Genomic DNA, 115,343 nt, shown 5'->3' with positions numbered 1-115,343 from the left:
TTGAAACGAAAAAAATAATGCGGGTGAAGGGAACTAGCTATGTTTCAGTCGACGTAAGGATCATCATGAGTAGTACTTATTCCCTTGATAAACTGTTAAATGAAGGAGTCATCGATCAAGAATTAGCTTATTTACTCTCACGCTCAGCGGTGCATATGCCCAGTTTATCCGAAAGAAAAGAGGATATAGAAGATTTAATCGAAAATATAAAAAAAAGATTGCATCGAGAGGATTTAACTTTTACCCCTAGGGTGATGGAACGATTAAAAAATTATCGATGGAAAGAGAATGTAAAAGAATTATATAATACGATATCCTATTTGTCTTTTTTGGATAAACCAATAATTGATATTCATATGCTTCCCTTATATATACAAGGGGATAAAGAATCTTTTAATCAAGTGCTTTCGTCTCAAGAAATTCAAGTGGATAAAATCATTGAAGTAATTGAGGAGCATGGATTTATAGAAGAAAGTACGGCCATTTTAAAGGCGTTCCACGAAGGGAAACGAAAACGGGAATCATACGGTCGTTTGAAGTTAATGGATATATTATTAAAAAAAGAAATAAGGTTAACAGAGCAACAATTGCGTATGAGATTAGAAGTACTTCAGGATTTGGGGCTATTAAATGTTCGAAAAGGAAGAGCAGGAACAACCATTTCAAAACTTGGAGAACAATTCTTGGAGTGCATTGGAAAGGGAGATGAAAGTGAAACTATATATTTCGGCAGATATTGAAGGAGTTGCTGGGGTTGTACATAGTGAACACACCACCCGTGATGGGAGGGAGCATGACCGTGCAAGAATGCTAATGACTGAAGAAGTTAATGCATGTATTCGTGGTGCCGTTGCAGCGGGTGCAAATGAAATCGTTGTCAATGATTCCCATGGTACAATGAGAAACATTATTCCTGAACTTCTTCATACAGAAGCTTCATTAATTTCAGGTTCACCGAAGAAACTGGCGATGGTGGAGGGGCTTGATGAAACCTTTGATGCGGCAGTATTTATAGGCTATCATACAAAAAAAGGTGATTTCGGCCTACTTAATCATACCTTTAGTGGAAAAGTGGTTCGCTCTATTAAAGTGAATGGAATTGAATATGGGGAATTTGGTTTGAATGCTTTAGTTGCAGGCTATTTTAATATACCTGTTATTTGTGTTTCCGGTTGTGACCGATTGGAAAAGGAAGTACGGGAACTTATCCCGGAAGTATACTTCGCTAATGTTAAGCAAACGATTAATCAATTTACGGCTGGAAGTATCCATCCGAAGAAAGCGCGGGAGATAATTGAGAGGCAAACAAAGGAAGGGTGGATGAATAGAGAAAATATCCCTCTATTTTCTATAGATGGTCCCGTCACTGTTGAAATGTCATTTAATACAACAGGATTCGCAGAAAATGCTGCTATATTACCGATTGTGGAACAAATAGATCCATCCACCGTTACCTTTAATGCTTCTAATATAATAGAAGGTTACCGTTATATTCGTAGTTTAATTATGATAGCAAATTAATCAAGTTTTTTTGAATACACTCTATAAGAAGAAATTTTAAAAAATGATAACCCGAATTAGGCATAAAAAACGACAAAGAAGAACCACCCGCAGGGTGGTTCTTCACGTTAGTAATTTAACTTGAACATACCCATCTGTAAAAAGTAGTTACAAATTTTCAAACCGAGGAGTTCCACTAGAACCGAGGTGGACAAATGGCGTCTTAAGATGCGTAAAGAAAAGGAATCTTGGTCGTCAAAGAGGAAGAATGAAGCCGAAGATGCGTAAAGAAAGTGAATCTTGGTCATCAAAGAAAAGGAATGAAGCCGAAGATGTGTAAATAAAAGGAATCTTAGTGGTCAAAGAGAAGGAATGAATCCCAAGATGTGTAAAGAAAAGGAATCTTGGTCGTCAAAGAGAAGGAATGAATCCCAAGATGCGTAAAGAAAGTGAAACTTGGTCGTCAAAGAGAAGGAATGAATCCCAAGATGCGAAAAGAAAAGGAATTTTGGTCGTCAAAGAGGGGGAATGAAGCCGAAGATGGGCAAAGAAAAGGAAACTTGGTCGGTGATTTTCTACTGCTTCAAAAATTGGGTGTCCTTTTGAAAAATATTATTAGGGTGTTTAAACATTATCCGCTCATAATAATCCGTCATTACTCGACCTAATAAAAGAATTGTGCTGAAAGTAAAACGGTTATTAGTATTCGGTAGCCTCAATGAATTCAAAATTCCCCATATTTTACCTTTTGTTAATTTTGAATTCTCTTTACCTTTCACCAATTTTACCAACTTCCTTCCCACCCCTCCCATAAAATGATAGATTAATAATTATACTATTATTAATACTTTGATAAAAAGGTGGTTGCGATGGACTGGAGATTATTCGAAGAGAAACTAAGTAAACGAATGGAAGCTGATCATATCCCGGGAGCGGCTATTGCTGTCAGCAAAAATGGAGAAGTAATTTATCAGAAAGGATTTGGAGTAAAAGATCTGGAGTCCATGGAATTAGTAACGCCAAAGACGATTTTTGGCATTGCTTCTGTTACAAAATCTTTTACTGCACTCGCGATTATGAAACTAGAAGAAGCAGGAAAACTGTCTATTGATGATCCAGTCATTAAGTACTTGCCTGAATTTCGGATTTCAAACATTGACTCGATGGAATCGATTAAAATCCATCATTTATTAACTCATACAACAGGTCTAGCACCGATTAGACGAAGAGAAGAACTGAATAAATTCCATGAACACTTAACCTATTTAGCTGAAAATGAACATTCTTTATTAGGTAAGCCGGGAGAATATTTGAGCTATTGCAATGATACATTTTTATTACTAGGTGTCATTATTGAGCGACTGACAGGTCGTATATATAGAAGATATATAACAGAAGAACTGTTAAACCCGCTGCATATGAATCGTTCCACATTTAGTATTGAAGAAATTAATAAAATGGACGATGTATCGAGCCCTTATGTTTATTATCAAGAAACAGAACAATTTGAGAAGCAAAATTGGCCCGCCTTAGGAAATTATGAAGTAGGTGGTGGCATCCGCTCGAATGTTCTGGACTTACTGAAATATGGTGAACTTTATGTCAACCAAGGCCTAATTGATAAAGACACATTCATATCTAAGAAACAATTAGAAAAAATGCAAAATCCATATTTTCAAATAAACCGAAATTCGTATTATGGCTATGCATTGCAAGTCACACTAGATTATCACGGGTTTACATTGGTCGATCATGGCGGTGGTCAACCGGGTGTATCCTCTAATTTTGGCTTTATTCCTGAACAAAAACTTGTGGTTGCCGTTTTAACAAATGCATCAGACGTACCCGCAAAAGATATATGGTTAGAGGTTGTGAATACGGCATTAGGGCTCCCTATAGAAGGAAAATACAGCCATCTCGAACCAACCGTCGAATTACCTGATGCACGAAAAAAACAATTTGTCGGCACCTATCAGTCAGAGGAAGGAACATCTATCCAGATTTTACTTAAAGGCAGCGTTTTACAAGCAAAAATTGATAACCAAGTATTTACGTTAAGAGCATGTGACAAAACAACACTTGTCATAATGAAAACGGAAAAGCAGATTCGCTTTTATTTTAATCAAAATGAAGAACCTTGGGCGGCTTTTTTTGGGTTAAGAATGCTGTTAAAAACGTCCGGAAATTGAAGATTTGGAGAAAGGGACTTAGAAATTTTGAAAAAGGGGAATAGTTGGATTCGCTTGATTTCTAGTGAGAGCGGTGTATTTTCTGATAAAAAACGACAAAGAAGAACCGCCTCATCGGCGAAAACGAAAGGGAGGCCTTCTCGTAATTAATTTTTAACTGAATATGCGGTCTTATGATAGGTAGTTACAAGTTTTCAAACCAGGGAGTTCTGAGCTCCTTGGTTTATTTTGTTTATAAGGAATTTGCCTTGCTCTTTATCGTTATTCCTACTCTTTATTTTTCTGTTTGGATTAATTCATTTGTTGGACTGAAATATTCGCAATTCAACCTCTTAAAATCTTTTTTATCCCATGTTAAAACAGGTAGGTTCCTTGAAGATTTAACACTTAATAAAGCATTCGTAAAATCTATGTTTTTTCGGCTTATAACTAGTAAGTAGCTGCCACTATCCCGATGTTGCTTAAAATGGATTGCCATTCTTCTTGATTCGCTAAATAGGTATGAACCGGTTTGTTGATGTCTTCTGTATATTCCGTAATCCATATTCCTTTTTTAGAGGGTAGAAAGAATAGAATATTTTCTAAGTACATTTCGTTTTTCACGGAGAGGATAGCAAAATTGGATATATTAAATAATGTCCAATGAAATGTGTGTAAATCATTTAAAAATAGGTTATAGCTATCTTCTTCTTGCTGTGTAAACCTAGAGTCTTTACGGATGATATCAACTTTGTCTGGGTTGCTTAATAAATCAAATGCCTTATCAGTTAAGTAAAAATGTTGTTTGCCACCAAACTGTTCATAGGAAATTGCGTAATACTGTTCAATTATCTCCCCTATTTCGGAAGCATCAATTAGTGCGAATTCATGGATAATATCTCGATCAATTAAATGGAATAACCATTCATTATTTTCATAGTGATGGATCATTAAGACTGACTTTTGAGGGGCATTCGAGCATCTAATCATTCGTTTCGATCCTACATATTTATCAATAAATCGTTTCAGTTTCTCATTCAAAGGGAATTCTCCACGCATATCTCGATCAGGGTCCCATATTTGTTTCATAATGAGTTGATTTGTTGTGGCTTCGAATATTGCATTCAATTCTTTTTCTGTTTTATTGGAGGTGAATACCGTAGCAATTCCTTTTGCAATCTCCTGGTGACCCGCAACATTGACCATTAGTGCTAGTTCTTCTGTTGTGCAGGTTAATAAATGATCCATTTTTTCATCATCCTTTTCAGTTTGACTTTTCCAACCATTCTTAAAGAAATATTGCTTTCAAGCCGCCATATACAATGTAATAGACAATGATAGAAATAATACCTTGAAGAATTAAGGCAAACAATAAAAGTAACTTTCTAGTAAACCAATTATATTTCATTAGTTTTTTATTAATATAATATCCACTGCTAATGGTCACAATCATAAATGCGTTTGTGACTTTTTGAAAAATAGTATTAGGGTGTTCAAACGTTCCCCACTCATAATAATCCGTCATTACTCGGCCTAATAAAAGAATTGTACAACCGTAAGTAAATTGTGCTGAAAGTAAAACGGTTATTAGTATTCGGATCGCTTCAATGATTTCCATATTCACGGATTTCCCCTTCTTTTAACCTAGTATCCTCTTTACCTATTATAATTTTTTAGTAATCAGTTAAACCAGCTTACAATAGATTTTTTGACATCTTTTCCAAAATCAACGACATGATCTTTTTACCTTTTAGGAAACTTTTCCTATCTCCTTCCCTTTACTTTAATCCAACGAAATACCTACCATCCTTTTTCCCTATTTTATCTTCACTTTTCATATTGTAAAATTTTAGAAGGTAATAATATGAAGGATATGGAATGGGGAAATTACCCAATTGGCCAATTTTAGAAATCTAGTTTAATACGACAGGGGGGGTTCCGTGGATGTAAAATATATCCCAACAGACTGGGAAAAAATGAAGGATGGAATCGGTGATTTAATTGGATTAGGTCGTTATGGCAAAGGGATGATCGATGAACTCAAAGCTATTACAGACAATTTAGAAGATGCCGAATCAGATATTGCAAGCCTTGACAGCGATGGGGTCATTTCCTTTCATCACACAAGTCAAAAGGATAAATTTCAACAATTATACGAAGACTTTGAAGTGCTTCATCGCTTTACTGGAAAAGTTGGGGATATCGTCGACCGGACGATCGATCAACCATTCTATGAAGATATCGATGCATTCGTCGAAGCGATGAGAGATTTATCAATCTCAAATTATACGACGAAGAACCGGGTTGGTGCAACAGAAGTGAAGGTTGTCTACGCGGGGTATGGCCAGCAGAATACTTTAGAGGTTCCAAAGACAGAAGTAAGTATCGATGATCTATTTAATGGCGATAATTTTTATGCTGAACAAATCAAGCTCGAATACGATGCCTGGAAAGAGCTAAATCCCGATCAAGATTTCTCTCAAAAAGAATACCAACTAGCCGCTGTAAATACCAATGCCTTCGAGTACGAATCGATTCGAAACCATCAGGAAAGCAAGGAATTCTGGGGACAAATTGCCGCACTCGTCGTCATCGTCGGTGTATCATTAGTCTGCCCGCCTGCAGGGATCGCCTTAGGAGCCGCTTATGGAACATTCGAATTAAGCTCGGCCGTTTCCGGAAAGGATTGGATATCAGGTCGAGAACTAGGTACCGGAGAACGAGTCTTCCGTGGACTATTGAGCCCGCTGGACATTATCCCCGGAGTGAGCAGTGTCGCAAAATTCAGTGGTACAGTAAAGTTTGCTCACCTTGGAGATATAGGGATATCATCCGTTAAAACGGGAATAAAAAACAGTGTCAATAATGGAATGACTCAGGTTAGAAATCTAGTTGAAACAGCCGGAAAGGCGTCTACCACTCGCTTAAAAAGTGCCGCCTCCATGATAAAAGATGTACCAAATAAGCTGAAAAATAAGTTAATAGACGATACAATAGAAGTAGGAAGATTCATAGATTCAACTGTCACACATACGAAAAATATCTTCTCGACCCGAAAACCATTGGACCTCGCTATAGAGGGATTCGGCAATACTGGAAGTGTTCGAATACCTGTGGAGAATACGCATGCGGCTGAGAATTATTTTGCTGCAAAGCTTGGTAGGGGGAATGGGGTTAGTGGTGGTAGTAAGGGTACGGATAATTATAGGCAAATAGACTTTACAAGAGGTTTTGACGTAGACCCTAAATACAGTACTTATGAACAAAGGGTAAAAACTACCCCTGTTAACAAAGGTGAATGGAGTAACGAACGAGCAGAATCGTTATTTATCTCCGATAAGACCGGTGAAATAAAAAAATACCTTGATGAAGCTGGTGTTGATGGAGTTGAGTATAAAAACGGAATGCCAGACTTTTCTCCATTTTCCAAAGGTGAAATTAAATTAGAAAATATGACTAATGATAGAAAATCAAACTTTTCGACTGCTGATGAAGAATTGGCTAAAAAGTGGAGTACACCAGAACAAAAATGGACAGCAGAAGATATAGCTGATTGGCGAGAAGATAATAAATATACTTGGCATGAACTTAACGACTTGGAAACAATACAATTGGTGCCAAGTAAAATCAATAGTGTTTTTAAACATTTGGGTGGAGTTGGAGAATATAATATAAAAGTTAAGTTAGGAGAGTAATTAGGATGGCTATAATCAATGATGAATTATTTGGAAAGCTTGAATATAAAAACAATTTTTGGAGAGGAAAAACAACCATTAGAATGTTTGATTTGGAAAGAGAAATACTTTTAAGTGTTGATGCACATGAAAACGCTGATTTTTCAAATGTGCAAAGAGAAGCATTTATTAACTTTAATCAAGAAATGAATAACATAATACATGAGGCTGAAAAGCAAGTCTACGATTACTATATTGAGAACTATGAAGAGTATAGAGAGATGTTAGGTAATGAATCAGAAGCAGATAAATTTGCACCAAAGATTGATTCTATCTCAGATTTAAAAGGAATAGTAAAGCCAGTTGAATTAATTGTAAGAAGAGTAAGAAAGAATGGAAAAAGAAGATTAGGTTTACTTTGTGATGTTTCCTGGGATATTGACAATGGGATGGGAATAAAAATCGAAGATGAAATGGTAGAAGAAGTAGGTTATCAAGATATTGTATTATAACTTTCGAAATATTCTGGACGATAAAGTTGACCTTGAATGGAAGTGAGTTCCTTCAAGGTTTTTTCCATAATTAATAGATGAGAGGTAATTTAAAAAGACTGTATGAAATTCATAACTCATGAAGGTTGTACCATCATGGAGTATCGGTTTAATACTTGGATAGTAAAAAAAGTATGATAATTAGGCGAGATGACATTTTACATGGCAGGGGTAGTTATGACAGGGAATGGCTAAAAAACTAACGAGAATGACAAAGCTCGTGGCGATAAAAGGTAGGTTACGTAAGAAGGTAACTAGTTTAGCGTCAAGGCAGACAAAAATTGGGTTGTGTTTTTACAAGAGACGGTTGTATAATACTCGCTATTCGTTTAAAAAGCGTTACACAAATTACAATTTATGTAACGGGAGGGTGAAAAGTTGAACGTTGTTGGGTATATACGAGTCTCCACTCAAGGGCAGGCAAGAGATGGATATAGCTTGAAATATCAAGAAGAGGAAATTAAAGCATATTGTAAGGAACAAGGCTTAAACTTGATTCATATTTTTAGAGACGAAGGAATTAGTGGCGCAAAACTAAATGAAGAAGCATTAGAAATTGACAGGGTGGGCTTACAGGAGATGTTGGCTCACCTTTCGTCTGTCCAAATTGATTATGTGGTGGTGCTCAACACAAGCCGATTATGGCGGTCAGATATTGTGAAGGTGCTGATTCAACGAGAGCTGAAAAAATATGGTTGTGACATTAAAAGTATTGAACAACCCTTTTACAGTATCCATAAGAAAGACCCTAACGACTTTTTGGTGAATGGCTTAATGGAATTGTTAGACCAATACCAACGGCTTGAGATAGCACTAAAACTAACGAAAGGCAGAAATAAAAAGGCGAAGGAAGGTGGATATGCAGGGGGAAGGGCAACATTTGGCTATACAAAGCTAAAGGGTGAAAAGGAATTAAAGATACATAACGAGCATGCAGAAGTAGTAAAACGGTTATTTGAGTTAAAAGAGCTACATAAGAAATGGTCACTGTCTAGGTTGGCAGAAGCATTGAATGAAGAAGGGTATCAAACAACGCAAGGGAAAGCATTTACGAAAGTACAAGTGAAGCGAATATTAGACCGAGAAAGTTTTTATCAAGGGATCTATACCTACGGACAAATACAAGCAAATGGCAAACATGAAGCAATAATTTAAAAGGTTACTTAAAAAAGGGACTCATTTTCTTATAAATTCTTCTGTAAGGTTGAAAATGGATAGGCTTTCGTACCAATGCGCACCGATAGGTGAACGCTCGAACTAAGGTTGCCGGCATTTTCATTCAATAATTGACAACTGAATAGGAGGATGAACGATGCATGAAAAGCAGAAACATATTTATGTGGGTGTAGACTTGCATAAACAGCACCATGTGGCAGTGATTATTAATTGTTGGCAGGAAAAACTAGATGAAATAAAGGTTGAAAATAAACCGTCCGCTTTCTCAACATTTTTACTAGATATTGATAAACTGACAGAAGAAGGGTTGACACCTGTATTTGGTTTAGAAGATGTGGGCGGTTACGGTCGAGCACTGGCACAATATCTAACGGACCATGGACAAGTTGTAAAAGAGGTTAACCCAGCACTTTCGTACGCTGAACGAAAAAGCCATGTGACCGTACAAAAAAGTGATAGCTGGGATGCGGAATGTGTGGCTAGAATATTGGTAAGACAACTTAGCCAATTGCCTGACGCTAAACCACATGATTTATTTTGGTCGATACAACAATTGGTCACTAGAAGAAATGCATTGGTGAAAGCTCAAGGTGCTTTAAAAAACCAACTGCATATTCAATTGAGCCATCATTATCCAAGCTATAAGAAGTTTTTCTCCGAGGTGGATGGGAAAACAGCTTTAGCATTTTGGGAACGATACCCATCACCGTCTTGTTTAGAAGGTGTGAGTATAAAACAATTGACCACCTTCTTATTAGAAGTGAGCCATAATACTTGTTCGGTGAAAAAAGCGAATGAAATATTGAAGCTAGTAATAGAAGATGGGAACACAACAAAAGAACATCAAGAAACGCGAGACTTTCTAGTAAGAAGCATCGTTCGAGACATCACGTTTAAAAAGAAGGAAATGAACTATGTGGAAGGCGAATTAAAAGAGTTAATGAGCTTACTAGACTTTCAACTAGACTCCATGCCAGGCATTGACCTCGTAACAGCTTCCGCTTTAATTGCGGAGATTGGTGACGTTAGACGTTTTCCAAATGCCAACAAATTGGCACGATTTGCGGGGATTGCGCCTGTTTACTTTGGGTCTGGTGGGAAAGGCAAGGAACAAAAAAGTAAACAGGGAAATCGGGCGCTACACGCTTTATTTTACAACCTCGCAGTACAACAAGTGCAAGTAGCAAAGGGAAGTAAATTGCCACGAAATCCAGTGTTCCACGCTTATTACCAACGTAAGCTGAAAGAAGGCAAAACAAAGGGACAAGCATTGGTGTGCATTATGAGAAGGCTTGTGAACATTGTTTATGGCATGATGAAACATAAAACAGCCTACGAATTGCCGATAGAGCAAGAAAAGAAGTAGTTTAATAGTATGGTAAATGGCTGACTTTTTTATTTTTAGCTTTTAAGATTACAACATAGGGTACGGGTAAAGGTAAGGGAGTTAGTGAAACTAATTTAAGAAATATTGATGATTTTATAAATGGCAATAAGAAATTTGATGAAGTCATTGAAGACTATGCAAAAGTATATAAAGAACATGTCGATTTAAACAAACCTTGGTCTTGGGATGATACTATTCCTGGTGGCGATAGCTTGTCTTCCGCTCAAAAAAGAAAGATAAAAGAAATGGCTATAGAAAAAGGACATATTCCTGAAATAAAGGTTACAAAAGCAGATGGTATGAGGTATGGATTTGCCGACTTTGCAAGTGCGGGTGTTGTAGAAGAAACTGTTCAGCTACCAGAGGAATTTTGGAGATTATCAGATAAAGAACAGTTTAAGTGGTTAGATGAACAAATAGGTGGTGCAAGAAAAGGAATGACATGGCAACATACAGAGGTTCCGGGTAAAATGGAGCTAGTCCCCTTTGGTATTCATAATATCACACCACATAATGGTGGAAGGACAAAAGGTATGTGGGCCGATGCTCCAAGATAATAATATTGAGGTGGTATAGAAATGGAATTTAAGGATGGATCAATAATTTATCCCTTACCAGATGATACTTTGCTTTCTGAAAAGGAAGGTAAGTGGAGAATAAATTTACCAGAGACGTATAAAGAATTTATAAAAAAATATAATGGTGGTACTCCTATAAAGGATAGTTTTAAGTATAATAACCATATCTATGCGATTGATAGGTTTTTATGTATTTTAAAAGTAACCGGGGAAAGAGACGATGAGTATTATGATATAGGAGTAGTTAGAACACAATTAGACGAAAGAATTGTTTTTGATGAAAATTTAGTTGGTACTGAACTGCTACCAATAGCTGTTTTATTTGCGGGTGACTTTGTTTGCTTAGACTATCGTAACGATGTTGAAGAGCCTACTGTATGCGTGTGGAATCATGAAGAGTCTTCAGATTTAAATCCTGTAACATATACTATAAGTAATAGCTTTGAAGAATTTCTTAATATGTTAACAGAATAGATACTTGTTGGTAGTAACAAAACCTTGATCCAATGTTTGTAAATCGGTCAAACCTATTTAATAAACAAAAAGCACTTGATTGTCTAATAGGCAACAGGTGTTTTTAGTTTTTTTGTGAGAAATCTGTGCTTTGGACGAAATAAAAAATGCTAATGAAAATTCATAATTCATGATGGTTATACCATCAAGGCATTTTGCGACAGTTATAGTAAAGTCATAGCAGAGTTTGCTGCTAAATAAAAAATATTAAATTAGAAGTCATACACAACAATGGTAATAGAATTATTCCTTAGACTTAATTTTTTGGGAGGAGAAAACTAATGAAGGATTGGGAGTATAATGAATTATTTGATGCAATTCAGGAGACATATGAAGAGTTGTTAGATGAAGATGGGGGATATAGGTTGCTATAGCAAAACTGGCGGATGAATTTGATAACTTAGGTAAGATAGAAGATGTTATTGTTGATACTGCTATTGGAGAAATTGCAATTGGCCATGATAAAGTTTTTGTTGGACGTATCGGTGTTTGTCAATATAGTTGTCGTATTTAATTACTTTAGTATTTTGAAAGATTGGATGAATCGCAGTTTAGTCAAGGCTACCGCGCTTCGCTTGCTGGCCTGGTGATTTGAATCGAAACGAAAAGCGTGGTTTCGATTCAAATCACCAGGAAAATGGGGAATTATGGTTTCCTCAATGCTTCGGTTTGCCCCTTATCTCGCATTGGATTGAGCGCTACTTGTTTATTTGGTGCCCAATTTCTTGTACTTTTTGCCCAACGCTCTGGATGCTTCGCCTTCGCTACTTCGTATACTTCTTTGCGCTTTTCCAATATGGCTACATGTTCCCCTGTATGACACTGTACAGGTGTCACAAAATTCAACCCACTATGCAGGTGTATCTCGTTGTACCAATGGACAAATTGCTGTGCCCATTCCCTTGCTTCTGCGAGTGATGTAAAACCTTTGTGTGGGAAATCTGGTCGATATTTGAGTGTCCGAAACATCGCTTCTGAGTAAGGATTGTCATTACTCACACGCGGTCTTGAAAAGGAGCTTTGAATGCCCAATTTCTCTAGTAAACTTATGAATGTCTCGGCTTTCATTGGGCTACCATTATCTGAATGCAACACGAGTGGCGATCCTTGGATTTTTTCATTGATGACTGCTTTTTTGACGAGCGTTTCAGCGTGTTTTGCCTCCTCTGTTTCCCAAACTTCCCAACCAACTACCTTTCTACTAAATAAATCGAGAATTAAGTAGAGTCGATAATACAAACCTTTCACTGGCCCACCAAGCCAAGTAATATCCCATGTCCAAACCTGATTCGGCGATGTTGCCAGATGACTCTCGGGGATTCTTTTACCAGGCTTTTGGCTACGACCACGATGATGTTGCATTTTTTCTTCACGTAACACACGATAGAATGTAGATTCTGACGCAATATAAGTTCCTTTATCCGCAAGCTTTGGTACGATTTGTGTCGGTGGTAAATCAACGTATTCTTCCTGTTTGACAACCGTTAGTATTTCTTCTTTTTCTTTCTCAGATAACTTATTTTTTGGTACGGGTCTTTTCGTCAGTGGACGCTGATCAACCTTCACTCCACCCTCCGCCACCCAACGTTCATAGGTACGAACACTGATATGAAGCTCCTCGCAAGCCTTCGCTAATCGCGCACCATTTTGATTGGCGTCTTGGATAAGTTCAACTACTAATGCGCGATTTGATGGGCTAATCATTCTTCCTCGTCGTCCCCCCAAATCGCTTGGGCCTTTTTTCGCAATAGTAATAATGCCGCAGCTTCAGCCAGCGCCTTTTCTTTCTTTTGTAGTTCTTTTTCTAATTGTTTGGCACGTTTTTGTTCTTCCTTCAATGCTCCATTCAATTGCTTCGCTTGATCGAATGCCTGACCATTTGCCTGAAGGCAAACACTTTTCCATGCATCAATCTGTTCACGATACAGTCCCTTCTTACGGCAATACTCTGCTATCTCCGACTCGTTCATGGCGAAAGTCTCCATCACAACCAAGAACTTATCTTGACTGTTCCATTTATCGCTTGTTTGTCCATTTCCTGGTGTTGCTACACCAGCTGTGCGCGCTTCCTTACGCCACTTGTACAACGTCACTTCTGTAATACCTTCTTCTTTCGCAATTTTCGCCACTGATTCATTATTCGGTGGCATCATGCGTTTAACAATCGCTTCTTTTTGTTCCTGCGAATAACGTATTCCATTTCTACTTGTCATATCGATCGACCTCCGTGTTATTTATTTAACTATAACACTAAAGTATCATACGACATCTATCCTAACAGAGGGGGGTATTGAAGGAATAAAAAAGAGATTAAGCATGTTTAATCCGCAAGAAGCGGGAGATGAATTAACATTAGAGGAAATAAAGGAGGATGGAATTCTTATTTAATTTACTATTTAAGCTCCCATAGTTAGATACGATTATCTCTATTTAAACTTTATCAAATTTTTACTAAATGTAGTTAGTTCAAAAGCCACGTATGCGTCACAAAATCGAAAGTATGATGCACAAAGAAGAAACTATGCGCCACAAACTGGTTTCTATGATCCACAAAAGGAAAAAAGGTAGAATCAGAAGCCGCGAATGCATCACAAAATCGAAAGTATGCTGCACAAATAAAAATCTATGCGTCACAAACCAGATTCTATGATCCACAAAAGGAAAATAGATAGAAAAGTATAATTTTTTGCATGATAGTTTTAAATTCGTTATAATGTTGTTTCATTTAATTTTAAGAAGGAGTATATTTATGAAAAAGGTACTTTTATTACTAGTTTGTGCATTTTTACTGACGGCTTGTTCTGCAAATAATGGAGAAAAAGAGAAAACGTCGAATGGTAAAGATGGACTAAGAACAGACACCAATGCCAATGGGACGAATGAGGTTGCGAAAGACCCAAGTAAAGATGTGGCAAATGATCACAGCAATGAGAAGTCTCAGTCGGAAGAATCGAAAACACAGACTGAATCTCAAGGGGCTGCAAAAAATAATACCAATTCTGATGCTGGGTCAAAATATCCGGAATATGCAGTAATAATGGATAAACTAGAAGTTGATCATATTAACTATACAGTTGGAACAGACAACCCTAATAAGCGAATCTTGATTTTTAATATCGATGGGGAAAAGCGTTATAAGAGCATCTATATTAAAAAGTCGAATATACTGAAGGTTATTGATATCAAAAATAACCATCAAATTTTTTTCGATAAGCATTTTGAAAGTAAATAAAAATACGTTTAACCTGGGGTTTTTCCAAAAGGCAATTTTTTATAAAGGCAACCAAGCGAATGCGCGGTAGAAAATCTATGTCTACTTTCTTGCACTAGGATCAAGTTGTTTGTGGATCTATTATAGATACCATATGATGTTTAGTCACTAAGTTACAGAATGTGAAAGCCCCTTTGGTTGTCAAAGGGGTTTAGAGATTTAATGTATGTCGGTTGCCTATTATCCCTGACAAACTGTACCAATGGCTTTATGTTAGTCCACTTTGCGACAATCCAATATAATATTGTTGCAGTTTGTATATACAGGCAACCAACTTGAAGATAACGGCACTTTTCCATAAGGGGTATCCCATCACGAAATTATCTCGGATTATGCTTAGAAACACAGGGATTACCAGATTCTATTCATCACCCACATTTTCCTTCAAGTATTTTAAAAAAGGGTGAGGTGTTTCATTCTAGTACGAAGTATAAATTTGGTATCTCAGGGTGATTAACATGTTGTCTCCTATAACAGTTGTGAAAGAGAAGTGTTATCAGCACTTCTCTTTTTATTTTTTCGATATTATAAGATCCACAAAGGAAAAAGGTAGATTCCGAAGCTTTGCATGCTCCTCAAAATTAAAAGTATGATGCACAAGTAAGAATCTATGGGTCACAAACAGAATTTCATGATCCACAAAACAAAAAAAGATGGATTCACAAGCAGCATATACATCACAAAACTAAAAGTATGATGCACAAACCAGAATCTATGCGTCACAACCAGAATTCTATGATCCACAAAACAAAAAAAGGTAGATTCACAAGCTACGTATGCATCACAAACCCAAAAGTATGATGCACAAACCAGAATCTATGCGTTACAAACAGAATTCTATGATCCACAAAAAAATTCGAAGCTTTTTTGTGCAACCCACAGAAATTAGATAACTGAATTACTAGGTTATTAAAAAAGTAAAACCAGATTCCTATTTCCATAGAAATCTGGTTCAACAATTTATTCAGCTTTAACTAGGATTTTTACTTGGTCTTTTTCTCTTAGTAAGCCTTCAAAACCTTCTTCAATCACATCATCAAGTTTAATACGTTTCGTTACTAATTTGTCAGCGGGGAAATAGCCTTGAGCCATTAAGCTGATTACAGCTGGGAAGACGTCCCGGTATCCGATAATACCAGTTAATGAACGTTCTTTCATAACGATATCATGAGGATGGATTGGCGCTTCTTTTTCAAAAATACTTACAACCATTGTTTCCCCATCTATTTTTGTTGCATTGATTGCTTGTTTTAATACAGGTGGTACACCAGTTACTTCATAAGCTACATCAACCCCGCCATTTGTACGTTTGTAAATTTCTTCAACGGCATCATATTTTTTCGGGTCAATAACGATTGCACCAAGTTCTGCTGCCTTTTGTTGACGAATCTCGGATAATTCAACAGCGTAGATTTCTGATGCACCAGAAGCTTTCAATGCTTCAATAACAAGTAAACCGATTGGTCCGGTACCGAAAACAGCAGCTTTGTCGCCGACTTTCAATTTACTTTGACGAACTGCATGAAGAGCAACTGCGGATGGCTCAACAAGTGCGCCTTGTTCAAATGATACAGTTTCTGGTAATTTATGAATCATTTCAACTGGTACAGCTGCATATTCGGAAAATCCGCCGCCGCCTCCAGCAAGACCATAGAATCCCATTTTATCGCAAAGATTATATTTTCCTTGTTTACAAGCCTCGCATTCACCACATGCGTAAATAGGTTCAACAGTTACGCGGTCGCCAACTTGAACAGTTGTCACACCTTCACCTACTTCAACAACTTGTCCGGAAAATTCGTGTCCCATAACAATTGGAGCTTTATCGCCACTTAATGGATGTGTTTCAGTTGGAATGAAAATAGGACCTGCAGTATATTCATGTAAATCACTGCCACAAATTCCACACCATTCTACTTTTAATTTAACTTTGCCATTAAGGGCTTTCGGTTCTTCTATATTTTCTAATCGTAAGTCTTTTTGGTTATGCCATCTTAATGCTTTCATTTCATGCATCTCCTAAGAAAATAATAGTTTTTACACTTTTAATATACTCTTCTATTTGGCTTTTTCAACTAAAATGCATCGTAAATACAAAGGATAAAAGCTCAGCTACGATCTATTTTCTGCTTGATTTCAAATTTATCTTTTTAAAACAAATATTTCGCCTTTTATTAACTTTGTGTCAAATTAAGAAATTTATTAGAAACAGGAAAATTCAATTAAGCGGATGTTAACTGGACCAGAATCCGCCCTATTGGTTGGTTATCACAAGAGACCCACATGAATAAAATTCCAATTATCAGGGGACAGTAAGAAAAGTGCTTTTTAAACGGGGAGGATTTATACATATGATTCAATCCATCCAGGAATCCTTGAAAAGAAAGGTTGCACATTCGGAAGAGGTTGTTTCTAAGGAGTTACATACCGAAGAAAAATCGATTGAAGTCTTATATATCAACACAATTAGTGATGAGAAGATTTTTCAAGAATACGTGGTTGTTCCTTTTTTTGAAATTACATCTCCTGAGCGGTTCTTAGATTACCTGCAATCGCAGCCGAAAATAAAACCGTTTGAGAATGAACAGAAAACGCTTGATGAGCTAGTAAGAGGAGTTTCGATTCTTTTTTATCAGGATTTTATTTTTTATTAGATAGTAAAATTGATCAAAATAATGCGGTTTTAGATACTACCATTGAAACCACTACCCAAGGCCCGCAATCTGGATTTAGTGAAAGCCTGCCTACAAATCTAGGACTCATTCGTCAGCGATACCCGTCCACTACTTTAACTGTAGAATCTATGACGATTGGAACGACATCGCAAACAAAAGTAATGATTCTCCATGATACTCAATATGTTGATCCCGTTGTTTTAGAAAGAATAAAAAATTTTCTTTCTTCCGTTGAAGTTCAAATGTTTCAATCGGGGGAACAGCTGCTGGATATTATAAAAAAAAGTAATCGGTCGCTGTTCCCTGTCATGCTGGTGAGTGAGAGACCGGACAGGGTAGCCGTAAACTTAGCTGGTGGAAAAGTAATCCTGCTTACTTCTGGTTCACCATTTGCTGTCATTTTGCCTACAGTAATGAAGGATTTTATGGCTTCAATGGAGGATATCTATCAAACCTATTGGGTCGGAAGATTTCTGCAGGTGCTGCGCTATATCGGATTTTTCTTGAGTATTACGTTACCTGGGTTATATGTTGCTCTAACAAGTTATAACCCAGAGGTTTTTAGAGCTCAATTAGCGATATCGATCGCTGGAAGCCGTACAGGTGTGCCCTATCCCTCTTTTATTGAAGTATTATTGATGCTATTTATGATGGAATTATTGACAGAAGCTAGTATCCGTTTGCCCAAGGCGATTGGTCCGACTGCTACAACCGTTGGCGGTTTGATTTTAGGACAGGCTGCTACAGAAGCGGATCTAGTTAGTAATATCATGATTATTCTTGTATCCGCCGTTGCGATTTCAAATTTTGTGGTACCTATCAATTCGTTTAGCTTTGCGATTAGGGTGTTGAAATACTTTGTGTTAGTGTTAGCTACCTTATTTGGGTTACTAGGTGTTGTCATTGGATTCTTTATGATTATTGCCTATTTTGTGAAACTGGATAGTTTTGGTGAACCGTTTTTTACCCTCGTTCAAAATAAATCAAAGAAAAATCTAGGAAACGGGTAAAGGAGCAGGACGTTGAATCGTTATTTTTTATATCTTGTATTAATAAACATGCTGATCAATGTCATTATGTTTGTTCCTAAAATTTTAATAGAGTATCGTTTTGATGGGACTGTCATGGGGATATTGATCGCTATACCAATAAGCCTTAGCCTTACATTTTTGTTCACCAAAGCTATGTCTAAATTTCCTGAACGAGGATTTCCCGAGATTTTTGACTCAAGTCAGTATCGATTGTTGAAAGTCATCTGTTTTTCTATCATGCAATTTTTATGGTTTTCAGCGGGTCTGATTACTTTACTTGAATTTATTGATATTTTAAATCGCTTTATCAACCCTGAATTTCCTAAACTGATGATTTTAGCCATTTATTTAGCTGCCATTTGTTTTGTAATCCAGTTGCCGACCGAGAGAGTGATGTATTTATTAGAAATTGTGCTTTTTATAAATACTCCATTAATTGGATTTATTATATTCAAGGCATATACGAATGAAAATATTAGCTGGGATGCCATCTTAGAAGTAGGAACTCATCTTTTTGAAGTGCCAAATTTAAAAGTAATCGGAACAGCAACCTATGTGTTTTCTGGATTTACTAATTTGATTATTTTTAACCGTTTGATTAAGAAACGATTATCTAATTGGAACTTCCTGACTATTTTTTTATTAGGCTGGGTTAGTTTATTCACCACTTTTTTTATCCCAATTGGCTTTAACGGGGCGGATCAAACTCAAGAATTTCTTTATCCGTGGATCACAACTTCGGATTCGATTCGAATGGTCTATAGTCCAATTGAGAGAGTAATCTTCCTATTCCTCATTTTTTATATGAGTATCGTACTTATTAGTGTTTCTGTTCACTGGCATGTTGCTTTTGAGCTAATGAAAGGAACCTTTAAAAAGAAGTCTAGTAAAAAGCAAAACGGAGCAATTATTGCTCTTTATATTTGTGTTTCCATTGCTGGTGTCATTTTTACAAATACTGTTTTGTTAAATACATTCACTTCTTATTGGATGGTTATCCGATTTATTGTTGAAATACTTTTTGTCGCGAGTTTTTGTTTGTGGGCAAGGAGGGGAACACTATCAAAAAAATAGGTAAAAAGAGTTACTTCGTATGTATTTTTCTTTTGCTGCTAATTTTAAGCGGCTGTGGTTTTAAAGATATTGATAAACGAATATTTGTTGTGAGTATCGGAATAGATACTGCATCTCATAGTCAAAAAAAATATAATATCAGTCTTAAGTTCGTGATTCCTGGTTCGAAAGATGAGCCGGATGATTTTCTTATTGTTTCGGAAAAAGCTAATTCCATTTCCGAGGCAGTGCGGATGATAAAAACAAAAGTGGACAAGGAAATTGATTTCGGCCATGCAAAGGTCATTTTATTCGGGCAAGATTTACTATTGAAAAAACTCCCTATTGAAATTAATTATTGGTTTGCTCGAAGAAGAGATATCCAGCAGATTGCTTGGGTTGGCGTGGGGAAGCCAAGTGCACTCGATGTGTTGCAAGTAAGACCAAAATCGGAGCAGCTTCCTTCAGATGCGTTGTTCCTTGCGCTAGGAAAAGACGGCTCAGAAACACCATATATCATTCCACCCTTTTATTATGATTATAAAAAAAGGCTCACGGAAAAAGGACTTGATCCAATGCTTCCAATTATCGAAGCAAAGGATTCACTGTTTACCATTAATACGATGGCTCTTATGAATAAGAAAAAAATGAAAACGATCTTAACTCCTGAAGAAACCAAATTTCTTAATTTCATGTTAAATAAAGAGGAGAAAAGTGTACTAAAAGTAAACAAAGGAAAAGATATGATCATTATTGAAACACAAAAAGTAAAAACGAAATACAAAATAATCACTCCTCCTGGCAAGCAGCCTTATATTCGTGTGAAGCTTAAAGTGAGAGGGAGAATCGAGGAAGCAATTAAAGCGGTACATAATGATAAATTAACAAATTATGAGAATGAGTCAGAAAAGATGTTAAACAAAGGAATGGAGAAGTTATTAATAAAAATGCAAAAAGAAGGCGTAGATCCCATTGGATTTGGCATGCGCTACCGAAGCAGACATTTTAACACGAATGATTGGGAAGAATGGCAACACCTCTATCCAAATATTAAATTTAAAGTGCATTCAAACGTACAAATTGAGGATACGGGGTTGATTGAATAGAACTATTCAAAAAAGCTATCAGTTTCTATTGATAGCTTTTTCTAAATACATTAATCATAAATCAGTTCATAAATATATTGGATTTCAATAGGTGGAAGTTTGATATTATAAGACAATTCAATGTTGCGGAAAGATAATTTAATAACATCAAACACGTTTTCGTTTTCCTGCAATGGGTAATCCCTAATTGGTTTAATTGAATCAACGTTTACTGCTAACCTTTCCACTAGACAGCAACAATGAATCATAAAGCGCAACATTACTAATTTCCCTGGATGAATGTCTAATTGACGACATATTTGTCGATAGACTTGCATCATTTCAATCAATAGTTTTTGTGGGTTAAGAACATTCACATAATTGACCACAGCTTCTAGTGATAAATTTTGAATATATCTTGAGGAAATGGCCTCTCTGATTTTTTCATTTTTTTGATTTGCCATGTCATATCCAAATACAATCATTAACCGTTCTATTCCTTTTTCAGAAAAGAGTACATCAAGTGGAATAAAAGGTACATCAGGTATCTCAGTCTGGAAAGTTCCAATGATTGCAAGTGGGCGTTCATTTTTATCTAAATTTGGCGTTAAACGTTCGAGTGATTTGGTTTCTTCATAATCTAATGTCATTAATCTTAGGTCATTCGGAAAATATTCACCAAAAGTATCATTAAGAAGCTTTTCAATTTTCAAAGCAGTGCCAATTCCTGTTATACAAGTGATGATTAATACACGCTTATCGCGGTATCCACCTTTACGGCAGAGAACTGTTTGATGGTTTTTATCATTCATAACCGATAACAAATAATTAAAATCTGTTGATTCATAAATAATTTCCCGCATAAGTTCAAGTACAGATAAGAGATTAATATTTTTTATCATTAGTACTTCAATCTTGAACTCCTCGGAAATAATATTGCCAAAATAAAGCAATGACCCGATGTCTACCATTAAAATAAGCTTTTGATACTTATTTTTCCTAACAAGTTTCTTTAGAAATTCCAATGTATCATTCACTGACTGTTCAATCGGAATATTAATCGCTTGGATAATTTGCTGTGAGAATAGGTGGTTTGCATACTCTCCCATACTGGATGCTGTTGATTGACCATGGGCAATAATTACTACACCGCAATCTTTTCTTAACTGACTTTTATTCTCTCCTCGCAACAAATCTCGTAACAGCATGCTAATAAAGGAAAGCTCTGTTGGTGGGCATTTAATCTGAAATTCCTCTTCAATTTTTTCGCAAATTTTTTTAGCTTCTTCATAATAATCTAGCTTATTTATAATCAATTGACCACTATATAGGAAAAAGTCATCCTTTTTATTCTCTTCTACAACAGATAGTAAAGAATAAAAATGGTTTCGTAAATTATTTTTTGTTGCTTCATTTAACTTGTATGGAATAAATTCCTCGATATATGAAAGGACAACTTCCATTTTGTCATATAATTTAAAGTTATGCGTTTGTACCTGATTTCCATCATCTTTCTGATAGATCCCATAGTCAAAAATGGTTTCAATTTTTTTCCTCAAAATGGACAATGTTTCTTGATAAGAAACGTTACTATTCCGTAATTTAATAAACTCATTTAGTAAGAAGGAATAAAATATATCCTTTTTCTGCTCAGGAACAGGTTTTCGAAGCAATTTTTCTGCGGTTATTGAATATTGATCAGGTATCAATAGAATATTCTCAGCTTCAGTAAAAGCATTAAACCCTTCAACCGGAGTTTTTTCCATATTGTCATCGACTTTCATGAAACGATTATCAATACGAATGGTGTCGGTTTTATCTGTCAGGCTATCGAGATATGCTTGCGCACAAATAAACTGAATATTACTCTTCAACTGACCAATATTTCCTGTATAATTACGTTCCAACATATATTTCAAAAAGGCATTTGAAACGTCAATCGGTTTAGAGACTTTATTACTTTCCTGCTGCAAAAAGAGTAAAGCTAATTCAAGGCGTTCTTCGATAGGCCTTTCAAAAAGGGAAGGTAGATGTACCACGACTTGGATCCTTCTTAAAAATGTTTTTAGCATGGTAGATTGAATATCCTCTGTAGTTGCACAAATAAATCTCACATTTACAGAATGTGACTGCGATTCTCCCACCCGCGAAAAAATGCCTCGATCTATCACGGTAAACAATTTTTCCTGGCCTTCAGATGTCAGTCGGTGTACCTCATCAAGAAATAAAAAACCACCATTCGCCTTTTCAATCAATCCTATTCGATCTGTTTGTGCTCCAGTATAAGCGCCTTTCATATGACCAAAAAGATGGGCGGTTAATAATTCTGGGTTATTATAATATTCCGAACAATTAAAGTATACAAAAGGGATATCATTCCCTCGGGAATTCGTAAGATACTTATGGGCCGCCTCAGCGATCATTGTTTTTCCGACACCAGGTTCTCCAGTTAACATCACGTTCAATCCAAAAGGTGGATAAAGAACCGCAGCTTTTAGTTTTGCGATCGCTTCTTTCAAACTACCATTGTAGCCAATGATTTTCTCAAATACATTGTTGGTCTTTTCCTCAGGTTTTGATTTAACTGCGAGCGATTCTTTTTTAACTTTAGGTGTACTAAAGTAATCTCTGAGGGATGTATATTGATTTGCAGGCTTTTGAATGTTCTTTTCCGTATATTTTTCTAAAACATAAAGGTCAAAGAAATAAACAGGTCTGCTTTTTATTTTTATCGCAAGACCTTGATTGACAAGTTCATTTAAATCTTGACTAACTGAATTTCGGGCTATTTGCAATTCGCTACTAATTTCATTTGCTGTAAATCCGACAATTCTACCTTTTTCCAGATCACTTTTGGAAGTATTTTCTGACCTTTTTCTCAATTCATGGGCTATCCTTTCAATTCTTCGCATATGTCCACCTCATTATAGTCAAAAAATAGTCCTATTGTTTTCTATACTATCTTTTTTCTCCTACAACATCAATTGTCATGACAAATAATCATCTGTCATCTAAAGACAACAAAACAACGAAGTGTCACGATTCTGTCGTCTTTCAAGGTAGAACTGTCATATGATTTCGAACATTCACTAACTGTAAATAATTTTTTTAATAAATATAGGCATGATAAAACAATTGCTATTACTGATAAAATTGATCTGGTATTTTGCTTTTTTACAAAAAAATTGTGGGATGACACTTTGTTGGTACAGTAATTGCATTATTAAATTAGCAAGGAGGTGAAGAAGTTTTGTCTAACGAAACGATGAGACATGAAATTTTATTATTAACCCATGGAGGATGGGGAAGTACTCTAGTAGAAAAACTCTCAATGATTATAGGTACAGTAAAAGGAGTAAGTGAAATTGCACTAACTCCATTAGACTCTTCAGAAGATTTCTTGCAAAAGGTGGAAGGCAAATTAAAAGAAATGCCGATAGATTCCTTAATTATTACTGACATTGCTGGAGGAACTACTTCAAATGTTGCATTAAGTTTAAGCCAAAAATATAACATTCAAATTCTATCAGGTTTAAATTCTATGATGCTTATTGAGGCAGTTATGCGACAAAACCAACCTTTTACAGAAGAGAGTGTTAAAGAAATTAAAGAAGCTGCGTTGTTGAGCTGCCAGCATTTAAAATTACCAAATCAAGTAAATAAGTAATTATTTCATACTTTAAGCTAGATAGAAATTAGTGTTAAATAAAAAAGTTTATTAGGGGGAATTGTAATGGCACAAATACAAATGGTACGTGTTGATTTTCGACTTATTCATGGACAAGTAATTACGAAATGGATCCGACAAACATCTGCGAATCGTATCGTTATTATTGATGATGCACTAGCTGTAGATGAATTTATGAAAAGTATTTATGTGATGGCGGCTCCAGCCAATATAGAGGTAGAAGTTTATTCGGTAACGGATGCCATTAATAGTTGGAATATCAATCAGTTGGGAGAAGGGAAGCTGTTTGTTTTATTTAAAGATATTGATACAACCTATCGAGCGATAAAAGGTGGGATCCCGATAAAAGATATTCAAATCGGAGGCTTAGGAGCTGGACCGGGCAGGATTACTGTTTTTGGGCCAATTACTCTAAATGCGGAAGATGTCAAAATGCTGGAAGAATTGGAAGGCGGCGGTTGTCATGCATACTTACATCAAGTTCCGGATGAGCCGAAAATGGAATTTAAAAAGGCTGCGGAAAAATTCCATTCATTAAACAAATAATAGGGGAAGGGAGCGATTTAGTTGAATATATTAATAGCAATTTTGTGCGGTATTTTATACTTTTTAGGCACTAGCCGTGTTTTTTATGGATTGACACAGGCATTAGGCTCCCCAATTTTATATGGATTAATTCTAGGCTTGATTTATGGAAATGTTGAACAAGGCTTAATCATTGGTGGAACGATACAACTTATGTACTTAGGAATGATTGCAACGGGTGGAAATATACCCGCCGATGAAGCTTTGGCCGGAATTATAGCGATACCTATTGCTTTGCAATCGAATTTGTCAACTGAACTTGCAGTTGGAATTGCCGTTCCGTTTGGAGTGTTAGGTGTTTTATTGGATCAAATCAGAAGAACAACAAACGCCTATTGGATTTCAAAAGCAGATAAATATGTGGAAGAAAAAAATTACAAAGGAATTTTCCATTGTGCAATTACTTATCCTACCATCCTTGTTTTCTTTTTAAGATTTGTACCTGTATTTATTATTACTCTACTTGGGGCGAATGCGGTCGAATATCTAATAGACGCTCTTCCTAAATGGGTGATCAATGGCTTTAATGTTGCAGGTGGTATGCTTCCAGCTATGGGATTCGCTATCATTCTCTTAATTATTGGGAAAAAAGAGATCATGCCATATTTCTTTATTGGTTTTTTCGCGGTAGCTTATTTAGGAATAAATACAATGGGGGCCGCTGTTTTCGGTACATGTATCGCTGTCCTTATCATGTTTAATTCTATGAATAAAGATAAAAAGGGGGTCGTTTAATATGTCTTCAATGCCTGCACCAGAACAAAAGCCACAAGAAAGAAAGCTAACTAAGAAAGATTTAAGGAAAACTTTTGCTTTATGGTATTCATCCGTAGAGGTAAGTAATTCTTATGAACGTTTGCAAGCGTTAGCATTTTGTAATGCACTTTCCAAAAATTTAAGGAAACTGTACAAAGATGATGATGAAGCCTATCAAGAAGCATTAAAACGCCATTTACAATTTTATAATTCGGAAGGAACAATGGGGAGTATTATACACGGTGTAACGTTGTCTTTGGAAGAAGAAAAGTCAAATGGGGCTCCAATTCCAGATGAAGTAATCACAGGGTTTAAAACAGGGTTAATGGGACCGATAGCTGGAATTGGAGACACATTAATGTGGGGGACGTTGAAACCGATCATATTAGCACTAGCTTGTTCCATGGCACTCGGTGGCAATTTTTTAGGTGCTGTTATTCCATTTTTATATCCACTAGCCATTATATTAATTGGCTATAATATGTTGAAATCTGGTTATTTTTTAGGAAGAGAATCAGTTATGCGGTTAATGAAATCGGGGCTAATTAATAAAATTATAAATAGCGCCAGTATTTTAGGGCTATTTATGATGGGGGCACTTTCTTCAACTTATATAAAAATAAAAACCCCCTTAGAATTTAAAATAGCACATTCTAAACCAATTGTTGTACAAGAAATTCTTGATCAAATTTTATTGGGTATATTACCTCTTTGTGCAGTTTTTGCTATCTATTTTTTCTTTAAAACGAAAGGGCAAAATTATAACAAAATTATTATTGGCATCATTCTCATATCGTTGATTGGTAGTTTTTTCGGTATTCTCGGAGTTTCGAAGTAATTTTATTTCACTTCGAAAAAGTATGAAAGTATTAAAATGTAAAGGAGCTATCATAAATGAATTTAGAAACGATAAAAAAACAATGTGATGATTATTTAGATTCAAGATTAGACGAACTTTGGGAGATTGCTCAATATGTACATGCTAACCCGGAACTAGCCTATCAGGAAGAAAAAGCATGTCGTGTACAATGTGAGTTTCTTAAAGAAAACGGTTTCGATGTTGAAACAAATTTAGGCGGGCTGCCTACAGCGTATAAAGCAACTTATCAATATGAAAAAGGTGATTTAACGTTAGCTGTAGTATCAGAATATGACGCTTTGCCAATAGGACATGCATGTGGTCATAATTTGATTTGTACCACTGCATTAGGGACGGCACTAGAGACAAAAAAATTTATGGAAGATCATAAAATCCCAGGAACTTTAGTCGTAATGGGGACACCTGCTGAGGAATCTGGTGGAGGAAAAATAAAGTTGCTTGAAAAAAATGCGTTTGACGGTATTGATGCCGTTCTATTTATGCATCCTACAAGCGATACAACTAGACTTGCAGGAGAATGTATGTCGTCAACTGGAATACGAATCAAGTTTCATGGAAAATCTGCGCATGCTTCATCACATCCTGAAAAGGGAATCAATGCATTAAATGCGGCAAACTTATATTTTGTTGCAACAGGACTATTAAGACAACATTGCAAAGCTGACTTTCGTCTATCAGGTATTATTGAAGATGGTGGAAAAACAACTGGTTTAATTCCGGACTATGTTAAGATTAGGGGGTCACTTAGTTGTTTTAAAGCTAAAGATCTAGAAGATTATATCGAACGGGTCCGAAATTGTGCAGAAGGCGCAGCCCTTGCGACCGGTTGTGAAGTAGATATTGAATTCGTCCCAGGCTACCTTGGTCGTGTCCCGAATCAAATACTATCTGATGTTTGTCGAAAAGAACTGATTGCCATTGATGAACCTGTCATGGATGGAATGCCATTCGACTACGGTGGAGAAGACTTAGGAAATGTCTCAAGGGTTATCCCTATCTGTAATCCATATGTAACCATTTTTCCAGATTATAAAATCTCTAATCATACGGAACAATTCAGAGAATTAGCCAATTCTGAAGCCGGAAAAAGATGCATACAAGTAAGCAGCAAGGCACTAGCTCGGACAGCGATGGAATTGTTTATGAATCCTAAAGTAGTTGAAGAGGCAAAAGAAGAGTTACTTGTTCGTATGGAAAATGAGTAAATGCTTCACTTTATAGGGATGTAGGTGTGGTTCTCGTATCAAACAAATATCAATAATTCATAAGCCTGGATGATTCTTTTGTTTCGAAAACGGAAGAACCATCCTTTTTTTATTTATGCGTTCTCATGTTAACACTTCTCTTTTTGAATTCTAATAATCAACCACCAAATTGGACATAATAAATATGACTAAAATATATTCGTGGTTAGGGGAATGAAAGTCGTGAATCAATTGTTTAAATTAAGCTCCTCCTGGTTTCCAATTTGGTTAATCTCTTTATTAATGTTAGTCATGGTCTTCGTTTATCTGCCTATATTTAAAGGTGCAAAGCAAAACATGTCTGATGTTCCTCTAATTATTGTAAATGAAGATAAAGGAAAAGTTGGCGATGCTATATTATTAAATCTTATCGAAAAACAAAATGGGAACTCTTTTAAATGGAAAGTTGATGATAATAGGGAACGTGCATTCAATGATATAAGAAATAACAAAGCTTATGGAGCATTAATTATCCCTTCAGATTATTCGGAAAATCTTGACCTAGTTCATGATACCCTTCTTTCAGGTCTTACGAATGGTAAACCGGCTGATTTAGAAGTTTTATTAAACGAGGGGCTTGGACAAACGGCAGCTATGATTGCAAGTAACACCCTTCAAACTGTTGCTTTATCTACTTCTAAAAAAATTAGTAGCCAACTAAAAGCAGAACTGTTGCAAAAAGGAATGAGACTGGATCCGGAGAATGCTTCATTATTGGACAATCCGGTCAAGATTGTTTCAAAAAATGTGCTGGGACTGCCAGTTAATCTTAATAAAGGAATGACACCATTTGTTATGGCCCTTATATCCTCCATTACTGGGATGTTAGGTGCAAATATGATTCATGGTTATCTTTTGCGAAGTAATGGTACCTTGAAAAAAAGAGGATCGGCATTAAGTGAATCTGAAGTCCTTACTTCGGAAATAATTTTTGGGTTCATTTTAACTTTCTGTGTTTCAATTTTTATCCAACTAGGGGTATTTGGAATCTTTGGAAGTGCACATGCTTCAGGGATTTGGGCGATATTCCTGTTTACCTTTTTTAGTTGTATAACCATGTTTCTGTTATTTAAAACGATAGCGGTATTTTTAGGTGGATGGGGAATGTTAGTAATGTTCCCGGTAAATTTTATGGGGATATTCTCAAGTGGTGGAGCATTTCCATTATCAACGCTACCAATTGTCCATCGACTATTCAGTAATATTTTACCTACACGATATATTGTAGACGGTATAAGGGCATTACTTTATTATGACGGAAGATTAGAAGCAGGCCTTGGTCAAGCCTTAGGGGCGCTTTCCATCTATTTTGTTTTGACATTGGCGATTCTTATTGCATTTATTACTAATATTAGGAAATATAAAGAAGTTAAACCAGTTGAAAGTGGAAAGAAAATTGGTATAGAAGTAGATAATGAAATACCTCATAAATCACCTAATCATGAGAATAGGGAGAGTCACCATATTGGAGAGAAAGATGAACTGTTTCGTCAAGCATTAAGCCATTTAGCGAAAGGCAATCAAAAGGAGAAACAGGAAATGAACGATGATGAGTTCCGAAATGCATTGAAATCATTACATAAAAAGAAATGATAAAAAATCACGCTTCCTACAATGTTTGAAACTCTTTAAAGTAATGGAGAGATAGAAAATGAAAGTGTATATAGTATACGATAGTGAAGGCGGACATACGGAAGCTTTAGCGAGAGCGATTGGTCAAGGAGCAGAAAAGACTGGTAAAGCTACTGTGTACGTCAAGCATGTTGACGACGCAGATGTCCATACCCTACCGGAAATGGATGCCATTATTTGGGGATGCCCCGGTCATTTTGGGAGTATTAGTTCTGGATTAAAAAAGTGGATGGACAAACTTGGTTATCTATGGGCACGCGGTAAACTAGTGGATAAAGTGGGCGCTGTTTTTTGTACAATAGCGACAACACATGGGGGATTAGAAGCAACCTTGCTGAATCTTATCACTCCAATGCTTCATCAGGGAATGATTATAGTAGGGTTGCCGGGAAATATACCAGAAAATGTTCTTTACGGTTCTTATTATGGTGTTGGAATATCGTGCCCGATTGAAAGCTCCGTTCTATTAAATGAGCAAGATCAAGCGCTAGGAAGAGCATTAGGTGAACGGGTTGTTCAAGTAACTGCTCAGCTCCAAAATGATAACAGGAAATAGATGATATTTTCTCTACATAAAAATGTTCTTTGGGATAATGGTGATTACCTTATCTCGTTTTTTGTTTGAAGTCAAAAACTATATCGAGCCAACAGCTTGTTTATCGGTCAACATAAATTTCCCAATTCCCTTATTTCGTTCTTTAGTTTGAAAACATTTGAAGGAAGAAACGATAAATCCCCGCTTTCTTGCACGAACCCGATAGATTCTTAAGAATCTAACTGTCTAGGTTCCTCTGTTCGAATGGCATATGCATCTAATATAATCCGAGCCATTACTTGGATAGGCAAACGTGATCGCACCTCATATTCAGGGAAATAGGATATCTCTGACTTAAAGCCGACTAAAGAGATTTCACATAAATCATATAATGGACTGTTCTGATTCGCAGTAAGGAGAAGGGTGCTTACCCCTTGTTCTTGACAGTTTTGGGCAGCCTCGACAAGTTCCTTTGTTTTTCCGTTTAAAGATACAAAAATAACAATATTTTTTTTATCGATTTTTTTACTAATCGTCCTTATGATATTTGGATCATCATGCAGCTCACAGCTTTTTCCTAACAATTGAAATTTAACCATCATTTCTTTTGCGATTAGTTCGGAGAAGCCGCGGGCAAAGATGATGATTTTTTTGGAATGAATGATTTTCTGTAGTGCATCTTCAATTGTCCCGCTATCCAGAAGCTGAATGGTTTTGATGACTTCTTGCTCATTTTTCAAAATCGCTTCTTGGATTTTTTTATCAATCTTTTCCACAATCGAAAATTCAGTGCTTGAGTCAAAATCATCTTTTAAATGGATTTTAAAAGCGGTGAAACCACTATAACCTAATTTTTGCATCGTACGAACAATGGTCGCAGTCGAAACGTTTGCCTGTTCACTCAATTTTACAATGGAGATTTGCGGAATCGTGTCTAAATGCTGCTTTATATAGTCGATTAAATATCTCTCTGTTTCGCTTAATGTATTATACTGATTTTTCGCTCTATTTAAAAACGATTGTGACACATGTACCATCTCCAAAAAGAAAAGTTTTACATTGAAAACGTTTAACTTTGTAAACATTTACATAACTTATTGTGCCACAATTACAGTATAAAGTGAAACAAAAGGCAGGAAGAAAGAAGGGAAACAACATGATTTATACATGTACGATGAACCCAGCTATTGATTTATTTACTGAGTTTGAACAATTTTCTCCCTTTGTTGTCAATCGCAGCAATTTTGAGGACTATCAAGCGAATGGTAAAGCTATTAATATTTCGTTTATGTTAAAAAAGCTAAACATTGATAGTACTGCCACAGGATTTTTAGGTGGATTCACGGGAAAATATATTGAAGAAGAATTAGTCAGAAACTCAATTGATGTGAATTTTATCAAAGTGGATGGAATTACCAGAATTAATACATTTATCCGCTCCGGCGAATTAGAATACAAAGCGGTCAATAAAGGACCCGAAATTAATCAAAACGCACAGGAAGCATTGCTTAAATACATTAAAACTTTCACGAACGAGGATATGTTATTTGTTTCTGGAAGCTTGCCAAAAGGAGTAAAGGATGACATTTTTGTGACCATCGCGAAATTATCTCAGGAGCAAGGCTTTTCTTTAGTGCTAGATATTAGTTCTGAAAGATTAATAGACTGCTTACCTTATCATCCATATTTAATAAAACCAAATGATGAGGAGCTAGCCCATCTCTTAGGTGTTTCGAAACTAGAATCAGAACAAGAACTTGTTAAAGCAGCACAACAGCTATTAGATAAAGGTGCAGAAAGAATATTAGTTTCCCGCGGTGAAAAAGGAGCTTTGTACGTTGATGAAAAACATGTTTTATGGACAACCGCTCCTAAAGGAAAAGTGGTGAATACAGCTTGTGCCGGGGACACGATGCTCGCTGTATTTGTTGGGAAGCTGATACAAACAGGGGATTTAGAAGAAGCATTAATTTATGCAACGGCAGCTGGATCATCTACAGCTTTTACAGCGGGGTTAAGTAATTTGGAGGATATTCCCTTATTAAGAAAGCAAATTCAACTAAAAAGGGGGTCATATAAATGAAGACATACAGAATTATTGCTGCGACAGGTTGTCCTACAGGAATCGCCCACACTTATATGGCACAAGAGGCATTAGAGGAAGCAGCGAAAAAAAGAGGCATCTCAATTAAAGTTGAGACACATGGTCAAGAAGGAATAAAGAATGCTTTAACAGATGAAGAAATAGAAGCGGCAGATGGCGTTATTATAGCTGCGGATAAAGATGTAAATGTCGATCGATTTATCGGAAAACCGGTTATCAATGTTTCTGTTAGCAAAGGTATTAAAGAACCGGATCAATTAATCGATGAAATTTTATCTGGAAATGTTCCTAAATATAAAGACGGTCAAGCAAGAACCCAACATCAGTCGGGGCAAAGCAATCAAAAGACATCTTTTTGGCATAGTCTTTACGTTTCTCTGATGAATGGTGTCTCCCATATGCTACCGCTCGTTGTTGCTGGTGGTGTAATGGTCGCAATTTCCTTTATGTTTGGTATTCATTCAGCAGAACCAGATAGTCCCGAATATAATCAATTTGCCTATTATTTAAAAACCATAGGCGGCGTTTCTATGAATCTAATGGTACCAATTTTATGTGCCTATATTGCAGAATCAATTGCGAAAAGGCCAGGATTGATCATCGGGTTTATTGTCGGAATGATTGCCTACATGAATGGTACTGGATTTTTAGGAGGGATTATCGGAGGATTCCTAGCCGGGTATATCATGCTTGGGTTGGCACATCTGCTAAAAGGCTTGCCTAAACAGCTCGATGGGTTAAAGGCAATTTTCCTTTTCCCTGTCTTAGGAATTTTCATTGCAGGATTTGCTATGTGGTTCCTTTCTGCTCCAATGGAGTCAATCAATAAAGGAATGATGTCATTTTTAGGCGGTTTTCAAAATTCGAGTCCGATTCTATTAGGATTGATTGTCGGTTGTATGAGCGCATTTGATATGGGCGGACCTGTCAATAAAGCAGCCTATGTGACAGGAACAGCATTATTAGCTCAAGGGAATTACTTCTTTATGGCGGGTGTATCAGCTGCGTGTATTGTTCCACCAATAGCTACCGGTTTTGCTGTTCTATTTGGCGGAAAAGCATACTCAGGAAGTGAACGCAGTGCTGGATATGTGAATTTCCTGCTAGGATCTACACATATTACTGAAGGTGCCATTCCGTTTGCGGCGAAAAAACCGATTAAGGTCATCCCAATTCTCATGCTCGGATCATCGATTGCAGCGATCCTGACCTACTTATTTAAAGTACAAGTGCCTGCACCACATGGTGGATTTATCGTATTGCCAATTGTTACTCATGCCATCCTTTGGGTGTTAGCTATTTTAGTCGGTGCAATTGTAAGTGGATTCCTCATGAGCTGGGATCAAAAACGAACAGTAGCGAAAGGGCAATCATCTAAAGAAGAAATTCAAGAAATACAAACACCAAGTGAAACGAAAAATTTAGAATCTGTCCTGGATATCAACAATATTTATTGTCATGTCGATGCAGCATCTCAAGAGGAAGTATTTCAAAAGTTAGCGGAAATTTCAAAAGAGAAAAATATAAGCAGTGATGCATCGAAAGTTATTGAAGGATTTATGGCAAGAGAAAAGTTAAGCACGACCGGTATGGAGCAAGGGATCGCTATTCCTCATACCGAGCTGGATAGTATTAACAAGGCAAGCATTGTGATATTGAGATTAAATCAAGGTGTTGAATGGAAGGCTCTTGACGGTAAACCAACAAATATCGTGATTGCCATGTTTATTCCTAAAGGAAAAGGGAATGACCACTTACGTTACTTATCAGAAGTATCAAAGCTATTAATTCATCAAGAATTTATTGATCAATTACAGGAAGCAACTAGTTCCGAGGAAATCTATCAAATGTTTATGAAAAATATACACTAAGGGGAGAACCAACAATGAGAACAATTACCGAGAATAAAAGAAAAGCATTATTAAATTTAACAAATGACCAAGGCATTATCAGTGCTCTGGCTATCGACCAACGTGGGGCCTTGAAAAAAATGATGGGCGAAAATGGAACTCAAGAAGCGATTGAAGAATTTAAAATGCTTGTATCTGAAATTTTAACACCTTATGCATCTTCTATTCTATTAGATCCGGAATATGGACTTCCAGCAACGAAAAAAAGAGATTCAAGTGCAGGTCTATTACTTGCCTATGAAAAAACAGGGTATGATGCGACAAAACCTGGCAGATTCCCGGATCTTTTACCGATATGGTCTGCCCGTCGGATAAAAGAAGCAGGAGCAGACGCTGTAAAGTTTTTACTTTATTATGATATCGATGAGCCTGCAGAGATTAATGATCAAAAACATGCATTTGTCGAAAGACTTGGTTCAGAATGTGCAGCAGAAGATATCCCATTCTTCTTAGAGCTTGTATCCTATGATAGTAAGATTGAGGATGTAAAAAGCAAAGAGTATGCAAAAGTGAAACCGCATAAAGTAAATGATATGATGATTGAATTCTCTAAACCTCAATATCATGTCGATGTATTAAAAGTTGAAGTTCCTGTTAATATGGACTATGTGGAAGGGTATGGAACAGAGGTCGTTTATACGAAGGAAGAAGCGATGGGACATTTTAAAACACAAAGCGAATCAACTGATATTCCATTTATTTTCTTAAGTGCAGGAGTAAGTGCAGAAATGTTCCAAGAAACATTACGCTTTGCTCATTCAGCAGGCTCTGATTTCAATGGTGTCCTTTGTGGCCGCGCAACTTGGAAGGACGGAGTAAAGGTATACAGTGATGCAGGAGCAGAAAAAGCAAGAGAATGGTTGCAAATACAAGGGAAGTCAAACATTGAAGCACTAAATAAAGTCATTCAAGAAACAGCGTCGTCATGCTTTGAAAAAATAAAATAAAGTTCATGAAAAAGGCAACGGAATCTGTTGCCTTTTTTCTTACACTTCTATTATATAGTTCCGTAACGCGTAGGCTACTCCATCCTCGTTAAAATTCTTTGTCGTATATGTACTATTTCTTTTGGCTTCTTCTACCGCATTTCCCATTGCCACACTGATTCCCGCAACTTTAAACATGGAAAGATCATTTAAATTATCTCCAATTGCAACAGTGTCTTTTAATGGGATATTTAAAAAATTTGCCATATAGGTTAAAGCATTTCCCTTACTAACCTCCGCATGGGCGATTTCTAGCTTCGTCTTCCCTGAGGATGTTAACGAAATATCTTGACGGGAACTTAAACGATTTTCAAGATTTAGCAGCTTTTCTCTATCAAAAGACAACACAAAAATTTTATAAACATCTAATTCTGCCACATTGATATCTTTATAATCATTTATAAATTGTAATCCATGCTGATTGAATTGAATATCCCTTTCCTTCTCCGCCCATTCAGATTGGAAACTTGCATCCTTTTCGGTTAATAAGCGTATTTCTACGTCTAGCTGCTCCTTCCCCTTTTTAAGAAGGTGAATCCCCTGATTCGTATATAATTCAAAATAAAAGCCTTCGGATTCTAACAGAGGAATAAGCTCGTGTATAACATCTTCAGGTATAATTAGTTTTTGCACAATTTCTTTTCCATGATAGGCAATTGCTCCATTACCGGTAATAACAGGGCAATCAATTCCAGCATTCTGAAGGATGGCTTGTGTATCGTGAAGCGATCTTCCAGAACAAATCATAACGATATCCCCTTGCCTTTGCACATCATGAATAGCATCTGTATTTCCTGAACTTATATCCCCATTTTCTGATAAAAGTGTTCCATCTAAATCAATCGCTATTAATTTCATTAATAAATCCTCCTTACTTGGAGCATTAAGTCCATTCCAATCAACGTACTTATTTCATCATGGCTTTTTGTGTATCAGCAACCATCTTTTTCTTTATCATAACATAAAGGAGAAATTCTAGGTGTTTGAGGAAACCGTTTTGTAATAAGGTCCTAATACTTCAAATTACCTACCATCCTTTTTCCTATTTTATCGTTCCTTTTTATATTGTAAAATTTTAGAAGGTGAATATATGTAGGATTGGAAAAGTTGGGATTCCCTATTGGTTTATTCTAGATATCCAAATCAATAAGAAAAGGAGGTTTTTCATGGACGTAAAATATATCCCATCAGATTGGGAAAAGATGAAAGAAGGTATTGGCGATTTAATTGGATTAGGGCGTTTGGGTAAAGGGATGATTGATGATCTAAAAGATATCACTGATAACTTAGAAGATGCAGAATCAGATATTGCAAGCCTTGACAGCGATGGGGTCATCTCCTTTCACCACACGAGTCAGAAAGATAAATTTCAACAATTATACGAAGACTTTGAGGTGCTACATCGATTTACTGGAAAAATCGGGGATATCGTCGATCGTACTATTGACCAACCATTCTATGAAGATATTGATGCATTTGTCGAGGCGATGAGAGATTTAACCCCGTCCAATTACACGACGAAAAATCGGATTGGTGCGACAGAAGTAAAGGTTGTCTACGCGGGTTACGGACAGCAACAGACCTTCGAAGTTCCAAAAACAGAGGTAAGTATCGATGACATATTTAACGGAGATAATCACTATGCCAAACAGATGAAGCTTGAATATGAGACTTGGAAAGAGCTAAATCCGGATCAGGATTTTTCGCAAAAAGAGTATCAACTCGCAGCTGTAAATACACGGGCCTTTGAATATGAATCGATTCGAAACCATCAGGAAAGCAAGGAATTCTGGGGGCAAATTGCCGCACTCGTCGTCATCATCGGTGTTTCTTTAGTCTGCCCACCTGCAGGTATCGCGTTAGGAGCCGCTTATGGTACATTCGAATTAAGCTCGGCCGTTTCCGGAAAGGATTGGATATCTGGTCGAGAGCTAGGCACTGGAGAGCGAGTCTTCCGAGGACTATTAAGCCCGCTGGATATTATTCCTGGGGTGAGTAGTATTACGAAATTCAGCGGAACAGTAAGGCTTGCTCACCTTGGAGATATGGGGATATCGTCCATTAAAACGGGAATTAAAAGAAGTTTTAATAATGGAGTGACCCACATTAAGAATATGGTAGAAACTGCCAGTAATGCTTCTGCCACTCGATTAAAAAGTGCAACCTCGGCAATAAAAGATGTACCAAATAAGCTGAAAAATAAGTTAATAGACGATACAATAGAAGTAGGGAGATTCATAGATTCAGCCACCACATATACAAAAAATATCTTCTCGACCCGAAAACCATTAGACTTCGCCATGGAGGGATTCGGAAATACTGGAAGTGTCCGAATGCCTGTGGAGAATACGCATGCGGCTGAGAATTATTTTGCGGCTAAGCTTGGTAGGGGGAATGGGGTTGGTGGTGGTACGGGTAATACTGTAAGTAATTATATTGATGATATAATTGTGAACGGAAAAGTAGATGCCGCTAAGATGAATAAGCTTAAAAATGCTATTCAAAATAATACTTTTAGTGTAGATGAGCTGTCTGAGATTAGAAAAAAGATGTCTGATTTAGGCATTACTAAAGAGTATGATGAAGCATTAATAAAAATTGATTTTGGCAAGTATCTTAGGGGATTAATAGGTGACCCGCCTACCGCTATGATAAATCCTCATGCACATCATATTCTATTTAAAAAAGGTCTTGGTCAGAAGCAGCAAGAACTGGTTCGAGAAGGTCAGGAAATATTAAGAAGGTATGGGATAGATCCCATAATTGGAGAAGAAAACCTTGTTTGGGCACCAAATGCCGTAGTAGGACAACATAGTCTCGATGCTTTAGAGGAAGTAGTGAATCGGTTAAGGGCTATTGAAGAATTTGGCGGTGACTTTGATGATATTGTTGAAGCTCTTAAAGATTTAGGTGACATAGCTAGTACAAGATAGTAGAAATACTGGAGGGCTAATATTATGGATGAAAAAGTTCTAAATAAAACTATAAGAAATGCTATAAAGATTGGAGATATTAATGAAGTAAAGCATTTAATAGACGAAAATCCAGAATCTTTACATTTAATGACACCATTTGGTACCTGGTTACATGTTGCAGCAAAGAAAGGACATTTTGGAATAGTAGAATATCTAGTTCAAAAAGGAATCGATGTTAATACAAAAGGTGATATATTTGATGCTTCACCTTTAAGATTGGCAGCGGGAGAGGGGCATTTGGAGATAGTAAAGTATTTAATAGAGAATGGTGCAGAATTAGATGTGAGCTTAGCAAAAAGAAATCCATTATTTGGAGCAATTTATGGCGGGCATAAAGAAGTAGCTGAGTTTCTAGTTGAAAAAGGAATAGATATTTCAATTAGATATACTGGAGAGAATATTAAGAATATGGATGCATATGAATATGCTAGACAATTTGGGCAAACAGAAATCGCTGAATATTTAAAGAAGAAGATGGAGGAAAAAGAATAAAAAAAGTGTTACTGGCTCGTAGCCTGAAAATTTTGAGATTAATATGCTCATTAGTTTAGAGGTGAGATTAAAAATAGAATCATTAATAAAGCACTTGATTCCCTATTAGGTAACAAGTGTTTTTTTTATGAAACAATTATGCTTTGGATAACATGAATGATGCTTTACTGAAATTCAAGAGATGGATAAAACTAGAGTAAACAGTATTATAATTTTCAGCACGGTACAGTAAAGCTTGATCATTTACGGGGGTTCGGGAAATTCGTCGTTAAAAATGAAAAAAGTACCCAATCTCAAAAATATTGTCAAAACAAGTCGGAAATCTGACTACCCCTGCTTAAAAAGCTCGGTCTCAGTGACAAAAGATGTCGAAAATAAGCTGAAGTAAGTCAATAGACGATACAATAGAAGTAGGAAGATTCATCGATTCAGCCATCACACAAGGAAAAAACATCATCTCGACCCGAAAACCATTAGACTTCGCCATGGAGGGATTCGGAAATACTGGAAATGTCCGAATGCCTGTGGAGAATACGCATGCTTTTGAGAATAAAGTCAGTGCTATGTTGAGTAAGGTTAAGGGAGTTAATGTTGGTGGTGGTACGGATAAGGTTAATCCGAAATACACAACTAAAATAAAATGGGGAATCAATGATATTGAACAAGGCCATATTGTAAGGGATACTGGGGAAAAAGAATACCTCAAAAAAATCCAAGAGTTGATGAATTTGAGTTGAAAATAAATCCAAATGATGAAAGTCTCTATTTGCCACATCCTAAGGGTGGATTTGTTCAATTTGAAAATTTAGCTGAGGATATAGTTTAGGATGGTAAATTAAATAGATTACAACCCTTTTTCCGAGTAAATTATTTGAGAAATCGAACAATAGCTAACTATAAGCGCTTTATTGTCAAATAGGCAACAAGTGCTTTTTTTGTTGTTTAGTGTACGTTGAAAATAAAGCAGAGGATATTTACATTTACTGTTCCTATGAGCCGGAAATGCATGGTTTAGACGTATTTTTAAAATAAATTGCCAACTTGTATTTAAGCATAATTTAAATGATGCAGTAAATAGTACAAGCGCAATAGGATGAATCGGAACTCGCAAGCTTGGACGTGACGGAGGCATCTCCTTTCCTCACACGAGATAGAAAGATAAATTTCAACAACTAATTGAGGATTTTGTAGCATTTTTAATCTTATTTTCAATGTAGTAAAAATTCACCGAATGTAATCGAATTTTAAAGCTATTTAATCAGAATTTTATATAAATGAAAAATTATTATGGGATAATGAGTACTTCTGAAATAAATGTGATTCGTTTAGGTGGTGCAAGTATGGAAGGGAAGAAGAGGAAACGGGTAAGAGTGAGATGGGGCCGAATATTTGGCGCACTTCTGCTTCTATGTGTCTTTATTATTGGAGGATGCAGTGTTATTCAGTATGTGCAAGGGACACAGGAAGCTGGCAGTAAATCAAGTAAAACTCAAAAAGAATTTCATTCATTTAAAGGGACAAAAAGTAAAATCGGTGACACTAACATTCTTTTATTAGGAAATGACACTAGAGGGGAAAAACATTCGAGAACCGATACGATCATGATCGCTCATTATGATCAAAAAGCCCATAATGTCAAGCTTATTTCTCTTATGCGTGATATGTTTGTCTCGATCCCTGGCCACGGAAAAGAAAAATTAAATGCGGCTTATGCTTACGGGGGTCCGGAATTACTAAGGCAAACTATTACTGAAAATTTTGGTGTAGATATTCAATACTACACGATCGTAGATTTCCAAGGATTCGAAAAAGCCGTTGACACCCTTGTACCAGATGGCGTCGAAATAGATGTTCCACATGATATGTCATCCGGTATAGGAATGAAGCTGAAGAAAGGCAAGCAAGTACTTCATGGAAATGAGCTATTAGGATATGTTCGTTTTCGCCATGATCGTTTAAGTGATTTTGGCCGTGTGCAAAGACAACAAGAGGTCGTTACAAAATTAATGGACGAGTCTATCCAACTTCATAATGTGGTCAAGCTCCCTAAACTAATGGGTATTATGAATTCCTATATTGATACAAATATGGATACCTCTACTATTATTGCAATCGGAAAAGATGTTATTACAAAGCAGGGTGGTAAGCTAGAAACATTACGTCTCCCCGAAGATGGGACATTTGAAAATAGACGCATTGACGGTATAGGTGATGTACTTCAAGTAGATTTTGAACAAAACAAAGAAGCACTTAAGCAATTTTTACAAGGAACCGGAGAAACTAGAAAATAGGTAGTATGAAGAGCTTATTCCAACTGTTCAATTAGTATTCGCCTGAGAATACTCCATTCAATTTTCAAAATAGAATTGCATGAATAACCGTTATGATAAGAAAGACATGAATATATCTGCTTTACAAACTTCCATTAATAGCGATCATTACCCTGAAACAAAAGCACAACTAATACAAGACGCAAAGTTCAAGGAAATTCAGATAGGTCCTGATCAAACGAATGAGTTTTTTCGTCAACAACAAGGACAATTCCCACTAGATCAAAATGGACAAGTACCAACTCAACAACAGGGATCATATGAACAAGTACCATCGCAAAATCAAGAACAACAATCTCAAGAACCAAAACAAACGAAGCAGGAACAGCAAGTTAAGAATGATGGAAATATTAGTGAATATGCCAAGCAAGTTATTGACTTAACAAATAAAGAAAGGTCTAAACAAGGTATTCCTGCTTTAAAAGTCGATTCGAAGCTTAGTAGTGTGGCTCAAAAGAAATCATTGGATATGCAACAAAACCATTATTTTTCACATACAAGTCCAACTTATGGATCCCCGTTTGATATGATGAGGGATTTTGGGGTCAATTATAAGAGTGCGGGTGAAAATATTGCTCAAGGTCAACAAGACCCACAAGAAGTTGTTAAAGCTTGGATGAATAGTGAAGGTCATAGGAAAAACATCTTAAATAAAAACTTTACACATATCGGCGTAGGGTTTGAACAAACAGAAAATCACTGGTCACAAATGTTTATTGGGAAATAAAAAAGGGAGTTCAACGAGTAATATGGTACCTATAGATTAAACTCTTTTTCAAGTGTCCTATCTATAGGTACCATATTACTCAGAGCTTCCTTATTTTTATTTTAGTCCATTTTCCTCCATTCTATTTAGAGTCTGGTTCCCTTGTCATCTCAAACCACATAGAATAAGTCATATGTATATTACCTAATTAAAATCGAACATGTCGCATTAACCCGTTAAAGCAATGTATGATGATCAAATATTTAAAATTAATCGAAAATTATATTGAATTTCTTTTTTATTATTGCTATACTTTTTAAAAATCTAATTTATCTAGGCGTTTAAGTTAAATCATAGTAAACTTAAATTGTAAAAGCAAAAGATATAATATTATAACAATTTAAGGAGAATCACATGAAAGTAAATAAAAATTTGCCTACACCTTTATATCATCAAGTAAAAGATTACTTAGAAGAAAAAATCATTTTAGGTGAATGGGAGCCTGGGTTTCAATTGCCTACAGAAAAGGAGCTGTCAGCCCAATTTCAAGTAAGTACCATTACCGTAAAAAGAGCCATACATGATCTAGTCAACAAAGGAATTCTTTATCGTCAAAGAGGAAAAGGAACGTTTGTAAGTAGGAAGGAGGATAAAGATATTTACCAGCTCGTTTCACTAAGGAATGAAGCAGAGGAAGATAAACACCATCCTCATAAGTCATTATCCTTCAAGGAAGAAGAAGCCGGTGTGAAAATTGGTAAAATGCTTAATATAAACGCTGCAGAGAAAGTCTATAAAATTCATAGGTTGAAAATTGAAGAAGAGACTCCAGTCGGGATTGAGTATACATACATTCCGTGCTCTTTATTTCCTGGTCTCACGGAAAAGGTAATAGAAGACGATCTTTTCTACAATGTTTTCACAAATAAATATGGAATGAATTTAGGAAAAGCAAAAATCTTTTTCTCCACCATAACTGCAGAGGACTATGAGGCAGATTTGTTAAACATCCCCAAAGGTGAGCAGCTATTTGTTTTAGAAAGGTTTACGTATACTGAGGAGCAGCAAATCATTGAATATTCGAGATTTATTATTAGACAAGAAAAATCACGATATTTTATCGAAATTAGACTATAAAAAGGTCTAATTTATACTCATATAATATAAAAATATAAAGTTATAATATTATATTCTTATATTAAAACTAGAATTTGAAAGGGTGAAGCATGAATGGAAAAGGTTTTTCAGTATATTGACGACCACGCTGATACGTATATTGATTGGTTAATCGAAGCGTGTAATCAACCAAGCGTATCCGCTCAAAATCGTGGAATGCTTGAAATGAAAGAACTTGTAAAAAGATTTTTAAAAAATATCAATGTCGAAGTTGAAGAACTAACAACAGACGGATATCCGATTATTTATGGAGAATTAGGAAAAAGTCATGGTAAAACACTTACATTTTATAATCATTATGATGTTCAACCTGAAGATCCAATTGATCAGTGGCAGAGCGATCCATTTAAAGCAAGCATTAGAGAAGGAAAAATTTTTGCAAGGGGGGTTGCAGATAATAAAGGAAACCTAATTGCTAGAATATGTGCTGTTCATGCTTATCAACAGGTATATGGAACATTGCCCATCAATCTCAAATTTATCTTTGAAGGAGAGGAAGAAGTTGGAAGTCCGCACTTAGAGTTTTTTGCGAATGAACATCCGGATAAACTCCAAACAGATGGAATCATTTGGGAAGGTGGTTCAAGAGAAGTTGAAAGCAAACGTCCACATGTTGGACTAGGTGTGAAAGGGATCTGTTATGTTGAGCTAGTTTGTAAGGGTGCCAATATGGATTTACATTCTTCGGAAGCAGCGATTATTGAGAACCCGGCATGGAGGCTCATTTGGGCATTAAGTACCTTGAAAAATGAACAAGAGGAAATATTAATCGAAGGATTTTACGACGATATCGTTCCATTGAGTGAGCTAGACAAAAAGTTCATTGGGTCGATGATTTATGATGAGGGAGCTACGAAGAAATTATACGGAATAGACAGCTTTTTGAAAAATGTATCAGGAGATATATTAAAGGAAAGGTTGACTGCTGAGCCAACATGTACAATATGTGGGATCGAATCAGGATATATCGGTGAAGGGTCAAAAACGGTTTTGCCGTCAATTGCAAAAGTAAAATTAGATTTTCGTTTAGTTCCTAATCAATCACCCGAGAAAATTGCCAAATTGCTAAGAAATCACTTAGATAAACACGGATACTCTGATATTGAAATTAACCAAGGACATGGATTACATCCTTTTAATACTAATCCAAAGGATCCTTTTGTCCAAACCGTCCTTGAAAGCATTCAAGAAGTGTATGAAGAACCACCTGTTATTTTGCGCAATCTAGCAGGTTCTAGTCCAATGTATAAAATGTTGAAAAATACAGATATTCCTGCAGTTCAAATCGGTGTGGCTAATCTCCAATCTAATTATCATGCACCGAATGAAAATATCTTCGTTGAAGACTATATTCAAGGGATTAAAGCTACAGCTGCGGTGATTAAGAACTTCAAATAAGTATGTGAAAAGTATTCTGTAATTTTAAAATATTCAAATTTGGGGGATGGGTATGAAAAAATCTTTTAGATTGGTTTTTGTCGCTTGTATTATTCTCGTCTTTATGGTTTCTGGATGCAGTAGTAATTCTTCAACTGGTGCAAAGAAGAGTGGAGAAGGAGGAAAAGACAAAACAACATTAGTGTTGGCACAAAGTGCCGATATAACGACATTGGATCCGCAAAATTCATTAAGTACAACAGGTGATCGTGTATTTAGGAACATGTTTAGCCGATTATTCAATAGGGACGACAAAATGGAAATTCAGCCGGAACTTGTTGATTCTTACAAAAATACAGATGACCTCACATGGAAGTTTAAGTTAAAGGAAGGAGTAAAATTCCATAATGGAGATCCTTTAACTGCTGAGGATGTTAAATATAGTCTTGAACGAGTGATGAAAGATCAGACATTAAAGGAATTTCCGTATTTTACACAGCTTTCAAAGATAAATGTCGTTGATGACTTAAATTTTGAAATCATAACGGATGGACCTATGCCTACATTATTAAGACTTCTAGCAAAAAGTGGTGCAGATATCATGCCAAAAAAATATATCGACAAAGTAGGGATGGATGAATTTTTAAAGAAACCAGTCGGTTCAGGCCCCTATAAATTTGTTAAATGGGATCGAGATGACCGAGTTGTTTTAGAAAGTTTCAAAGATTATTTTGCTGGAGCGCCGAAATGGAAGGAAGTCATTGTCAGAGCCATTCCAGAGAGCTCTACCCGTGTTGGTGAATTATTAACGGGTGGTGTAGACATTGCAACAGATATTCCACCGAATGAATGGGATCGTGTGAATGGTGAAAAGGGTGTATCACTTATAAATGGAGATACGACTCGTGTCATGCTTTTAGTCGTCAGAACAACAAAAGGATTTGCTACATCAGATCCGAAAGTTAGGGAAGCTATTGATTTAGCCATAAATGAAAAGGCTATCGTTGATTCTGTATTAAAAGGTACCGGTGTTCCAGTTCGAACACGTGTACCAGAAGGGGTAGTTGGTTCCAATCCAGATTTATATAACACGTATGAATACGATCTTGAAAAAGCCAAAAAATTATTGGCGGAAGCTGGATATAAAGATGGACTTGAAATTACATTAACAGCGCCAAAAGGTAGATACCCTCTTGATGGAGAAGTGGCTCAACTCGTTGCAAGTATGTTAGGTGAGGCGGGCATTAAAGTTAATCTAAAATTACTAGAGTCTAGTGCATATTTAGATGAGTATAATTCGAACTCCAATAAAGAATTGTTAATGATTGGCTTAGCAGATGGATTGTTGGATGCTTCTTATTCATTGGTTCACTATACAAAAGATCGTGCAGCAGGACAAACCGATTATTACAATCCGGAAGTAGAAAAGCTTTATCATGATGCTGGAAGAAATTTAAATGAAGAGGAACGAACTAAACAGTATCAAAAAATTCAATCCATTGTTGCTGAGGAGAGACCACATATTTTCTTATTCCAACAAAATGCGAACTATGGGGTTTCAGATCGAGTTACATTCAATTCTAGGCTTGATGAGGTAATTAATTTTTCCGATATTTCTTTGAAGTAATTTATTTGTTGAGATGAAAATGAGCGGGGCTGGGAAAGTAAAACTAGTCCCGTTTATGAAAGGAGATCTTGAATTGAAGAAGTATCTGGTGAAGAGATTACTACAAATTATCCCGGTTTTATTTATTATTACTTTTGTTGTTTTCGTATTAGTTTATCTAGCTGGTGACCCTGTTGCTTTAATGTTACCGGAAGATGCTTCTGAAGCGGACCGAGAAGCATTAAGAGCAGCACTTGGACTTAATGAACCATTTTTATATCAATATTTTCATTTTATTGGTGATTTATTTCGGGGGAATTTCGGAACATCCTTCCGCTATCATCAAGAAGCTTTGCCATTAGTATTAGAAAGGCTTCCCGCTACTTTTGAGCTAGCAGCTGCTTCTATGTTGATTGCTATAATTATAGCCATTCCAATGGGGATTTTTTCAGCACAAAAGAGAAATAGCTTTGTTGATTTATTTATTACAGGTGGCTCCGTTTTGGGAAAAGCAATGCCAAGTTTTTGGCTTGGAATTATGCTTATTCTCATGCTAGCGGTGAACTATCAAATATTCCCGGTATCAGGTAGGGGAACATGGGCACATTTAATTTTGCCGGCTATCACCTTAGGAACTGGTGTAGCGGCCGAAATGACGAGGCTAGTTCGTTCAAGTATGTTAGACATTTTAAACCAGGATTATATTCGGACGGCAAAGAGTAAAGGTGTAAGTGATACACTTGTTGTTTATAAACATGCCTTTCGAAATTCACTGATTCCGGTTGTAACGATTACTTCTTTACAAGTAACTCATTTAGTAAGTGGTGCATTAATTACCGAGACCGTTTTTTCTTGGCCGGGATTAGGACAATTATTAGTTCAAGCCGTAAATGGACGGGATATGGCGGTTGTACAAGCGGCTGTTTTTGTTATTGCTATTCTAGTTATTTTGATCAACCTCATTACGGACCTCATTTATCGTTTGCTTGATCCGAGAATTAATTATTCATAGGGGGTGAGAAAGTGGAAGTAAATGTAAATCGGGATGCAGTCGTTGATGTAAATAAACCGATCACAAAAACAAAACATAACCGTCTTTTCCGTTTAATAAAATTATTACTCCGAAGTAAGACGGGCACAACGGGGTTCTTCATTGTCTTTGCTGTTGTCTTTATTGCTATTTTTGCGAATATTTTAGCTCCTCATAACCCTGCTGCAAATAATTTAGGAGACATGCTGAAGCCGCCTGCATGGTTGGACGGAGGCTCTACGACTTATCTACTTGGAACAGACAATTTAGGTAGAGACATTTTAAGTAGAATCATATACGGGACTCGAGTGTCATTGTTAGTGGGAATTTTTTCAGTTATTTTAGCCGGTATCATCGGCATCTTAGTCGGGATTTTTGCAGGATATTACGGTGGAGTAATCGATAATATCTTAATGAGAATCGTGGATTCCTTCCTTGCGATTCCAAGTATTCTATTTATTTTAGTAGTTCTAGCTGTATTTGAACCAAGCATTATGGTACTTATTGTCGTCATCGGATTTACCAACTGGGTTACATATGCAAGGGTTGTAAGGGGGGAGGTACTAAGTATTAAGGAGCGGGAGTTTGTAAGGGCCTCAAGGTCTATTGGGACAAAAAATGCGACGATTATGTTAAAGCATATCTTTCCTAATATTATCTCCTCTTTTATTGTTATATCAACTTTAAGTGTTGCTACAACAATCATTTTGGAAGCATCTTTAAGTTTTCTTGGGTTAGGGATACAGCCCCCAACTGTTTCATGGGGAGGAATGTTGACGGATGGCAGGAATTATTTAGCTACGAACTGGTGGTTAGCCACTTTCCCCGGGATTGCCATAACGATTACGGTTCTTGGAATTATCTTTTTAGGTGATTGGCTTCGTGATGTATTAGATCCACGAACACAAGGAAGAAAATAGGAAGGGGGTAACAACATGGCCAAAACTCAGACACTATTAGAAGTGAAGGATTTGCAAACACATTTCTTTACAGAAAGTGGGACGGTTGCTTCCGTAAATGGTGTGTCTTTTTCAGTTGAAAAAGGAGAAACGGTCGGTATTGTCGGTGAATCAGGTTGTGGAAAAAGTGTAACGTCACTATCACTTCTGCAATTAGTTAGTGAACCTGGAAAAATTGTTGGTGGGGAAATACTGTTTGATGGAGAAAATTTATTGAAGTACTCCAAGCGGAAAATGCAGCAAATAAGAGGAAATAAAATTTCAATGATTTTTCAAGAGCCATTAACCTCCTTAAATCCAGTGTTTACTGTCGGAAGTCAAATTTCGGAAGCGATTAGACTCCATCAAAATGTAGATAAGTCAGAAGCGAAAAAGAAAGCAATTGAAATGTTAAAAAAGGTAGGAATACCGCGAGCGGAAAAACACTTTTATTCATTTCCTCATCTGCTTAGCGGAGGAATGAGGCAAAGGGTCATGATTGCTATGGCATTATCCTGCAATCCACAATTGTTAATAGCGGACGAACCGACAACTGCCCTCGATGTTACCATCCAAGCGCAAATATTAAAGCTAATGAAAAAACTGAGTGAAGAATATGGAACATCCATTATTATGATTACTCACGATCTAGGTGTAGTTGCCGAAATGGTGGATCGAGTGATTGTCATGTATGCCGGTCAAATTGTTGAGCAAGATAATGTTTTTAATATTTTTAAAAATCCAAAGCATCCTTATACAAAGGGATTACTTAATAGTACACCAAAAATACACCAATTAAAGGATCAATTAGAATCAATTGAAGGAAATGTACCAATACCTTCCGAAATACCTACTGGATGTAAATTCCATCCACGATGTCCTTTCGCAATGGATATCTGTAGAAATCAAGAGCCTCCTTTAGTTCAAACAGGAGATGGAGCTGAAGTGAGATGTTGGCTTCATGGAGATGAAGAGGTGATTAATCTATGACCGTTACCACCAACGATAATTTAAAAAAGGATGATGAAACACTATTAGAAATTGAAGGGTTAAAAAAATATTTTCCTATTTCTTCAGGTTTTTTTGGGAAAACAAAGCAGTATATAAAAGCTGTGGATGGAATAAATTTAATTGTGAAGAAAGGAGAAACACTAGGAATAGTTGGCGAATCAGGATGTGGAAAATCTACAACTGGAAATACCATTTTGCGCTTGATTGAACCTACAGATGGAAAAATCATTTTCGAAGGGTCTGATATTACTAAACTATCAGAACGTGGAATGCAAAGAATTAGAAAGGATATCCAAATGGTTTTCCAAGATCCATTTTCCTCTCTTAATCCTAGAATGAGAGTATTCGACATTATCGCAGAACCACTTCGTACCCATAAAGTAGCAAAAGGGAAGGAATTAGAGCAAGCAGTTTACGAATTAATGGAAACCGTTGGGTTAGACCGATCATTCTCTAGTCGATATCCTCATGAATTTAGTGGCGGCCAAAGGCAAAGAATTGGAATTGCTCGAGCTTTAGCATTAAAACCAAAGTTAATTATTTGTGATGAACCAGTCTCGGCTTTAGATGTTTCTATTCAAGCACAAATATTAAATTTATTAATGGATTTACAAAAGAAATTTAATTTAACTTATATATTTATTGCACATGGAATTCCTGCAGTAAAATACATTAGTGATCGAATCGCTGTCATGTATATGGGGGAAGTCGTCGAGCTTTCATCAAAGGAAGGACTTTTTAAGCATACCCTCCATCCATATACGAGCGGTTTAATCGCTTCTGTACCAATACCTGATCCGACTTTAAGAGATCGTAAGGAACAATACATTTTAGAAGATGATCTACCTGATCAAACGAATTTACCAACCGGCTGCAGTTTCTATCCTAGATGTCCATTTGGTATGGAAAAATGTAAAGTTGAAAAACCAAAATTAAGACAAATTAGGGATGAACATTTTGTAGCTTGTCATCACCCACTACAAAATATTGTATCCTGATTGAACGGTGATGGAATAAAAAATGAGAAGGGCAGTGAAATAATGAAAATAATTGTTATAGGTTCTGGAATTGTTGGAGCTAGTACTGCTTACCATTTGGCTAGAAAAGGAGCAGAAGTAATTATTATTGATAAACAACATGAAGGCCAGGCTACTGCTGCAGGTGCTGGTATTGTGTGTCCATGGATATCTAGGGTCGATGATCAAGATTTTTATACATTGGCTAAAGGTGGAGCTTGCTATTATCCTTCTCTCGTTTCTCAACTAGAGGAAGATGGGGAATGTAATCTTGGTTATGGGTTAGTTGGTGCGTTGGCTGTTAGCAATGATGAGGAGGAATTGAACATAATCGAACAAAAGGTTAGAGCTCGCCAAAAGGAAAATCCCGAAGTAGGTGAAATTAGACGGCTGTCAGCCGAAGAAGCTCGCCAACTATTTCCTCCTTTAAGAGAAGATTTACAAGCTGTTCATGTCACAGGAGCCGCAAGAGTGGATGGTCGATTACTAAGAGATGCTCTTATACGAGGAGCAGAAAAACATGGTGCACATTCCTATACTGGTATCGCCAAGCTCGAGATTAAAAACGAGAAAGTAATTGGTGCCTATGTAAATGATGAATTTATTTCGGCTGACGCTGTGGTAATAACAGCAGGTGCATGGGCTCCAGAGCTACTGTCTCCACTTGGAATTGATATTCCAGTTGAACCACAACGTGGGCAAATTGTCCATTTACAACTTCCGGATCAGGATACCTCAAAATGGCCGGTTATCCTCCCGCAAAGCAGCCATTATCTTGTTTCGTTTGATGATTCAAGGGTTGTCGTTGGTGCAACACGAGAAACTGGTTCCGGATTTGATTATCGTGTAACCGCAGCGGGTTTAAAGGAGGTTCTTCACGAAGCACTCCATGTGGCACCGGGCCTTTCAGAGGGCACTTTGCAGGAAGTACGAATTGGATTTAGACCAGCTGGGCAGGATATATTACCGTACTTAGGACCAATTCCTACTTTAAAAGGAATAGTCATTGCCAACGGACTAGGTGCTTCGGGATTAACAATGGGCCCATATGTTGGATCACTAGCTGCAAATCTAGCAATGGGTGAAGATACGGAAATTGATATTACAGCTTACAATCCCCTTAGAAATCGTTTGAATGTTAACTAAAGAAATCAACTATCTAGAACAACAGAAATAGCATAACTCTTTACTTCAATAGAATATAATATTATAACTTTATAATTTACTAGATTGTTAAAAAATTAGTGACAGAGATTAGAGAAAGGGGTGTGATTCTCGACTGGATATTATCTGATTAAGCTTGTTTTTATCTATCACAAAATTGAACAAGGGGGAACAAAGTTGAAAAAACAATTCTTTGTATTATTCATTTGCCTTTTCCTTATCATCATGTCGGCTTGTGGAAATAAAACAGGAAATCAAGCGAATAAAGGTAACGGCAGTAGTGACAAAACGTTAGTCTTAGCTGCGTATGGTGGGAGTTATGAGAAAAAAATTAAGGAGGCAGTTATTCCAAAGTTTGAAAAGAAGTATGGTGTCAAAGTCAAGTATATAACGGGAAGTTCTGTCGACACATTATCGAAGCTTCAAGCACAAAAGGCGCACCCACAGATTGATGTTGCTTTTTTAGATGATGGTCCACAGGCACAAGCAAAAGCGTTTGGACTATTAGCACCGTTAGATGAAAAAGTGGTTACGAATTTGGAAAATTTATATGATATTGCAAAAGATGAAGATAACATCGGTGTTGGTTTTGGAATTATTTCAACAGGACTTGCTTATAACAAAGAAACATTTCAGAAAAATGGATGGGAGCCATTGAAATCTTGGAATGATTTAGCAGACCCAAAATTTAAAGGGAATCTAGTTCTACCATCGATTGCAAACACTTATGGTGTTCACTTGCTTATCATGGCCGCGAAAGCTAATGGGGGAAGTGAAGAAAATATTGTGCCGGGCTTTGAAGCTTTGAAAAAAATCGCAAAGAATGCAGTCACTTTTGACAAAACAGCAGACGTATCGAACTACTTTTTACAAGGACAAACGGTAGCGAGTGCGTGGGGAAGCAGCCGTGTCTATACATTACAAGATACTGGATTCCCAATAGAATATGTTATCCCTGAGGAAGGTGCGATCGCATTAATGTCTACGATTAGTGTTGTAAAAAATGCACCTAATAATGATTTAGCTCAAAAATTTGTGAATTTCGTATTAAGTGAAGAAGTACAAAAAGATTTTGCCGAAGCATTGTTTGACGGTCCGGTTAATAAAAATGTGAAATTAGAGGGAGATATCACGAAGAAGGTTCCATATGGACAGGCTGAAATTGATAAATTGATTAAAGTAAATTGGAAGCTTGTAAATGAAAAACGTGCAGAATGGACGGAGAGAGCAAATAAAGAAATTGAAATCTCGCATTAATGAAGAGGTGATAGAATGAGTTATTTAAGTTTGCAAAATATTGTCAAAAAATTCAATCAAGTCGAAGTTGTTAAGCGTTTAAGTTTAGATATTCAGCAAGGGGAGCTCATTTCATTTTTAGGTCCATCTGGATGCGGGAAAACAACAACCTTAAATATGATTGCTGGCTTTTTGGATGTTGATGAAGGAAGAGTTATGGTGGACGGGTCTCCCGTTCACTTGCTTCCGCCAAATAAAAGAGAAATGGGCATGGTTTTTCAAAATTATGCTCTGTTTCCCCACATGACAGTTTTCAATAATGTTGCTTACGGATTAGAGCTGCGCAAGGTTCCTAATAATGAAATCAAGACACGAGTGGCAGAGGCACTAGAAATGGTTCGGTTGTCTGGTTATGAGCACCGATACCCAAAGGAATTATCAGGAGGCCAGCAGCAACGTGTTTCATTGGCAAGGGCATTGGTCGTTAAACCAAAAGTGCTCCTCCTAGATGAGCCTTTAAGTAATCTTGATGCAAAGCTGCGCCAAGAAATGAGAGAAGAAATTGTTGCAATACAGAAACAGGTGAAAATTACGACCATTTTTGTTACTCACGACCAGGAAGAGGCACTAGCTATATCTGATCGTATTGCTATAATGAATGGTGGATGTATTGAACAAGTAGATGATCCCGCCACCATTTATAATCAGCCAAAAACAGACTTCGTATCGCAATTTATTGGTGAAGTAAATCAAGTACAAGGGAAAATTCTTGAAACCTTTGAAGACAATTTATGCAAAATCAATTTTTATGGTAATGAGCAGCTTGTGGCCGTTCAAACTTCTGGAAAAAAAGAAATGAACTTCTTTATTCGACCGGAAAAGGTCAAAATATCACAGGAGGAAGGGGGCAAAGGCTTCCAAACACGGGTAGAAAGAAAATTATTTCTCGGTTCCAAAACAAGATACATTTTAAATGTTAAAGAGAAAAAACTCATTGCAGATATATCAAATACGGAGTTAAATCCTAATCATATTGAAGAGGGAAAGAATGTTCATACGTATTGGGAACCAGAGGATTTATTACCTTCAAAAGAGGTGAGTTAACTTGATGCAAGGAGATATCGTAACGAATCAAGAACAATCATTGTTACTTAAGCAAAAAAGGAAGAGAAATGCTAGAAAAAAACTAGATGTTTGGTTGCTACTACTACCGACACTACTTATCTTTATCTTTTTCTTTTTACTTCCATTAGTTTTTCTTTTTGTTACTAGCTTCAAAACTTTTGATGCTAATAGTGGAATTGGAAGTGAATGGACAATTCAAAATTATGTAAAGTTCCTATCTGATTCCTTTTATTTGAGCGTTTTATGGCGGACGGTGAAAATTGCTCTGTTAACGACATTGATCACAATCATCATTTCCTATCCGGTGGCCTACCAAATCTCAAAAGCGAAGGGAAGATTGAAAAACTACTTAACTCTCATTGTATTATCGCCATTATTAATTAGTATGGTGATACGTTCGTATGGTTGGGTGATTATTCTTTCTAATAAAGGGGTTATTAATAATACGCTGATGGATTTAGGTATTATTAATCAACCACTTACCTTACTTTATACAGAATTCAGCGTTATTTTAGGCATGATTCATGTTTTGTTTCCTTACATGGTATTAACGATCATGGGCTCTCTTGAAAGAATCGACCCGTCTGTCATTCGGGCATCGCAAAATCTTGGAGCAAGTTCTTTAAGAACCTTCTTTTCCGTAATGTTACCGCTAACATTACCAGGAATCTTTGCCGGTTCGGTAATGGTATTTAGCTTAAGTGTAAGCTCGTTTGTTACACCAGCAATTCTTGGAGGACCACAAGTAAAAGTGATGTCCTACTTAACTTATGAGCAAACAGCTGTAATGTTGAACTGGCCATACGGTTCAGCGATTGGTTTCCTTCTTATCTTTTTAGCGATTATCACGATTGTCATCTATAGTCGAATACTAGCTTATTCTGAAAAAGGAGTCGCCATCCAATGAGAAAAAGACTTCCAAAACTTACATTAAACACATTCTGTATAATCGTATATATTTTTTTACTGGCGCCGATTGTGGTAGTTTTACTTTCATCTTTAACGAAAACGGAATACATTACATTTCCCCCAAAGGGATTGACATTACGATGGTACACTGAATTAATCAATCATCCTGAATTTATGCAATCGTTAATTCTTAGTATCGTTGTTGCTCTTGGAACAGCCATAATTTCGACAATTATCGGCACATTTGCATCACTTGCTGTTGTAAGAAACCAATTCAAAGGAAAAGAAGCAATTGTACAGTTGATTGGCTCACCACTGTTAATTCCTTCAGTCGTATTTGGAGTCGCGCTTCTTCAATTTTATTCATGGATTGGACTTGCAGCGAGTCCGCTTGCCTTGATTATTGGACATATCATTTTAACTGTTCCGTTTGTGCTACGTCTAGTCGTTGCTAGTTTAGTTGACTTTGATCGTTCCATTGAACGGGCGGCTATGAATCTAGGAGCGAGTTCATGGAAAGTATTTTTTCACATTACCTTACCGATTATTAAATCAGGAGTTATTGCGGGCTGTATCTTTGCTTTTATTACCTCGTTTGATGATCTGACTGTTGCCTTGTTTATTGTCAGTACTGATGTTGTAACGTTGCCCGTTAGAATCTATACGTATATGCAGTACCAATACGATCCTATCATTACGTCAATTTCAAGCATCATGATTTTATTTACTATTATTTTAATGATTGTAATCGAAAGAGTACTAGGTGTTGGAAAGGTATTTGCATCCAAAAACTAACAAGTAGGTGTTATCATGCATATCAACAACCATCCAATATTGGGAGAGCGTTTACACGATCCCGTTACGATTTATTTCAATGGAAAACCACTTCGCGCCTATCAACAACAAACAATAGCCGCAGCATTAATAGCGAATGATGTCAAAAAGTTCGGGGAAAGCAGAAAACTGATGCAAGCTAGAGGCTTATTCTGTTCTCGTGGTCGTTGCTGCAGCTGCTATATGACGGTGAATGGGGAGGACCATGTTAGAACATGTATGAAAATGGTTGAGGATGGGATGGAGGTATTTCCGAATATCGGAGATCCGGATGTGAGGGGGAATAATCATGGAAACTGATGTACTTATCATCGGTGCGGGTCCTGCTGGACTATTGGCAGCCTATGAGACCGTATCGAGAGGGCTGGATGTTGTGATCATTGACGAATCTAGTTATCTTGGCGGCCAGCTTCCACAGCAAACTCAAATGTTGTCAATGCTGCCATCTCAATACCCGCCAATGAGAGGCTTTGAATTAGCCGAATTATTAATCAATCAATTACATGAATTTCCCGTGAAAATTTTATTAAATCATTCATTTATCGGATTGTATCAAGACGGAAGTATTGGTGTGTCCGATGGGGAAAATGTTTTTCCAATATCAGCAAAAAAAGTGATTGTGACAACAGGCGCAGCTGAACGGGCCGTTCCATTTTTGAAATGGACGTTGCCAGGCGTTATGACGATTGGTGCTGCGCAAACTTTAGTCAATCGGGATTTTGTCGTTCCGGGGAAAAAAGCGGTTATTTTCGGCTCAAGTGATTTTGCGCTTGATGTAGCGATTCAACTTAAACAAGTTGGCGTAGAAATTGAAGGAATCATTGAAAAATCAACTAAATTAACAGCCCGGGATACGGATAAAATAAATCTAATCAAACAAGCAAGCATCCCCATTTATCTTAATTCTTTTATTAAGGAAGTAGGGGGAAATGGTCAGGTGGAAGAGGTTTATGTACAACAGGATCAGGAAGTAAAAACGTTCCATGTTGATCTTGTTTGTGTAGACGGAGGGAGAAAACCGATTACAGAGGTATTTTACCAATTGGATTGTTCGTTTAGTTATCAAGAAAAACTCGGGGGGTGGGTCCCTCAATATAATGAGCGTTTCCAGTCCAGTCAAGAAAAGGTTTACCTAGGTGGGAATGCTGCAGGGGTATCCTTTCATGGTTCCATCTTATTAACAGGAATGATCGCTGGTATCAGTGTGTGTGAGGATCTTGGCGTATTGAAGGTCGACGAAGCGAATAGCTTAAGAGATTCATTATTTAAAGAGATAAAAATAATAGAGTCCAAACAAGATGAACATTTGTGGTTAGAAAGAATGACACACATCGAAAATTTCCTCCATCCTAAACTGAAGAATCAATTTATTTCTTAGAGAAAACAAATCTGGAGTGGGTGAAAGGAGAATTATATGGATAAAGAAACGATTATTTGCCGCTGCGAGGAATTAAGCGTGGAGGAAATTGAAGAGGTGATTCGTTTAGGGGCGGAATCTTTTGATGATATTAAACGAATCACACGATGTGGGATGGGGCCATGTCAAGCAAAGATGTGTGCAGATATAGTGTCACAAATGATCCGCGAACAAACAGGAAAAAATTATGAGGAGATCCCGCTACCACGAACAAGAATGCCCGTATCTCCAATTTCAATAGAAACATTATCCACAAATAGTCAACATTTTTCTGCAGTGAAATCTGTTCTAGATGAGGTTGAACTCGAAGATGGGAAGGTGAGATAAAATGAATACGTCCTATGAAACGATTATCATTGGAGGAGGAGTCATTGGAAATAGTATTGCCTACCATCTTTCTGAACGATATAAAGAGGGTGTCCTCGTAATCGACAAAAAATATCCCCTTTCCGGTACTTCGGGGTCCACTCAAGCTTGGGTTTGGGTACATAATAAAACGCCATCGTCCTATGCTGAATTTAGTATGTATAGTGCTGAACTATATCCCTATTTATCAAAAAAAATAGGTGATGTGGAATATAAAAGAACGGGTGGACTCTCCCCGTTTTTTAATGAAAAAGATCGAGATAAGGCCAAACGATTGGCGGAATCGTATCGTGAAATTGGTATTAAAATAAAGGTTTTATCACGGGAAGAAGTGATTGAAAAGGAACCTTCCATTAATCCAAATGTTGCTGGGGCTACGTTTAGCAAAATCGATGGAAATGTGAATCCCTTCAGACTTGTCGATATGTATATGAGAGCGGCTAAGAAAAATGGTATCGAGTATTCTTATTATAATGAAGTAATCGATATTCAAAAGAAAAACGATCAATTTATCGTTTTTACCAAAAAGGGCGAGTACACTTGTAAAAACGTCATCTTAGCTGGGGGCACATGGTCACGGGAATTGGGAAAAATGCTAGGCGTCCATATTCCAGTAAACCAAGTAAGAGGGCAAATTCTTGTAACCGAACCTCTAAAGCCATTTATCAATTATACGATCAGTGGAATGAGACAAGCGAATAATGGGGAAGTGTTAATTGGTTATTCCATGGAAGAGGCCGGTTTTAATCGTTCCACTACATTAGACGTTATGCAGGAAACGGCAAATATGGCTATGTATTATATTCCTGATCTTGGCAAGGCAAAGGTTGTCCGAGCTTTTTCAGGTATTCGTGCTGTCCCGGAAGATGGGCTGCCGATTATTGGGAAAGTTCCCTCTGTCGAAAATCTTTATGTCGCTACCATGCATAGTGGGATCACGCTTTCTCCTTTAGTAGGGACATTAATGACAGAATTATTAGTCGACGGAGATACATCCTTATCGATTGCCCCATATTCGATAGAAAGGTTTAAATAAGGAGGAAAAGAGACGATGAAGGATTTTGTAAAAGTAGGTAATTTACAAGTGGCACAAGTACTCTATGAATTTATTAATGCAGAAGCGCTTCCTGGAAGTAAGGTGGATCAGGAGCAGTTTTGGTCCGGTTTAGAAACCCTTATAAAAGATTTGACTCCAAAAAACAGGGAATTATTGGCCCAACGCGATGATTTACAAAACAAAATCAATTCATGGCACCGTGAAAATAAAGAGTTTGATTTTAATAAATATCAATCATTCTTGCAAGAAATTGGTTACTTAGAGCCAGAGGTTGATGATTTTAATATAACGACGGAAAATGTCGATGATGAAGTAGCGATTCAAGCAGGACCACAGCTTGTCGTACCAGTTGATAATGCACGCTATGCACTGAATGCCGCAAATGCACGATGGGGAAGTCTCTACGATGCATTGTACGGGACGGATGCGATCAGTGAGGAAGCGGGAGCCCAGCAAGGAGGAAGCTATAACCCCATTCGAGGGGAGAAGGTCATTCAATTTGCGAGAGAGTTTCTTGATCAAGCAGTCCCATTAAAAGAAGCTTCCCATCGTAATGCGGTCAAATATTCTATTGTTGAAGGGAAATTATCTGTTTTACTTAGTGATGGACAAACGACTCGTCTCCAAGATGAATCTAAATGTATTGGCTACCAAGGAGCAGCAGGGGAGCCGTCCGCTATTTTATTGAAAAATAATAGTCTTCATCTAGAAATTCAAATCGACCGTACCCATCCAATTGGTCAGACAGATGAAGCGGGGATTAAAGACATCCTTTTGGAAGCAGCATTAACGACGATTATGGATTGTGAAGATTCGGTCGCTGCAGTAGATGCTGAGGACAAGGTGCTTGTATATCGAAATTGGCTTGGATTAATGAAAGGTGATTTACGTGCAACTTTTAAAAAAGGGAGCCAAACAATCACTAGAACGCTTAATCCTGATCGCGTGTATACGGCTGTTACAGGTGAGGAAATTCATTTAAAGGGCCGTTCACTCATGTTTGTTCGAAATGTAGGACATTTAATGACTAGTAACATGATCGTAGACCAGGACGGTAAGGAAGTTCCCGAAGGAATGTTAGATGCCGTGTTTACGAGTTTATTAGCCAAACATTCTCTACTTGGGAATGGAAACTATCAAAACTCTTCAAAGGATTCGGTCTATATCGTAAAGCCAAAAATGCATGGATCACAGGAAGTAGCATTTAGTAATGAAATTTTTGACCGAGTGGAGGACCTACTTGGGCTTAAGCGAAACACGTTAAAAATTGGTGTGATGGATGAGGAACGCCGTACATCAGTAAACTTGAAAGCTTGCATTCGTGAAGTGAAGGATCGAATTGTCTTCATTAATACAGGGTTCTTAGATCGAACTGGGGACGAAATTCATACATCAATGGAAATCGGCCCAATGATTCGTAAAAATAACATGAAATCATCGAAATGGCTGCAGGCGTATGAGAAATCTAATGTAATGGTTGGTTTAGAGAGTGGACTTAAAGGCCGCTCACAAATTGGTAAAGGAATGTGGGCGATGCCAGATTTAATGGCTGACATGTTAAAACAAAAAATCGGCCATGTAGAAGCAGGTGCAAATACGGCTTGGGTCCCATCACCAACGGCCGCTACCTTGCACGTACTTCACTATCATCAAGTGGATGTGACAAAAGTGCAGAAAGAGCTGGAAAAAGAGGACGGGGATTTGCTACGTGATATTCTCACCATACCGGTAGCCGATCAGATTGATTGGAGTCCAGAAGAGATTCAACAGGAATTGGACAACAATGCACAAGGTATTCTTGGATATGTTGTTCGCTGGGTAGAACAAGGAATTGGCTGTTCCAAAGTACCGGATATTAATAATGTTGGATTAATGGAAGATCGAGCAACTCTACGAATTTCGAGTCAACATATCGCGAACTGGCTCCATCACGGAATATGCACAAAGGATCAAGTTCTAGAAACGTTACAGCGAATGGCAAAAGTAGTGGATAAACAGAATGCAGGAGATGCTAAATACCATCCTATGGCGGAAGATTACGCCAACTCTATCGCCTTTCAAGCTGCCTGTGACCTTGTTTTTAAAGGCTATGATCAACCAAATGGATATACCGAACCAATTTTACATCGTCGCCGTTTAGAAGCGAAGGCGAAATTTGCTGTGAAACAATAATAGACAATCGAGGGCATTCTACATATAGGATGCTCTTATTTGAAGACTAGTCGATAGGAGGAGTATGTACATTGAAATTTACTAGATTTCAAGCTGATTCTACCGTTTATACGGGTGTGATGACAGAGGGAGCCGTTAAAGAAATAAAAGGGAATATATTTGGGGATTGGGAATTTACAGGTAAGGAATTCGTAGAAAATGAGGTGAAATTATTGGCCCCCTTAGAGCCCAATCAGATCATTGGAATAGGAGCAAACTATGTTTCAAAAGTGGATGATTTACCTAGTGAACTTCCGGACATTCCTGTATTCTTCTTTAAACCAACATCATCTGTTATCGGAACGGGGGAAAGCATTGTCATTCCAGAAGGAATTGACCAAGTAAAATTTGAATCGGAATTGGCGATTATCATCGGAAAGCAAGCAAAAAATATACATGAAACAGAAGTGCTAGAATACATATTTGGCTATACGGTTGCCAATGATGTAACAGCTCCCCAATATTTTCACCAAGATGGACATTGGACCATCGGCAAATCGTTTGATACATTTACACCTTTAGGGCCGGTTATTGAAACGGAACTCGACCCATTCCAAATTCGCGTTGAAGCAAGACTAAATGATATAGAAAAGCAAAATAGTGCAACCGAATTAATGATTATTCCGATCCGTAAGATGATTTCCTATCTTTCAACCGTCATGACCCTTAAACCAGGTGACGTAATCTTAACAGGAAGCCCTGTCGGTGCAGAATTCGTGGAAGAAGGAGACGTGATTGAATGTGAAATTAAAGAGATTGGTAGACTTCAAAATAGTTTTGTAACGGCAAATATACTTACCTGATTGGGATTTGGACCGAGCCCACTGTTAGTCCTTACTGGAATGTAAGGACTGTTTTTTTTTATTGGATAAATTATTATATAGTAGGGAACGCTAACAACTATCTGTTTTTTAGGAGGAATATGATGTATCATCTTTTTTCACATAACGATTTGGATGGAGTGGGCTGCGGAATTATTGCGAAGCTGGCTTTAGGTAATCAGGTGACGGTCAGTTATAATTCAATTGGAAGACTTAATCATTCGGTGGCATATTTTCTTGAAAATGCTACAGGCAACGAGCGATTGATCATTACTGACTTGTCCGTGAATGAGGATAATGAAAAGAAAATAAATGAGTATGTGGCAGGCGGTGGAGAGGCGTTATTAATTGATCATCATAAATCGGCTTTGCATTTGAATGAGCATTCTTGGGCGGCTGTAACAGTAGAGCAAGAAGACGGAAAACTGACATCCGCAACTTCACTTCTGTATGACTATTTAGTGGAACAAGGGCTGTTAACGAAAACAAAGAGTGCTGATGAATTCGTTGAATTGGTGAGACAGTACGATACGTGGGAATGGGATGCTAATCAGAATTTCATGGCGAAGCAGCTTAATGATTTGTTTTTCATGATTAGTATCGAGGAATTTGAAGAAAAAATCCTTTCCAAACTTGAGGACGATGAGCCTTTCCAATTCGATGAAATCGAAAGCAAGTTGCTTCATGTAGAAGAAAGCAGGGTAACACGATACATAAACAGAAAGAAACGGGAAGTTTATCAAATGACCATTGACGACCATTTAGTCGGGGTTGTCCACGCGGAAAACTATCATTCGGAGTTAGGAAATGAATTATCGAAGGAATTTACACATCTCGACTATATCGCGATGGTCATGGTCGGTGGTAAACGAATCAGCCTTCGAACAATTCATGATAATGTGGATGTATCCGAAATCGCGGCACTATATGACGGAGGTGGTCATCGCAAAGCATCAGGTTGTAATTTAACAGAAAAGGCATTCAAGCAATTCGTTGAACAGACATTTTACTCCGAACCGTTGAAGCGCGATGCATACAACAATCAATATAATCTAAAAGGCTCTCCGGATGGCTCGTTCTATAAAGGTAAAAATGATGAAGCGATATTTGTTTATCAGAAAGGCAAAGGGGACTGGCAGATTAAAGTGAATCAAAAGCCACTTGAAACAGACTTTCCTTCTTTTGAGGCAGCGGAAAAGTATTTAAAGAAAGAATACGCTGCTACCTTGGTTCGTGATGCGGAGTGGATTGATCATTTGATGGGATTTTCACCTTATAAAAAATAAACATAAACCGCAGAAAGTAGTAATTTTCTGCGGTTTAATCTAACAACGGTATTAATTGATGAATCGCGGTCTCAAATTAGAAAAAACAAACTGTGGACAGTGAAACACATCGCATATTACGATTATTTATTGTTACCATAACTAATTAGGTTTGTGAAGATTCGGTATCCTCCTGGAACTTGGTCTTGGATTTGGCGATAGAATACAAGATTGGTATATAGATAGGTTCCTTTTCCATATTTCGCCATGAGGATGCCTCCTGTAAATGGATCTTCGTTTGGATCGGCCATGCTTACAAAGGTTTCAAATTGATTATCCCATTCCATCGGGTAATAGAGACCTCGTTCTTGAATCCAGTTATCCCAGTCACTATCAGTAATTTTATTCGGATAATTGAATAATGGAGAATCTGGCTTTAGCACGGTCACTTTAGCGTTTTCATCTGTTACTCTCCAGCGAATGGATGGGTCGCCAATTTTCAACTTATAAGGTGTTGTTTGTAGCGGGTCCCAACGGTCACCTGGTTTATGATACTGAACGACTAAATGTCCACCATCTTCTACATATTTTAGAAGGCGAGCATTATTTTGCAATAGATCATCACGTGACAGATACGCACGGATACCTGTTACGATAGTATCATATTGATTTAAGTCCCCAGTTGCAAGATCGGCTTCTGATAGTTTCGTAATATCGAATCCTGCGTTTGTTAAATAATCTGCTACTTTATCAAAACCACTATCAATATATCCTACTTTTAAATGGTCCGGTTTTAGTAGTTCAAAAGCTACGCCTTTTAGTTCTGCAGGATATTGATAGTAAAAGGTACCAATGTGATCATATTTTATTTCCTGAATCGTAGAGTCAAAGGATTTTCCGTTTACAGCTGTTACTGCAGATAGATTGAAATCACCTTCTTGGATGTTTTTTGGTGGTGCGAGTTTGAATGTTACTTCTTTTTCTTCTAGCTTTTTATCAAAATTTACCTTTGATGTTTGAGGTGAAACCTTCCATCCAGCAGGGATTTTTAAGCGGACGGATGAGCTTGTTTTTCCTTCCCGGTAGTTTTTGAGCTTAACGATAACGGGAATTTCCTTTTGAACGTTCGCTGTATTTACAACAATATTTTCAGGTGATAATGTTGCGCTTACATCAGGAAGTACCGCTACAGTACCTTCTAATTCTTGAACATGCACCGTTTTTGTTCCTGATGATTCATATTGTATATTGGCTTGGATAGCAGGTTGTTTGTATGCATGATAGTACTCAGCATCTTTTGGAACCTTCACCTCAAATGAAAGATTTAATTTTTTTCCCGGTTTTAAATCCTTGCTTCCGGTCTTACTTTTTACTTTCCAACCTTTTGGTACGTTTAGTGAAACATTTACCTTTTTAAGTTTTTGTTTTCCATTGTTATTTAAGCTCACTTGGACTGTTGTTTTTTGCCCTTTTGTAAGTATGTTTGATTGTGCTTTTGCAGTTACTTCTAAATTTGAAGAGATGATGCTTGCAGTTTGAAGTTGTTCTTCTTTAAGTGAAAACTTATGAAGCAGATCGGCTTTCATTTCTTTATTTAACTTTGCTTTCTTCGTTTTCTTTACTAGATTTCTTACATCTTTCAATGCTTTTTGCGTTTTTATAAAAATACGGTCTCGATTTGGATAGGAATGAATGATTTGGTTAAGTTCTTGTTGGAATTTTGTGAATTGTCTTTTTAAACCTTTTTCTTTTGCAGGAAGGGTTTGTGCCCATTCAAAAAAATTATAAGGAATACCTGCAAAAAGTTCATTGCTGTTTTTGGATTGAACAGCGGAGTACAGTAACTCTAATTTAAATTGCCTTGGTTCTGCTGGAATATCAGAGCCCATTCCTTGGCTTTTATGCATATAACGTGACTGTTCACCAAGCTGTGGATAGGTCATTCCATAAATTGGATCATACATCCCAATTTCTAAAGTCGTTGTGACAGGATCTTTAGAACCTGATGGTAAGTACAGCTTTTTAATTTGCCAAGTAGACAAACCTTCTTTTAATTGATCTGGAAATACAGTGGGATCAGCAGCATCCTTAAATGCGCGTTCACTGAGAATTTCCATTGTTCTGTGGTGCCCATGTTGGGTGTCATCATTACGGAAGGAAGGCATAACGATATCCGGCTGGTAAGTACGTATGAATCTAATTAAACGTTCGTAAGTTAACTTTTCTCCCCATTTGCTTAACGTTTCTTCCGGAGTTTTTGAAAATCCAAAGTCATAAATAGAATCAGAGGTAGTCTCACTTAAATGATAGGCTTTTACACCGGTGATTTTAGCCGCTTCAATCATTTCGCGTGATCGAATAATGCCGAGTGCATTACCTAGCTCATCTCCAATTTCATTTTGTCCACCTTCTCCACGATTGGCGATAAGACTTGATGTTTTCACACCTAATCCTCGTGATAAGTAAGCTAGAAAGTCACTTCGCTCATCATCGGGATGGGCACCCGTATTTAAAAAGGTAACCGTTGTTTCAAGTGGCTTTACGGCATTCCATAAATCTACATCCACTTTTTTTGCTTCTTTTGCGTTCCCGTTTAGAGGAATAATAGTAACCGCCAATAAAATGGATAGCAATGCATATAATAGTTTCTTCACTTGTGTAACCCCTTTCATTTTTTTAGTTAAGGTTTTAAATGTAAGTCACCCCTTTTGTCCTAGGTATTTAGTAGGTTAGTTAATATTCCTAACTAACAGGACCAAAAAACCTTAACTAATAAATAACATATCGATTGAATAATGTAAATACTCTTTATTTTTTAAAAAAGTAATTAAAACCTAACTAACTAATCCGAATAGGTTTGTAAATAAAAATATTCAAAAAATATATTGTAAACGTTTTCCGAATAGGTTATATTATCTTTAGTTAATTAGTAAACTTTACTAACCAAAAAGATTAGGGCAGTGATGTTATGAGCTTAAAAGGAACACCGATGGAAATGAAATCTATCAATAAAAAAAGAGTGCTTCAATGTATTCAAGACTTCGCTCCCATATCGAGAGCAGAGATTTCAGCAAAAATTAAAATTAGTAAACCAACTGTATCGATATTGGTGGATGAACTTATAAACGATAACTGGGTAATTGAAAAAGGAATTGGTGAAGCTTCCTCCCAAGGTGGGAGAAGACCGATACAATTATTTTTTAATCATAAGGCTGCTTATGTTATCGGAATCGATATTGGTGGAACAAAAGTAAAAATAATCATCAGTGATTTAAGTGGCAATATTGTAGCTGAAAATAGTTTTAAAACAAATGAATATTTGGAAACGGGGTTGTTAAGTCACATTTCCAAGGAAGTGGATTGGCTAATCGATAAGGAAAAGATTGCCCAAGAAACGATCTTAGGAATGGGAGTGGGGATACCAGGAATCACCGATACAATTAGTGGTTTGGTAGTAGAGGCACCTAGCTTAAATTGGTTCAATTATTCCATTATAAACGAAGCGAAAAAATATTTCTCATTTCCAATTTATGCTGACAATGATGTGAATGTTGCTGCCCTTGGGGAACAATGGCTTGGCAAGGCCAAAAATAAGAATAATGTACTCTTTATTGCTATTGGGACAGGGATAGGATGCGGCATTATTATTAATAATCAACTGTATCGTGGTTCCTCCAGTGCCGCTGGAGAAATGGGTTATATGGTAACTGATAAAAAAGATGTGAAAAGCAATTTTAAACCTGTTTTTTATCGATATGGCTATTTAGAAAGTGTAGCCGGAGGAAAATCAATTGGGGAAAAACTAACTGAGAAGATTCGAAACCAGAGTGAACATCCATTATTTGAAGCAGTAAAAAACACTGATTTAAGTGCGGAAACTGCTTTTAAATTAGCACAAGCTGGTGACAAAATAGCCCAGCAAATTATAGATGACGCAACTGATCATTTAAGCTATGGAATTGTCAATGCTGCCAGTTTGCTAAATCCGGAGATCATTATTTTAGGAGGTGGTGTTTCGAAATCAGCTGAACAAATTTTACCTAATGTACGTGAAATTGTGAATCAATATCTTCCGAGTTCAGTAGAAATCTACACATCACAGTTAGGGGACAACGCAGGGGTTTTAGGAGCTGTTTCACTATTTTTACGAGAACATGAAAGTATCATTAAACATTCATAGGTATTGTAAAAAGTTCTATGAAAACTAAATAGTTGTTTAGGTTACTTTCCATTTATTAGGTGGGGAGCTCCCGCAATCGCTCTTGACAAACACGCCAATGGTTTGATCCAAGGTTAACAAGGGCGAAGGGGACAAAAAGAAGGCATACCAAATAAGCCCTTGGTATTTTCATTTTAAACCATTGGCAAGTTCGGTTTGTCAAGAGTTCGCTCCGCCGATTGCTAAATGGTCCAAGGGCTCTGCTAAACAAAAAGTTAGGCGGATCTTTGTTCGACTATCCATCGTTGAGCTAACTCGATGAGCTTTGTCCAACGCGCAGGCATGGTAGGAAGTCCTGATAACTTTGGATTCACAACGGGTACCTTGCCCTCTAGGGATGCATGTGGTCGTAGAAAGTTAAAATACGCCGCAAACAAGGTGACAAAAGAAACAGATCCATGATCCGATCCAAATCCTTGTGTAGAGCGATAATTTCCTTTAAATGTGCGATTCAGTCTTTCGATAATCTGTTTTAACGGTCTGTATTCGGTTGAGATGGGATCTTCATTTGTCAGCCCGATTACTTGCTTCACATCGAAAGAAATATCATTCTGAGCGAAGAAATGCTGGGCTAGAAGATAGATTGGATTTCCATCTACTACGAATGTAAGGTTTTCAGGGATCTCTTCCATCTTCAGTAGGACGTCGTTTATCGCTTGAATGGCGGATGCTGTATCACGATTAGGCGACACTCGGTACGAAAGGACGATCTTTTTCACCGCGTCAAAGAAGAAAAAGAGATAATGCCATTTTCCATTGACCCGGATATAGGTTTCGTCACCACAGAATTGATCTGAAAGCTCATAAGGATAGTGATCCACGTAAGGTTTAAGTAAAAGAGCCACACTATTTTCGTAGTTCAATATCGTCTGATGAGAAATAGCTACACCGTGAACATCCTGCATAAGGGCAGCGGTCCTTCTTGCGGAAAGACCGTAATTCACATGGTAGGTCAATATCAAACCTAACGTATGCGGAGAAGCATAGATTCTAGACAGATCAACAACTGGCAACTCCGGTGAATTCTTGGATAATGGTTGAAAATCAATGTGGAATTGGCGAAAAATATACCTTAACTTAAACGACTGGGGATCCTTTTTAAACTGTTTCTTTTCTTTGGAAGACATACCGTTTAATTTCTTTTGATAATACGGACAGTCGTCGTTTTTACACTTAAACACATCGAAATCTTTTCGCTCCTTGATCTTATCGAGTGTTTTAGAACAATGAGGACATTTCAAAATGGCCTCTTTCGAAAAACGATTCTTATCGCTGAAAAGGCAAGAACATACCTTGCATTGATACTGTCCCTTATCACCATTATTGGCATAAAGATAATCAGATGGTGCACCACACTTAGGACATTTCATTCCTTTAGGTACCGACACTTTTGCGTTCTTGTGTCTTCGAACGGGTTTAAGAGATTTCCCATGCTTCTCTTGGTACTCCGTTAGGAGATTTCGATAATTCAGCTTTTCTGGGATTTCGATAATGGGAAGATCATCAACTTGTAGTTTTCGATAAGGTTTGTTAACAGGCTGCTGATCTTTCGGTTTATCAAACATACTCTTCCCAATAAGTAGGGTGAGTAATGTTCGAATTATTTGTTCTTGGAATTTTATAAAAGTTAGTAAATAGGTTATAATTTGAGGGTACAACTTGTCACTTCCTTTTCTAAGGTTGTTGGGTGTGTGGTAACCTCAATTATCCTTAGATTTAGGGGGGTGGCAATTTTTTTGCTCAAAAATCCCTCTATTAAGGTAGTTTATAGCCTATTTTATATAAAAGTTTTGACAAAACGCATTCATAAACGGGGGGAGAATTATGAAGAAGAAAAAATTTGTTTCTTTATTAGCAACATTATCATTATCTGCAACCTTGATTCTTTCAGCATGTAGCTCCGGAGAAAAAAGCTCCGGAACTAATAAGGGAAAAGCAAAAGATTTAGAAGACAAAATTGTTGTTTACTCACCACATGGAAAAGATATTTTAGGTCAATTTGAAAAGCTGTTTGAGGATAAATATGGAATTGATGTAGAATGGCTCGACATGGGCTCACAAGAGGTGTTGGACCGTGTCCGATCAGAGAAAAATAATCCTCAGGCAGATATATGGTGGGGAGCACCTTCGACAAGCTTTGATCAAGCTAAAGAAGAAGATCTATTAGAGCCTTATGAACCGTCTTATGCGAAGACGCTCGAAGAAGGTTTCCATGATCCTGAATGGTACTGGACTGGTACGAGTCAAACACCGGAAGTGATTATGTATAACTCTAAGCTTCTGAAAAAAGAAGATGCACCAAAAGATTGGGATGATCTTCTTGATCCAAAATGGAAGGATAAGGTTATTATTCGTTATCCACTAGCTTCTGGGACAATGAGAACCATTTTTTCAGCGATGATTTATCGTGATTTTAAAGATTCTCAAGATCCTGCTAAAGGCTATGAATGGTTGAAAAAACTGGATAACAATACAAAAGAATATTCGGCTAATCCAGAAATGATGTACAACAAAGTGGCCAAAGGGGAAGGGACTGTCACTGTTTGGGATATGCCTGATGTTGTTATGTTAAAAGAACAAAAGAAATACCCATTTGAGTTTATTATTCCTGAAAGTGGTACACCTGTTTTAACAGAAGGTATAGCGATGATAAAGAACGCTCCACATCCAAAGGCAGCAAAAGCATTCTATGAATTTGTCAATACACCTGAGGCAGCAAAAATTTTAGCGGAAGAACATTATCGTATTCCGACGAGAAATGATGTAACCGATTTACCAGACTGGATTAAAAATACAGAAATAAAAGAGATGGATATTGATTGGAAAGTATTCCAAAGTAAATCGGATGAATGGATGAAATACTGGGATGAAAATATTAAAAATGGCGATAAACAGATAAAAGAATAGGAAGTGAACTAGAAATGGCGTCTATTAATCTCGAAAACGTCCAAAAAGCCTTTGGAAAAGTCGTTGCTGTAGATCAGCTAAATTTAAAAATAAACGAAGGGGAGTTTTTTACCTTTTTAGGACCAAGTGGCTGTGGGAAAACGACAACTCTTCGAATGATTGCCGGTTTTTATTATCCATCTAAAGGTGTTGTTCGTTTTGGAGAAAAGGACATGACGCGTGTTCCTCCCGAAAAAAGAAATACAGGCATGGTTTTTCAAAACTATGCCTTGTTTCCTCATATGACGGTTTTCGAAAATGTAGCATTCGGATTAAAAGTTAGAAAAGTCGCATCAAGTGAAATAAAAAAGAGAGTTAAAGAAGTACTAGAGAAAGTTCGTTTAGAAAAATATAGTGATCGTCAAGTGAGTCAATTAAGTGGAGGGCAGCAGCAACGTGTCGCACTGGCAAGGGCATTAGTAATTGAACCCGAAATTCTCTTATTGGATGAACCGTTAAGTAATCTAGATGCAAAATTACGGGATGAAATGAGAACAGAAATTTTGCGACTACAACGTGATTATCATATAACAACGATTTACGTGACACATGACCAAGCAGAAGCTTTATCAATGAGTGACCGCATTGCCGTCTTTAATTTTGGGGTTTGTCATCAAGTAGGGACTCCTTCAGAAATATATAATGAACCAGCCAATGATTTTGTTGCTAGCTTCATAGGGGAAATTAACTTTATCCCAATGAAAATAGAAAAAACAGACGAGCAAACGATTGAAGTGAGTATCCTAGATGGATCTAAAAGGTTACATGTGAACCATACCCCATTTAATTACCGAGAACCTAAGGAAAACGAGGATGTTGTTCTTTCAATTAGACCCGAATCTATTAAACTATCACCCAATCGATTTGATAGCGTGAATGCGCTGGAAGGGAAGCTTGAGCTGATTCAATTTTTTGGTTCAATGATTGAAGTGTTAGTCAATGTAAATGGTTTGATGCTCAAAGTAAATATGTTAAATTCGAATGATTTGTCACATCTTCAAAAAGGCACGAATGTTTGGATCAATCTTCCGGAAGAAAGTATCCGTATTATTCCAAAGATAAGCGGTGAAATAAAATGATAAAAAATAGGAATAATCGTCTAACGATTTTATTATTAATTCCAATCTTATTGATTTTAATTGCCTATGTTCTTTATCCATCCATTAAGACATTGATCGAGAGCTTATATCAGGGAGAAACTTTTACATTTGCGAATTACTCTGACTTTTTTGTTCAAGAATCAAAAACAAATTTAGAGGCTTTGTGGAATTCAGTTTATATTTCTCTTTTAAGTGTATTTGTCAGTGCTTTAATAGGGATTCCATTGGCAATCATTTTTAATCGATATGACTTTCCTGGAAGGAGTTTCTTTTCAACGGCAGCCATCATGCCAATGGTTTTACCTTCACTGGTAGGTGTAATGGCATTTATGTTTTTATATGGTGAAACGGGTTTAATTCCTAATGGCATTAAGGACTTGTTTGGTTTAGAAAAGGTTCCTTTTAAGCTTGGGGGAGTATCGGGGATATTGATTGTCCATGCCTATACGATGTACGTGTATTTTTACATGACTGTATCGTCCGCCATCAATAAAATTGACCCAAGTTTAGAGGAGGCTGCCTATAACTTAGGGGCGAGTAAGTTTAAAGTGTTTTGGAAAGTTACTTTTCCATTATTAACACCAGCTATTGTTGCCGCATCCCTTCTTGTATTTATGATATCAATGGCTTCATTTAGTGCCCCATTCCTGCTTGCAGGTGGTTATCGGGTGTTAAGCTTACAGATATATTTTTCCAAAATCAATGGGGATATGGAAATTGCCGCTACCCAATCGGTTATTTTATCCATTGTATCGATTAGTTTCCTAATTTTTATGAGATGGTATCAGAATCGAAAGGACTATCGAATGGCAACAAAGGGAATAGGAGCCCATCGAAGTGAGGTGAAAAATCCGTTTGTTAAATGGATCCTTGTTGTATCTGGAGTCATCGCTGTTATTATATTATTGCTTCCGCATTTGACTATTTTATTACTATCTCTCGTTCCAGATGGTACGTGGACATGGCAAACATATCCGACTGTGTTTAACATTGAAAATTATCGTCTATTATTAGACGATCCAAATATATGGAAACCAATCAAAAATAGTTTATTGCTTGCTATCCTTGCAACTGCTGGAAATTTAGTGTTTGGTGTTTTTGCCTCTTACTTATTAGTTAAACGAAAATTTGTAGGGAAGAGCTTTGTCGACATTCTAGTCATGATTCCGTGGGCCTTGCCAGCAACGGTTATCGGGATGAATTTAATATTTGCTTTCAATGAACCAAATATCTTTTCATTCGGAAATATTTTAGTCGGGACTTTCTGGATTCTTCCTTTAGCCTATTTTGTCCGGCATATTCCGTTGGTCGTTCGTTCTACGAATGCTGTTTTAGAGCAATTGGATGATTCATTGGAAGAAGCTTCCCGAAATTTAGGAGCTAAATGGTTTTATACATTTAGGAAGGTGATATTACCGATTATTATGCCTGGGGTAATGTCAGGAACATTGCTTGCGTTCGTTGAATCTGTAGGTGAATTCCCAACATCGGTTCTCTTGTATACCTTATCGAACCGACCAATTTCAATTGAAATTATGAACCAACTGCGAATGTTTAACATGGGGCAAGCAGCAGCATATGGAATGTTTCAAATCATTCTTATTGCACTTGTGCTCTTTATCTCCAATAAGTTTTTCGGTGTAAAAGCTGAGCAATCGTTATAACTAGTGAGATTTGTGAAATAGGTAAAATAATAATGCAAACGAAATCGGAGTGTTAACATGAATAAATTGGATGAATTTATTAAAGAGGAAGGTAATGTTTTTCCAGGAAAAACTTATGTCGAAGAGCTATTAAAGCCTGTATTTAATGACCAAAGGGATTACTTATTTCATGTTATGTTTGATATTCATCGCGCACATGTGATTATGTTGTCTGAACAAAAGATTATTAGTGTTGAAGAGGCAAAGGTGATGCTAGATGGGATCAATAAAGTGGCAAAAACGGATACGGCTTCTTTATGTTATCAACCACAATTTGAAGATTTATTTTTTATGATGGAAGCAAAAATCGGTGATGTAATTGGTGAAGAATTAGCAGGGAAAATTCATATTGCCCGAAGTCGAAATGATATGGGTGTTGCAATGTATCGATTAGTATTGCGAGAGCATCTTCTCACAACGCTTAGAAATGCCTACCAATTAAGCGAAGCGTTACTAGATCTATCTGAAATGCATATTGAAACATATATGACTGGCTATACACATACACAACCAGCACAACCAACGACACTTGGTCATTATTTATTAGCCGTCTATGATGTATTGCAAAGAGATATTAAACGCTTATGGTCGGCTTTTGAAACGGTGAATCAATCACCACTTGGTGCAGCTGCTTTAACGACTACAGGCTTTCCAATCTGCCGTGATCGAACATGTGAATTATTAGGGTTTGATCGTGTGATTGAAAACTCCTATGATTCAATTGCTGGTGCTGATTATATATTAGAAACCTCAACATCATTGATGACATTAATGGTTAATACGGGTAGATGGATTCAGGACTTTTTGCAACACGTAACAAGAGAATTCGGCTCATTTATTGTGGCGGATCCTTATGTACAAATAAGCAGTATTATGCCTCAAAAAAGAAACCCAGTTTCCATCGAGCATTCTCGTTCAATCGCAAGTAGTGCCTATGGGGATGCTCTAGCTGCAATGAACATGATTCACAATACCCCTTTTGGTGATATTGTTGATACGGAGGATGATCTGCAGCCACATTTATATCGTGCCTTTAATAATGCAAATCGAGTATTGAGACTCATGTATGCTGTTATTAGCACATTGAAGGTAAACAAAGAACATATGGCAAAGATGGCCAGAAAATCTAGCATTACAATTACGGAATTAGCGGATACATTAGCACGAGATTTTGATATTCCATTCAGAAAAGCCCATTCTATAGCTAGCCATATTTCGAAAGTCACGGTTAAAGAGAAAAAAGAACTTTATGATTGGGATAGTAAAGAAATTAATCAGATTATCAAGGAATATTTCGATGTAGCGTTAACTGAAGAAGAGTGGAAGAAGATCATTTCTCCAGAATATTTTGTGGAAATAAGAAAAATCCAAGGTGGTCCTAGCTCGGATGAGGTAACAAGAATGATTGCTGGCAGAAAGGGATTACTTTTAAACAAGTTGAAAGTATATGAGAGAATTAGTAATCAGCTGAATGCAAAGCACAAGGAACTTGTTGAATATAGGTTATAAATCGGATCGGATGTAGTTGAATGTTAAATTTCTAATTGTGAATTTTCCATATTAATAGTTAAGTAGTACAAAAAAGACCCTCAACATCGTTACAAACGAAGAGTGGGTCTTTTCTACATTATATTGGGAAAGAAGGTTATTGTAAAAAAGGTCATTAGAGGTCGTAACTATAGGAATGGAATCAAAGAACTGCTACTCTACCTTTCTAATAACCTCAGACAAACTCATATCTGCCATTGACTGCAGACGTAAATGATGATTTTCAAAAGCAAGATGTTCCGTCACGGGATTTGGTACGATGACACATTTTAAACCTGCAGCAAGTGCTGCTTGCAGACCGTTAAGTGAATCCTCAAATGCAATGGCTTCAGAAGGATTAATGTTTAAAGAATCCACTGCTTTTAAGTATAAATCTGGTGCTGGCTTTACTTTATCGACATCATCCTTTGTAATTAAGATGTCAAAATAGTGCAGTAGGTTTAATTGCGATAAATAATTCGTTACCCACATTTTGGACGAACTTGTTGCTAAGGAAATTTTGTATCCTAATTTCTTAGCATCCTCTAAATATTCCTTTACTCCTGCGCGGGCTACGGGTGCCGTCATTTTTTTCTCATAAAAGGTTTTAGCGGCATCTTCAATTTCTTGAATATCGCAATCATCTCCAAGTTGCTCCTTGAAATAGGCGTATAATGCCGTATCATCTGAACCGATGCATTTAGAAAACTGTTCTAACGGTAAGTCACATTTATACGATTTCATTGTTTCCTTATAAGACTCATACCAAATGGTCTCGGTGTCTAAAATCAATCCATCAAAATCAAAAATTATCGCTTTTATCAATTTTTTCCCTCCAGTAAATCATCTATTCTGTTATTTTCTTATTCATTTATAGTCTATGAAAAATATCTAGTTGAAGCAATGGGACTTTTTCAAGGTATCCAAGGGCATGTTGAATGGCATTTCTAGAATTAAATATAATTTTTAATTATTATTCCTACTTGTGCAAAGCTAAATAAAATACCTTATCCTAGATTCTTTAAAAAATTTTTAAAATATTAACTGAATCTTCTTTTGATTCTAAATGTTATGTGATACTATATAATCAATTAAAGTAATACTTTAATTAAATTTCAGTATCAGTGTAATTTTCCTGTATTTCTTAAAAGGAGTTTAACATGGAAGAAATTAATAAAAAAATCAAGGAATTGAGAATTCAAAAGGGATTAACTTTGAAGGATCTTAGTGAACGGACAGAGCTTTCCATTAGTTTCTTATCTCAGGTTGAAAGGGGGACTACATCTCTAGCTATTACATCCTTAAAGAAAATTGCGGATGCATTAAACACAAAAATGGCAGAATTTTTTGAAGAAACATCGAATCAAAAATATGTAGTTAAGGCAAATGAACATCATCCGTTCAATATTAAAGGCTCAGAGTTTACTTATGTAAGAAAGAATGGTGAGTTTGCTGGTAGATTACTAGAACCAATCTTAGTCACGCTTACACCTAATCAAAAGCAAACACAGAAATTTGGCCACCCTGGTGAGGAGTTTTATTACGTAGTAGAAGGAATGGTTGTTTTTCAATTAGAAGGTGAAGAGTATTTAGTTCGAAAAGGAGATTCTATTCATTTCCCTTCAACGATTCCACATACTGTTGAAAACCCATCAAATGAGGAAGCGATACTTCTTAGTGTCTTGACCCCAGTGATTTTTTAACAGGAAGAATCAAGGTAGTTGTAGTAGGAAACGCTCACTTGTGACAATGCTTCAATTTGTCCGTTCATAAAACGTAATACTAGAAAATTTGATTATTCATAGAAAGGTGGAATTAGTCAATGCGAGTAGCTACAGATATTGGTGGAACGTTTACCGATTTAGTTTATGTAAATGAAGATGGAGAAATTGGTGTAGCCAAAAGCCATACCACACCACCAAATTTTGAAAAAGGTGTCATCGATGTTATTGAAAAAAGTCAAATTGATCAAACAGCCATTCAAACATTTATCCACGGTACGACGGTCATCATTAATGCATTAACGGAAAGAAAAGGAGTGAAAACAGGTTTAATTACTACAAAAGGCTTCCGTGACGTTCTTGAGATTGCTAGAGGAAATAGGCCGGATCTTTTCAATGTTCGATATAAAAAACCTGAGCCATTTGTTGAACGATACTTACGTCAAGAAATAGATGAACGTTTAAATTACAAAGGAGAAGTTGTTTCTCGATTAAATAAAGAGCAATTGAAAGATATTATCTTATATTTTCAAAAAGAGAATGTGGAAGCTATTGCTGTCTCATACCTTCATTCATATGTGAATCCAGTCCATGAAATTGAAACAGTAAAGATGATTCAAGAATTATGGCCTGAGGTAGCTGTTACAGCCTCTCATGATGTAACTCAGGAATGGCGCGAATATGAACGAACAAATACAGCCGTTCTTAATTCATATGTAAAACCTATTGCTGCATCCTATGTGAATCGTTTACATACAAAGCTACTCGAAAATGAGACACATAGTCAAAATTACATTATGCAATCTAACGGAGGGACAACTACCTTTAGTCGCGCAAAGCAAACTCCTATTAATATGGTAGAATCCGGCCCTGTTGCGGGAATATATGGTGCAGCCGTTCTTGGTGAAATTATTGGAGAAGACAATATTATCGCTTTTGACATTGGCGGAACGACAGCAAAATGTTCGTTAATCAATAAAGGGGAAGTCAAGGTCTCTACTGAGTATTTCATTGAAAAAGACGAACGTAATGCAGGTTATCCCATTAAAGTACCGGTTGTAGATATCGTCGAAATTGGAAATGGCGGTGGTTCCATTGCTTGGATTGATGATGCTGGTTCTCTGAAGGTTGGTCCGCAATCTGCCGGTGCTTTGCCGGGGCCAGTTGCTTACGGTCAGGGTGGTACCGAGCCGACTACAACCGATGCTAATTTAGTAACGGGACGTCTTTCACCAGATAATTTCGATTATGCAGTTGACTTAGATAAGGTAAAAACTGCGATTAAGGAAAAAGTAGCTGATTATTTTGATCTTTCGGTTGAGGAAGCAGCACTAGGTATTATTCGGATTGCGAATTCCAATATGCTAAACGCGTTAAAGTTAATTTCGATTCGTAAGGGACATAATCCCCGTGATTTCAGTTTAGTCGCATTTGGTGGCGGAGGATCAATGCATGCCCCTGCTTTAGCAAAAGAACTAGGAGTCAAGAAAGTAATTGTTCCAGTTGCTTCACCCGTGTTTTCTGCATGGGGAATGTTAATGACAGACCTGCGCCATGACTACATTCAAACATATATTAAGAGACTTCTGCAGGTAGATCTAAAAGAATTGAATAAAGAGTGGAATTCGCTAGAAGCGAAATCTCTTACTCAGTTTAAAGAAGAAGATATTGACGAAAGTAGAGTCATATTTTCCCGATATGCAGATATTCGATATCTTGGACAAGAGCATACAGTAAAGGTACCAGTACCAAGTGGACAGTGGACAGAAGAGACCATTTTAGAAGTAGTGAATCATTTTGCTGATCTTCACGAACAACATTATACATTTAAATTAGAAGGAACACCGGCCGAAATTGTGAACCTTCATTTAACCGCTTTTGGAAGGGTAATGAAACCTCAGCTTAAAAAGCTATCGGCAAGTAGCGGAAGCCTTGAACAGGCCCTTAAGGAAACTCGCCAAGTATATTTTGAGGAAGTTGGTTGGTTAGAAACGAATATCTATCACAGACAATTATTGAATAAAGAGGTACAGATTTCGGGACCTGCGATTGTTGAAGAAACCTCAGCTTCTACAGTTCTATATCCTGGCCAATCACTGACTGTAGATGAATATGGAAATTTAATCATTGATACGGGGGGGGAGTGAAAATGACGCAACTTCAAACGAAAGTTGATCCGTTCACATTAGAAATCGTTAAGGATTCTTTAATCGCCATTGGGGATGAAATGTTCATCGCACTAGCAAAAACATCGATGAGTCCAATTATTTATGAGGTTCTTGATTATGCGAGTGGTCTTCTCGATGCAAAGGGTCAGCTATTAACACAAGGGAATGGAGTAACAGGCTTTATCGGCATGCTATCGGCTATGGTGAAACAGACACTTCAAAAGTTTGGTTCAGCTGATTTAAAGGAAGGAGATATCATTATTATTAATGATTCCTACGGAGGTGGTGGTTCCCATCTTTCAGATGTAGGACTCGTAATGCCGATTTTTAGTGATGGCGAACTGGTTGCTTTTTCTGCAAACAAGGCACATTGGACTGAAGTTGGTGGGAAAGACCCTGGCTCTTTCAGTAATGATGCGACGGAAATCTTTCAAGAGGGACTGCAATTCCCATGTGTAAAGCTCTTTAATGAAGGGAAAATCAATCAAGCCATTGTGGACATGATTCAAGCAAACGTACGATTCCCAGAGTTATCCTTAGGTGATATGTGGGCACAGGTTGCTGCTCTTAAGACAGGGGAAAAACGAGTGAAGGAATTATGTGAGAAGCATGGAAAAAGTATGGTTCTAGCTTCAGTAGACTATTTGTTAGATCACGGAGAAAAACTTGCCCGCAAGGAACTAAGCAAATTACCAAAAGGCACTTATGAATCAGAGGACTATATAGACGATGATGGTTTTGGGAATGGGCCATTTAAAGTAAAAGTGAAAGTAACCATTACTGAGGATAAATTCATTGCCGATTTCCGTGGCAGTCATCCACAGGTTCCGGGACCGATAAACTGTTCCTATACGGCGCTAGTTTCAGCCGTACGTGCCATTTTTCTAGCTATTACCAATCCATCAGTCGATGCAAATGATGGTGTGTTCAGACCTTTTGAAATTATTACTGATAAAAGATCTGTCCTATCTGCAGAGCGTCCAGCTCCAGTGTCTATTTATTGGGAAAGTATGCAGGCAGGGGCTGATTTGATTTGGAAAGCACTTGCTCCAGTTGTACCACATCGTTTAACAGCTGGACATTTATTATCGGTTTGTTCAGTTGTCCTATCTGGAATCCATCAAGACACAAATGAACCGTTTCTAATCGTTGAACCATCCGTAGGAGGATGGGGTGGAGCTGATGGACAAGATGGGGCAAGGGGCCAATTCTGTATTGGTGATGGTGAAACATACAATGTTCCTGTTGAAGTAGCAGAGACTCGTTATGGGATAATGGTGGATGAATACAGCTTACGTTCTGATGGAGCAGGGGCGGGAGAATTCATTGGTGGTTCAGGAGTCATACGCTCTTATCGAGCACTATCAGATAATCAAACAGTCTCTGTAACGTTTGGTCGTAATAAATTTGTGCCATGGGGTATTAATGGTGGAAAAAGTGGTTCAGCTAATGAATTTTTTATTGAAAAAGCAAATGGTGAAGTTGATGGACCATATGGAATTTTTCCAAGGTATCCATTAAATAAAGGTGATGTTGTGAAATTAGTCACTGCTACTGGGGGTGGATATGGCGATCCATTCAAACGACCGGCAGAAAAAGTAGCTAGAGATGTGCGAAATGGATATCTTTCAATACAACAAGCCGAAGATGAATATGGTGTCATTATTAATGAAAAAGATTTTACAGTTGAAGATTTAACAGATAAACGCAAACAAAGGGGTGCATAGTATGGAAGTCATGAAAATTGAAAACCTATCAGCTGATCCAAATGCTGTCGTTCCATTAAAAACAGTTTTTTCTCACGAAGCTTTGTCGGGATCAATGAAAATGGGTACGGTCGTTATTCCACCGGGGAAGCGGGTGCCATTGACAGGTGTTTCAAATCATCAAGAAAATGAGTATTCAATTGTGATAAAAGGTTCCATTGTTACTGAAACAATAGGTAAAACGTTTAAAGTCACAAGTGGTGAAGCAACATTCATTCCAGCTGGGCAAGAACATATTGCCTATAATGATGGAGATGAAGATTGTGAAATTGTATGGGTGCTAGTTGGATAGAAACCTATGGAAAAAGACCTTGCTTGACAAGGTTTTTTTCACACTATAATTTAACAGAATATTGCTAATTATTTTCATAGGAAGATGTTCGTCAAATATGGTTAAGGGGTTGAAGAAGATGGAGGACGTATCATTAAAAAAAGGCGGAAAAGATGAGGCGCTTTCGGCAGTGCCTTTGAATGAAAGGCAACATTGGATTTCTCCAGCAGTTATTTTTGGTGGACTAGAATTTACTATTCCCGTATTAATGGTGGGGGCTTCGTTAGCTGCCAGCTTTGGACTAGGTAAAATATTTTGGATTTTACTCATTGCCTTATTTGTTTTTCAATGGATTGGTAATGCTTTGCAAGGATATATTGGGGCGAAAACAGGACGAACTTCTTCAGTTATTGCACGAACTAGTTTTGGGGCTAATCAAGCTAGATTTATCGTAGGTTTAACTATTTTTATCGTATCATTGGGATGGTGGGCATTGCAAACGGCTGTTGCAGGGAATGCCATTTCTGCCATGATTGGTATCGATTATCAGACACAATGGTTCCCTTGGGCGGTTGTAACTGTTATTGCAGGTTTATTCTTCGCTCTTCCATCTATTATCGGTTATTCATCGATGAAGTGGACAGACTATTTAGCGGTACCAGCAGGTCTCTTATTGATTGCTTTTGGAATTTTTTATGCATTAAAAAATACAGGCTGGCATACAATTGCCTCTTGGAGCCCAGAACCCCAAATGACCATACTAGCTGCTATTAGTCTAGTTATTGGAATCAATGTTTCTCAATGGGTGATTGCATCTGACTATACGCGATATGCCAAGCCACGTGTAAAGGATAATGTCTTAATCCCATTAGGTATTATTGCCGTGGGTTTCCCACTCTTTTATGTTGGTGCAATTATGTCGATTGGTGTTGGAGATGCGGATATAGTAAATGTTATGATGAATCTTGGCTTTCCAGTGTGGGGATTTCTCATTTTATGGTTAGCTACTTGGACGAGTCAATTAGTGAATAATTATAGTATGGGACTTGCATTGGCTAATATGTTAAATGTTAACTCAAATAAAGGTCGTGCCTTGCTTACTTTAGCCGGAACACTTATTGCGATTGTCATCGCCCTTGCTGGTATTCTTGATTATTTTACGGATTTCCTTTATATGACCGCCCTTATATACCCAGCTATTGGTGGTGTTATGATGGCTGACTTCTTTTTTATCAGAAAGCATCAATGGGTTGATCATAAAGGGTGGAACTGGATGGCTACAATTGCTTTAGTAGTGGGAACGTTTGTCGGATACTATACACAATATGTTCATTCATTTGGTCTACCAGCTGTTCAATCCATTATCGTTTCTGGACTTGTCTATATACTGGCTATGAAAATAAAAGCTAAAGTAGCTCCAGATCATTTTACTGAAGTCATGGTTAAAAGTGATTCCAAATTTTTAAATGAGAAAAAGGTGATTTAAATTTAACATAAGTACGGGAACGGTATATTTGTTTTTATAAAACAGTGGAACCGTTCCCCTATTTTATGCCTGTCAAAAGCCTCCTTCAATATACATACGAATCTTTTCTCCTATTTCACCTTCCTTTTTTATCCTGTAAAATTTTAATTAGCAAAACATGTAGGATGTGGGAGAAATGAAAAGAATATGGAAACTATCCATCAGTTTACTACTCAGCATCAGTCTCATGTTAGGAGGATGCAGTTTTATGAACAGTCAAACCAATAACAAAAAAGCAGAACAAGATGAAATATTTATGCCTGTCCAAGACTACACAGGCCAAGGATTTTCATTTGATAACGGTGAAAAGACAGGGGAATTTGCAAAAAAGCACCGGGAAGAGATTATTAAAGTAGTCGATCAATTTTTCAAAAAGGAATATGGTTTAGAAGTAACAACCCATAATCTTGTAGGAGCAAAAAATGCAGTTGTCGTATTTGTAGAATCCAAGAAAGAACCTTATTTTCATACGTCTGTTGTTGTCGGTGTGAATATAGAAAATAATAAAATTTCCGATGATGTCTTCGCATATGAAGGCTCTGTTGAAGGTGCAATCATGTCAGGGCTTTATGTGATGGCTTATGAAAAGGAATTTAAAAAGCTGGATGAGTTTTGTGAAATGATAGCGAAGAAATATCCAGTGGTTGGGATGAGGCAAGAGGCTGTAAATAAAACGATGGATACGGGTTACAGTACTCCGTTTTATTATACAAGTACACTAGCATCTGATTTTCCTAAAGCATTCGATGCATTTACTAATCATCATCAAATTTCAAAAGCTGAACTTCGGAATATAATTAACAGAAAGAAGTTTGATAAAGAAGATTTTCTTGTTACTCTTACATTTTATATGGAAGAAAAACAAGGCCAACCAAGTAAGGAAATGGTGAAAGAGATTATCAATCTTTTCAAAAAGACAAAGGGGCTACCTCCAGGAAATTATGGGATTACTCTTCGGAGTAATGAATTAATTAAAAGTTCTGGGAAAGAGAAAAGTCATGAAGGTACAGTTCCAGATATCGATGAAATTATTATAAGACGATAAAAGGGGATAGTTTTTAATAGAAGAAAGTGATTTGACATTTTCTTGTTTCTTCAAAAACTGTCCCTAAGTATCTAGCGTAGGAACAACTTCTGGCTTGATATAATGTTTTTAAAGCTGTAAACATAATAAAATCCAATTTAAAATAGCCAAACATGTTAGGTGTGAGAAAATGAAAAAAGGACGGAAACTATCCATCGGTTTACTACTCAGCATCAGCCTCATGTTAGGAGGGTGCAGTTTTATAAACAGTCAAACCAATAACAAAAAAGCGGAAGAAGATGAAATATTTATGCCTGTCCAAGACTACATAGGCCAGGGATTTTCATTTGATAACGGTGAAAAAACAGGCGAATTTGCAAAAAAGCACCGGGAAGAGATTATTAAAGTAGTCGATCAATTTTTCAAAAAAGAATATGGTTTAGAAGTAACACCCCATAATCTTGTAGGAGCAAAAAATGCTGTTGTCGTGTTTGTTGAATCCAAGCAGGAACCTTATTTTCATACCTCTGTTGTAGTCGGTGTGGACGTAAAAAATAACAAAATATCCGATGATGTTTTCGCATATGAAGGTTCGGTTGAAGGTGCAATCATGTCAGGGCTTTATGTGATGGCGTATGAAAAGGAATTTAAAAAGCTGGATGAGTTTTGTGAAATGATTGCGAAGAAATATCCTGTGGTTGGGATGAGGCAAGAGGCTGTGAACAATACAATGGATACGGGATATGCAACACCATTCTTTTATACAAGTACATTAAATAATTATTTTCCAAAGGCATACGACGCTTATATGAAGGATCATAACATATCAAAAAAAGAGCTTCGGCAATTAATTTATGAACAGAAATTTGAAGATGGATATGATAGCGAAAGTGATACTGTAGATATTTCATTGTCATTTTATGTGAATAAAGTTCGCAGTTTACCGGATGAAAAAATGGCCAATAAAGTAATTAATGAATTTAAAAGGGAAATGGGATTTCCGCCTGGTAATTATGGGATTTTTATAGAAAGTAATGAAATAAATAAAAAGACTGGGAATGAAAGAAGCTTTAAGGGAACAACTCCAAGTATTGATGATATTATTATCAATCTTTATAAATAAGGTGATGAAATTACAAGATATAAGATCGATTAACGTATTCACCTAATCAAGATTTAGTGCAATTAAGTATACAGTATTTATAACAACCACTTAAAATCAAAAGCATTTTAGTGAAAAAACAAAACATGTTTATTTCTACTTAAGAACCTCTATCCATATACCCACAAGCCTTTTATCCTATTTTACCTACCTTTTTTATCCTGTAAAATTTATAATAGCAAAACATGTGGGATGTGGGAGAAATGATAAGAAGATGGAAACTATCTATCGGTTTACTACTCAGTATTAGCCTCATGTTAGGAGGATGCAGTTTTATGAACAGTCAAACCAATAACAAAAAAGCAGAAGAAGATGAAATATTTATGCCTGTCCAAGACTACACAGGCCAAGGTTTTTCATTTGATAACGGTGAAAAAACAGGCGAATTTGCAAAAAAGCACCGAGTAGAGATTATTAAGGTGGTCGATCAATTTTTCAAAAAAGAATATGGTTTAGAAGTAACACCCCATAATCTTGTTGGAGCAAAAAATGCTGTTGTCGTGTTTGTTGAATCCAAGCAAGAACCTTATTTTCATACATCTGTTGTAGTCGGTGTGAATATAGAAAATAATAAAATATCCGATGATGTTTTCGCATATGAAGGCTCTGTGGAAGGGGCTATCATGTCAGGGCTTTATGTGATGGCGTATGAAAAGGAATTTAAAAAGCTGGATGAGTTTTGTGAAATGATTGCGAAGAAATACCCTGTGGTTGGGATGAGGCAAGAGGCCGTGAACAACACAAGGGACACGGGATATACAACCCCTTATTATTATACAAGCACATTATCCATGGATTTTCCGCTTGCTTATAACGCCTATATGAAGAATCATAGTATCCAAAAAAGTGATTTGCGGGAATTAATATTCAAACAACAATTTGAAAGTGAATATGCTCCAGATAAGAATTGCATAGAAATTTCATTAACATTTTATATGAAAAAAAGAAATAGTAATCCTGAGAAAAAGCTCGCAAATGACATTATTCGAGAGTTTAAACAGACAAAAGGATTACCCCCTGGAAATTATGCCGTTTTTAATCAAAGTAATGAAATTAACAAAAAAACAGGATTAGATAAGAGTTATCAAGGAACAACTCCGGGAATTGATGAAATCCTTATTAAACTTTATAAGTAGGTGATTAAATGGAAAATACTTTTATTCATTTAAAACAAACACCTGACCAGAATTTAGTACAGTTGAGTGGATTTAGTATTTACAAACATCCACCAAGAAACAGTGTTGTAGAGGTTAACAAAACCGAATATAAGGTTCTAGACACAAATTATGACACCCTTCCATCCGGCCTTGATGCAGCAGTAGTTCTTGATAATACAACAGGAGAAATCTCCATCATCTACGAAGGCACGCAACCTGAAAAGAACAATGCTGATGTTTTGACAGATGCAAGCTTAGTCTTATCGGATAAAACCGCTGATCAATTCAGAGATGCCCATGCCTATTATAAAGAAATGAAGAAAAAATATAAGCATATTGATCATGTGGCAGGAAATTCACTCGGAGGCGGATTGGCCAATTATGTGGCGGTCAAGGAACAGGTTCACTCTGTGACTTTGGATCCAGCAATGTTGCCAGCGGATGTCGCAAAGGAAATGAAAGACTATAAACATGCGAATATCACTAATTATTGTGGAATCTATGATCCTTTAACACTAGCGGAAATGGCTGGTGGGTACGAAAATCGTATGCCCGGAAAAAACATCAAAATCAATTTCGGTATCAGCTGGTTGAAATTTTTCGCCAATAATCATACAGGTTATGTGAGTGATGAAGAAACTAATACAATAAAAGAAAAAATAACTATTGGAAAAAAGGGAACTCCTTCATATGGGGAAATTCATTTCATGGCAGATGCTTATATCAGCACGAATATTTGGACAGGGGATCCGCTTACCGATGAATCAGTCGGGACTTCACAGAGGATTAAAATTAATGAAGAAAGTATGGCGAAATTAGCTTCCGCTATGGAAACGCAAGTTATGGCATCGTGCAAAACTGCAGATGATTATTTGCAACACTCCATTCGGACAGTGGAATCGGAAGGAAGTCATTTAGATGACCGAAAGACGAATCTCCAAATTCAATTTGACGAATTACTTAGATCCAATCCGATGCTCAATCAATTATTAGCATTTGTTAAAGTTGAAAGTTTGGGTATGTCAATGTTGAAAAAAGTGAGCCCAGCCGGTGGGTTCATGCTAGATTTGTTTCATTCCCCTTTTGCTGAAAAAATAACATCAATCCTAAGCAGCATCAGTCGATTACAAGGATGTTTAGTGAATCTTCCGTTATTAATTGCCCAATTAGGTCAAGCAATTTTAGATTTAGAGGAATGCATTACATCCATCACCCAAAAGGATATTCCACTTCTCTTTAAAGGAATCGATAATCATTTTCTAGATGGTATTGTCGATGAATTAAAAGCACATTATGAAAAAATAGACGTAAATAAAGCGACCGTATTGAAACAAGTTTCAAATTTTAAAACACAAACTGAAGAAGTAAAAGAGATGTTCGAACAATTGGATACTGAAATAGGAAATCGAATAGAGGATGGAAAAGGGGGCGGATTAGAATCTGTTTCTACGAAAATCACCCCATCACTACAGGTGATATGTGAGCCATCACCTTATTTGAAAGCGGGAATGGATATTCGCAGGGAACAGCTTCAATATAATTTTAATCGATTCTCAAAAAACACGATTGCTCAATTGGACCCAATTTTAAATCAATTAGGATCCATTACCAATCAGCTAATTAATGTCCTGTATGACGCTCAAATAATTGTAAAGATCATGAAATTCGAAGCCAGTTTGATTCGTATTCCTTTTGTTTCCTTTGATAATCGACTGAGGGAGAAAATTTCAGAAATGGATCAGATGGTTTCAACTGCCATTGATACATGTGAACATGTGAAAGTGCTTATCGCAAATATCATCGACCATCTACCGGACATTCTCCAGTCTTTCAAACCATACATCGAAATCGCCCTATTCAATGGCACTCAATATGAGGCAGTCATCATATATAATATCTCTGCATTAAGCATCTTAGAGCAAATGAAACTTCAATTTAGGGAAATAAGTTATCAGCTTTCAGAAAACGAAGCAAAGACCATTCAACAACTATTCCAACAAGCGAGTACAATAGAAGGAAATATGGACGTATTGATTGAACAAGTTAAAAGAGGGACATTGTGAGGCTTTTATTAGAAAGGGGACAATGGTCCATCGTCTACGCTATCACCTATTTCCAACTACCCATTAAATGAAGCAAAGCAAGGAAATCGTCCCTTGCCCTATTAGTAAATTAATACCAAATTCATCAGATTATATTGACCTTTGGATTGGAAGCGCTTTAGAATGTGAGTATATAATTGGTTTCATGTTACTGGGCAGGACTAGGCATGGAAAACAAACTTGGGAGTGTCCCAATTGTTTTCTATGCCTTTTTATTTTCATTAGAACAAACCAATTATGGAAAATAAAATTGCGAAGAAGGAAGGGAAGATTTTTGAAATTAAGACATTGGATTAAGCTCACTATTATTTTCACTTTGATTTTTAGCACCGTGATTAGTATTAAAACACCTACGACCTCCGCAAAAGAAAAATATCCATTAGAGTATGAAATATACCCTGTACCTCACAAAGTATCCTATCACAAAGGTGAGACGAAATTAAACAAACCGATCCGCGTGATTTACGATGATACGATTGATTCCGTAACAAGAAAAAAGGTAAAAACTATATTGAAACAAAATGGTTATCCAACCCCGACAGTAGGGAAGAAGCCAGCTGCTGATAGAATCAATCTATTGGTTGGGACGAAGAGTTCAAACGGTCCCGTTGATCAATATGCCTCCAAGCATCTGAAAGGGAAAGGAGTGGATTTTTCTAAAATTGATGCCTATCAACTAGAAATTCAAGATAATACGATTACAATTTTAGGAAAAGATACAGATGCAAGCTTTTATGGTGTTGTAACCCTTGACGCTATTTTAGGACAGTTAAAAAACAAAAAAGTACGAAACTTATCGATTCAAGACTTTGCAAACACAAAAATCAGAGGATTTATAGAAGGATATTACGGAATCCCTTGGAGCAATGAAGACCGAATGTCATTGATGAGATTTGGCGGAAAATATAAAATGACGTCTTATATTTTTGCTCCAAAAGATGATCCTTATCATAGGGAAAAATGGGATGAATTATATCCCGCTGAAAAGTTATCCGAAATTAAGGAAATGGCACAAGTCGGAAATGAAAACAAGACACGGTTTGTTTGGACGATTTCCCCGTTAGGTGAAGTTGCTAAAATTGCCCAATCTGGCGGAGACCCGATGTTAAAACTAGAGGAAAATACGAAAAAAATGCTGGCTAAATTCGATCAATTATACGATGTAGGAGTTCGGCAATTCGGTGTTTTAGGCGATGATGTCGGCAGTCTGCCAACCGATTATGTTGTTTCCTTAATGAATTCCGTACATGATTGGGCAAAAGCAAAAGGAGATGTCTATGATATTTTGTACTGTCCAGCAAGCTATAATTCCGGTTGGGCTTGGAATCCTTCAGAGTTGAATGCTTATGAAAAAGGATTTCCTAAAGACATTCAAATCTTCTGGACTGGGTCAACGACATGTGCACCAATTGAGCAATCTACCATTGATACGTTTAAAAATAAGAGCAATGATGGTGTCGAAAGAAGAGATCCCTTATTCTGGCTAAACTGGCCAGTCAATGATGTGGATATGTCACGCGTATTTTTAGGAAAAGGAGAAATGCTTCAACCGGGAATTAAGAATCTTTCCGGTGCTGTAACAAATCCAATGCAAGAAGCGGAAGCATCGAAAATCGCTCTTTTTGCGATTGCAGATTATTCATGGAATACGAAAGACTTTAACGCTCAAAAAAGTTGGGATGACAGCTTTAAATATATTGAACCAAATGCAACGAAACAGCTGCATACATTAGCAAAACATATGTCGGATGCTAACCCTAATGGTCTTACCCTCTCTGAAAGTGAAGATATAAAAGAATTGCTCGAGACCATCACATCCAAATTGAATAACGGAAAATCATTAAAAAAAGTTGCGCCGGAAACGATAAACGAACTCAAAAAAATTGCAGATGCTGCGAATGGATTTTTAGCAAAAACTAAAAATAAAAAGCTGAAAACAGAGTTAACACCTTTTGTGAAAGCATTAAGAGATATGGTATTAGCGGATATTGAATTTATCAGAACAGAGCTCGCGATAGAAGCAGGAAATAAGGCGAAAATCTATAAACACTTTTCAAAGGCGTCGATTTTACGTAAACAAAGCTTAAATTATGATCGTCCAACTTTAGAAGGTACATTGAAAACAAAGCCGGCTAAGAAGAGACTGCAGCCATTTACTGATCAATTAGAGAATAAAATTTCATCAAAAGTAGCAAAGATGCTTGATATCCACTAAATAATGATGGGGCGGCGGACCACAAGTCCAATGTCCCGTTTTCTATAATCGGGGACGCGATTTTGCAGTATTTTCAAACGGGGAATGCGTCACAAAAACCAAAGTATGATGCACAAACAGGAATCTATGAGTCACAAATAGAAATCTATGATCCACAAACAGAAAAAAGGTAGAATTTCCAACAATGTATGCGTCACAAAACCCAAAGTATGATGTCCCCGTCTTATAGACACAAATAAAAGAAATTTTTAAAATGATCTCTTTGTTATATAATAGTTGGAAGGAGGTGATAGGAAAATGAATGTTGATAAAGTTGAAAATATGCTATCACAATTAATTAGAATGGTAGGAACCCTTCAATCTGATGTAAAAACTCTTCAATCAGATGTTAAATCCATTCGGGCGGAGCAACAAGAAATGAAGAAAGAACAACAGGAGATGAAGAAAGAGCAACAGGAGGTGAAAAAAGAACAACAAGAAATGAAACAAGAACAACAAGAAATGAAGCGTATCCAGCAAGAAATGCAATCAAAAGGAGAGGAACGGCATAAAGAAATAGTAAAACAATTGAAATCTTATCAAATTGATCAGGACTTCATATGGGAAAAAACAGCACGGAATGAAAGGGAAATTAACAATATTAAATGCAAATTAGGTTAACCACGTAAACCTTCAACCATAATGCTGCAGAAAAATCCTCTTTGGAACATGGAGACGGTTTTCATGTTCTACCTTCCTACTTACAAGAAATTACAGAAAAAAGGACGGTACTTTTACTTCAATGAAACAGTAGAAGAACCGTCCGGATTTTTTATTCGTTTTGTTCTTGAGAAATGTTTTCAGCGGTTCCTTCCAAGTTTTCTTGGGTTCTTGGTTGTCCTCTGAAAAAGAAGTCCCATGGATTTCTTCTTTCTGGTTGAGTGTGATGAGGACGCTCCTGTATAACTTCAACATTTTTTGCATGTATGACAAGGTTATCCACATGGATGACCTTTTCGCGTTTTTGATTAGACATAATTCCCCTCCTTTTCTCCTTCCTATTTATTAATGGTATTCAATAAATAATAAATGGTATGGGCGCCGACAGTGGTTCCGGTCCATTTTTCCGACTATTTAACAAAGGGTATTAAAAACATATTCATTACGAGCGTAAAAATCACGATGTGGGGATTGAAGTGGGAAAGATTTTGGAGAGGTTTACAATGTGATATCAAAAACGGACACTGAATCCGTTATTTTTATAAAATGAACCTACGGAACCGGTGTCCGCCAAACTCGACTAAATCAAGATTGCGCTTCGGTCTGCTTCCTTTCCCCCTAAACATTAATCAAGTAAACGATTGGTTTCATCCACGGACATAACTTTCGCAGGTTTCCTGATCCCGTCCGTATTTAATTCCCCGGTTACATGGCATACATTACATGTATACTGTCATCCTTTAACATCAGAAAGCATACCGGCCCCTTCACAAGCCTTGCATGTAATTTCTCTATTTATCATCTTCATCCCTCCTGAATTGGACTACTATTTTTGCCGATTTTTCATATAGTTGATTAATCCACCCGCCTGCGTTGCGAAAGTAAATGTTTCCTGTTAATTTTATACCCCAGACTTTTGGCATTTTTACGTAAAAAATTTTGTGTAATGTTTGATGACATCACATACACTCCTAATCATTCACTTTTTTTCCTAGTTAGTTTTTTGACCTGACTTGAGGAACAATCCCGCTCTTTCCATTTTTAGGACTTTTTCACGATTGAATTCAGTTTTTATCATAAGTAAAATTAAATAGAATGGAAAATTGATGCAAAAGTAAGGGATAATTTTCTTACAGTCGACAGTAGTGTTGAAACTTCCTAGTTTATTACGTCATGGAACGAAAACCTTATCTGTTTGGAAACGTGAATCCATTGCGGAGGTGAAAGAATGAGTGATGTGGAAAAAGCCGTCAACATTTTAAATCATGAGATATCTAGACTTTCTGGAATAATGTCTGAGAATGAATTAAAGATAAAACGCTTATGGAAAGCAAAGAGCAACATCGAAAATGATCAAGAGGAGCTTATTCATCACCAAAAAAAAGTTTATAAGCCTGAATTTTCATCTAATACTTGGGCAGGTAGGCATGCTTCTAAGCATTTGAACATACTTGATAGAATTAATAGAAGTTATAAGCAGATAGCCAATAATCAAGTTGAAGATGTGATCGATGCCATTGAATCGAAAATTAAACAATTGGAGAGTGAAAATCATCATCTTATGAGTTCTGTTATTTCAAAAAGGAGAGAACTATCAGGATTAAGAAATTAGACGAATGGAGAAAACAATGCAGGAGATTAAAGTAGTAAAAAGTGAAATAGAACCTATATTGCGCGATTTAATTGCAGTGACAAATAGGCTAGATTTGAATCAACCAAAAACGGAGTTCCTAAAGTCCACCCTTAGCGTCATTAATAAAATTGAAGACATTGAACAGAACTATTATGAACTCCTTAAAAAATATAAATCCCTTTTACTTACTACTGAAAATGAAGCATGGTCTGCTATTGAAAGGTTTATTGAAGCGGAGAATAAAATAGCGGATAGTACTTTTGGTAAGGAGACCGTGCGATGAAAATTTTGAAAGTATCCGAGCTTACTCATGCAATTGATCTTATCATTATGAAAAAGAAAACGGAAAAAAAGCAACTTCTGGCTATTCATAATGCAGTGAAAAAAGTTATTGGATTGGACGATGCTTTAAAGGGCGAAGGCGGAAATGCCATACGGGAAAATTTCACGGTTCTTCACATACCTGTTCTTTTATTATTAGAAGAATTCCTTGATCGCTATATCGATGAACTACGGGAAATTAAAAACGTCGTAGAACACTATGAATCCCAGGATGGACTTGTCCGTGAGGATTTCATTGAACACGATGCCAAGCTCGGTCTTACCAAGGTAGAAGAAAGATTACATAATACCTTACAAAACATTCAGCATCATTTGAGTTCGGTCAATGATTTGGTAGCCGCTCCCACATTCAACACACGAACATTTGACACATATATAAGCGATGCAAAAGCACATCTTCGTGAAACAATTGACGATTTAGACCACCTCGATCATAACAGTACAACTAAGCTAAACCCCTCCACCGAAAAATTGCAGGAAATCCAGCAATATACAGGGAAAATCAGCAACTGGACAAAGAATGGAATATTCTTAAGTGAAAAAGAGGTTGGTGAAGCCGGGGAATCACTAAGCGGGGATACATTCCAGAAGATGGTTGATGACTTAGGGCTGGTTACTTTAATTAGAAACACAGGAGTTAGTTTTGGTGCCGCCATCATGAATTCTGGTAAACTCCTAAGAATTGGTGATTTGCATTTTAAAATGTTTAAGCACAAAGGCAAAATTTATATTAAAATTAAAGGTCAGGAACTTAAAAATATAAGAGATTATGAGAAATATCGTAAATTACTCGTAGAAAACCTTGGTGGTAAGTGGAAATGGAATCGTGACTTGGTAACAGAGCTCGTTAATGGAGGAATTCCTCTTTATGATAAGATTGGTAATAAGTTATTTCGAACAAATAGTAATAAATTTACGAATAGCCAATTTGAAGATTTAAGAAATTATGTAGATCGAGTAGATCAATCTAAATTAAAGGTTGCAAGCAAGACATTTAAAGATGAAATGAAAATTTGGGAGAGTTTTAAAGGTTGGAAAAGCGCTTCAAATTTAACCAAACTTGGAAAAGGTACTGGAATTTTAGGTACCGGCCTTACTGTGTATGATGACTTTGTAGGTAATTTTTATAATGATAAAACAGGTAAGTGGGAATATACGGGTGGAAAGCAAATTAAGAAATTCGCAGTAGATACAACGATTGATCTAGCTGCAGGTGCCGGGGCTATGGCAGCTGGAGCAGCGTATGGATCAGCGCTCTTACCTCCTGCTGGTACGGTAGTAGGTGCGGTAGCAGGTGCTCTAGTTTTTGGCGTAACAAACGTAAAAATTCCTATATTAGAACCGCCACAAAGTGTAGTCGAAGTAACAAAAGACATTGCTAATAAAGCTGTTGATAAAGTTTGGGACTGTGCAAAAGATGTCGGAAAAACACTTGATAAGATTTTTTGGTAAAGTTGGAGGTTTATATGTTAAAAGAGTGTGTTGAAGATGATTTTTATGAGTTAAGGATGGTAGCAGTAGATCGGTTAAGCCCTGATGGCATTTCTGTATTTTTCTGGGGTGCTTTCGCAATAAGTGCCGTAGTAACAAGCGTGCTGGCTTTGGGGATTTTTGGGAGTAGCCACCATGTCACAAGCATTTTTTGGGTTATAATTGCGAATGTTAGTATTGTTCTTTTAATAACCCAATTATTATTTACATTTTTGTATTCAAAGGAAAAATACGCCTATCGTTTTCAAAGATTGCAATCAATATTATTGAGTATTATTTCATTAAAAACGTCTACTGAATTTTATTTAGCTCTTCTAATATTTTGCATGGGAAAAAATGTACCTAATAACATTAGGACTACTGCTATTATTTTATGTATTGGTGGGCTAATCTATTTGATTGTTTCAACAATTAGAGGTATCCAAAGGGTTAGAAAAGGTGAATTTCGCAAAGGTGGAAAAGGATTATATAATTTTGCACAGTCAAAAGCTCAAATCAGTTTTCCCATCGTATTTGGTGTTACGATGCTCGGGGGATCAATTTTCAAGGTGTTATCCGATTCATCAGTCAGCTTTGGTCCATTATTACAATTGTATTTTTTTCTTTTATTATGTGTTGTCTTTCAATACGCCGTTGCCTTTGCCTGGCCAGAGTTTTTCTTACTTACTTATTGTAAATTCAGGTTTGATTCGTTCATCATCCCAATGCCTAAGCGACCTATTAAAGAAAATAAAACCACCAAACGGACCAAGACTAGGAAGAATCAAACATACCTAGTGACCCATCATAATAAACAAAAGAAGAAATCAACTGAAAAGAAGGTCGGTGGAGGAAAAAAATGAAAATCAAACGGTGTCCGATAATTTTTCATAATGTAATAAGTACTTCCGCAAGATGTAAAACAAACGGGTGGCACATTGTAGCAAGAGACTTTCGAAATGCCATTATTAAAAATGGATTATATAGCACTGGCCCGATTATTTACAAAGTCTCTCATTTTGATAAATCAGTGAGTGAGGCTGATTATACGTTTTATATGCCAGTGAATACATCTATACAAATGGAGGATAATGACAAATATCGATTTGATGAATTGTGGAAGTTTGATGACGGTTTAGCGTATAGACATGCAGATGTAGAAGATGACATTGAAGAGTCTTACGAATTACTTCATGCCTCTGCTAAAGCATATAATCTGAAATTAGAGGAAACATTTTACCATATTTATTTAGATGTGTACGGAGAAGGGATCATTGATATTTACGCACCGATAGTAAGGGAGGCATAAGATGATCAATCCTAAAGATGCGATCCGTTATACTAATGTCCTATCTAAGCGCGTTTATTTCCACTATACAGAAATTGATAGCATCTTGAAGCAGTTTTTACATGAAGTAATTCAACAAAAGGCAACGATAAAGGGACCATTATTCTATTCAATAACGAACGTTCCTATGGACGAAATGGTGCATGCTGAATTATTTATGCCTATTAAAGAGGATAGCATTGTAACAATGGAAGATTACTATTTTCATAGTTATTATAACGTTGAGGACATGCTCTCGATTTGTTTATTTGACCATTTTGAACAGAAAACAGAAATAGCTTATCACATGTTATTGGATTATATCGAGCACAATGGATTAAATCAAATCACCCCCTTTTATCACGTTATATCAGGTGACGAAATATTCCAATATGTATTTATAAAAGTTGGAGTCTCGTCGTAGAAACAATAAGAACACATTTGTAAATATGGAGGCATGTAAATGTTAAAGGAAAATGATATTATCAATTATTTAAAAGAACATGATCTTTACGATCCAACTGGACAAGACAAAAATGTATGTGGAGTAATTATGCCATCAACTTTGGATTATGTTTTATATGGTGCTGGATCAGTCCTTTCGACAAAATTCAATGTCTTAAATTACTCAGATAAAGGGCTTGTCATCATTCCAATCGATAATCTTACCGGAAAAATCGTACAGAACGCCCATGTATTTATTCCAAAGGATCAAATTACTAATATTGAATTAAAATCAAAACTTGCAAGTTATAAAGTGAAATTTGATACTGCCAACGGCTCAACTAGTTTTAAAGTTAATAAAGTAATGATTGGTGCCGGCTGGCATAAAAAAAACCTTCAAAGTTTTTTAAGTTCAGTAGGTTAAGAGGAAGGAAACAGTGGGGGATGGCCTATTGCTTTGTTGATGTGTAATAGGCCACTAATGTTTTTGTATCCTTTCTGATGTTTGCTAGCCTCCATAAGGAAATGTTTATACATATGAACTAGTACGAATGAAATAGGAATTTTGAACTCTCCCAAAAATGTATAGATTTAGGTATGATGGTAATATATATCCATTATTTAGAAGGGGACATGAACTGTGAAAAAGCTTTTATATGTATTCTTATTTTTGTCACTCATTTTGGCGGCATGCTCGAAGGATGTTTCACAGTCACCAAATGCGGATAAAGACAAAAAACAGTCCACTGAAGTGAAACAAGTAGAGGAAAAGTCAGAAAACGAGTACACGGCAAAGGAAGTTAAGTATTATGACATTGAGATGCCGAAACGTGAATTATCAGATATTGAAAAAGAATTACTTCGTTATCCTGGAAAATACAGCGGCGATCAATACGACGAAGAAAAAGTAAAAGAAGCACTGGATCAGTTGCCTGATGACTTAACGAAGGAACAGTATATGGAGGAGTTAAAGTTTTTATTGAGCGAGGATTATCATAAAGAAATGGAAACATTATTAAACTTTGATTCTACTGTTAATATTTCTGTTGATCGACCTGATGAGTCAGTTGAGATACCGGGCATGAAAACCGCACATTACGCCATTTTAATCGATGCTAGTGGGAGTATGAAAGCTTCTGTTGGTGGGAAATCAAGAATGGAAGTAGCAAAGGAAGCGGTTCTTGAATTCGCTGAGCAAATTCCGGAAAATGCCACCATTTCAATGCGAGTTTATGGTCATAAAGGCACAGGAAGTGATTCTGATAAAAAAATGTCTTGCAGCAGTTCAGAGAATTTTTATAATGGTCGCTTTGACAAGTCAAAATTTAACCAATCATTGAAAAAGGTAAAACCAGCGGGTTGGACGCCTATTGGTCTTGCGTTAAATAAAGTAAAAGAAGATATTCCTAAAAATACGGATGAGGTTGTCGTATATGTAGTAAGCGACGGCATTGAAACATGTGGTGGGAACCCAGTCAAGGCCGCAAAAGCGTTAGTGTCGGCAGATATTGAAACGGTTGTAAACATAATTGGGTTTGACGTAGATAATAAGGGGCAGAAATTACTGAAAAATGTGGCGAGTGCTGGAAACGGTGAATTTACGTATGTTAATTCGGAACGTGATTTGAAAAAGTATTTACGAGCACAATATGAAGAAATTCAAAAAGCATGGATCGAATGGAAGGAAGAAGGAAAAAGAAAAGCAATTGACTTAAAAGAAGAAAAGAAAACATTAGCAATAAACACGAAGGAAAGCATGAAAGAAAAAAGCATTCGTGAAAAAGAACGAATGAAACAAGCAGGGGAATATTTAAAAACGCGATTTGAGGATTACAGTAATCCGGCTAGACAATTATTCTCTAAAATTGTTAGTTATGGGGATAGTAAATGGAAGTATGCAGTCGATACAGGTAACCTTATGTGGAGAGAAGTTGTCGATAATGGCAATGATGAGTGGAGGAAATTTGTAGATGAGGGAAACAAAAAAATTAAAGAAACGATTGATAAGAAAAATGGAAACTAAAGCAAGGGACTACTAAAACAAGGGACTACTAAAACAACGAAAAGCACACTCGATAGGAAGAGTGTGCTTCAATATGAATCTATTCACCATTCAATGCCAATTGAATCATCAACTCAATGGCGGTAGGGATCGCATCTTCATCAATATCGAATAAAGGATGGTGATGCGGGTATTTGCTTTTTTCACTTTGCATGCCTACATTAATGAAGGCACCTGTTTTTTCCTTTAAATAATACGAAAAATCTTCAGCCCCCATGGATGGTTCCATTGGTTCAAACGCTTCTTCACCGAATATATCTTGGATCACCTTTAACGCATATTCACATGCTTCAGGGTGATTGTACAATGGTGGTGTCCCTTCGATAAATTGATAGTGCCCCTTAGCCCCAAAGCTTGCACAAATGGACTCTGTTAATTGAGCTGTTTTTTTGTTCATTAGTTCAGCAGCCTCGAATGTCATTGCTCGAATCGTCCCTTGTAGTTTCACTTCAGACGGAATAACATTGTAGGAATTTCCGGCCTGCATTCCACCGAAAGAGATCACGCCGGCATGTAATGGATGTAAATTTCTGCTGACAATGGACTGAAAGGCTTGGATCAGATGTGTCGCGATATAAATTGGGTCCACTGCGTCTTGTGGTTGGCCACCGTGTCCGCCAACACCTTCAATCGTAATATCGAAATCATCACTGGAGGCCATGGCAAAGCCGGATGCAAAGCCAATTTTGCCTAGCGGAAGCCTTGACATTAAATGAATACCATAAATCACATCGACTCCATCTAATACTCCCTCCTTGACAAGCTGTTGTGCCCCACTTGGTGACGCTTCTTCGGAACTTTGAAAAATAAATACAATATTGTTTTTCACTTGGTCGGGATGGCTACTCATCCATTTCGCAACGGCGAGTAATATCGCTGTATGGCCATCGTGTCCGCAACCATGCATAACACCGGGAACGGTTGATATGTATGGCTTGTCACCCTCTTCGTAAAGAGGAAGAGCATCCATATCGGCTCTAAGTGCAACCGTCTTTTTTCCTTCGGTGCCTTTAAAATAGGCGATTACATTTGGTTCCGAGAAACGTGAATCGACGGGAATGCCGAACTCAGCTAATTTCTCCTTTACATAAGCGGCAGTTTCAAACTCCTGACCTGACAGTTCTGGATGCATATGAAAATGCCTGCGTTGTTCAATTGTCCAAGCTTTTAAGGCTGAATCTACTAGTTTTGTCTGTAACATGATGAACCCTCCGAAATTCTTTATTGAGTATTTAATTAGACATAAGGTGCAATTCTTCCTGTTTCATGGATATTATTTTAAAACGGTCCATAATGAATTGCTTGGGCGATGAGTAGGAATACGACACTGATTCCGATCTCGATAAAAATAAATGGCAGTACCCATTTGAACCATTTCGTAAATGGAATGCCCGCGATAGCAAGGCCGGCAATTAATACCCCTGCCGTTGGAAAAATAGAGTTGGTGATGCCATCCCCGAGCTGAAATGCCAATACGGCTGTCTGTCTAGTTACACCAACTAAGTCAGATAGCGGAGCCATGATAGGCATCGTAAGCGCGGCTTGTCCACTTCCAGATGGAACAAGAAAGTTAAGGAAAAGCTGGACAAAAAACATTCCTACTGCGTTTAATGCGGGTGATAACTGACTTAAAAGGGAAGAAGCATAATACAAAACGGAATCCATTAATTTTCCATCTTGGAATACAACGAGAATGGCTTGTGCGAAACCGATAATTAATGCGCCACCAATTACTTCCTTTGCTCCATCCATAAAGCTATCCGCCATTTTGTTTGGATTTAATTTTCCAATGATTCCGATGAGGATACCGAACAATAGGAACAAACCGGCGATTTCTGTAATATACCAACCGAATTTTAAAACCCCTGTAATCAATACAACAAAGTTAAGTAAGAAAACAGTAAGGACCCACTTATGGCGAGTTTCTAACTTTACATCAGATGCAATTGTGTTTCCTTTTTGGAAGTTTCCTAGGAACCGTAGTTCTGGCTGTGCTTTAACTTTTTTGGCATAGCGGTAAACGAATAGGACTCCTGCGATATAAAATGTAGCAAGCAATGCCAGTCGGAGGCCAATGCCTGAGAATGTTGGTAATTCTGCAATGCTTTGTGCGACCCCAACATTAAATGGATTCATTATGGCACTCATAAATCCAATATTTGCTCCGAGAGAAACAATCGCAAATCCGACCATTGCATCGAATCCTAAGGCTATTGCCAGTGGGGTGATAATCGCTATATAGATGATAGTTTCCTCTGCCATACCCATTAAGGTCCCACCTGCTGCAAAGAACAACATAAGAACAGGAATAAGTAGCAGTTCACGATTGGCGAGCTTTTTTGAAATCGTCAGTATCAATGCATCAAGAGCACCTGTCGCCTTTAAAATACCGAAAGAACCACCGACCATTAATACGAAAAAGATTATTCCAGCACCTTGAATCATTCCCGTATGAATACTAGTGAATATTTTAAAAAAGCCAACCGGAGACGAGTCCGTCAAATGAAACGAATCAGGAACAACGATCGTTCGGCCATCCTTATCTACTCGATCATATTCCCCCGCAGGTACAATGTATGTTAATACAGCAGCAATAATAATCACGAAGAAAATAAGGACAAAAGCATTGATATTTCTAACGTTCTTCTCCTGATCTTGAGGAGGGGACTGATTTTTTGGTTTAAATTGAAGAAGAGTGTTGGGCATTTTGTAAACTCCTTTTTAAATAATTGATATGAATTTTTATGCAACCAATTGTAATATATATTCATTGGTTATGCAAGAATAGTTTAATATTTTTGTATTACCAAAGAAAGCCTATCACTCTTATTCAAAAAAAGTATTGACAATTAATGATTAATTTTATAGTATTAAGTAAATTTTAAATTGAATAACTTATCCAGAGAGACTGAGGGACAGGCCCGATGACGTCCAGCAACCTTCTATATATGAAAGGTGCTAATTCCTGCAGAATGTTATCATTCTGAAAGATAAGGTTTAGATAGACGCTAACCACTTTCGGATGATTGTGGTTTTTTTTATTGTCTAGCGCAACCAACCTGAAAGAACATTTGCTTGTCGGGGCTAAGCAAGGCGCTTACGCTTTTCGTATTGGTTTTTGAAAGGGGAAAACAACATGCTTGTACTAGAAGATATCCACAAATCGTATGGAAAAGAGAATAAGGTTCATGCATTAAAAGGAATTAATTTGAAAGTAGAGAAAGGGGAAATCTTTGGGGTTGTAGGATTTAGTGGTGCTGGAAAAAGTACTCTCATCCGTTGTGTGAATTTATTAGAACGACCTACTGCTGGAAAAGTGTTAATCAATGGTGTGGATCTCTTATCCCTACAACCAAGTGAATTACGAAAACAACGAAAGAAAATCGGGATGATTTTTCAGCAATATAATTTATTGCATTCGAAAACCATTTTCCGCAATGTGGCAATGCCGCTCATTTTAGAAGGGAAACCGAAGGATGAAATTCAGAGGAAAGTCACTCAATTATTATCCTTTGTCGGGTTAGAGGATCACATGGATAAATATCCCGAACAACTATCTGGAGGGCAGAAGCAGAGGGTTGGAATCGCAAGGGCGTTGGCAACTGATCCCGATATTCTTCTTTGTGATGAAGCAACATCAGCCCTTGATCCGAATACGACGGAGGCAGTGCTGGAATTATTACGCAAGGTACGCGATGAATTAGGAATTACTATTTTGATGATCACTCACGAAATGAATGTAATACGCGATATTTGCGATAAGGTAGCGGTCATTGAAAGAGGAATCATTGTTGAACAAGGTTCGGTAATCGACGTGTTTACTGAACCGAAAACGGCTATTGCAAGAAGCTTCGTACGAACCGTTTTGAACGATACCATTCCTAAATCGGTACAAAAGCTGATTGAAAAGAGCAGTCAAGCGAACCCACATGGTATTTATCGGATTATTTTTAAAGGGGCATCAACGAATATACCATTATTATCGAATATAGCCAAACAGTTTTCAATCGATTTGAATGTTCTTCATGGAATGATAACGGAGCTCCAAGGGAAACCTTTTGGAAATTTAATTGTAGAACTAAAAGGAGATGCGGATGAAATCCATCGTGCCGTCCATTACATACAAGAGCATGATGCAGTAATTAAGGAGGTGACAGAAGATGGCTTTTGATTGGAGCTGGTTCTGGCCGGAATTTTTGACAGCTATAAATCAAACCTTCTATATGGTAATAGTCGGATTAATTATTTCGATTATTATTGGTTTGCCCATCGGGGTTGTGTTAGTTATTACAAGAGAAAATGGGATTCTTGAGAACAAAATTATTTTCAATATTCTTAATGTCATCATCAATATTTTTCGTTCCGTACCGTTCATTATCCTAGTCGTGGCCATTATCCCCTTCACCCGATTAGTGGTCGGAACGTCGATTGGGACGACGGCAGCAATTGTCCCACTTGTTCTCTATACAGCGTTTTATATCGGTCGATTAGTTGAAAACTCTTTACTAGAAGTGGATCACGGTACCATCGAATTAGCACAAGCGATGGGTGCAACACCGTGGCAAATTATCTGGAGATTTCTACTTCCCGAAGCCCGAAGCTCGTTAGTTCTAGCCTTAACGATTGCGACCATTGGATTAATTGGTGCTTCAGCTATGGCAGGAGCTGTTGGTGGTGGAGGAATCGGTGATTTAGCGATTACGTACGGATATAACCAGTTTAAGACCGAAGTAATGATTATTACCGTCGTCACACTAATCATTTTGGTTCAACTCGTTCAATCACTAGGAAATATTATTGCGAAAAAGTTAAGACGAAAATAAACCACATCAACGATTGTAAAAGGTCATTCTTTTTATAATAAAAAACTACATGGAGGAATCAGGAGTATGAAAAAACTAGCAATTATTTTACTCGGCTTACTAATTATTCTCGCCGGGTGTGGATCAAACAGTAGTTCAGGAAAAAGCGGGGACAGCAAAACAGTGAAAGTAGGTACATCGTCAGCAGAAGTTCCAACATGGAATCTCGTTAAAAAACTGGCAAAAGATAAAGGAATCAATATTCAAATTGTAAAATTTGATGATTATGTTCAGCCTAATCTCGCTTTAGACAGTGGAGAAATTGATATTAATGCATTTCAAACCGTCGTCTATTTTGATAGCTTCAAAAAGGATCGTAAATTAGATTTATCCGCAATCGGGACGACTAGCATTTGGCCAATGGGAATGTACTCTAAAAAAATTAAAGACATTAATGAAATCAAAAATGGGGACCAAATTATCATCCCGAAAGACCCTACGAATCTAGGAAGAGCCCTCTTGCTTATGCAAAAAGCTGGTCTTATTAAATTAAAAGATGGCTTTACTGGCGCCGGCGGAGTAGAAAATGTTGTTGATAATCCTAAGAATCTTAAAATTACACCGGTTGATGCAGGACAAACAGCTCGTGGCTTAGACGATGCAACAGCATCAATTATCAACTGTGATATGGCTATCAATGCCGGATTAAATCCTTCCAAGGACCCGATATTTGGTGAAGATGCCAGCAATAAAGCCTATGTAAATATTATTGCTGCCCAAACGAAACGCAAAAATGATAAGACTTTACAACAAATTGTGGATATTTATCACGATGACGAGGTGACAAGCTTCATCAAAGATCATTTCAAAGGTGCGGCAGTTCCGGTTGTTAAACCAGTTTCTTATTTAGATGACTATAAACAAAACTAAAATGATACGATGGGCTGTTTATTTCTATTAAACAGCCCTTATCTATTGATCGTTAGGAGATTACGAGATGAAACAGGAATCCTTTTTTGATGTCGCAGTTATCGGTGCCGGAACGATGGGAATGGCTGCGGGTGCTTTTTTAGCTAAGCAACAGGTAAAGACTTTACTGATTGATGCCTTTGATCCACCCCATCATCATGGCAGTCACCACGGAGGGACACGGATGATCCGTCATGCATACGGTGAAGGCCGGCAGTATGTGTCCTTAGTTCAACGAGCCCAGCAATTGTGGACCGAGTTAGAAGAGCAGAGTGGGTATAAAATATTTGAAAAAACGGGCGTGCTAGGATTGGGACCGAAAGATTCGGTATTCCTTCATGAAACCATCGAAGCAGCAAAGAAGTATAATCTGCAACTGGAAGTCTTATCCGGAAACGAAATTAAAGAAAAATGGCCCGAAATTCACCTTCCTGAACACTATATTGGTTGTCTTGAAAAAGAATCAGGACTTGTCTATAGTGAAAAGGCTATTCAGGCATATAAAGAAATGGCTTTAGAAAACGGAGCCAAACTTGTCACGAATTCGCCTGTCCTTGAAATCGAAATGGATAATGAAAATGGGATTAAGATGATTACAGCTGATGAGGAATTCTACGCAAAAAAAATCATCGTAACAGTAGGTGCATGGGCATCGAAGCTTTTGCCAAATCTAAAGCTTCCGATTCAACCCGTACGGAAAGTAGTAAGTTGGTTTAAAACACCAAAAGGCAAATTTGATATTGGCCATTTCCCATCCTTTTACGTAGATGATGTCGATAAAATGTTCTATGGTTTTCCAAATATTGATGGCACGGGAATCAAGTTGGGAAGAACAGACGGCGGGCAACCGATCGACCCTGATCAACATTCTCAAAATTTTGGAGCCTATGAATCGGATGAAGGGGAGCTTCGAGATTTTCTGCAAACTTATCTTCCTGAAGCAAATGGATCGCTAGTCGAAGGAAGGACTTGCTTAATGACCCAATCCAGTGATCATCATTTTATTATCGACACACTCCCTGAAAATGATCAGGTCATTCTGGCATGTGGATTTTCTGGACATGGTTTTAAATTTGCGAGTGTCATGGGTGAAGTGCTCAGTCAGTTAGCTGTGAATGGGAAAACGGAGCATGATATTTCATTGTTTGCTTTGAATCGATAGTTTTGAGAAGGATAGAAGGGGGATGTGAACCGGTCATTTTCTATTGGGGAATTGAAATGTATTATTCTTCGAGAGGATAGCTGTTTGCTATCCTCTTTAAATTAGCCTTAATAAACATTTTGCTTTTCTTTCCTGAACTTAGGCATTCGGGCAGAAGGAACAAACATTATCCGCTTTTCCTTCTCAAATCATCTCACTATGCATATGAATCACTCGGTTTCCGCATTTTAACCATGTCGACTATCTTATCGTTATATAAAATTTCTTCTAAACATAATAAAACCAACAAACGAATTTTTAAAACTTTAGTTCCGAATGTTGGTTAATATTATTTCACTTTATTTCATTACTTCAACATTTTAAAATCATATGAATGTATCGATTTTCCTTTAACTGATGAAATAATTTTATCTAATCCCTTAATGTTAATTTCCTTTAGTTTCTTTCCGTTAACCAATGAATATATTTCAATGTAATATTTATCTTTTCTTTTTTCATCATATCTTGTTAAATACAATTTATCATTTTTAAAGAAACTTTCCTCACCATGCCTTACTCCATCCGTTACAGGATTATTTATAGTAAATTTCTTTTCAATTTTATTTGATTTGGTATCAAAAGTTATCACTTGCCCTAATCCATCAATATAATATAGTTTATTTTCAAATATATATGAAGAATTTCTTGTATTAAATGGGAGTGTTGCAGTGATATTGTCACTATTTTTATATTCAATTAAGTTGAATTTATCCTGTTTTAATGTTTTCTTATTTATACGAAATAGTACAGTATTTTCATTAGTATCATCGATATATTCACTTAGTATTAGGTAATAGTAGGATTTATCACTTATAATTGGCGACAAACCGTCAAATTCTAAATCATTTTTATTATCTAGCATAACGATATCTTTTAACGCGAATTTATTAGGTGATATTAATAACTTACGGAGAACATATTTATTCTTAACTGAATCTTGAGTTAAAATTGGAACTTCATTATAATCAACTCCAGAAGTTAAAATATAATATGGCACATTCCCCATTTTAAAACCTTTTTCATTTCCATAATAGACATTGGAATCATAATTACCATTTTCATTTCTACCACTATTAAATAGTGTAAAATATATCTTTTGTTTTTCGAGATATCCTGATTTATCACCAGTATGTTGTTCTTTGTTCATTTTAAATTCCTTGTATGTATTTCCGATTAATCGAATCTTATTTTTATCTGCTAATAATAATTCATTGTCATGATTAACCATAGTTCCCAATTCCAAACTTTTCATTTTATACCCGGTAGCTTTACCTTTATCATTTATAAACACAGCATAACTTACACCTTTATTATCCACATCTTGATCAATGGTTGATGAAAAGTAGATCACAGCTTGTTTATCGTTTAAGAAGTCTTTCTTTTTAATATCTTCATTTTCAATAACTAGTGAAGAATCAATTTTGTTATAAAAGTTTTTATAATATATAAAACATCCAGCTACTATTATTAACAATATAATTAATCCAATAATTATTTTCTTCATCCAAAAACACCCTTCGTATATAAAGGCAATAAGCTTATTAGATTACTTATTTCCTTTATCTTTTTATATATTTCGAACTAGTTTAGTGTCTTTAGCATCTCATACATCTCTCGGATAAACACCTAATCCCTTATCTTTATCTAAATCTAGTTTTGCTTTTAATTTATATGCTGACCATATTAATCTAGAACAATTTTTAGCTCCCTTATGACCTGTTGTTCTATTAGTATTAAAATCCCCTTTATTTTCTATTTATAACAATTACTATACATTATCCCTTTTGTTTAGAAATGATTCAAAATTACCAAATTGATGCCAATTTTGATTGCAATCTATTATCAAGGGACTGTGCTAAAATAGTACAAATTTACTGTTTATTTTACTAGAATCATGGAGAGGTGATCATAAATTATATCTTTTATTGTGATATTTTTTAACTTCTTCATAACCATCATTAAACCACTGTTGAGTATACTTCTTACCACATTCACAACTAAATTCCTTATTTCTGCCTCTTCAATAGTAAATACATAAAATACGGTGCCCCGATTAATGCCACCATGATCCCGGCTGGAATCCCGCTAGGTTCGATAAGATTTCGACCAATGGTGTCTGCGAAGAGCAACAGCCAGCCGCCGATTAGCATCGAAACGGGAATAAATAATTGATTTCGCGGACCGACTAATGCTTTTGCGATATGTGGAGCCATTAGACCGATGAAAGAAATGCCACCCGTCACCGAAACAGCAGACGCTGCAAGCGCAACAGCAGTTAGTAGTAAGACGATCCGTTCCTTTTCAATTGATACTCCAACTCCTATCGCGACTGGTTCACTTAGCCCAAGAAGGTTTAAACGATTTGCCTTGTAAAGAGTGAAGGGGATGAGGATGAGTACCCATGGAAGGAGTGCCCAAATAAACGGCCAGTCATCACCCCAAATATTGCCCGCTAACCATTTCGAAATAAAATCTACCTTTTCTCGCTCAGCGGATGAAATGAGTAGAATTATTACCCCTGAAAGGGCCATCGAAAATCCAATTCCGACTAATACTAATCTTACAGGCTGCAACCCACTATTTTTTTGATATGAAAAAATATAGATTAGGATAGCAGTAAGTAATGCACCGGGAAAGGCAAGAAGGGGCAACATGTATATAAATGAACCCACTTCAATGGGGAAAAATAAAAAGAAAATGGCAATTGCTACACCAGCGCCAGAGTTTATCCCGATAATTCCGGGATCTGCTAAATCATTACGGGTTATTCCTTGCAAAATAGACCCTGATAAAGCAAGGGCAATACCTGCTAACAGCGTAATGATGATTCGTGGGAGGCGGATTGAAAACAATACAAACTCCTCAGAAAATGTTCCATTTCCAAATAAGGTTGGGAGCAATCGATTGTAAGAAAGACTAGCGTCCCCAATTCCCATCCCGATAGCAATTGTTGCCAAAATAAGTATTATAAAAATGCATAAAATTATTCGTTGTTTCTTGATTAATGCTGGATGTATCATGAGAACAGCTTACCTCCTTTTCGAATGATGATCAGGAAGAAAGGTAAGCCTAACGCTGCAACGATGGCGGCCACCGGTGTTTCATATGGAGCATTGATTGTCCGGCCAAGTGTATCAGCAAAAAGCATGAAGGTTGCCCCAATAACCGCACTGGTTGGAATGATAAAACGATAATCTGTCCCGACAATCGCACGAACTATATGAGGAATCATCAGACCGATAAATGCCATATTGCCAACAAGTGCAACGGATGTTCCTGCAAGCAAAATGATCACAATAAAAAGAATCGCCTTTATTTGGGTTGTTTTTTGCCCTAGCCCGACTGCCACTTCTTCATTTAAACTTAAAACGGTTAGCTGTCTAGAAAGGAACATTGATATTAGTATCCCAATCACAACAAATGGAATGATGATTTTTAACTGACCCCATGTAGTTCCAATCATCCCTCCTGATGTCCACATCGATACGTCTTTAGAAAGTTTAAAAATGAGACCGATTCCTTCAGCAATGGCATATAGAAAAGTTGAAACGGCTGCACCTGCCAATACAATGCGAAGCGGTGAAAATCCGCCCTTTTGGAAGGCACCTATGCCAAACACCATGGCAGTTCCAATTCCTGCACCGATAAAGCAGGCAATAGTTATCCAGAAATAATTAGCTGACGGAATAAATGCAAGGGTGAGGGCTAGTGCGGCATTGGCTCCAGCTGATAATCCGAGTAAGCCAGGATCGGCGAGCGGATTCCTTGTTAAGCCTTGCATGATTGCTCCCGAAACTGAAAGTGCAGCGCCTACGACAATTGCTGCAATTTCCCGTGGAAAACGGATTTCACGCAGCATCAAAACGGTGTCAGTTTTCGCATTAGATGTAAGTGCCAGCCATACATCTTTAACAGATGTTTTAGCTGCTCCAAATGCCATCGCAATGACAAACATCCCTACTAATGCAAGTATTCCTGCTGCCAGTTTATACATAAATAGGATGGAGTTTTTCGTATTCTTATTCATCAATTTCCCATCTTTCATACTAGGATAGGGAAGAAGGAGTTGCCGTAATATACATTTTAACAACTCCTTCTCATTTTATTTACCTAAAAATGACTTTTCGAAAAATTTAAGTTGCTTTTCTAATGTAATTGGATCGTTAAAAGAAGCTCCATTCCCTTCCATTTCATACACATGGTTGTTTTTGACAGCAGGAATATTTTTGTACGATTCTGTTTTTTGAAATGAGGTGTCAGCATCAGAATATTTACTTAAAATAACATAATCACCTGCATATTCTGGAAGTACTTCGGAAGATAAAGTGTAATAACCCGCTTTTAATGCCTTTTCTTTTACCTTTTCAGGCATTTTTAGTTTCATTGATTGATATAATATTTCTGTTCCGCGTGCCCAGTTATCTCCGTAAACATATAGATCTTTTCCGAAACTCTCTATGACGGAAACTGTTGCATTTTCGCCGATTTTCGCGCGGATTTCATCTCCGGCTGCTTGGGCACGTTGTTGAAAATCATCTACCCATTCTTTTGCTTCCTTTTCCTTGTTTACTAGTTTTCCTATTTCTACATGCTGAGTTAAATAATCAACTTTTCCCCAAGTATAAGTAACAGTTGGAGCTATTTTTTTCAACTTATCAATATTTTTCGTAGTAGATAAGCCAATAATTAAGTCTGGCTTTAACTCTATGATTTTTTCAATATTATCCTCCGAAACTTCTTCGGCATCTTTCAATTGATCTTTAAATGTAGGATTGTTTTTTGACCATGTATCAGCACCTACTACAGGGACGCCTAATGACAACACATTACCTGTAAAACCTGCTAATAAGACAACTCGCTTTGGATTTGCGGGTACTTTCACAGGCCCATTTTCAGATTGATATGTAATTGTTTTTTGTTTCTCCTCTTTTGTAGCATTGTCTTTACCCTTTCCAGTTGTTCCATTGCTGCAGGCACTAACAATTAACACTAAGAGCAAAATGATTGGAAATACGATTTTTTTCATGTTTATTTTCTCCTTTTAATAAGTTATAAGTGACACACATTGGTTTGTCGGTACGCGGATCTCTGCCGATTTCGGCGTCAATATTAAACACTTTTTGCAGAACATGTCGATTGATTACTTCTTCACAGTTACCTGCCTTTACGACTTCTCCATCTTTCATGGCAATAATGTGGTGGGCAAAACGGGCGGCTTGGTTCAATTCATGGAGGACCATAATGATGGTTCGTTCTTGTTTTTTATTTAGTTTTTGTAAAAGCTCTAAAATTTCTAGCTGGTGCGCCATATCTAAATAGGTGGTTGGCTCATCTAAAAAAATAATATCTGTTTCTTGTGCGAGAGCCATGGCGATCCATACACGTTGCCGTTGTCCGCCAGACAGTGCGTCGACAGGACGAAACTTGTAATCAATTGTTCCTGTCACTTCAAGTGCCCAATCAATGACTTCAATATCTTTTTTCGTTAAGCGGCCAAAGCCTTTTTGATAGGGAAAACGACCATAGGATACAAGTTCACCAACCGTAAGTCCATTCGCACTTTCCGGTGATTGCGGAAGAATCGCCATTTTTTTAGTTAAATTTTTTGTGTTTTCTTTCAAAATATCTTTTCCATCAAGAACAACGGATCCGGATTGATGAGAAATAATCCGCGTAATTGCTTTTAATAGAGTTGATTTTCCACAGCCGTTTGAACCGATAATCGTTGTGATTTTTTTATCAGGTATTTCAACACTGAGATTCTTCACAATGACATGTTCTCCGTAACCAATGTTTATATTGCTCGTATACAGGCGTTCCATTGTAACCTCCCAATTGTATTTGTTGATAATGATTCTCATTTTCAAGAATAACTATAGGGTGAATTATTTTTATTGTCAATCATTTTTTTAAGCGAAATATTTTAATGAAAAAAATGATTGAAATTGATAATCGTTATCAGTTAAAATGAATTTAAGAAAAAACATGGGAAGAAGTATGCATTTATTTACATAGATACATTGCTGAGGAGGGTTCGAAAAAATGGAACAGCAAGAGTTATTTGATGTGACAATCATTGGTGGAGGGCCGGCAGGGTTATACTCGGCGTTTTATAGTGGATTAAGAGAAATGAAGACAAAGATTATTGAATTTCAGCCATATTTAGGCGGAAAACTCCATGTGTATCCTGAAAAAATGATTTGGGATGTGGGCGGGCAGACACCAATACCAGGAGCGAAATTAATTGAACAGCTAGTCGTTCAGGGGCTAACTTTCCAGCCAACCGTAGTATTAAATGAAAAGGTTGAATCGATTTCACGCAATGTGGATGGCCAATTTGTCCTCCATGGTTCATCCGGTCAAAAGCATTTGTCAAAAACGGTTATTGTTGCAATCGGAAGCGGAATTTTAAACCCTCAAAAGCTGGAGATTGATGGGGCCGAGCGGTTTGAAGTGTCTAATTTACATTACACGGTAAAATCGCTAAAGCAGTTTAAAGATAAAAATGTGCTTATTTCTGGTGGTGGAAATTCTGCCATTGATTGGGCAAATGAGTTAGAATCCATTGCCAAAAATGTGTATGTAACATATCGAAAGGATACCTTGGCTGGTCATGAAGCTCAGGCTACACAATTAATGAATAGTTGTGCAGTTTGTTACTTGAATACGACGATAAAAAAACTCATTGCTAGCAGTAATCACGAGGAGATAGACGGGGTAGAACTGGAAAATCATGAAACCGGCGAGGTTCAGCAATTATCAGTGGATGAAGTTATTATTAATCATGGATTTCAACAAGATGCAACTTTATTGAAAGATAGTGACTTGGAAATTGAATTAGTCGATCACTACTATATTGCTGGAAATGCGATGAGCGAAACATCGGTGGAGGGTCTTTACGCAGCAGGTGATATTCTTATGCACGATGGAAAAGTAAACTTAATCGCCGGTGCTTTCCAAGATGCTGCGAACGCCGTCAATAAGGCAAAACAATTTATTCAGCCTGACGCCAACAAAATTGGGATGGTTTCTTCGCATAATGAGCTTTTTAAAAAGCGAAATAAAGAGTTGGTTAAAGAGATGATGAAATAGTCTTGTATGAAAAATGCCGAAAAAGGGATGTAATTCTTAGGTTACATCCCTTTAGTTTTCAATGTAGAATCATGATTATGTGCAATCCCTTGTTTTTGCGATTCCAAATCCAGTGAAAATATAGATTAATGCAAACAAGATGCCTAGGTATGTCATTAGTGCAAATAGGATATAATCTCCTGTCGGTACTTTTAATGTATCGGCGATAAAAGCACCTGTAACACTCCAAGGGATAATGGGGGCAAAGGCAGTTCCTGTGTCTTCCATCGTTCTTGACCAATTTTTCCTGTGAAGTTGGTATTTATCATATAATGGACTGATCATTGGTCCAACAACAGCGAAAGTCACATAATAGCTTCCGGATCGACTTTCTCATTCTTTCTTTTGCCATCTAACTCCACATATAACAGATAAAATAATCACCGATACACCGGGAAAGATTAGAACAATCGTTGAAGGAGCTCCAAGATAAAGAATCCCGACAAACATAACTGCAAATGAAACAATCAGTAATGTAATAGATTTCCATGTAGACAAAATTGGATCCATCTAAGTTCCCCCAAAATATAAAAGAGGGATAAAGCCCTCTTTCTTTATAATGTTTTTACAAGAATACTAGCGATAATAACTGATGCGACGGTGACAGTTGTAAAGCCTGCAATCAGCATAGGTGGTGATAGTTCATTAAGCAGGATTTGTTGTTCTTCCTCAGTTCGTCCGACACTTCTGCTAACTTCCTGACAGAGAATATAGTCTGCTGGAAAGCCAAACATGGCCGTTAATGCTAGGGACATCCCTTTATACGGATGCCATTTTGTTAGTTTTGAAAATAGATATCCACCTAAGATGATGCCAATTTGTCCAATCACAATAATGGCTAGAATTTGTGGGATGAAATGTAAAAATTCTTTTAGACTAACAGTACTCATCGAAGCGATAACGATAAAGATTGTACCTAAGATGGCTATACTTGAAGCTTTTGCCTTATCCATAATATTTTCATCATAAAATTTTACTCTTGCTCCTATCACACCGATGACTAGACACCAAATAGTTGAGCTCACACCCGTTACGTTTCCAATAACCGTGGCAATGGAAGCTCCTAGAAAAAGTTTAAATAGTAGAACATTGGCTGTATTGAATTCGTATTTCCTTTTTTTCTTCGTTATAGCTGTTGAATGGTTCATCGTTGTTTCTAATGTGGCAGCAGCTTGTTTGTGTCGCTCAAGAAGGTCCGTTTTATCGCGTAAAATTAGAGCATATTTTCGAAGGAAAATAGAAGCAACCGGCATACCAAATAGTTTATGTATCGCTAAAACTAAGGCAGGGATTGCTACTAAACTTTCGAAACCCAGCTCTTTTAATTCCGTGGAAGTAACGAGAAAAGCAACAATTCCTCCAACAATCGGGCCCATTCCGGCGACTGCTGTTTCATAACCGAAGAGTAAAGTGATAATGGGAAGGACAAGAACTAAGGCAATTAATGCTCCCCCTAGGGATATTATGACTGCTTTGTATTGTTTAGACATCATAGATAATGGGATGAGTGTCCCTAAATGGACTACTAATGGCCCTGTTAATAACGTACCAATACCATTGAAGGATGAGGTATCAACAATATTTTTTGGGAAAATTCCTGTCCAAACAAGTACGAGAAATCCAAGAATAGCAACGAGCAGCATAGGTACTCTTGCACGAGTTAGCACAGAAATAATTTCACCGACAGCTACTAACGCGAGAATTAACATTGCGGCAAATACTGGTTCATTAATCGTCATGTAATCTTCTCCTTTGATGAATGGTTTAAAATATTCGGATAAAAACTTCTAAACAGAATTGGTGAAAAGAAAGCAATATCCAATTATTTTCATACAATATGAAATCAATAAATGGATATTATTTTTCAAATGTTAATTTATAATTCATATTCTTCTAACATTTGATAAATAATATAAAAATGATTATAAAATATATTGGTTGAATTTTCTATGCATTTCTGAAAATTTTATTTTTTTATTTTGCAAGAAGGCTCTAAAATAACGTTTGAACAAAAAGAAGCGCCGCATTCCCCTTCAAAATCTTTGATTTAGTGGGGGTTAGGCGCTTATTCTTTCTCTTTCCTTGGTTTTCAATATCTTTTTTTATTCTTTTAATCATTGCACCTCCAGTGGTTAATACCATATAACTTCTACTACAAAAATCTGGTTTCTAGTAATATTTAGCCTCAAGGTAAAAAGTTTTCAAAATATATTATCTAATCAAAATACATTATTGCCTTTACAACGTACTTTGCTATGATAGATAGGAAGGAACCTTTTGGAGGGTTTGATAATGAAAATTGTAAAAACATTAAAATACAAAATTATTAATCATTCAAAGATCTTCCACTCGACACTAGACATCTATAATCGAGCGTTAACATTCATAATGGATGTCATTGATAAAGAGTTTGATCATTTGGATTCCATCTCAACGAAGACGATTGTCCCTGCTGTCGAGAAGCTCATTCATGTTACAAAATCAAACCCTCAACCAAAGTACCCTGAGTTCAATCGTCTTTTCTATAAATTTCCTTCTTATTTTAGAAGGAGTGCCATAGCCGCCGCTTTTGGAAAAATCAAAAGCTATCGTTTCAATCTAAAAAATTGGGAAGAAGAAAAGAAAATGGCTTTTTCAGAAGGGAAGAAATTCAAGAAAAAACCTCCTAGATTACAATTAGAACACAAAGAGTTCCCAGTATTTTATCGGGGAAACATGTTCAAAAAGACCTCTCATACTACAGCAAAAATTAAAGTCTTTCATCAAAATGATTGGATTTGGAAAGAGATTCACTTTAAACCACAGGACGAATACAAGCGTGGGGTCTGGAACTGGAAAGAAAATAATCCAAAGCTTGTCCAGGTGGGGAAAAAGTTCTTTCTACATGTTAGTTATGAATCTCAAGTAAAATTAAATCATACAAACATACAAAACCAAAGAATTTGTGCAGTAGACCTAGGAATCAACCAATCTGCCGTTTGTTCCGTGATGGATGCGAAAGGAACTGTCTTGGCTCGAACATTCATTAATCAGCCAATAGAAAAAGACCAATTGTATACCATAACAAACAAACTTAGGAAAGCTCAATCCATTTCAGGGAGAATTACTGCGCCAAATTTTTGGAGAAGAATAAACGGTTTGCAAAAACAAATCGTGAACGATACTTCACATGAAATTGTTACATTCGCGAAAGAGCATAGGTGTGATGTGATTGTATTCGAGTACCTTGATCAGATGAAAATGCCTAAAGGATTTTGGGGTGCGAAAAAACTGCGTTTCAAACTTCGGTACTGGCGAAAGAAAGGAATCCAAAATAAAGTCGAAGAAATGGCCCATTACCTAGGAATGAGAATTTCAAGGATTAACGCCCGCAATACAAGTGTGTTAGCATTTGATGGCTCTGGAAAAGTGCAACGAAATGCTAAAAAGGACCTCGCTACGTTTACGACAGGAAAAGTGTATCATGCAGATTTACAAGCTTCGTATAATATAGGGGCCCGTTATTTTATTCGTGGCATGCAAAAATCCATTTCTGAAAAGAAATGGTTGGCTCTTCAGGCAAAAGTTCCTGAGTTGTCAAAAAGAACTGAACAAACCTTGTCTTCATTCATTAGTCTGAATCAAGCGCTAGAGACATGAAAGGTGTCTTATCTGCTGATTTTGTACTGTATTTAAGATAAGGGATGCTCCAACAAAATCTATGATTTGGAGAGGTTCACTAATGTTGAGAAATAAGGTGAAAAAGGGATAGTGGAGTACTATCCCTTTTAATGTCCATGATTTCCTTTTGTCGGATTAGTGATCACAAACTCTTCCTCGGGTACATAGAAAAATTGAATCCATACCCCATCCAAATAGTCTTCATCGCGTTTGTCTAACAGAATATCGATTCCTTTATCTGTTTTGACAATTTCATCATGCTCTGTTGGATGATCAAATTGCAGTGCGTAATGGGCATGGTCACCATGTACTTCTGTAATAATTACGCGAAGCATCTTTCCTTCGGATTCTTCGTCCTTTAACATCTTATCCATCACTTTTGCTGCATTACGATTGATTTTAACCTTCATTAAAATGACCTCAATTCTTTTTCAAGCATGTGCTTAACTGCTATCATTTTATCACAAGAAACCGGGTTCTATACAAATGGAGACGATGGCAACCTGTATTTTTCCTATTTGATTAATTGTAAAAAAAGGATCTAAAAAAAAGAGGTTGAAACTTATGATAGAATATTAGTAAATAAATTTCTTGTAAAATAAGCTTTTATGCTTATTGGTATATTACCAATCAACTCTCAACATTGATGTGAATTGGAGGCATTTTTATGAAAACCTATCAAACTTTACTTTTTGATATAGATGATACGTTATTAGATTTTGGAGCGGCCGAGGATTTAGCGTTACGTATGCTGTTTGCAGATCAAGAAATAGTTTTAACAGACGAAATGAAAGCGAGATATGATTTACTCAATCAAGGTCTTTGGCGATCTTTTGAAGAGGGAAAAATTACTCGTGATGAGATAGTGAATACTCGCTTTTCAATCTTCTTAAAGGAATATGGCAAAGAGGTTGATGGGGCAATCCTCGGAAAGAAATATAGTAGTTATTTAG

At 36.9% G+C, this 115,343-nt stretch carries 102 protein-coding genes, 1 pseudogene and 1 riboswitch (2 of these 104 running past the window's edge); of the genes and pseudogenes, 81 read left to right on the top strand and 22 right to left on the bottom strand.

What is annotated here, in order from left to right; all coding sequences use genetic code 11:
• The 3 genes from MKY81_RS01055 to MKY81_RS01045 form a co-directional block, all read left to right on the top strand.
• Positions 1–740 carry the end of a sigma 54-interacting transcriptional regulator gene (locus MKY81_RS01055; RefSeq protein WP_341116263.1) on the top strand. It extends 1,006 nt beyond the left edge of the window, so only the last 740 of its 1,746 coding nucleotides appear in the window; its start codon lies off the left edge, out of view; it ends in the stop codon at positions 738–740.
• Entirely contained in the window at positions 706–1,521 is an 816-nt protein-coding gene (locus MKY81_RS01050; RefSeq protein WP_341116260.1) for a M55 family metallopeptidase, read from the top strand. The genes MKY81_RS01055 and MKY81_RS01050 overlap by 35 nt, the downstream gene beginning before the upstream one ends.
• Positions 1,522–2,369: 848 nt before the next feature.
• Positions 2,370–3,689 carry a serine hydrolase domain-containing protein gene (locus tag MKY81_RS01045; protein ID WP_341116259.1) on the top strand — a complete coding sequence of 440 codons (1,320 nt, stop codon included), beginning with the start codon at positions 2,370–2,372 and terminating at the stop codon, positions 3,687–3,689.
• A gap of 429 nt (positions 3,690–4,118) precedes the next feature.
• Here MKY81_RS01045 and MKY81_RS01040 read toward each other — a convergent pair whose 3' ends face one another.
• Together MKY81_RS01040 and MKY81_RS01035 are read right to left on the bottom strand one after the other, a co-directional pair.
• Entirely contained in the window at positions 4,119–4,916 is a 798-nt protein-coding gene (locus MKY81_RS01040; RefSeq protein WP_108071000.1) for a hypothetical protein, read from the bottom strand.
• 40 nt (positions 4,917–4,956) lie between these two features.
• On the bottom strand, positions 4,957–5,292 hold the full coding sequence (locus tag MKY81_RS01035) for a hypothetical protein (protein WP_142406514.1): 336 nt from the start codon (positions 5,290–5,292) through the stop codon (positions 4,957–4,959).
• A gap of 316 nt (positions 5,293–5,608) precedes the next feature.
• On the opposite strand from MKY81_RS01035, the gene MKY81_RS01030 reads away from it, so the two are divergent.
• The 7 genes and pseudogenes from MKY81_RS01030 to MKY81_RS01000 form a co-directional block, all read left to right on the top strand.
• Positions 5,609–7,363: an HNH endonuclease gene (locus MKY81_RS01030; RefSeq protein WP_341116258.1), complete on the top strand. Its 1,755-nt coding sequence runs from the start codon at positions 5,609–5,611 to the stop codon at positions 7,361–7,363.
• A gap of 5 nt (positions 7,364–7,368) precedes the next feature.
• Positions 7,369–7,854 carry a DUF6985 domain-containing protein gene (locus MKY81_RS01025; protein ID WP_034767638.1) on the top strand — a complete coding sequence of 162 codons (486 nt, stop codon included), beginning with the start codon at positions 7,369–7,371 and terminating at the stop codon, positions 7,852–7,854.
• A gap of 417 nt (positions 7,855–8,271) precedes the next feature.
• Entirely contained in the window at positions 8,272–9,048 is a 777-nt protein-coding gene (locus tag MKY81_RS01020; RefSeq protein WP_034767640.1) for a recombinase family protein, read from the top strand.
• 157 nt (positions 9,049–9,205) lie between these two features.
• Positions 9,206–10,435, top strand: coding sequence for an IS110 family transposase (locus tag MKY81_RS01015; RefSeq protein ID WP_066231681.1), 1,230 nt, complete (start codon positions 9,206–9,208; stop codon positions 10,433–10,435).
• A gap of 233 nt (positions 10,436–10,668) precedes the next feature.
• Entirely contained in the window at positions 10,669–11,013 is a 345-nt protein-coding gene (locus tag MKY81_RS01010) for an HNH endonuclease signature motif containing protein (protein ID WP_341116255.1), read from the top strand.
• Between the two features lie 21 nt (positions 11,014–11,034).
• Positions 11,035–11,508, top strand: a complete 474-nt coding sequence (locus MKY81_RS01005; protein WP_066231679.1) for an SMI1/KNR4 family protein — start codon at positions 11,035–11,037, stop codon at positions 11,506–11,508.
• Between the two features lie 320 nt (positions 11,509–11,828).
• Positions 11,829–12,031, top strand: a pseudogene (locus tag MKY81_RS01000) (Imm3 family immunity protein); the annotation flags it as partial.
• 161 nt (positions 12,032–12,192) lie between these two features.
• Here the strand turns inward: MKY81_RS01000 and MKY81_RS00995 are convergent.
• Positions 12,193–13,760, bottom strand: a protein-coding gene (locus MKY81_RS00995; protein ID WP_341116254.1) for an IS3 family transposase whose coding sequence is annotated in 2 segments (ribosomal slippage) — positions 12,193–13,283 and positions 13,283–13,760 — 1,569 coding nt in all. Because the reading frame shifts where the segments join, the coding sequence is not laid out codon by codon here.
• A gap of 536 nt (positions 13,761–14,296) precedes the next feature.
• Between MKY81_RS00995 and MKY81_RS00990 the strand changes: the two genes are divergently transcribed.
• The gene (locus MKY81_RS00990; RefSeq protein ID WP_328007170.1) at positions 14,297–14,779 is read left to right on the top strand and encodes a hypothetical protein; all 483 of its coding nucleotides are present in this window, start codon (positions 14,297–14,299) and stop codon (positions 14,777–14,779) included.
• 336 nt (positions 14,780–15,115) lie between these two features.
• A complete protein-coding gene (locus MKY81_RS00985; RefSeq protein ID WP_107981730.1) occupies positions 15,116–15,271 on the top strand; it encodes an aldose epimerase family protein in 156 nt (51 codons plus the stop codon).
• Positions 15,272–15,778: 507 nt separating this feature from the next.
• Here the strand turns inward: MKY81_RS00985 and MKY81_RS00980 are convergent.
• Positions 15,779–16,825 (bottom strand): 2,3-butanediol dehydrogenase, encoded by a 1,047-nt coding sequence (locus MKY81_RS00980; RefSeq protein ID WP_066231676.1) that lies wholly within the window; start codon positions 16,823–16,825, stop codon positions 15,779–15,781.
• Positions 16,826–17,169: 344 nt separating this feature from the next.
• On the opposite strand from MKY81_RS00980, the gene MKY81_RS00975 reads away from it, so the two are divergent.
• From MKY81_RS00975 to MKY81_RS00960, 4 genes are read left to right on the top strand one after another with little or no spacing between them, the layout of a single operon-like run.
• Positions 17,170–17,472, top strand: a complete 303-nt coding sequence (locus MKY81_RS00975; RefSeq protein ID WP_107958840.1) for a spore germination protein — start codon at positions 17,170–17,172, stop codon at positions 17,470–17,472.
• Between the two features lie 8 nt (positions 17,473–17,480).
• On the top strand, positions 17,481–18,503 hold the full coding sequence (locus tag MKY81_RS00970; protein ID WP_328007172.1) for a spore germination protein: 1,023 nt from the start codon (positions 17,481–17,483) through the stop codon (positions 18,501–18,503).
• A gap of 12 nt (positions 18,504–18,515) precedes the next feature.
• Entirely contained in the window at positions 18,516–19,598 is a 1,083-nt protein-coding gene (locus MKY81_RS00965; RefSeq protein ID WP_066231673.1) for a GerAB/ArcD/ProY family transporter, read from the top strand.
• Positions 19,565–20,683 carry a Ger(x)C family spore germination protein gene (locus MKY81_RS00960; protein WP_280523953.1) on the top strand — a complete coding sequence of 373 codons (1,119 nt, stop codon included), beginning with the start codon at positions 19,565–19,567 and terminating at the stop codon, positions 20,681–20,683. Before MKY81_RS00965 ends, MKY81_RS00960 begins: the two co-directional genes overlap by 34 nt.
• Positions 20,684–20,733: 50 nt before the next feature.
• On the opposite strand, the gene MKY81_RS00955 is transcribed toward MKY81_RS00960, so the two are convergent.
• Positions 20,734–23,574: a sigma 54-interacting transcriptional regulator gene (locus tag MKY81_RS00955; protein ID WP_341116247.1), complete on the bottom strand. Its 2,841-nt coding sequence runs from the start codon at positions 23,572–23,574 to the stop codon at positions 20,734–20,736.
• 338 nt (positions 23,575–23,912) lie between these two features.
• Here MKY81_RS00955 and MKY81_RS00950 point away from each other — a divergent pair, with 338 nt between their 5' ends.
• The 7 genes from MKY81_RS00950 (at position 23,913) to MKY81_RS00920 (ending at position 30,003) form a co-directional block, all read left to right on the top strand.
• Positions 23,913–24,329 carry a PTS sugar transporter subunit IIA gene (locus MKY81_RS00950; RefSeq protein WP_213083797.1) on the top strand — a complete coding sequence of 139 codons (417 nt, stop codon included), beginning with the start codon at positions 23,913–23,915 and terminating at the stop codon, positions 24,327–24,329.
• A 66-nt stretch (positions 24,330–24,395) separates the two neighbouring features.
• Positions 24,396–24,896, top strand: coding sequence for a PTS sugar transporter subunit IIB (locus tag MKY81_RS00945; protein ID WP_108070988.1), 501 nt, complete (start codon positions 24,396–24,398; stop codon positions 24,894–24,896).
• Between the two features lie 21 nt (positions 24,897–24,917).
• Positions 24,918–25,670, top strand: a complete 753-nt coding sequence (locus tag MKY81_RS00940) for a PTS mannose/fructose/sorbose/N-acetylgalactosamine transporter subunit IIC (protein WP_341116245.1) — start codon at positions 24,918–24,920, stop codon at positions 25,668–25,670.
• 1 nt (position 25,671) lies between these two features.
• Positions 25,672–26,529 (top strand): PTS system mannose/fructose/sorbose family transporter subunit IID, encoded by an 858-nt coding sequence (locus tag MKY81_RS00935; protein ID WP_108070984.1) that lies wholly within the window; start codon positions 25,672–25,674, stop codon positions 26,527–26,529.
• 56 nt (positions 26,530–26,585) lie between these two features.
• Entirely contained in the window at positions 26,586–27,776 is a 1,191-nt protein-coding gene (locus MKY81_RS00930) for a M20 family metallopeptidase (protein WP_341116242.1), read from the top strand.
• 222 nt (positions 27,777–27,998) lie between these two features.
• The gene (locus tag MKY81_RS00925; protein ID WP_341116240.1) at positions 27,999–29,408 is read left to right on the top strand and encodes an ABC transporter permease; all 1,410 of its coding nucleotides are present in this window, start codon (positions 27,999–28,001) and stop codon (positions 29,406–29,408) included.
• 58 nt (positions 29,409–29,466) lie between these two features.
• Complete coding sequence (locus tag MKY81_RS00920; RefSeq protein WP_108070978.1) at positions 29,467–30,003, top strand: NAD(P)H-dependent oxidoreductase; 537 nt, start codon at positions 29,467–29,469, stop codon at positions 30,001–30,003.
• A 209-nt stretch (positions 30,004–30,212) separates the two neighbouring features.
• On the opposite strand, the gene MKY81_RS00915 is transcribed toward MKY81_RS00920, so the two are convergent.
• Positions 30,213–31,010: a MurR/RpiR family transcriptional regulator gene (locus MKY81_RS00915; protein ID WP_341116238.1), complete on the bottom strand. Its 798-nt coding sequence runs from the start codon at positions 31,008–31,010 to the stop codon at positions 30,213–30,215.
• A gap of 128 nt (positions 31,011–31,138) precedes the next feature.
• On the opposite strand from MKY81_RS00915, the gene pfkB reads away from it, so the two are divergent.
• The 3 genes from pfkB to lacD are packed head-to-tail and all read left to right on the top strand — an operon-like array spanning position 31,139 to position 34,943.
• On the top strand, positions 31,139–32,065 hold the full coding sequence (pfkB, locus tag MKY81_RS00910; RefSeq protein ID WP_066231631.1) for a 1-phosphofructokinase: 927 nt from the start codon (positions 31,139–31,141) through the stop codon (positions 32,063–32,065).
• A complete protein-coding gene (locus MKY81_RS00905; protein ID WP_341116235.1) occupies positions 32,062–33,957 on the top strand; it encodes a fructose-specific PTS transporter subunit EIIC in 1,896 nt (631 codons plus the stop codon). Before pfkB ends, MKY81_RS00905 begins: the two co-directional genes overlap by 4 nt.
• Positions 33,958–33,971: 14 nt before the next feature.
• The gene (gene lacD, locus MKY81_RS00900) at positions 33,972–34,943 is read left to right on the top strand and encodes a tagatose-bisphosphate aldolase (protein ID WP_341116233.1); all 972 of its coding nucleotides are present in this window, start codon (positions 33,972–33,974) and stop codon (positions 34,941–34,943) included.
• 39 nt (positions 34,944–34,982) lie between these two features.
• Here the strand turns inward: lacD and MKY81_RS00895 are convergent, their stop codons facing one another.
• Positions 34,983–35,840, bottom strand: a complete 858-nt coding sequence (locus MKY81_RS00895) for a Cof-type HAD-IIB family hydrolase (RefSeq protein WP_066231623.1) — start codon at positions 35,838–35,840, stop codon at positions 34,983–34,985.
• 308 nt (positions 35,841–36,148) lie between these two features.
• Here MKY81_RS00895 and MKY81_RS00890 point away from each other — a divergent pair, with 308 nt between their 5' ends.
• The 24 genes from MKY81_RS00890 to MKY81_RS00775 all read left to right on the top strand — a co-directional run bounded on the left by MKY81_RS00890 (position 36,149) and on the right by MKY81_RS00775 (position 62,065).
• Positions 36,149–37,915, top strand: coding sequence for an AHH domain-containing protein (locus tag MKY81_RS00890; protein WP_341116232.1), 1,767 nt, complete (start codon positions 36,149–36,151; stop codon positions 37,913–37,915).
• Positions 37,916–37,939: 24 nt separating this feature from the next.
• Positions 37,940–38,449: an ankyrin repeat domain-containing protein gene (locus tag MKY81_RS00885; protein WP_066228226.1), complete on the top strand. Its 510-nt coding sequence runs from the start codon at positions 37,940–37,942 to the stop codon at positions 38,447–38,449.
• Positions 38,450–38,967: 518 nt separating this feature from the next.
• A complete protein-coding gene (locus MKY81_RS00880; protein WP_066228222.1) occupies positions 38,968–39,186 on the top strand; it encodes a hypothetical protein in 219 nt (72 codons plus the stop codon).
• 558 nt (positions 39,187–39,744) lie between these two features.
• Positions 39,745–40,740, top strand: a complete 996-nt coding sequence (locus MKY81_RS00875; RefSeq protein ID WP_084347454.1) for an LCP family protein — start codon at positions 39,745–39,747, stop codon at positions 40,738–40,740.
• Positions 40,741–40,819: 79 nt separating this feature from the next.
• Complete coding sequence (locus MKY81_RS00870; RefSeq protein WP_066228216.1) at positions 40,820–41,506, top strand: CAP domain-containing protein; 687 nt, start codon at positions 40,820–40,822, stop codon at positions 41,504–41,506.
• A 393-nt stretch (positions 41,507–41,899) separates the two neighbouring features.
• Complete coding sequence (locus tag MKY81_RS00865; protein ID WP_066228213.1) at positions 41,900–42,622, top strand: GntR family transcriptional regulator; 723 nt, start codon at positions 41,900–41,902, stop codon at positions 42,620–42,622.
• A 93-nt stretch (positions 42,623–42,715) separates the two neighbouring features.
• Positions 42,716–44,059 (top strand): M20 family metallopeptidase, encoded by a 1,344-nt coding sequence (locus tag MKY81_RS00860; RefSeq protein WP_107958213.1) that lies wholly within the window; start codon positions 42,716–42,718, stop codon positions 44,057–44,059.
• A 52-nt stretch (positions 44,060–44,111) separates the two neighbouring features.
• Positions 44,112–45,665, top strand: a complete 1,554-nt coding sequence (locus tag MKY81_RS00855; protein WP_165797674.1) for an ABC transporter substrate-binding protein — start codon at positions 44,112–44,114, stop codon at positions 45,663–45,665.
• A 73-nt stretch (positions 45,666–45,738) separates the two neighbouring features.
• Positions 45,739–46,656, top strand: a complete 918-nt coding sequence (locus MKY81_RS00850) for an ABC transporter permease (protein WP_066228242.1) — start codon at positions 45,739–45,741, stop codon at positions 46,654–46,656.
• A 59-nt stretch (positions 46,657–46,715) separates the two neighbouring features.
• A complete protein-coding gene (locus MKY81_RS00845) occupies positions 46,716–47,594 on the top strand; it encodes an ABC transporter permease (protein ID WP_066228239.1) in 879 nt (292 codons plus the stop codon).
• Between the two features lie 15 nt (positions 47,595–47,609).
• Positions 47,610–48,602, top strand: a complete 993-nt coding sequence (locus MKY81_RS00840; RefSeq protein ID WP_341116227.1) for an ABC transporter ATP-binding protein — start codon at positions 47,610–47,612, stop codon at positions 48,600–48,602.
• A complete protein-coding gene (locus MKY81_RS00835) occupies positions 48,599–49,621 on the top strand; it encodes an ABC transporter ATP-binding protein (RefSeq protein ID WP_066228200.1) in 1,023 nt (340 codons plus the stop codon). The genes MKY81_RS00840 and MKY81_RS00835 overlap by 4 nt, the downstream gene beginning before the upstream one ends.
• 39 nt (positions 49,622–49,660) lie before the next feature.
• Entirely contained in the window at positions 49,661–50,785 is a 1,125-nt protein-coding gene (locus MKY81_RS00830; protein ID WP_280523954.1) for an NAD(P)/FAD-dependent oxidoreductase, read from the top strand.
• A 195-nt stretch (positions 50,786–50,980) separates the two neighbouring features.
• Positions 50,981–52,060: an ABC transporter substrate-binding protein gene (locus tag MKY81_RS00825; RefSeq protein WP_235598279.1), complete on the top strand. Its 1,080-nt coding sequence runs from the start codon at positions 50,981–50,983 to the stop codon at positions 52,058–52,060.
• A gap of 15 nt (positions 52,061–52,075) precedes the next feature.
• Entirely contained in the window at positions 52,076–53,143 is a 1,068-nt protein-coding gene (locus MKY81_RS00820) for an ABC transporter ATP-binding protein (RefSeq protein ID WP_341116225.1), read from the top strand.
• Between the two features lie 4 nt (positions 53,144–53,147).
• Entirely contained in the window at positions 53,148–54,071 is a 924-nt protein-coding gene (locus tag MKY81_RS00815; RefSeq protein ID WP_066228234.1) for an ABC transporter permease, read from the top strand.
• Entirely contained in the window at positions 54,068–54,868 is an 801-nt protein-coding gene (locus MKY81_RS00810; RefSeq protein ID WP_066228193.1) for an ABC transporter permease, read from the top strand. The genes MKY81_RS00815 and MKY81_RS00810 overlap by 4 nt, the downstream gene beginning before the upstream one ends.
• A gap of 15 nt (positions 54,869–54,883) precedes the next feature.
• Positions 54,884–55,207 carry a (2Fe-2S)-binding protein gene (locus MKY81_RS00805; RefSeq protein ID WP_066228190.1) on the top strand — a complete coding sequence of 108 codons (324 nt, stop codon included), beginning with the start codon at positions 54,884–54,886 and terminating at the stop codon, positions 55,205–55,207.
• Positions 55,197–56,285 (top strand): NAD(P)/FAD-dependent oxidoreductase, encoded by a 1,089-nt coding sequence (locus MKY81_RS00800; protein WP_066228187.1) that lies wholly within the window; start codon positions 55,197–55,199, stop codon positions 56,283–56,285. The genes MKY81_RS00805 and MKY81_RS00800 overlap by 11 nt, the downstream gene beginning before the upstream one ends.
• Positions 56,286–56,321: 36 nt before the next feature.
• Positions 56,322–56,651 (top strand): (2Fe-2S)-binding protein, encoded by a 330-nt coding sequence (locus MKY81_RS00795; RefSeq protein WP_066228184.1) that lies wholly within the window; start codon positions 56,322–56,324, stop codon positions 56,649–56,651.
• Between the two features lies 1 nt (position 56,652).
• Positions 56,653–57,726 (top strand): NAD(P)/FAD-dependent oxidoreductase, encoded by a 1,074-nt coding sequence (locus MKY81_RS00790; RefSeq protein WP_066228180.1) that lies wholly within the window; start codon positions 56,653–56,655, stop codon positions 57,724–57,726.
• A gap of 15 nt (positions 57,727–57,741) precedes the next feature.
• Positions 57,742–59,919, top strand: a complete 2,178-nt coding sequence (locus tag MKY81_RS00785; protein WP_066228178.1) for a malate synthase G — start codon at positions 57,742–57,744, stop codon at positions 59,917–59,919.
• 71 nt (positions 59,920–59,990) lie between these two features.
• Positions 59,991–60,761, top strand: a complete 771-nt coding sequence (locus tag MKY81_RS00780; protein ID WP_066228175.1) for a fumarylacetoacetate hydrolase family protein — start codon at positions 59,991–59,993, stop codon at positions 60,759–60,761.
• 122 nt (positions 60,762–60,883) lie between these two features.
• A complete protein-coding gene (locus tag MKY81_RS00775; RefSeq protein ID WP_108070974.1) occupies positions 60,884–62,065 on the top strand; it encodes a DHH family phosphoesterase in 1,182 nt (393 codons plus the stop codon).
• A 122-nt stretch (positions 62,066–62,187) separates the two neighbouring features.
• On the opposite strand, the gene MKY81_RS00770 is transcribed toward MKY81_RS00775, so the two are convergent.
• The gene (locus tag MKY81_RS00770; RefSeq protein WP_107921350.1) at positions 62,188–64,698 is read right to left on the bottom strand and encodes an NEW3 domain-containing protein; all 2,511 of its coding nucleotides are present in this window, start codon (positions 64,696–64,698) and stop codon (positions 62,188–62,190) included.
• 314 nt (positions 64,699–65,012) lie between these two features.
• Between MKY81_RS00770 and MKY81_RS00765 the strand changes: the two genes are divergently transcribed.
• Entirely contained in the window at positions 65,013–66,224 is a 1,212-nt protein-coding gene (locus MKY81_RS00765; protein ID WP_235598278.1) for an ROK family transcriptional regulator, read from the top strand.
• A 254-nt stretch (positions 66,225–66,478) separates the two neighbouring features.
• On the opposite strand, the gene MKY81_RS00760 is transcribed toward MKY81_RS00765, so the two are convergent.
• Entirely contained in the window at positions 66,479–67,921 is a 1,443-nt protein-coding gene (locus MKY81_RS00760) for a DDE-type integrase/transposase/recombinase (protein ID WP_108073408.1), read from the bottom strand.
• A gap of 166 nt (positions 67,922–68,087) precedes the next feature.
• Here MKY81_RS00760 and MKY81_RS00755 point away from each other — a divergent pair, with 166 nt between their 5' ends.
• The 4 genes from MKY81_RS00755 to argH are packed head-to-tail and all read left to right on the top strand — an operon-like array spanning position 68,088 to position 73,521.
• A complete protein-coding gene (locus MKY81_RS00755) occupies positions 68,088–69,170 on the top strand; it encodes an extracellular solute-binding protein (protein ID WP_066228164.1) in 1,083 nt (360 codons plus the stop codon).
• 14 nt (positions 69,171–69,184) lie between these two features.
• Positions 69,185–70,288 (top strand): ABC transporter ATP-binding protein, encoded by a 1,104-nt coding sequence (locus MKY81_RS00750; protein WP_108072274.1) that lies wholly within the window; start codon positions 69,185–69,187, stop codon positions 70,286–70,288.
• Entirely contained in the window at positions 70,285–71,973 is a 1,689-nt protein-coding gene (locus tag MKY81_RS00745) for an ABC transporter permease (RefSeq protein ID WP_066228157.1), read from the top strand. The genes MKY81_RS00750 and MKY81_RS00745 overlap by 4 nt, the downstream gene beginning before the upstream one ends.
• A gap of 57 nt (positions 71,974–72,030) precedes the next feature.
• Positions 72,031–73,521 carry an argininosuccinate lyase gene (argH, locus tag MKY81_RS00740; RefSeq protein WP_066228154.1) on the top strand — a complete coding sequence of 497 codons (1,491 nt, stop codon included), beginning with the start codon at positions 72,031–72,033 and terminating at the stop codon, positions 73,519–73,521.
• Positions 73,522–73,713: 192 nt separating this feature from the next.
• Here argH and MKY81_RS00735 read toward each other — a convergent pair whose 3' ends face one another.
• Positions 73,714–74,361 carry an HAD family hydrolase gene (locus MKY81_RS00735; protein WP_181294669.1) on the bottom strand — a complete coding sequence of 216 codons (648 nt, stop codon included), beginning with the start codon at positions 74,359–74,361 and terminating at the stop codon, positions 73,714–73,716.
• 338 nt (positions 74,362–74,699) lie between these two features.
• Here MKY81_RS00735 and MKY81_RS00730 point away from each other — a divergent pair, with 338 nt between their 5' ends.
• From MKY81_RS00730 to MKY81_RS00680, 11 genes are all read left to right on the top strand, one after another.
• Complete coding sequence (locus MKY81_RS00730) at positions 74,700–75,242, top strand: helix-turn-helix domain-containing protein (RefSeq protein ID WP_066228145.1); 543 nt, start codon at positions 74,700–74,702, stop codon at positions 75,240–75,242.
• Between the two features lie 119 nt (positions 75,243–75,361).
• Positions 75,362–77,407 (top strand): hydantoinase/oxoprolinase family protein, encoded by a 2,046-nt coding sequence (locus MKY81_RS00725; RefSeq protein WP_066228142.1) that lies wholly within the window; start codon positions 75,362–75,364, stop codon positions 77,405–77,407.
• A gap of 2 nt (positions 77,408–77,409) precedes the next feature.
• Positions 77,410–79,155, top strand: coding sequence for a hydantoinase B/oxoprolinase family protein (locus tag MKY81_RS00720; protein ID WP_341116217.1), 1,746 nt, complete (start codon positions 77,410–77,412; stop codon positions 79,153–79,155).
• Position 79,156: 1 nt separating this feature from the next.
• Positions 79,157–79,486, top strand: coding sequence for a cupin domain-containing protein (locus MKY81_RS00715; RefSeq protein WP_066228137.1), 330 nt, complete (start codon positions 79,157–79,159; stop codon positions 79,484–79,486).
• Between the two features lie 118 nt (positions 79,487–79,604).
• On the top strand, positions 79,605–80,951 hold the full coding sequence (locus MKY81_RS00710) for a purine-cytosine permease family protein (protein ID WP_066228135.1): 1,347 nt from the start codon (positions 79,605–79,607) through the stop codon (positions 80,949–80,951).
• Between the two features lie 175 nt (positions 80,952–81,126).
• Entirely contained in the window at positions 81,127–82,035 is a 909-nt protein-coding gene (locus MKY81_RS00705; RefSeq protein WP_108072275.1) for a DUF1672 family protein, read from the top strand.
• Positions 82,036–82,204: 169 nt separating this feature from the next.
• A complete protein-coding gene (locus tag MKY81_RS00700; RefSeq protein WP_108072277.1) occupies positions 82,205–83,137 on the top strand; it encodes a DUF1672 family protein in 933 nt (310 codons plus the stop codon).
• A 314-nt stretch (positions 83,138–83,451) separates the two neighbouring features.
• Positions 83,452–84,312 (top strand): DUF1672 family protein, encoded by an 861-nt coding sequence (locus tag MKY81_RS00695; protein ID WP_181294668.1) that lies wholly within the window; start codon positions 83,452–83,454, stop codon positions 84,310–84,312.
• A gap of 8 nt (positions 84,313–84,320) precedes the next feature.
• Positions 84,321–86,396 carry an SA1320 family protein gene (locus MKY81_RS00690; protein WP_108072280.1) on the top strand — a complete coding sequence of 692 codons (2,076 nt, stop codon included), beginning with the start codon at positions 84,321–84,323 and terminating at the stop codon, positions 86,394–86,396.
• Positions 86,397–86,709: 313 nt separating this feature from the next.
• Entirely contained in the window at positions 86,710–88,650 is a 1,941-nt protein-coding gene (locus tag MKY81_RS00685) for a beta-N-acetylglucosaminidase domain-containing protein (protein WP_165797665.1), read from the top strand.
• A 297-nt stretch (positions 88,651–88,947) separates the two neighbouring features.
• On the top strand, positions 88,948–89,310 hold the full coding sequence (locus MKY81_RS00680) for a hypothetical protein (RefSeq protein WP_066228120.1): 363 nt from the start codon (positions 88,948–88,950) through the stop codon (positions 89,308–89,310).
• A gap of 151 nt (positions 89,311–89,461) precedes the next feature.
• On the opposite strand, the gene MKY81_RS00675 is transcribed toward MKY81_RS00680, so the two are convergent.
• Positions 89,462–89,665, bottom strand: coding sequence for a hypothetical protein (locus MKY81_RS00675; protein WP_066228119.1), 204 nt, complete (start codon positions 89,663–89,665; stop codon positions 89,462–89,464).
• A 912-nt stretch (positions 89,666–90,577) separates the two neighbouring features.
• On the opposite strand from MKY81_RS00675, the gene MKY81_RS00670 reads away from it, so the two are divergent.
• From MKY81_RS00670 to MKY81_RS00635, 8 genes are all read left to right on the top strand, one after another.
• Entirely contained in the window at positions 90,578–90,961 is a 384-nt protein-coding gene (locus tag MKY81_RS00670; RefSeq protein ID WP_066228116.1) for a YwqH-like family protein, read from the top strand.
• A 4-nt stretch (positions 90,962–90,965) separates the two neighbouring features.
• The gene (locus MKY81_RS00665) at positions 90,966–91,265 is read left to right on the top strand and encodes a DUF5344 family protein (RefSeq protein WP_066228114.1); all 300 of its coding nucleotides are present in this window, start codon (positions 90,966–90,968) and stop codon (positions 91,263–91,265) included.
• Positions 91,262–92,776: an LXG domain-containing protein gene (locus MKY81_RS00660; RefSeq protein WP_066228112.1), complete on the top strand. Its 1,515-nt coding sequence runs from the start codon at positions 91,262–91,264 to the stop codon at positions 92,774–92,776. Before MKY81_RS00665 ends, MKY81_RS00660 begins: the two co-directional genes overlap by 4 nt.
• 14 nt (positions 92,777–92,790) lie before the next feature.
• A complete protein-coding gene (locus MKY81_RS00655; protein WP_066228109.1) occupies positions 92,791–93,657 on the top strand; it encodes a hypothetical protein in 867 nt (288 codons plus the stop codon).
• Entirely contained in the window at positions 93,654–94,103 is a 450-nt protein-coding gene (locus MKY81_RS00650) for a DUF5085 family protein (RefSeq protein ID WP_066228107.1), read from the top strand. The genes MKY81_RS00655 and MKY81_RS00650 overlap by 4 nt, the downstream gene beginning before the upstream one ends.
• 1 nt (position 94,104) lies before the next feature.
• Positions 94,105–94,545, top strand: coding sequence for a DUF5085 family protein (locus MKY81_RS00645; RefSeq protein ID WP_107920490.1), 441 nt, complete (start codon positions 94,105–94,107; stop codon positions 94,543–94,545).
• Between the two features lie 39 nt (positions 94,546–94,584).
• Positions 94,585–94,989, top strand: a complete 405-nt coding sequence (locus MKY81_RS00640; RefSeq protein ID WP_108072288.1) for a hypothetical protein — start codon at positions 94,585–94,587, stop codon at positions 94,987–94,989.
• Positions 94,990–95,205: 216 nt separating this feature from the next.
• Positions 95,206–96,588: a vWA domain-containing protein gene (locus MKY81_RS00635; RefSeq protein ID WP_341116208.1), complete on the top strand. Its 1,383-nt coding sequence runs from the start codon at positions 95,206–95,208 to the stop codon at positions 96,586–96,588.
• Positions 96,589–96,667: 79 nt separating this feature from the next.
• On the opposite strand, the gene MKY81_RS00630 is transcribed toward MKY81_RS00635, so the two are convergent.
• Positions 96,668–97,828 carry a M20 metallopeptidase family protein gene (locus tag MKY81_RS00630; protein ID WP_107920488.1) on the bottom strand — a complete coding sequence of 387 codons (1,161 nt, stop codon included), beginning with the start codon at positions 97,826–97,828 and terminating at the stop codon, positions 96,668–96,670.
• A 77-nt stretch (positions 97,829–97,905) separates the two neighbouring features.
• On the bottom strand, positions 97,906–99,333 hold the full coding sequence (locus MKY81_RS00625; protein ID WP_107920487.1) for a YfcC family protein: 1,428 nt from the start codon (positions 99,331–99,333) through the stop codon (positions 97,906–97,908).
• A 186-nt stretch (positions 99,334–99,519) separates the two neighbouring features.
• Positions 99,520–99,624, top strand: a riboswitch (SAM riboswitch).
• Positions 99,625–99,763: 139 nt separating this feature from the next.
• Here MKY81_RS00625 and MKY81_RS00620 point away from each other — a divergent pair.
• From MKY81_RS00620 to solA, 4 genes are all read left to right on the top strand, one after another.
• Positions 99,764–100,798: a methionine ABC transporter ATP-binding protein gene (locus MKY81_RS00620; RefSeq protein WP_341116207.1), complete on the top strand. Its 1,035-nt coding sequence runs from the start codon at positions 99,764–99,766 to the stop codon at positions 100,796–100,798.
• On the top strand, positions 100,788–101,450 hold the full coding sequence (locus tag MKY81_RS00615; protein ID WP_066228089.1) for a methionine ABC transporter permease: 663 nt from the start codon (positions 100,788–100,790) through the stop codon (positions 101,448–101,450). The genes MKY81_RS00620 and MKY81_RS00615 overlap by 11 nt, the downstream gene beginning before the upstream one ends.
• Positions 101,451–101,516: 66 nt before the next feature.
• A complete protein-coding gene (locus MKY81_RS00610) occupies positions 101,517–102,359 on the top strand; it encodes a MetQ/NlpA family ABC transporter substrate-binding protein (RefSeq protein WP_066228086.1) in 843 nt (280 codons plus the stop codon).
• Positions 102,360–102,426: 67 nt separating this feature from the next.
• A complete protein-coding gene (gene solA / locus MKY81_RS00605) occupies positions 102,427–103,560 on the top strand; it encodes an N-methyl-L-tryptophan oxidase (protein WP_108072294.1) in 1,134 nt (377 codons plus the stop codon).
• 346 nt (positions 103,561–103,906) lie between these two features.
• Here solA and MKY81_RS00600 read toward each other — a convergent pair whose 3' ends face one another.
• The 5 genes from MKY81_RS00600 to MKY81_RS00580 form a co-directional block, all read right to left on the bottom strand.
• Entirely contained in the window at positions 103,907–105,103 is a 1,197-nt protein-coding gene (locus MKY81_RS00600; protein ID WP_341116200.1) for a hypothetical protein, read from the bottom strand.
• Positions 105,104–105,605: 502 nt separating this feature from the next.
• The gene (locus MKY81_RS00595) at positions 105,606–106,619 is read right to left on the bottom strand and encodes a FecCD family ABC transporter permease (RefSeq protein WP_341116199.1); all 1,014 of its coding nucleotides are present in this window, start codon (positions 106,617–106,619) and stop codon (positions 105,606–105,608) included.
• Positions 106,616–107,644 carry a FecCD family ABC transporter permease gene (locus MKY81_RS00590; RefSeq protein WP_382285842.1) on the bottom strand — a complete coding sequence of 343 codons (1,029 nt, stop codon included), beginning with the start codon at positions 107,642–107,644 and terminating at the stop codon, positions 106,616–106,618. The genes MKY81_RS00595 and MKY81_RS00590 overlap by 4 nt, the downstream gene beginning before the upstream one ends.
• Before the next feature lie 57 nt (positions 107,645–107,701).
• On the bottom strand, positions 107,702–108,625 hold the full coding sequence (locus tag MKY81_RS00585; protein ID WP_107920481.1) for an iron-hydroxamate ABC transporter substrate-binding protein: 924 nt from the start codon (positions 108,623–108,625) through the stop codon (positions 107,702–107,704).
• A complete protein-coding gene (locus MKY81_RS00580) occupies positions 108,576–109,421 on the bottom strand; it encodes an ABC transporter ATP-binding protein (protein WP_341116197.1) in 846 nt (281 codons plus the stop codon). Before MKY81_RS00580 ends, MKY81_RS00585 begins: the two co-directional genes overlap by 50 nt.
• A gap of 220 nt (positions 109,422–109,641) precedes the next feature.
• Between MKY81_RS00580 and MKY81_RS00575 the strand changes: the two genes are divergently transcribed.
• Positions 109,642–110,691, top strand: a complete 1,050-nt coding sequence (locus MKY81_RS00575; RefSeq protein ID WP_107920479.1) for an NAD(P)/FAD-dependent oxidoreductase — start codon at positions 109,642–109,644, stop codon at positions 110,689–110,691.
• A 75-nt stretch (positions 110,692–110,766) separates the two neighbouring features.
• On the opposite strand, the gene MKY81_RS00570 is transcribed toward MKY81_RS00575, so the two are convergent.
• From MKY81_RS00570 to MKY81_RS00560, 3 genes are read right to left on the bottom strand one after another with little or no spacing between them, the layout of a single operon-like run.
• The gene (locus MKY81_RS00570; RefSeq protein WP_249927552.1) at positions 110,767–111,039 is read right to left on the bottom strand and encodes a Na+/H+ antiporter NhaC family protein; all 273 of its coding nucleotides are present in this window, start codon (positions 111,037–111,039) and stop codon (positions 110,767–110,769) included.
• A gap of 24 nt (positions 111,040–111,063) precedes the next feature.
• Positions 111,064–111,240: a hypothetical protein gene (locus tag MKY81_RS00565; protein ID WP_341116194.1), complete on the bottom strand. Its 177-nt coding sequence runs from the start codon at positions 111,238–111,240 to the stop codon at positions 111,064–111,066.
• A 44-nt stretch (positions 111,241–111,284) separates the two neighbouring features.
• Positions 111,285–112,469 (bottom strand): hypothetical protein, encoded by a 1,185-nt coding sequence (locus MKY81_RS00560; protein ID WP_341116193.1) that lies wholly within the window; start codon positions 112,467–112,469, stop codon positions 111,285–111,287.
• A gap of 553 nt (positions 112,470–113,022) precedes the next feature.
• Here MKY81_RS00560 and MKY81_RS00555 point away from each other — a divergent pair.
• Positions 113,023–114,369, top strand: coding sequence for an IS200/IS605 family element transposase accessory protein TnpB (locus tag MKY81_RS00555; protein WP_107920477.1), 1,347 nt, complete (start codon positions 113,023–113,025; stop codon positions 114,367–114,369).
• A gap of 128 nt (positions 114,370–114,497) precedes the next feature.
• Here the strand turns inward: MKY81_RS00555 and MKY81_RS00550 are convergent, their stop codons facing one another.
• On the bottom strand, positions 114,498–114,800 hold the full coding sequence (locus tag MKY81_RS00550) for a heme biosynthesis protein HemY (protein WP_066228847.1): 303 nt from the start codon (positions 114,798–114,800) through the stop codon (positions 114,498–114,500).
• Between the two features lie 257 nt (positions 114,801–115,057).
• Between MKY81_RS00550 and MKY81_RS00545 the strand changes: the two genes are divergently transcribed.
• A protein-coding gene (locus MKY81_RS00545; protein ID WP_341116188.1) for a YjjG family noncanonical pyrimidine nucleotidase crosses the window boundary here: on the top strand, positions 115,058–115,343 show its 5' portion. Its footprint extends 419 nt past the window's final position; only the first 286 of its 705 coding nucleotides appear in the window; the start codon lies at positions 115,058–115,060; the stop codon falls past the right edge of the window.

Origin of the sequence: Heyndrickxia sp. FSL W8-0423, assembly GCF_038009395.1 — a bacterium.
GTDB classification, from domain to species: domain Bacteria; phylum Bacillota; class Bacilli; order Bacillales; family Bacillaceae_C; genus Heyndrickxia; species Heyndrickxia sporothermodurans.
Note: the sequence above shows the minus strand (reverse complement) of the source record. Positions and strands in the feature narration are given on the sequence as shown.

Bases quoted from the DNA above. Each gene is read 5' to 3' on its own strand.
- MKY81_RS01050 (WP_341116260.1), top strand. From the start codon at position 706: ATGAAAGTGAAACTATATATTTCGGCAGATATTGAAGGAGTTGCTGGG.
- MKY81_RS01045 (WP_341116259.1), top strand. From the start codon at position 2,370: ATGGACTGGAGATTATTCGAAGAGAAACTAAGTAAACGAATGGAAGCT.
- MKY81_RS01040 (WP_108071000.1), bottom strand. From the start codon at position 4,916: ATGGATCATTTATTAACCTGCACAACAGAAGAACTAGCACTAATGGTC.
- MKY81_RS01025 (WP_034767638.1), top strand. From the start codon at position 7,369: ATGGCTATAATCAATGATGAATTATTTGGAAAGCTTGAATATAAAAAC.
- MKY81_RS01015 (WP_066231681.1), top strand. From the start codon at position 9,206: ATGCATGAAAAGCAGAAACATATTTATGTGGGTGTAGACTTGCATAAA.
- MKY81_RS01005 (WP_066231679.1), top strand. From the start codon at position 11,035: ATGGAATTTAAGGATGGATCAATAATTTATCCCTTACCAGATGATACT.
- MKY81_RS00990 (WP_328007170.1), top strand. From the start codon at position 14,297: ATGAAAAAGGTACTTTTATTACTAGTTTGTGCATTTTTACTGACGGCT.
- MKY81_RS00980 (WP_066231676.1), bottom strand. From the start codon at position 16,825: ATGAAAGCATTAAGATGGCATAACCAAAAAGACTTACGATTAGAAAAT.
- MKY81_RS00975 (WP_107958840.1), top strand. From the start codon at position 17,170: ATGATTCAATCCATCCAGGAATCCTTGAAAAGAAAGGTTGCACATTCG.
- MKY81_RS00955 (WP_341116247.1), bottom strand. From the start codon at position 23,574: ATGCGAAGAATTGAAAGGATAGCCCATGAATTGAGAAAAAGGTCAGAA.
- MKY81_RS00945 (WP_108070988.1), top strand. From the start codon at position 24,396: ATGGCACAAATACAAATGGTACGTGTTGATTTTCGACTTATTCATGGA.
- MKY81_RS00935 (WP_108070984.1), top strand. From the start codon at position 25,672: ATGTCTTCAATGCCTGCACCAGAACAAAAGCCACAAGAAAGAAAGCTA.
- MKY81_RS00930 (WP_341116242.1), top strand. From the start codon at position 26,586: ATGAATTTAGAAACGATAAAAAAACAATGTGATGATTATTTAGATTCA.
- MKY81_RS00920 (WP_108070978.1), top strand. From the start codon at position 29,467: ATGAAAGTGTATATAGTATACGATAGTGAAGGCGGACATACGGAAGCT.
- pfkB (WP_066231631.1), top strand. From the start codon at position 31,139: ATGATTTATACATGTACGATGAACCCAGCTATTGATTTATTTACTGAG.
- MKY81_RS00905 (WP_341116235.1), top strand. From the start codon at position 32,062: ATGAAGACATACAGAATTATTGCTGCGACAGGTTGTCCTACAGGAATC.
- lacD (WP_341116233.1), top strand. From the start codon at position 33,972: ATGAGAACAATTACCGAGAATAAAAGAAAAGCATTATTAAATTTAACA.
- MKY81_RS00895 (WP_066231623.1), bottom strand. From the start codon at position 35,840: ATGAAATTAATAGCGATTGATTTAGATGGAACACTTTTATCAGAAAAT.
- MKY81_RS00890 (WP_341116232.1), top strand. From the start codon at position 36,149: ATGGACGTAAAATATATCCCATCAGATTGGGAAAAGATGAAAGAAGGT.
- MKY81_RS00885 (WP_066228226.1), top strand. From the start codon at position 37,940: ATGGATGAAAAAGTTCTAAATAAAACTATAAGAAATGCTATAAAGATT.
- MKY81_RS00880 (WP_066228222.1), top strand. From the start codon at position 38,968: ATGCCTGTGGAGAATACGCATGCTTTTGAGAATAAAGTCAGTGCTATG.
- MKY81_RS00875 (WP_084347454.1), top strand. From the start codon at position 39,745: ATGAGTACTTCTGAAATAAATGTGATTCGTTTAGGTGGTGCAAGTATG.
- MKY81_RS00870 (WP_066228216.1), top strand. From the start codon at position 40,820: ATGAATAACCGTTATGATAAGAAAGACATGAATATATCTGCTTTACAA.
- MKY81_RS00865 (WP_066228213.1), top strand. From the start codon at position 41,900: ATGAAAGTAAATAAAAATTTGCCTACACCTTTATATCATCAAGTAAAA.
- MKY81_RS00860 (WP_107958213.1), top strand. From the start codon at position 42,716: ATGGAAAAGGTTTTTCAGTATATTGACGACCACGCTGATACGTATATT.
- MKY81_RS00855 (WP_165797674.1), top strand. From the start codon at position 44,112: ATGAAAAAATCTTTTAGATTGGTTTTTGTCGCTTGTATTATTCTCGTC.
- MKY81_RS00840 (WP_341116227.1), top strand. From the start codon at position 47,610: ATGGCCAAAACTCAGACACTATTAGAAGTGAAGGATTTGCAAACACAT.
- MKY81_RS00835 (WP_066228200.1), top strand. From the start codon at position 48,599: ATGACCGTTACCACCAACGATAATTTAAAAAAGGATGATGAAACACTA.
- MKY81_RS00820 (WP_341116225.1), top strand. From the start codon at position 52,076: ATGAGTTATTTAAGTTTGCAAAATATTGTCAAAAAATTCAATCAAGTC.
- MKY81_RS00815 (WP_066228234.1), top strand. From the start codon at position 53,148: ATGCAAGGAGATATCGTAACGAATCAAGAACAATCATTGTTACTTAAG.
- MKY81_RS00810 (WP_066228193.1), top strand. From the start codon at position 54,068: ATGAGAAAAAGACTTCCAAAACTTACATTAAACACATTCTGTATAATC.
- MKY81_RS00805 (WP_066228190.1), top strand. From the start codon at position 54,884: ATGCATATCAACAACCATCCAATATTGGGAGAGCGTTTACACGATCCC.
- MKY81_RS00800 (WP_066228187.1), top strand. From the start codon at position 55,197: ATGGAAACTGATGTACTTATCATCGGTGCGGGTCCTGCTGGACTATTG.
- MKY81_RS00795 (WP_066228184.1), top strand. From the start codon at position 56,322: ATGGATAAAGAAACGATTATTTGCCGCTGCGAGGAATTAAGCGTGGAG.
- MKY81_RS00790 (WP_066228180.1), top strand. From the start codon at position 56,653: ATGAATACGTCCTATGAAACGATTATCATTGGAGGAGGAGTCATTGGA.
- MKY81_RS00785 (WP_066228178.1), top strand. From the start codon at position 57,742: ATGAAGGATTTTGTAAAAGTAGGTAATTTACAAGTGGCACAAGTACTC.
- MKY81_RS00775 (WP_108070974.1), top strand. From the start codon at position 60,884: ATGTATCATCTTTTTTCACATAACGATTTGGATGGAGTGGGCTGCGGA.
- MKY81_RS00765 (WP_235598278.1), top strand. From the start codon at position 65,013: ATGAGCTTAAAAGGAACACCGATGGAAATGAAATCTATCAATAAAAAA.
- MKY81_RS00755 (WP_066228164.1), top strand. From the start codon at position 68,088: ATGAAGAAGAAAAAATTTGTTTCTTTATTAGCAACATTATCATTATCT.
- MKY81_RS00750 (WP_108072274.1), top strand. From the start codon at position 69,185: ATGGCGTCTATTAATCTCGAAAACGTCCAAAAAGCCTTTGGAAAAGTC.
- MKY81_RS00745 (WP_066228157.1), top strand. From the start codon at position 70,285: ATGATAAAAAATAGGAATAATCGTCTAACGATTTTATTATTAATTCCA.
- argH (WP_066228154.1), top strand. From the start codon at position 72,031: ATGAATAAATTGGATGAATTTATTAAAGAGGAAGGTAATGTTTTTCCA.
- MKY81_RS00730 (WP_066228145.1), top strand. From the start codon at position 74,700: ATGGAAGAAATTAATAAAAAAATCAAGGAATTGAGAATTCAAAAGGGA.
- MKY81_RS00725 (WP_066228142.1), top strand. From the start codon at position 75,362: ATGCGAGTAGCTACAGATATTGGTGGAACGTTTACCGATTTAGTTTAT.
- MKY81_RS00720 (WP_341116217.1), top strand. From the start codon at position 77,410: ATGACGCAACTTCAAACGAAAGTTGATCCGTTCACATTAGAAATCGTT.
- MKY81_RS00715 (WP_066228137.1), top strand. From the start codon at position 79,157: ATGGAAGTCATGAAAATTGAAAACCTATCAGCTGATCCAAATGCTGTC.
- MKY81_RS00710 (WP_066228135.1), top strand. From the start codon at position 79,605: ATGGAGGACGTATCATTAAAAAAAGGCGGAAAAGATGAGGCGCTTTCG.
- MKY81_RS00705 (WP_108072275.1), top strand. From the start codon at position 81,127: ATGAAAAGAATATGGAAACTATCCATCAGTTTACTACTCAGCATCAGT.
- MKY81_RS00700 (WP_108072277.1), top strand. From the start codon at position 82,205: ATGAAAAAAGGACGGAAACTATCCATCGGTTTACTACTCAGCATCAGC.
- MKY81_RS00695 (WP_181294668.1), top strand. From the start codon at position 83,452: ATGAACAGTCAAACCAATAACAAAAAAGCAGAAGAAGATGAAATATTT.
- MKY81_RS00690 (WP_108072280.1), top strand. From the start codon at position 84,321: ATGGAAAATACTTTTATTCATTTAAAACAAACACCTGACCAGAATTTA.
- MKY81_RS00680 (WP_066228120.1), top strand. From the start codon at position 88,948: ATGAATGTTGATAAAGTTGAAAATATGCTATCACAATTAATTAGAATG.
- MKY81_RS00675 (WP_066228119.1), bottom strand. From the start codon at position 89,665: ATGTCTAATCAAAAACGCGAAAAGGTCATCCATGTGGATAACCTTGTC.
- MKY81_RS00670 (WP_066228116.1), top strand. From the start codon at position 90,578: ATGAGTGATGTGGAAAAAGCCGTCAACATTTTAAATCATGAGATATCT.
- MKY81_RS00665 (WP_066228114.1), top strand. From the start codon at position 90,966: ATGGAGAAAACAATGCAGGAGATTAAAGTAGTAAAAAGTGAAATAGAA.
- MKY81_RS00660 (WP_066228112.1), top strand. From the start codon at position 91,262: ATGAAAATTTTGAAAGTATCCGAGCTTACTCATGCAATTGATCTTATC.
- MKY81_RS00655 (WP_066228109.1), top strand. From the start codon at position 92,791: ATGTTAAAAGAGTGTGTTGAAGATGATTTTTATGAGTTAAGGATGGTA.
- MKY81_RS00650 (WP_066228107.1), top strand. From the start codon at position 93,654: ATGAAAATCAAACGGTGTCCGATAATTTTTCATAATGTAATAAGTACT.
- MKY81_RS00645 (WP_107920490.1), top strand. From the start codon at position 94,105: ATGATCAATCCTAAAGATGCGATCCGTTATACTAATGTCCTATCTAAG.
- MKY81_RS00640 (WP_108072288.1), top strand. From the start codon at position 94,585: ATGTTAAAGGAAAATGATATTATCAATTATTTAAAAGAACATGATCTT.
- MKY81_RS00630 (WP_107920488.1), bottom strand. From the start codon at position 97,828: ATGTTACAGACAAAACTAGTAGATTCAGCCTTAAAAGCTTGGACAATT.
- MKY81_RS00625 (WP_107920487.1), bottom strand. From the start codon at position 99,333: ATGCCCAACACTCTTCTTCAATTTAAACCAAAAAATCAGTCCCCTCCT.
- MKY81_RS00620 (WP_341116207.1), top strand. From the start codon at position 99,764: ATGCTTGTACTAGAAGATATCCACAAATCGTATGGAAAAGAGAATAAG.
- MKY81_RS00615 (WP_066228089.1), top strand. From the start codon at position 100,788: ATGGCTTTTGATTGGAGCTGGTTCTGGCCGGAATTTTTGACAGCTATA.
- MKY81_RS00610 (WP_066228086.1), top strand. From the start codon at position 101,517: ATGAAAAAACTAGCAATTATTTTACTCGGCTTACTAATTATTCTCGCC.
- solA (WP_108072294.1), top strand. From the start codon at position 102,427: ATGAAACAGGAATCCTTTTTTGATGTCGCAGTTATCGGTGCCGGAACG.
- MKY81_RS00600 (WP_341116200.1), bottom strand. From the start codon at position 105,103: ATGAAGAAAATAATTATTGGATTAATTATATTGTTAATAATAGTAGCT.
- MKY81_RS00595 (WP_341116199.1), bottom strand. From the start codon at position 106,619: ATGATACATCCAGCATTAATCAAGAAACAACGAATAATTTTATGCATT.
- MKY81_RS00590 (WP_382285842.1), bottom strand. From the start codon at position 107,644: ATGAAAGATGGGAAATTGATGAATAAGAATACGAAAAACTCCATCCTA.
- MKY81_RS00585 (WP_107920481.1), bottom strand. From the start codon at position 108,625: ATGAAAAAAATCGTATTTCCAATCATTTTGCTCTTAGTGTTAATTGTT.
- MKY81_RS00580 (WP_341116197.1), bottom strand. From the start codon at position 109,421: ATGGAACGCCTGTATACGAGCAATATAAACATTGGTTACGGAGAACAT.
- MKY81_RS00575 (WP_107920479.1), top strand. From the start codon at position 109,642: ATGGAACAGCAAGAGTTATTTGATGTGACAATCATTGGTGGAGGGCCG.
- MKY81_RS00565 (WP_341116194.1), bottom strand. From the start codon at position 111,240: ATGGATCCAATTTTGTCTACATGGAAATCTATTACATTACTGATTGTT.
- MKY81_RS00560 (WP_341116193.1), bottom strand. From the start codon at position 112,469: ATGACGATTAATGAACCAGTATTTGCCGCAATGTTAATTCTCGCGTTA.
- MKY81_RS00555 (WP_107920477.1), top strand. From the start codon at position 113,023: ATGAAAATTGTAAAAACATTAAAATACAAAATTATTAATCATTCAAAG.
- MKY81_RS00550 (WP_066228847.1), bottom strand. From the start codon at position 114,800: ATGAAGGTTAAAATCAATCGTAATGCAGCAAAAGTGATGGATAAGATG.